Annotated in this window: 85 protein-coding genes, 3 pseudogenes and 1 riboswitch (2 of these 89 cut by a window edge); of the genes and pseudogenes, 43 read left to right on the top strand and 45 right to left on the bottom strand. The window is 73.7% G+C overall.

What is annotated here, in order from left to right:
* The 8 genes from ACVWNX_RS03280 to ACVWNX_RS03245 all read left to right on the top strand — a co-directional run.
* Window positions 1-504, top strand: the 3' portion of a protein-coding gene (locus tag ACVWNX_RS03280) for a siderophore-interacting protein (RefSeq protein ID WP_454412335.1). 336 nt of this gene lie to the left of the window's left edge; only the last 504 of its 840 coding nucleotides appear in the window; the start codon falls outside the window, past its left edge; its stop codon occupies window positions 502-504.
* Window positions 505-714: 210 nt separating this feature from the next.
* Window positions 715-1779, top strand: a complete 1065-nt coding sequence (locus ACVWNX_RS03275) for an ABC transporter substrate-binding protein (protein WP_454412334.1) — start codon at window positions 715-717, stop codon at window positions 1777-1779.
* A 320-nt stretch (window positions 1780-2099) separates the two neighbouring features.
* Window positions 2100-3158 (top strand): FecCD family ABC transporter permease, encoded by a 1059-nt coding sequence (locus ACVWNX_RS03270; RefSeq protein WP_454412333.1) that lies wholly within the window; start codon window positions 2100-2102, stop codon window positions 3156-3158.
* Between the two features lie 11 nt (window positions 3159-3169).
* Window positions 3170-4273: a FecCD family ABC transporter permease gene (locus ACVWNX_RS03265; RefSeq protein WP_454412332.1), complete on the top strand. Its 1104-nt coding sequence runs from the start codon at window positions 3170-3172 to the stop codon at window positions 4271-4273.
* A 164-nt stretch (window positions 4274-4437) separates the two neighbouring features.
* Window positions 4438-5334, top strand: a complete 897-nt coding sequence (locus ACVWNX_RS03260; protein WP_454414613.1) for an ABC transporter ATP-binding protein — start codon at window positions 4438-4440, stop codon at window positions 5332-5334.
* Entirely contained in the window at window positions 5331-7052 is a 1722-nt protein-coding gene (locus ACVWNX_RS03255; RefSeq protein WP_454412331.1) for an ATP-binding cassette domain-containing protein, read from the top strand. The genes ACVWNX_RS03260 and ACVWNX_RS03255 overlap by 4 nt, the downstream gene beginning before the upstream one ends.
* 19 nt (window positions 7053-7071) lie before the next feature.
* The gene (locus ACVWNX_RS03250; protein WP_454412330.1) at window positions 7072-8724 is read left to right on the top strand and encodes an ATP-binding cassette domain-containing protein; all 1653 of its coding nucleotides are present in this window, start codon (window positions 7072-7074) and stop codon (window positions 8722-8724) included.
* Window positions 8725-9125: 401 nt separating this feature from the next.
* On the top strand, window positions 9126-12026 hold the full coding sequence (locus ACVWNX_RS03245; RefSeq protein WP_454412329.1) for an ABC transporter substrate-binding protein: 2901 nt from the start codon (window positions 9126-9128) through the stop codon (window positions 12024-12026).
* A 134-nt stretch (window positions 12027-12160) separates the two neighbouring features.
* Here ACVWNX_RS03245 and ACVWNX_RS03240 read toward each other — a convergent pair whose 3' ends face one another.
* Both ACVWNX_RS03240 and ACVWNX_RS03235 read right to left on the bottom strand, forming a co-directional pair.
* Window positions 12161-12742, bottom strand: a complete 582-nt coding sequence (locus tag ACVWNX_RS03240) for a hypothetical protein (RefSeq protein ID WP_454412328.1) — start codon at window positions 12740-12742, stop codon at window positions 12161-12163.
* A gap of 251 nt (window positions 12743-12993) precedes the next feature.
* Complete coding sequence (locus ACVWNX_RS03235) at window positions 12994-16668, bottom strand: DNRLRE domain-containing protein (protein ID WP_454412327.1); 3675 nt, start codon at window positions 16666-16668, stop codon at window positions 12994-12996.
* Between the two features lie 656 nt (window positions 16669-17324).
* Between ACVWNX_RS03235 and ACVWNX_RS03230 the strand changes: the two genes are divergently transcribed.
* The 3 genes from ACVWNX_RS03230 (at window position 17325) to ACVWNX_RS03220 (ending at window position 28056) form a co-directional block, all read left to right on the top strand.
* Complete coding sequence (locus ACVWNX_RS03230) at window positions 17325-24629, top strand: polymorphic toxin-type HINT domain-containing protein (protein WP_454412326.1); 7305 nt, start codon at window positions 17325-17327, stop codon at window positions 24627-24629.
* Window positions 24630-24657: 28 nt separating this feature from the next.
* Window positions 24658-25122 (top strand): hypothetical protein, encoded by a 465-nt coding sequence (locus tag ACVWNX_RS03225; protein ID WP_454412325.1) that lies wholly within the window; start codon window positions 24658-24660, stop codon window positions 25120-25122.
* A gap of 996 nt (window positions 25123-26118) precedes the next feature.
* Entirely contained in the window at window positions 26119-28056 is a 1938-nt protein-coding gene (locus ACVWNX_RS03220; protein ID WP_454412324.1) for a tol-pal system YbgF family protein, read from the top strand.
* A gap of 148 nt (window positions 28057-28204) precedes the next feature.
* Here ACVWNX_RS03220 and ACVWNX_RS03215 read toward each other — a convergent pair whose 3' ends face one another.
* Both ACVWNX_RS03215 and ACVWNX_RS03210 read right to left on the bottom strand, forming a co-directional pair.
* Window positions 28205-29083, bottom strand: coding sequence for a sigma-70 family RNA polymerase sigma factor (locus ACVWNX_RS03215; protein ID WP_454412323.1), 879 nt, complete (start codon window positions 29081-29083; stop codon window positions 28205-28207).
* Window positions 29080-29478, bottom strand: a complete 399-nt coding sequence (locus tag ACVWNX_RS03210; protein ID WP_454412322.1) for a VOC family protein — start codon at window positions 29476-29478, stop codon at window positions 29080-29082. The genes ACVWNX_RS03215 and ACVWNX_RS03210 overlap by 4 nt, the downstream gene beginning before the upstream one ends.
* A gap of 409 nt (window positions 29479-29887) precedes the next feature.
* Between ACVWNX_RS03210 and ACVWNX_RS03205 the strand changes: the two genes are divergently transcribed.
* The 5 genes from ACVWNX_RS03205 to ACVWNX_RS03185 all read left to right on the top strand — a co-directional run bounded on the left by ACVWNX_RS03205 (window position 29888) and on the right by ACVWNX_RS03185 (window position 35346).
* A complete protein-coding gene (locus ACVWNX_RS03205) occupies window positions 29888-30640 on the top strand; it encodes a (5-formylfuran-3-yl)methyl phosphate synthase (protein ID WP_454414612.1) in 753 nt (250 codons plus the stop codon).
* A gap of 7 nt (window positions 30641-30647) precedes the next feature.
* On the top strand, window positions 30648-32156 hold the full coding sequence (locus tag ACVWNX_RS03200; protein WP_454412321.1) for an aldehyde dehydrogenase family protein: 1509 nt from the start codon (window positions 30648-30650) through the stop codon (window positions 32154-32156).
* 2 nt (window positions 32157-32158) lie between these two features.
* Window positions 32159-33247: an NAD(P)-dependent alcohol dehydrogenase gene (locus ACVWNX_RS03195; RefSeq protein WP_454414611.1), complete on the top strand. Its 1089-nt coding sequence runs from the start codon at window positions 32159-32161 to the stop codon at window positions 33245-33247.
* Between the two features lie 198 nt (window positions 33248-33445).
* A complete protein-coding gene (locus ACVWNX_RS03190) occupies window positions 33446-34294 on the top strand; it encodes a class I SAM-dependent methyltransferase (protein ID WP_454414610.1) in 849 nt (282 codons plus the stop codon).
* A 260-nt stretch (window positions 34295-34554) separates the two neighbouring features.
* On the top strand, window positions 34555-35346 hold the full coding sequence (locus ACVWNX_RS03185; protein WP_454412320.1) for a VOC family protein: 792 nt from the start codon (window positions 34555-34557) through the stop codon (window positions 35344-35346).
* Window positions 35347-35488: 142 nt separating this feature from the next.
* Here ACVWNX_RS03185 and ACVWNX_RS03180 read toward each other — a convergent pair whose 3' ends face one another.
* The 10 genes from ACVWNX_RS03180 to ACVWNX_RS03135 all read right to left on the bottom strand — a co-directional run bounded on the left by ACVWNX_RS03180 (window position 35489) and on the right by ACVWNX_RS03135 (window position 52225).
* Window positions 35489-36142, bottom strand: a complete 654-nt coding sequence (locus ACVWNX_RS03180; protein WP_454412319.1) for a DUF6073 family protein — start codon at window positions 36140-36142, stop codon at window positions 35489-35491.
* Window positions 36143-36187: 45 nt separating this feature from the next.
* A complete protein-coding gene (locus ACVWNX_RS03175; protein ID WP_454412318.1) occupies window positions 36188-37507 on the bottom strand; it encodes a HEAT repeat domain-containing protein in 1320 nt (439 codons plus the stop codon).
* A gap of 191 nt (window positions 37508-37698) precedes the next feature.
* Window positions 37699-38931: a KR domain-containing protein gene (locus tag ACVWNX_RS03170; protein WP_454412317.1), complete on the bottom strand. Its 1233-nt coding sequence runs from the start codon at window positions 38929-38931 to the stop codon at window positions 37699-37701.
* An 11-nt stretch (window positions 38932-38942) separates the two neighbouring features.
* Window positions 38943-40250 (bottom strand): ABC1 kinase family protein, encoded by a 1308-nt coding sequence (locus ACVWNX_RS03165; RefSeq protein ID WP_454412316.1) that lies wholly within the window; start codon window positions 40248-40250, stop codon window positions 38943-38945.
* A 35-nt stretch (window positions 40251-40285) separates the two neighbouring features.
* Window positions 40286-41905 carry an MFS transporter gene (locus tag ACVWNX_RS03160; protein ID WP_454412315.1) on the bottom strand — a complete coding sequence of 540 codons (1620 nt, stop codon included), beginning with the start codon at window positions 41903-41905 and terminating at the stop codon, window positions 40286-40288.
* On the bottom strand, window positions 41902-42336 hold the full coding sequence (locus ACVWNX_RS03155; RefSeq protein ID WP_454412314.1) for an acyl-CoA thioesterase: 435 nt from the start codon (window positions 42334-42336) through the stop codon (window positions 41902-41904). The genes ACVWNX_RS03160 and ACVWNX_RS03155 overlap by 4 nt, the downstream gene beginning before the upstream one ends.
* Complete coding sequence (locus ACVWNX_RS03150) at window positions 42329-48271, bottom strand: type I polyketide synthase (protein ID WP_454412313.1); 5943 nt, start codon at window positions 48269-48271, stop codon at window positions 42329-42331. Before ACVWNX_RS03150 ends, ACVWNX_RS03155 begins: the two co-directional genes overlap by 8 nt.
* Entirely contained in the window at window positions 48268-49260 is a 993-nt protein-coding gene (locus tag ACVWNX_RS03145) for an enediyne biosynthesis protein (RefSeq protein WP_454412312.1), read from the bottom strand. The genes ACVWNX_RS03150 and ACVWNX_RS03145 overlap by 4 nt, the downstream gene beginning before the upstream one ends.
* On the bottom strand, window positions 49257-51224 hold the full coding sequence (locus ACVWNX_RS03140) for a CRTAC1 family protein (protein ID WP_454412311.1): 1968 nt from the start codon (window positions 51222-51224) through the stop codon (window positions 49257-49259). The genes ACVWNX_RS03145 and ACVWNX_RS03140 overlap by 4 nt, the downstream gene beginning before the upstream one ends.
* A 17-nt stretch (window positions 51225-51241) precedes the next feature.
* Complete coding sequence (locus ACVWNX_RS03135) at window positions 51242-52225, bottom strand: DUF1702 family protein (protein WP_454412310.1); 984 nt, start codon at window positions 52223-52225, stop codon at window positions 51242-51244.
* A 495-nt stretch (window positions 52226-52720) separates the two neighbouring features.
* On the opposite strand from ACVWNX_RS03135, the gene ACVWNX_RS03130 reads away from it, so the two are divergent.
* Entirely contained in the window at window positions 52721-53113 is a 393-nt protein-coding gene (locus tag ACVWNX_RS03130; RefSeq protein WP_454412309.1) for a VOC family protein, read from the top strand.
* Window positions 53114-53720: 607 nt separating this feature from the next.
* Entirely contained in the window at window positions 53721-54554 is an 834-nt protein-coding gene (locus tag ACVWNX_RS03125; protein ID WP_454412308.1) for a helix-turn-helix domain-containing protein, read from the top strand.
* Here ACVWNX_RS03125 and ACVWNX_RS03120 read toward each other — a convergent pair.
* Entirely contained in the window at window positions 54544-54969 is a 426-nt protein-coding gene (locus ACVWNX_RS03120) for a hypothetical protein (RefSeq protein ID WP_454412307.1), read from the bottom strand. The genes ACVWNX_RS03125 and ACVWNX_RS03120 overlap by 11 nt on opposite strands.
* A 390-nt stretch (window positions 54970-55359) precedes the next feature.
* Here ACVWNX_RS03120 and ACVWNX_RS03115 point away from each other — a divergent pair, with 390 nt between their 5' ends.
* From ACVWNX_RS03115 to ACVWNX_RS03090, 6 genes are all read left to right on the top strand, one after another.
* Window positions 55360-56343, top strand: a complete 984-nt coding sequence (locus ACVWNX_RS03115; RefSeq protein WP_454411746.1) for an IS481 family transposase — start codon at window positions 55360-55362, stop codon at window positions 56341-56343.
* 198 nt (window positions 56344-56541) lie between these two features.
* Complete coding sequence (locus tag ACVWNX_RS03110; RefSeq protein ID WP_454412306.1) at window positions 56542-57078, top strand: helix-turn-helix domain-containing protein; 537 nt, start codon at window positions 56542-56544, stop codon at window positions 57076-57078.
* Between the two features lie 32 nt (window positions 57079-57110).
* On the top strand, window positions 57111-57518 hold the full coding sequence (locus ACVWNX_RS03105; protein WP_454412305.1) for a VOC family protein: 408 nt from the start codon (window positions 57111-57113) through the stop codon (window positions 57516-57518).
* 27 nt (window positions 57519-57545) lie between these two features.
* The gene (locus tag ACVWNX_RS03100) at window positions 57546-59216 is read left to right on the top strand and encodes an MFS transporter (RefSeq protein ID WP_454412304.1); all 1671 of its coding nucleotides are present in this window, start codon (window positions 57546-57548) and stop codon (window positions 59214-59216) included.
* A 121-nt stretch (window positions 59217-59337) separates the two neighbouring features.
* Window positions 59338-59718 carry a VOC family protein gene (locus tag ACVWNX_RS03095; RefSeq protein WP_454412303.1) on the top strand — a complete coding sequence of 127 codons (381 nt, stop codon included), beginning with the start codon at window positions 59338-59340 and terminating at the stop codon, window positions 59716-59718.
* Between the two features lie 105 nt (window positions 59719-59823).
* Window positions 59824-60393: a DUF5655 domain-containing protein gene (locus ACVWNX_RS03090; RefSeq protein ID WP_454412302.1), complete on the top strand. Its 570-nt coding sequence runs from the start codon at window positions 59824-59826 to the stop codon at window positions 60391-60393.
* A gap of 181 nt (window positions 60394-60574) precedes the next feature.
* On the opposite strand, the gene ACVWNX_RS03085 is transcribed toward ACVWNX_RS03090, so the two are convergent.
* Genes ACVWNX_RS03085 through ACVWNX_RS03070 form a run of 4 tightly spaced genes read right to left on the bottom strand, consistent with a single transcriptional unit; the run spans window position 60575 to window position 64166 of the window.
* Window positions 60575-61930 (bottom strand): ABC1 kinase family protein, encoded by a 1356-nt coding sequence (locus tag ACVWNX_RS03085; RefSeq protein WP_454412301.1) that lies wholly within the window; start codon window positions 61928-61930, stop codon window positions 60575-60577.
* A 59-nt stretch (window positions 61931-61989) separates the two neighbouring features.
* Complete coding sequence (locus ACVWNX_RS03080; protein WP_454412300.1) at window positions 61990-63153, bottom strand: FAD-dependent monooxygenase; 1164 nt, start codon at window positions 63151-63153, stop codon at window positions 61990-61992.
* A complete protein-coding gene (locus ACVWNX_RS03075) occupies window positions 63150-63650 on the bottom strand; it encodes an ester cyclase (RefSeq protein ID WP_454412299.1) in 501 nt (166 codons plus the stop codon). The genes ACVWNX_RS03080 and ACVWNX_RS03075 overlap by 4 nt, the downstream gene beginning before the upstream one ends.
* 54 nt (window positions 63651-63704) lie before the next feature.
* Window positions 63705-64166: an ester cyclase gene (locus ACVWNX_RS03070; protein WP_454412297.1), complete on the bottom strand. Its 462-nt coding sequence runs from the start codon at window positions 64164-64166 to the stop codon at window positions 63705-63707.
* Window positions 64167-64357: 191 nt separating this feature from the next.
* Between ACVWNX_RS03070 and ACVWNX_RS03065 the strand changes: the two are divergent.
* From ACVWNX_RS03065 to ACVWNX_RS03050, 4 genes and pseudogenes are all read left to right on the top strand, one after another.
* Window positions 64358-64705, top strand: a pseudogene (locus tag ACVWNX_RS03065) (Rieske 2Fe-2S domain-containing protein); the annotation flags it as partial.
* Window positions 64706-64753: 48 nt separating this feature from the next.
* A complete protein-coding gene (locus ACVWNX_RS03060; protein WP_454415053.1) occupies window positions 64754-65401 on the top strand; it encodes a hypothetical protein in 648 nt (215 codons plus the stop codon).
* Between the two features lie 25 nt (window positions 65402-65426).
* Window positions 65427-65819 (top strand): annotated as a pseudogene (locus ACVWNX_RS03055) (Rieske 2Fe-2S domain-containing protein); the annotation flags it as partial.
* Between the two features lie 48 nt (window positions 65820-65867).
* The gene (locus ACVWNX_RS03050) at window positions 65868-66509 is read left to right on the top strand and encodes a hypothetical protein (protein WP_454415052.1); all 642 of its coding nucleotides are present in this window, start codon (window positions 65868-65870) and stop codon (window positions 66507-66509) included.
* A 76-nt stretch (window positions 66510-66585) separates the two neighbouring features.
* Here ACVWNX_RS03050 and ACVWNX_RS03045 read toward each other — a convergent pair whose 3' ends face one another.
* From ACVWNX_RS03045 to ACVWNX_RS03030, 4 genes are read right to left on the bottom strand one after another with little or no spacing between them, the layout of a single operon-like run.
* Window positions 66586-67845 (bottom strand): cytochrome P450 family protein, encoded by a 1260-nt coding sequence (locus ACVWNX_RS03045; RefSeq protein ID WP_454412296.1) that lies wholly within the window; start codon window positions 67843-67845, stop codon window positions 66586-66588.
* Between the two features lie 49 nt (window positions 67846-67894).
* Window positions 67895-69373, bottom strand: a complete 1479-nt coding sequence (locus ACVWNX_RS03040) for an alpha/beta fold hydrolase (RefSeq protein ID WP_454412295.1) — start codon at window positions 69371-69373, stop codon at window positions 67895-67897.
* The gene (locus ACVWNX_RS03035; RefSeq protein WP_454412294.1) at window positions 69370-70887 is read right to left on the bottom strand and encodes an alpha/beta fold hydrolase; all 1518 of its coding nucleotides are present in this window, start codon (window positions 70885-70887) and stop codon (window positions 69370-69372) included. The genes ACVWNX_RS03040 and ACVWNX_RS03035 overlap by 4 nt, the downstream gene beginning before the upstream one ends.
* Before the next feature lie 57 nt (window positions 70888-70944).
* Window positions 70945-72015 (bottom strand): class I SAM-dependent methyltransferase, encoded by a 1071-nt coding sequence (locus tag ACVWNX_RS03030; protein WP_454412293.1) that lies wholly within the window; start codon window positions 72013-72015, stop codon window positions 70945-70947.
* Window positions 72016-72278: 263 nt separating this feature from the next.
* Here ACVWNX_RS03030 and ACVWNX_RS03025 point away from each other — a divergent pair, with 263 nt between their 5' ends.
* Together ACVWNX_RS03025 and ACVWNX_RS03020 are read left to right on the top strand one after the other, a co-directional pair.
* Window positions 72279-72995: a winged helix-turn-helix transcriptional regulator gene (locus ACVWNX_RS03025; protein ID WP_454412292.1), complete on the top strand. Its 717-nt coding sequence runs from the start codon at window positions 72279-72281 to the stop codon at window positions 72993-72995.
* A gap of 77 nt (window positions 72996-73072) precedes the next feature.
* Window positions 73073-73894 (top strand): SDR family NAD(P)-dependent oxidoreductase, encoded by an 822-nt coding sequence (locus tag ACVWNX_RS03020; protein ID WP_454412291.1) that lies wholly within the window; start codon window positions 73073-73075, stop codon window positions 73892-73894.
* 173 nt (window positions 73895-74067) lie between these two features.
* Here the strand turns inward: ACVWNX_RS03020 and ACVWNX_RS03015 are convergent, their stop codons facing one another.
* Together ACVWNX_RS03015 and ACVWNX_RS03010 are read right to left on the bottom strand one after the other, a co-directional pair.
* Window positions 74068-75090 (bottom strand): methyltransferase, encoded by a 1023-nt coding sequence (locus tag ACVWNX_RS03015; protein ID WP_454412290.1) that lies wholly within the window; start codon window positions 75088-75090, stop codon window positions 74068-74070.
* A 66-nt stretch (window positions 75091-75156) separates the two neighbouring features.
* The gene (locus ACVWNX_RS03010) at window positions 75157-77418 is read right to left on the bottom strand and encodes a methyltransferase (protein ID WP_454412289.1); all 2262 of its coding nucleotides are present in this window, start codon (window positions 77416-77418) and stop codon (window positions 75157-75159) included.
* Between the two features lie 262 nt (window positions 77419-77680).
* On the opposite strand from ACVWNX_RS03010, the gene ACVWNX_RS03005 reads away from it, so the two are divergent.
* The 3 genes from ACVWNX_RS03005 to ACVWNX_RS02995 all read left to right on the top strand — a co-directional run bounded on the left by ACVWNX_RS03005 (window position 77681) and on the right by ACVWNX_RS02995 (window position 80584).
* Window positions 77681-78580, top strand: coding sequence for an SRPBCC family protein (locus ACVWNX_RS03005; RefSeq protein ID WP_454412288.1), 900 nt, complete (start codon window positions 77681-77683; stop codon window positions 78578-78580).
* A 63-nt stretch (window positions 78581-78643) separates the two neighbouring features.
* The gene (locus ACVWNX_RS03000; protein WP_454412287.1) at window positions 78644-79498 is read left to right on the top strand and encodes a helix-turn-helix transcriptional regulator; all 855 of its coding nucleotides are present in this window, start codon (window positions 78644-78646) and stop codon (window positions 79496-79498) included.
* Between the two features lie 393 nt (window positions 79499-79891).
* A complete protein-coding gene (locus ACVWNX_RS02995) occupies window positions 79892-80584 on the top strand; it encodes an HAD family hydrolase (RefSeq protein ID WP_454412286.1) in 693 nt (230 codons plus the stop codon).
* 169 nt (window positions 80585-80753) lie between these two features.
* Here the strand turns inward: ACVWNX_RS02995 and ACVWNX_RS02990 are convergent, their stop codons facing one another.
* From ACVWNX_RS02990 to ACVWNX_RS02980, 3 genes are all read right to left on the bottom strand, one after another.
* Entirely contained in the window at window positions 80754-81824 is a 1071-nt protein-coding gene (locus tag ACVWNX_RS02990; RefSeq protein ID WP_454412285.1) for a hypothetical protein, read from the bottom strand.
* A 591-nt stretch (window positions 81825-82415) separates the two neighbouring features.
* Window positions 82416-82799, bottom strand: a complete 384-nt coding sequence (locus ACVWNX_RS02985) for a VOC family protein (RefSeq protein ID WP_454412284.1) — start codon at window positions 82797-82799, stop codon at window positions 82416-82418.
* A 54-nt stretch (window positions 82800-82853) separates the two neighbouring features.
* Window positions 82854-84461: an MFS transporter gene (locus tag ACVWNX_RS02980; RefSeq protein WP_454412283.1), complete on the bottom strand. Its 1608-nt coding sequence runs from the start codon at window positions 84459-84461 to the stop codon at window positions 82854-82856.
* A 70-nt stretch (window positions 84462-84531) separates the two neighbouring features.
* Between ACVWNX_RS02980 and ACVWNX_RS02975 the strand changes: the two genes are divergently transcribed.
* From ACVWNX_RS02975 to ACVWNX_RS02960, 4 genes and pseudogenes are all read left to right on the top strand, one after another.
* Window positions 84532-85527 carry a GlxA family transcriptional regulator gene (locus ACVWNX_RS02975; RefSeq protein WP_454412282.1) on the top strand — a complete coding sequence of 332 codons (996 nt, stop codon included), beginning with the start codon at window positions 84532-84534 and terminating at the stop codon, window positions 85525-85527.
* 573 nt (window positions 85528-86100) lie between these two features.
* Entirely contained in the window at window positions 86101-87516 is a 1416-nt protein-coding gene (locus ACVWNX_RS02970) for a family 2B encapsulin nanocompartment shell protein (protein WP_454412281.1), read from the top strand.
* Window positions 87517-88068: 552 nt separating this feature from the next.
* A pseudogene (locus tag ACVWNX_RS02965) lies at window positions 88069-89175 on the top strand (family 2 encapsulin nanocompartment cargo protein terpene cyclase); the annotation flags it as partial.
* Window positions 89176-89191: 16 nt separating this feature from the next.
* Window positions 89192-90070, top strand: coding sequence for a geranyl diphosphate 2-C-methyltransferase (locus ACVWNX_RS02960; protein ID WP_454412280.1), 879 nt, complete (start codon window positions 89192-89194; stop codon window positions 90068-90070).
* A gap of 85 nt (window positions 90071-90155) precedes the next feature.
* On the opposite strand, the gene ACVWNX_RS02955 is transcribed toward ACVWNX_RS02960, so the two are convergent.
* The 7 genes from ACVWNX_RS02955 to ACVWNX_RS02925 all read right to left on the bottom strand — a co-directional run bounded on the left by ACVWNX_RS02955 (window position 90156) and on the right by ACVWNX_RS02925 (window position 95043).
* Entirely contained in the window at window positions 90156-90674 is a 519-nt protein-coding gene (locus tag ACVWNX_RS02955) for a hypothetical protein (RefSeq protein WP_454412279.1), read from the bottom strand.
* Window positions 90671-91609 carry a class I SAM-dependent methyltransferase gene (locus tag ACVWNX_RS02950; protein ID WP_454412278.1) on the bottom strand — a complete coding sequence of 313 codons (939 nt, stop codon included), beginning with the start codon at window positions 91607-91609 and terminating at the stop codon, window positions 90671-90673. Before ACVWNX_RS02950 ends, ACVWNX_RS02955 begins: the two co-directional genes overlap by 4 nt.
* 204 nt (window positions 91610-91813) lie before the next feature.
* Complete coding sequence (locus ACVWNX_RS02945) at window positions 91814-92785, bottom strand: NAD(P)-dependent alcohol dehydrogenase (RefSeq protein WP_454412277.1); 972 nt, start codon at window positions 92783-92785, stop codon at window positions 91814-91816.
* Window positions 92786-92862: 77 nt separating this feature from the next.
* The gene (locus ACVWNX_RS02940; protein WP_454412276.1) at window positions 92863-93081 is read right to left on the bottom strand and encodes a helix-turn-helix transcriptional regulator; all 219 of its coding nucleotides are present in this window, start codon (window positions 93079-93081) and stop codon (window positions 92863-92865) included.
* Window positions 93075-93503 carry a hypothetical protein gene (locus ACVWNX_RS02935; RefSeq protein WP_454412275.1) on the bottom strand — a complete coding sequence of 143 codons (429 nt, stop codon included), beginning with the start codon at window positions 93501-93503 and terminating at the stop codon, window positions 93075-93077. Before ACVWNX_RS02935 ends, ACVWNX_RS02940 begins: the two co-directional genes overlap by 7 nt.
* Window positions 93504-93677: 174 nt before the next feature.
* On the bottom strand, window positions 93678-94508 hold the full coding sequence (locus ACVWNX_RS02930) for a MerR family transcriptional regulator (RefSeq protein ID WP_454412274.1): 831 nt from the start codon (window positions 94506-94508) through the stop codon (window positions 93678-93680).
* On the bottom strand, window positions 94501-95043 hold the full coding sequence (locus ACVWNX_RS02925) for a VOC family protein (RefSeq protein WP_454412273.1): 543 nt from the start codon (window positions 95041-95043) through the stop codon (window positions 94501-94503). Before ACVWNX_RS02925 ends, ACVWNX_RS02930 begins: the two co-directional genes overlap by 8 nt.
* A 109-nt stretch (window positions 95044-95152) precedes the next feature.
* Between ACVWNX_RS02925 and ACVWNX_RS02920 the strand changes: the two genes are divergently transcribed.
* Together ACVWNX_RS02920 and ACVWNX_RS02915 are read left to right on the top strand one after the other, a co-directional pair.
* The gene (locus tag ACVWNX_RS02920) at window positions 95153-95947 is read left to right on the top strand and encodes a phosphotransferase (protein ID WP_454412272.1); all 795 of its coding nucleotides are present in this window, start codon (window positions 95153-95155) and stop codon (window positions 95945-95947) included.
* A gap of 219 nt (window positions 95948-96166) precedes the next feature.
* Window positions 96167-97381: an MFS transporter gene (locus tag ACVWNX_RS02915; protein WP_454412271.1), complete on the top strand. Its 1215-nt coding sequence runs from the start codon at window positions 96167-96169 to the stop codon at window positions 97379-97381.
* A 110-nt stretch (window positions 97382-97491) separates the two neighbouring features.
* On the opposite strand, the gene ACVWNX_RS02910 is transcribed toward ACVWNX_RS02915, so the two are convergent.
* The 8 genes from ACVWNX_RS02910 to ACVWNX_RS02875 all read right to left on the bottom strand — a co-directional run bounded on the left by ACVWNX_RS02910 (window position 97492) and on the right by ACVWNX_RS02875 (window position 106901).
* The gene (locus tag ACVWNX_RS02910; RefSeq protein ID WP_454412270.1) at window positions 97492-98520 is read right to left on the bottom strand and encodes an ABC transporter substrate-binding protein; all 1029 of its coding nucleotides are present in this window, start codon (window positions 98518-98520) and stop codon (window positions 97492-97494) included.
* On the bottom strand, window positions 98517-99266 hold the full coding sequence (locus ACVWNX_RS02905; protein ID WP_454412269.1) for a class I SAM-dependent methyltransferase: 750 nt from the start codon (window positions 99264-99266) through the stop codon (window positions 98517-98519). Before ACVWNX_RS02905 ends, ACVWNX_RS02910 begins: the two co-directional genes overlap by 4 nt.
* The gene (locus tag ACVWNX_RS02900) at window positions 99235-100866 is read right to left on the bottom strand and encodes an MFS transporter (protein WP_454412268.1); all 1632 of its coding nucleotides are present in this window, start codon (window positions 100864-100866) and stop codon (window positions 99235-99237) included. Before ACVWNX_RS02900 ends, ACVWNX_RS02905 begins: the two co-directional genes overlap by 32 nt.
* On the bottom strand, window positions 100859-102112 hold the full coding sequence (locus ACVWNX_RS02895; RefSeq protein ID WP_454412267.1) for an ATP-grasp domain-containing protein: 1254 nt from the start codon (window positions 102110-102112) through the stop codon (window positions 100859-100861). Before ACVWNX_RS02895 ends, ACVWNX_RS02900 begins: the two co-directional genes overlap by 8 nt.
* On the bottom strand, window positions 102109-103131 hold the full coding sequence (locus ACVWNX_RS02890) for a cysteine synthase family protein (protein ID WP_454412266.1): 1023 nt from the start codon (window positions 103129-103131) through the stop codon (window positions 102109-102111). The genes ACVWNX_RS02895 and ACVWNX_RS02890 overlap by 4 nt, the downstream gene beginning before the upstream one ends.
* Window positions 103128-104012 (bottom strand): GHMP family kinase ATP-binding protein, encoded by an 885-nt coding sequence (locus ACVWNX_RS02885; protein ID WP_454412265.1) that lies wholly within the window; start codon window positions 104010-104012, stop codon window positions 103128-103130. Before ACVWNX_RS02885 ends, ACVWNX_RS02890 begins: the two co-directional genes overlap by 4 nt.
* Before the next feature lie 197 nt (window positions 104013-104209).
* Window positions 104210-104428: riboswitch (cobalamin riboswitch) on the bottom strand.
* Window positions 104429-104672: 244 nt separating this feature from the next.
* Window positions 104673-105203, bottom strand: a complete 531-nt coding sequence (locus ACVWNX_RS02880) for a hypothetical protein (protein WP_454412264.1) — start codon at window positions 105201-105203, stop codon at window positions 104673-104675.
* A gap of 171 nt (window positions 105204-105374) precedes the next feature.
* A complete protein-coding gene (locus tag ACVWNX_RS02875; RefSeq protein ID WP_454412263.1) occupies window positions 105375-106901 on the bottom strand; it encodes an immunity 49 family protein in 1527 nt (508 codons plus the stop codon).
* Window positions 106902-107179: 278 nt separating this feature from the next.
* On the opposite strand from ACVWNX_RS02875, the gene ACVWNX_RS02870 reads away from it, so the two are divergent.
* The 4 genes from ACVWNX_RS02870 (at window position 107180) to ACVWNX_RS02855 (ending at window position 110152) form a co-directional block, all read left to right on the top strand.
* Entirely contained in the window at window positions 107180-108139 is a 960-nt protein-coding gene (locus ACVWNX_RS02870) for a hypothetical protein (protein WP_454412262.1), read from the top strand.
* 60 nt (window positions 108140-108199) lie between these two features.
* Window positions 108200-108574: a hypothetical protein gene (locus ACVWNX_RS02865; protein ID WP_454412261.1), complete on the top strand. Its 375-nt coding sequence runs from the start codon at window positions 108200-108202 to the stop codon at window positions 108572-108574.
* 94 nt (window positions 108575-108668) lie between these two features.
* On the top strand, window positions 108669-109688 hold the full coding sequence (locus ACVWNX_RS02860; RefSeq protein WP_454412260.1) for a hypothetical protein: 1020 nt from the start codon (window positions 108669-108671) through the stop codon (window positions 109686-109688).
* Between the two features lie 137 nt (window positions 109689-109825).
* Window positions 109826-110152 carry a hypothetical protein gene (locus tag ACVWNX_RS02855; RefSeq protein ID WP_454412259.1) on the top strand — a complete coding sequence of 109 codons (327 nt, stop codon included), beginning with the start codon at window positions 109826-109828 and terminating at the stop codon, window positions 110150-110152.
* Window positions 110153-110374: 222 nt separating this feature from the next.
* Here the strand turns inward: ACVWNX_RS02855 and ACVWNX_RS02850 are convergent, their stop codons facing one another.
* Together ACVWNX_RS02850 and fxsT are read right to left on the bottom strand one after the other, a co-directional pair.
* Window positions 110375-111469 carry an alpha/beta fold hydrolase gene (locus ACVWNX_RS02850; RefSeq protein WP_454412258.1) on the bottom strand — a complete coding sequence of 365 codons (1095 nt, stop codon included), beginning with the start codon at window positions 111467-111469 and terminating at the stop codon, window positions 110375-110377.
* A 121-nt stretch (window positions 111470-111590) separates the two neighbouring features.
* On the bottom strand, window positions 111591-115343 hold the 3' portion of the coding sequence (fxsT, locus tag ACVWNX_RS02845) for an FxSxx-COOH system tetratricopeptide repeat protein (protein WP_454412257.1). 345 nt of this gene lie beyond the right edge of the window; only the last 3753 of its 4098 coding nucleotides appear in the window; the start codon falls outside the window, past its right edge; it ends in the stop codon at window positions 111591-111593.

The raw sequence follows: 115343 nt of genomic DNA, 5'->3' as shown, positions 1-115343 counted from the left end.
GACGTCGTCCTGCACGGCGACGGGGTCGCGTCGGGCTGGGCCCGTGCGGTGGTGCCGGGAGACCGGACGCACATCGCCGGTCCCGGCCGGACGCGGGGGATCCCGCCGGGCGCCGACCGGCTGCTGATCGTGGGAGACGACACGGCGGTCCCCGCGATCGCGCGCCTCCTGGAGGAACTCCCCGGCCGCGCCCGTGGACGCGTGCTCATCGACGTGGCGCACGAAACGCACGTACAGGAACTGCGCGGCCCCGCAGGGGTCGACGTCACATGGCTCCCACGGGACCCGTCCGCTCCGCACGGTCCCGGTGCGCTGCCGACTGCCGTTCGCGAGACGGCCTGGGCGGACGGGGAGTGGTTCGTCTGGCTGGCCGGTGAGCAGTCGATGGTCCGGGAAATCCGTCGGGACCTCGTCCGCGAGCGCCGGGTGCCCCTGTCCGCGGTCGACTTCACGGGCTACTGGAAACGCGAGGACGTGAAGGGTCCTCGCCTTCAACGGTCCTGACGGTCGTTCGGGGCCGGGGAGCCTTTCCCCGGCCCGTCTCTCCTTCATCCCCGTCCCCCCTCGTCCTCATCGCCAGCGAGGGTCCGTCCCCGAGGCGCGAGCCCGCTCGAAGCCCACGAACACCCCGAAGCGCACATCACCCCGAAGCACGAGCCGAGCTCACCCGAAGCGCGAGCCGAGCCCATCCCGAGACACGCAAGAACGGCACTCATGAACATCACCCGACGCAATGGCGTCACCGGCCTCATCGGCGCGGTGCTGGCCGCCGCCCTCACCCTGACCGGATGCTCGTCCACGTCGTCCCCCCAGAAGACATCGACCGGCGACGGGTCCGGTCGGCTGCCCGCCGCCGAAGGGCGGACCTCCTACCCGCTGACCCTGGAATCGCCCTTCGGCGAGACCGTGTTGAAGAAGCGTCCCGAACGGATCGCGGCGGTCGTCCCGAACGCGATCGACACGGAACTGCTCCTCGCGCTCGGGGTGGAGCCCGTGCTCAGTTCCAGCCTCGTCGACGAGGGCGGATACCTCGACGAGCACGGCGCGGAGGGCCTCACCACCTACGAGTTCGTGATGGGGGAGAAGGTTCCGGTGGAGGCGGTCGCCGCCAGCGACCCGGACCTCATCGTCGCCGTCGGCTGGACGGACGGCCTCGGCGGGGTGAAGCTCGCCGACCACTACGACCGGCTGTTGACCATCGCCCCGGTCGTCACCAGCCCCGACACCGCGTCACAACTGCTCATCCCCTGGCAGGAATCGATCCGGGTGCTCGGCGAGGCGCTCGACCTCGCCGACGCCGCGAAGGGAGTCGTCGACGAGCACGGGAAGCGCTTCGCGAAGATCAGGGACGAACACCCGGAGTTCGACGGGCTCACGGCCACGTGGGCGATCAACTACGGCTCCGCCAACGGTCTCCAGTACCTGTCGACGCCCGGCTCCGCGCCGGAGGCGTTCCTGGGCGAACTCGGCTTCGCCGAGAACCCGAAGGCGCGGGAGTTCGCCCGTGAGGCCACGGTGAGCGGCGAGCTGCTGTCGAAGATCGACGCCGATGTGCTGGTGCTGGGCCAGAGCGAGGCCGCCCGCGACAAGGAGATGCGGGAGCTGACCGGTCGCGATCTGTTCCGGAACCTCGGTGCCGTGTCCTCCGGGAACTTCGTGCAACTCCCGCCGAAGACGAAGGACGGCGGGGACCTGCTGTGGGCGATCAGCAGCGGCGGGCCGATCGGGAACGCGTGGGCGGCCGGACACCTCGTCCCGCAGCTCGCCGACGTCCTCTGACCGACCGACGCCCGGTTCGCGGGCGGGGGCGTGCTCACCAGCTGTCCGCACTTTACGCACCACCTGTCCGGACCCTGCCCGGACCCTGTCCGGACCCCACGCGGACCTCACACGGACCCCGAACTGAGCGTGACCCGAGCCGGGTGACCGCGCCGGACGTCCCCCTGCCGGGCGTCCCCCCGTACCGGATGCCACCCGCCCCGGCCGCCCCCGTCCCGGACGGTCGTCCGCACCGGCCGTCCGCCCGACGCACCCCCCAGCGGGGGCGGGGTGCGGGGGGGCCACCGCGCCTCCGCACCCCGCCCTGACCGAGGAGAACCATGACCACGGACGCGACACGATCCGTCCCGCCGCCCGAGGAGAGACACGCGGAGCGGCTCCCGCCCGCCCGGCGGAAGCTGCTCGGGCTGGTGGCGCTGACGCTCGTCCTCGTCTGCGCGCTGGCGCTGAGCGTGAGCTTCGGGGCCAATCAGCTTCCGCTCCGGGACGTGTGGCGGAACGTGTTCCGTCCCGACGGGTCCGAGGCGGCGTCGATCGTCTGGACGCTCCGGGTGCCCCGCACCGTCCTCGGCGTGGTCTCGGGCGTCGCCTTCGGAGTCGCGGGGGCGCTGATCCAGGCGATCACCCGGAACCCGCTCGCCGACCCGGGCATCCTGGGCGTCAACGCGGGTGCGGGGTTCGCGATCACCGTCGGCGTGGGCCTGTTCGGGGTGTCGGGCGTCACCGGGTACGTGTGGTTCTCCTTCCTCGGCGCGCTCCTCGCGACGGCGGTCGTGTACACGATCGGTTCCTCGGGGCGCGGCTCCGCCTCGCCGGTCACGCTGGTGCTCGCCGGGGTGGCCCTGTCCGCGGTGCTGATCGCGTTCTCGGCGTTCCTCACCCTCATGGACGAGGAGACCTTCCGGGCCTTCAGGAACTGGGGCCTCGGATCGATCGCCCGTGCCTCGATCCCCGACACGCTCTCCGTACTGCCCTTCATCGGCGCCGGGTTGGCGATCGCCTTCTGTCTGGGCGGAGCGCTGAACGCCGTCGCCCTGGGCGACGACCAGGCCGCCTCGCTGGGCGCGAGCGTCACCCGCGTCCGGGTCGCCGGGATCGTCTCCGTCACCCTGCTCGCGGGCGGGGCCACCGCGCTCACCGGGGGCATCGCGTTCATCGGGCTGATGGTGCCGCACGTGGTGCGCTGGTTCACCGGTCCTGACCAGCGGTGGATCATCGCCTACACCGTCCTGGCCTCGCCGGTCCTGGTCCTCACCGCCGATGTGGCCGGACGTCTCGTCGCCCGCCCCGGGGAGATCGAGGCGGGCGTGCTGACCGCCCTGATCGGCGGACCCGTGCTCATCGCGCTGGTCCGCCGCGGGAAGGCGGCCGGACTGTGAACCACCGGACGGTGAACCATCCGAGGCGCGCCCCGAAGCACCACCCCGACTCCCCGCCGGACGCGGTCGACTTCGGCTACCGGCGGTGCCGCCTCCGCGTCGGCGGCCTCGTCGCCGTCCCCTTCGGCCTCCGGGCGCTCGTCGTCCACGCGGTCCTCACCGTGGTCGCCCTCGGCGTCGCGGTGCTCTCCCTGGGCTTCGGCGACTATCCGCTCACCCCCGGCCAGGTCGTACGGGTGCTCGCCGGAGGGGGCGAGGAACTCCACCGGATGATCGTCCTCGAATGGCGGCTGCCGACGGCGATCGGCGCCGTCCTGTTCGGCGCGCTGCTGGGCGTCGGCGGGGCGGTCTTCCAGTCCCTCACCCGCAACCCCCTCGGGTCACCGGACGTGATCGGCTTCGACGCCGGTTCCTACACGGGCGTCGTCGTCACCACCCTGCTCCTCGGGTCCCACGCCTACGGGGCGGTGGCCCCGGCGGCGCTCGTCGGAGGGCTCCTCACCGCCGCCGTGGTCTATCTGCTCGCCCACCGGCGAGGCGTCCGGGGGTTCCGGCTGATCATCGTCGGCATCGCCGTCTCGGCCATGCTCGGATCGGTCAACTCCTACCTCATCACCCGCGCCGACATCAGCGACGCCATGAGCGTCGGCTTCTGGGCGGCGGGTTCGCTGAACCGCGTGGGATGGTCCGCCCTGGTGCCCTCCCTGATCGGCGCGGTCCTCGTCCTCGGCTGCGCCGCCGCCCTCTCCCCGGCGCTGCGCCAACTGGAGCTGGGGGACGACGCCGCCCTCGCCCAGGGGGTCAGCGCCGCCCGCGTCCGCCCCGCGCTGCTGGCCGTGGGGGTCGCCGCCACCGCGCTGGTGACCGCGGCCGCCGGACCGATCGGGTTCGTCGCGCTCGCCGCGCCGCAGCTCGCCCGTCGGCTGACCCGCGCCCCGGGGGTGCCGGTCGCCTCCGCCGCGTTCATGGGCGCCGCCCTCGTCGCCCTCGCCCAAGCGGTGTCGCTGGCGATCGGGCAGGCGTACCGACCCGTCCCCGTCGGCCTGATCACCGTCTGCCTGGGCGGGCTCTATCTGATCTGGCTGCTGATCCGCGAAACGAGACGTCACACATGACCCCTTCCGACTCCGACTCCGGCACCGAGGCCGAGGCCGAGGCGAGCGGTACCGCGTCCGTGCCGCACCCGGGTGGCACCGCGTCGCACCCGGTCGGCCCGACCCCATCGGATCCGGCGGCCGGGACCGCGTCGGACCCGCCGGACGGGGCCGTGCCCCACCCGCTGGACGGGGCCGCGCACCCACCGGACGGGGTCGCGCCGCCCCCGGCGGGCGGAACCGCGTCGGACCCGGCGGCCGGTACCGGGCCGTACCGCTCCCGGCTCCGGGCCGAGGACGTGACGATCGGATACGACCGGCGCCCCGTCAACACCCGGCTCTCGGTGGCGATCCCGGACGGATCGTTCACCGTCGTCGTCGGCCCCAACGCCTGCGGAAAGTCCACCCTGCTGCGCGGACTCTCCAGGCTCCTGCGGCCCACCAGCGGGCGGATCGTCCTCGACGGCCGGGACATCCACGCCCACAAGGCCAAGGACGTCGCACGGCGGCTCGGGCTCCTCCCGCAGTCCTCGCTCGCCCCCGACGGCATCCGCGTCGCCGACCTCGTCGCCCGTGGCCGCTACCCGTACCAGAAGCTCATCCGCCAGTGGACCGAGGAGGACGAACGGACCGTCGCCGAAGCGATGGCCGCGACCGGTGTCGACGACCTGTCCGCCCGGCCGGTCGACGAGCTCTCGGGCGGACAACGCCAGCGCGTCTGGGTGGCGATGGCACTCGCCCAGCGGACGGACATCCTCCTCCTCGACGAGCCCACCACCTTCCTCGACCTCACCCACCAGATCGAACTCCTCGAACTCTTCACCGATCTGCACCTGGCGGGGCGGACCCTCGTCGCGGTGCTCCACGACCTCAACCAGGCGGCGCGGTACGCCACGCACCTGATCGCGATGAAGGACGGCGCCGTCGTCGCGGAGGGCCCGCCGTCCCGCGTCGTCACCGCCGAACTGGTCGAGGACGTCTTCGGACTGCGCTGCCTCGTCGTCGCCGACCCCGTCGCGGGAACCCCCCAGGTCGTTCCGATCGGACGCGACCGCGCACCCCGGACCGGAGGAAGCCGATGACGACCAGCCCCCCGCACCGACCCCGCCCGCGACCCCCGGGGCGTTCACCGCTCGCGCCCGCGCTGCGGCCCAGCCTCCCCGCGCTCGGCCTCGCCTCGCTCGCCGCCGCCCTGTCCGGACTCTGCGGCCTCGGCGCGCTCTGGTCCACGGCACGGCTCCTCACCGACCCGGCGCCCGGACACGCGGTGGGGGCCTGCGCCGCGTGGACCACCGGCGCCCTGCTGGCCGCCTTCTCCTCCTGGACGGCCCACCGGGGCGAGGCGCGCTTCGCGCACCGGCTGCGCCGCCAGGTGGCCGGACACCTGGCCCGGATGCCGATGAGCGCCCTCGCCGGGCGCGGCGGCGACGCGCTGCGCCGCCTGGTCTCCGACGACATCGCGGCGCTGCACCACACCGTCGCCCATCTGCCGGCCGAGATCGCGACGCTCGCGGTCGTCCCGCTGGCCAGCGTGGCCGTCCTCCTCGCCGTCGCGGGACCGGCCGCGCTGCTCGCCCTGCTCCCGGGACTGCTCGCCGCCTGCTACTACCTGCTGGTCGTCCCCCGGACCTCCGCGCGCCACGGGGCCGAGAGCGCCCGGGTGATGGGCGACATCGTCTCCGCCGTCGACGACCACGCGCGCGGCGTCCGGATCTGCCGCGTCTACGGGGCCCAGGGCGGCGCGGCGGCCCGCTACACCGAGGCGACCCACCGCTTCACCACGGGAACGGTCCGCTGGGTGGGGCGGGTCGCGACGCTCGCCGCCGTCGCGGGAGCGCTGCTCCAGGCCGCCGCGACCTATGCCGTCGCCTACGCCGTCGGCCACGGACGGGACACCACGACCCTCGCCGTGCTGCTGCTGTTCGGCCTGGCCACCGTCACCCCGGCGCTGCGCCTCGGCCACGGGCTCGACTACGTCCGCGCGGGCCGCGCCGCGGCGGACCGGGTCGCCGAAGTCCTCCGGGAACCCGTCGTCACCCCCGTGGCGGGGGTGGCCACGGCGGGAACGGCCCTGGTCCGCCTCGGGGTCGGGACCCCGGAACGCGTCCTGCTCCACGAAGTGACGCACACCTTCGCCCCGTCGACGGTCACCGCCGTCACCGGCCCCAGCGGAAGCGGCAAGACGACGCTCCTGCGGGTCATCGCCGGACTCGAACCGGCCACCACGGGGACCGTCGTCCTTCCGGCAACGGCAACGGCAACGGCAACGGCAACGGCAACGGCAACGGCACCGGGTTCGGTACCGGCACCGGGTTCGGTACCGGTGTCGCCCGTCCCCCCGGCGTCGGGGCCGGTGCTCCTCGTTCCGCAGGGCGGCGACGTCCTGCCCGGAACGGTCCGCGACACCCTCCGCCTCACCGCCCCCGACGCGGACGACCGGGACCTCGCCGAGGCGCTCCGGCGGGCGCGGCTCGACCTCCCGCCCGGGACGGCGACCACGGACCTCTCCGGCGGCGAGCGGCAACGCGTCGCACTGGCACGGGCCTTCCTCACCGACGCGCCCGTGATCCTCCTCGACGAGCCCACCAGCGCGCTCGACGAGCGGACGGCGGCCCGGGTGATGACGGAACTGCGCCTCCTCGCCGACGAGGGCAGAACACTGATCGTCGTCACCCATGACCTCCGCCTCGCCGCCACGGCGGACGAACGGCTCACCCTCGCCGGGGGATACCTCACGCCCACCGGGGAAGCCGATGGCCACGAAGGGGGAACCGGTGACCACGACAGGGGAAGCGGATGACCACGACCGGAGGAAGCCGATGACCACCTCCCGGCCCTGGGCGTCCCGGGTGTCCCAAGTGTCGAGTGCGGTAAGGGAGTTGCCCGACGCGGCGAAGCGGCGGCTGATCCGGATCTCCCTCGGCTGGGCGCTCGTCGCCGTCGCGGAAGCCACCGCGTACACGGCGCTCGCCTGGGCCCTGGCGAACGGGCGGCCGCCCGGAGCGGTGCTCGGCGCGGCGGCGGTGGCCGTCGCGATCACCGTGCTGGTCTCCCGGAGCGGTTACCTCACCGGCGCCCGGCTCGCGGGCGACCTCTACGAGGGGCTCGGCGCCGCGTTCGCGCGCGCCCGGCTCTCCTGGTTCACGGAGCCCCACCGGGCGCTGATCGGGACCGTCGCCGGGCGCGCCATCCCGACGCTGATGAGCGTGCCCGCCCACCAGTTGCAGACGTTCGTCCTGTCGCCGCTGGTCCCCGTGCTGCTGCTCATCGGGATCGGGATCGTCGATGGGCCGTCCGCGGCGCTGTTCGTGGGCGTGCTCCTGGCGGTCGCCTTCGTCGCGCAGAGCCTCGCCCAGCGCGCCCTGGCCCGCGCGGACGCCGACCGGGGCGACGCGGGGCAGGCCGCCGCCACGGCGTCGCTGGAGTTCGTCGACCACCTCGAACTGCTGCGGACGGCCGCGGGCCCCGACCGGGCCGTCGCCCGCCTCACGGCCGCCTGGCGGACGGAGGAGGCCGCGCTCGCGCGGACCAACGACGCCTCCGCGCCCGCCGCGCTGGTCTCCGGCCTCGCCGGCGTCCTTCCGCTGGCCGGAGTCGTGACGCTCCTCGCGGTCACGGGCACCGGCGATCCCGCGTCGGCGCTCGCCCTGGTGATCCTCACCGCACGGGCCGCCGCACCGCTGGACGCGCTCGCCCTCGCGGGCCTGACGGTGAACGACCTGCGCACCACCCTCCAGCGGTACCGCGCCGTGGCCACCGCGCCCGCCCTGCCGGAACCCGCGCGGAGCGCCCCGCGCGACGGCCACCGGCTGGAACTCGTGGGCGTCTCGCACCGGCCCGTGCTCCACGGCCTCTCCGTCGTGATCCCCGAGGGGGCGCGGGTGCTCGTCACCGGCCCCACGGGAAGCGGCAAGAGCACCCTGCTCAACCTGCTGATGCGTTTCGACGACCCCGAGGAGGGGCGGGTGACGCTGGGCGGAGCCGACCTCAGGGACGTGCGCGGCGACGACCTCGCCACGCACTTCGCCTACGTTCCCCAGGACCCGGTCGTGTTCGACGGCACCCTCGCCGGGAACATCCGGCTCGGCCGCCCCGGGGCCACCGACGACGAGGTCCTGGCGGCCGCCCGGACGGCGCGGCTGGAGGAGGTCGTCAACCGGTCCCCGCTCGGTGTCGACCAGCCCGTCGGACACCACGGGAGCGCGCTCTCCGGCGGGGAGCGCCAACGGGTCGCCCTCGCGCGCGCGTTGCTGAAGAACGCGCCGGTCCTCGTCCTCGACGAAGCGACGGCGGCGCTCGACGTCACGACGGAGCGGCACGTGGTGGAGGCGCTGCGACGACTGCCCGGGACGGTCATCGCGGTCACCCATCGCGACACCGGCCTCTGGGACGCCACGGACGTCATCGCCCTCCCCGCCCCGAGAGGAGAGGCGACGGGAACCGGCGCCGACGACCGGGAACGGGTCCGGTAGGGGCGTCGACTCCGTGGGCCGGACGGGTGCGGGGCGCGGTACCCGCCGGCTCATGGACGCCCGTCGCCGTCGACCGGCCCCCTCCGCGCGGGGTCCGGGGCGACGGCTGCTCATATGCCATCGTCCGGGTCGGTCGTGATGAGCCGGGGGATCCCGTGATCCGAACGGCGACGTCCTGGCCCGGGGAACGGCCGAACGGCGACGGTCCGACGCGACGGCGGCCCGGCCGACGCGACCCCGCGATGAACCCGGTCGGTGACGAGACGGTGTCCGTCCGATAAACACCCCCGTGGGGGAGACCGCGCCCGCTAGGTTCGTGGTCAGGACTCGTGAACGGGGGTACGGCCGTGTCGAGTGGTGACCGTGAACCGCCGCCGAGGTGCCCGGGCGGACATCCCGGAATGTCGACCGGCGCGGGCGTCGAAGTGCAGAAACGCCTGGAGGTCCTGATCCGGGACTTCCGCACCAGTGATCCGCCCATGCCGGTCGCCGTGCTCCACGCCGAGGACAGCGCCGATGACGACCGGGTCGTCGACTTGGTGGAGGAGCTGCACCGGGGGCAGGACGCGCACGGCACCCGGTGCGCCGTCGCCCCGGCCCAGCAGGAGGGCGTCACCGAGGTGCGACGGGCCGCCGCCCTGGTACGCGATCTCGCCGACCCCAAACGGTGGGACGGACACGGCTCGGTCTACCGGCGCTACGCCTTCCCCCGGCTGCGGCTGGTACGGGCGATCGAGGACGCCGTCGTCGAACTGAACGCCGAATGGCCCCAGCCGACGTCCGCCTCTACGGCCACCCCGGGGACCCTCCCGCCAACGGCCGCTCCGTCGACCGCTGTCCCGCCGACTGCCGTCCCGTCGACGGCCGTCCCGTTGGGCGGACCCGACCCCGCCCAACGGCTGCTGGACCAACTCGCCAAGCAGCGTTGGCGGCCGAAGGGCGGCAGGCGCTGGAACCCGGGTCCCGCCCAGCTCGACATGGCGCACATCCTCCCGGCGAGCCTGGTCGCCGGTCTCGCGGCCCTGCTCGCCAGGAGCCACTGGTCGGTGGCGCTGGCCTCCGGGGTGGGGTTCCTGCTGCTCCTGCTGCTGCTGGACAACGTCCTGCCGGGACGGGCGCCGATCTTCCTCTGGCTGCGCCGCGAGAGCCGGTGGTTCATGACCACGACCTTCCTCAGGGCCGCGTCGCGCGGGCGTTCCACCGACGTCTCGCTCTTCCGCCCGGTCCGCTCCTGGCGGGCCATCGCGGCCCGCGCCCACGACGTCGCCGAGGCGCTCCAGGAAGGGGACGACTTCCAACTCCAGCTCTACGTGCTGGCGTTGTTCGAGGACCTGCGCGACAACCACCGCCGCTGGAGCTGGGACCTCCGGGGCTTCAAACGCCATCGACCGCCCATGCTCTTCCTGCCCCGGGTGGGAGCGGAGAACGGCGGCATCGAACTGATCAAGGCGGTCAGCGACGTACGCAGCCGCCGCAGCGAACTGGACCCGCTGCTGATCGTCGCCGCCGTACCGGGTTCCGAGGTCCACCGGCTCCAGCGCACGGTGGTGCAGGAGCCCGGCGGCACCCTGTGGATCTGGTACCAGGAATGGGCCCGCAACCTCCGGGCCGGACAGTCGCCCAGCCGTGAACTCGCCGAACTGCCGTGGGTGTTGAAGGTTCCCCTGCCCGGCGACCGGCTGGGGCCGCTCGCGGACGGACGGCTGCCCTGCGTACGGGCCAACACCCGGCCCACCACGGCCCGGGTGGTCTGGTCCGTGCACGCCCTGGCCCTGGTGCTGCTGCTGTTCGCCACCGGAGTCTGGACGCGCGCCGACGACCTCCACGACACCTACTGTTCGGCGTCGGTCCTGACCGCCAACCGCGACACCGTGCGCAGGACCGGCCCCGACGGCCGGACCGAGTGCATCGGGGTCGCCACCGACGGGGTCCGCTTCGCCGACTGGCTCCCCGACGGCGGAGAGGCGTCCGGGGAGAACGACACCCCGTGGTCGGTGCCCTGGCTGGAGGACCGCATCGCGAGCCAGAACCGTGACGTCCTCGCCGAACACCGCGACGAGTACGTGACCGTCATCTACGCGGGCCCGCTCAGCCACGATCCCGACAAGGGCACCTCCCCGGTGAAGGGCATCGAGGAACTGGCCGGCGTCCATCTGGCGCAGGCGGTCATCAACGAGACCTACCCCATCAAACTCCGGGTACTGGTCGCCAACGGAGGCGTGGACCTCCACCACCAACTGGACATGGCCGACCGCATCACCGCCTACGCCGCCACCGACCCCACGGTGGTCGGTGTGGTCGGCACCGGCCGTGACCTGAAGTCGAGCGCGAAGACCAACGAGAAGCTGCGTGACGCGGGGCTGCCGGTGGTCTCCGGCACCAACTCGGCGACCTATCTGCCGCGCACGTTCGCCAACTGGTTCAGCCTCGCCGCCCCCGACGAACGACAGGTCAAACAACTCGGCCTGATAGCAGCGCAGTTGCGTGAACCGGGCAAGAAACAGCACGCGCTGGTACTGGCCCGGGACACCGCCGAGTCGGACGACCTCTACACCGACGAGCAGGCCAAGTACGGCCAGCGGATGCTGAGGCGTCAGGGCTTCTCCATGCTGGGGCAACGCCGCTACCTGCTGGTGGGCGGAAAGCCCGAACTGCGGGTGCACACGGAGAAGATCTGCCAGGGTTCCCAGGTGCCGTCGGTGATCTACTTCGCCGGACGGGTGGAGGACATCAGCCCCTTGATGGCCCAGCTCGGCACCGAACCCGGCTGCGCGCGGCGGAACATCTCCATCCTCACCGGCGACGACCTCTCCAAGGCCAAGTTCACCCGGGGCCAGGACGGGGTGGCGCCCAAGGTCACGCTCTACCACGCGGTCCTGGCCGAACTGGAGGAGGCGTCGTCGTCGACCTCCTTCTACAAGGACGCGCACGCACACCTGCTGGGGCGCGAGGAGGAACTGCCCACCCATGAGACCGCGGTCTTCTCCAGCGGCCAGACGGCGTTGAACCACGACGCGACCCGGGCGCTCTACTGGGCGGCGACCCGGGGCAGCGTTCCCCAGAGCCGCGCGGCGACCTGGGTGAACCTCCGTACGGTCAAGCTCAGCGGAATGGCCACCGGCACCATCGACTTCACCAAGGCCCCGCTCTACGGCGACCGCGACGGACACAGCGTGGCGCTCAAACAGGTGCGGAGCGCGCCGGACGGGACTCCACGGACCCGGTTGATCTGCAGCAGGGTCGCGGGCGACGCCGAACCGCTGACCCGACGGGAGTGCGCGATCGACCCTCCGGCGGGCTGAACCTCCGGGGAGGGCCGCCCCTCCCCGGAGCCTCCGACGGGGCCCGGGCCCCGAGTCATGAGCCACGGGTCACGGTGCTCTTGGCGCTACGGCGCTACGGTGTTATGGACCCCAAGGGCTCCAGGCGCGCCGGGTCAGTGACCGCCCCGGGGCCGTTCGCAGCCGCCCTCGTAGTAGACGCCGTGGCCCTCGGCGGTCGGCGGCGGCCCCGGTTCCACCGTCACGCACAACCCGCTGTCGGGAACGGCCAGGGAGAACCACGGCCCGCCCGCCACCACCCGGACCCCGTCCACCGGATATCCGAGCCGCTCCAGCGCGCCGCGCACGGCCCGCTCGTCGAGCGGTTCCGCCAGGGCGCGCAGGGCGCGGAGCACCGCCTTCGCATGGGCGTCGGCACGGCACCGCGCGTCCGGGCCCAGCTCCACCCGCTTCCGGAACGCCTGGTTCTCGACGTACTTGCCCGCCTCCGGGTCCAGCGACGAGGAGCCGGAGGGGGAGGGCGAGCCGGTCGCTTCCGCGCACGCCCCGGCGATCTTCCGGAACCGTCGGTCGTGGTCGGCCAGCGGGTCGGCGGTGGGGGAGGCCGACCCACTGGCCGCCCCCCGGCCCGGTCCGGAACCCCCGCCGTCGGCACGTTCCTCCCCGCACCCGCTCAGGGACGAGCCGAGAAGGACACCCACCGCCGTGACGACCACGGCCCACCCCATGCGCTTCATGCGCACCGACGGTACGCGAGGCGGGAGCGGCCGGGAGCCCGGACCGTCCGACCCGGGGAGCCGTGGCCGGATCTCCACGGCGGGACGGTCCGGGCCGGACTCCCGGCCCGTCACGGATCATCTGGTGCCCGGGAACGCCTCGACCGCCCGGAGGACTCCGGGCGGTCGAGGCGCGTTCGGGGTGACCGCGGAAGTGAAGGCGGCCAAGGAGGGGAGACGCGGGGAACGGTCCGTCCCCGGCCCCGCCCCCGTCAGCCGATCGCTATCCGGTCCCGCCAGTGGTTCGTGGGGCCGCCGATGATCTCGGTGCCGTCCCCGCTCAGCGCCGTCCGCGACCCCGCGTGGAACCGCACCGAACCGTCACCGCGCACCGCCCAGATGTCCGGGACGCCGTCGCTGTTCGCGTCGGGGGTGCCCATGACGAACGGCGTGTTGGCGACCGTCCAGTTGCCCGCCCCGTACGTCGCGTCCGCGCCGCCCAGGGAGTTCGCCGCGCTCGCCAGCGAGGTGAGGTCCGTTCCGCCGCCGGTAGCGGGCTTGCCCTTGCGGAGCATCAGCTTGCCGGAGTCGGACCGGTAGACCAGGTCCGCGACGGAGTCGCCGCTGACGTCGTACGCCGAGACGATGTCCCGGTTCAGCCAGGGGGTGCTGGTGAGCCGGGTCGCCTGCTCCACGGTCGCCCCGTGGTAGCCGGTGAACGCCCACAGGGCGTCCCCGACGGTGGCGAAGAAGTCGACCCGGCCGTCGCCGGTGACGTCCCCCGCCGCCACGATCTGGGTGAGGTCGGCCGGTGCGGGCGCGCCCTCCGGCAGCAGGATCTCCCGCCGCTTGTTGATGTTGACCGCGCCGTATCCGTCGCCCGGATAGACCCACAGCCTGCCGCCGACCCGGGCCACCAGGTCCTGGAGGCCGTCACCGCCGTAGATGTCGCCGTTGTGCGTGATCAGAGCGCCGTTGAAGTGACCCCTCGGCGCCGAGGAGTGCAGGGGCTTGCCGTCACCGCCCTTGGGGTCCCGTTCGGGATTGTCCCGGTAGGCGCCGCGCATCGAGTAGTCGATGTCACCCGTGCCCTGTCCGGTGTCGCTGCTCTTCGCCTGCGAGGGGTAGAGCGCGAGGTCGCCGTCCTTGGTGACCACCAGCATGTCCGGCAGGTCGTCGCCGGTGAAGTCGCCCGGGGAGTCGGTCTGGTCGCGGGGGGTGACGTAGAAGAAGTACTTCGTCGGCTCGGAGACGTTGCCCGCGCCGTCCACCACCCGTACGTGGAGGACGTTCGGTCCGGCGGTCGGCGGTTTGGCGTTGTCGAACACCGCGCTGACCGTCACGGCGGCTCCGGCCGTGCGGTTGATCGAACCGGTGTAGACCGGCGAGTTGAACCCGTACTCGTAGCGCACGACGTCGGTGCTCAGCGCGCGGAACGTGAACGAGCCCGGGGTGCCGAACTTCTTCTTCGACCAGATGGCGTCCTCTCCCTCGCTGCCGAAGCCGTTCTCTTCCTCGTTCCCGTCGGGGAAGTCGGTGGACGTCACCCGGGGCGGCCGGGGCTTGGAGGTGTCGAGGACGAAGCGGCACGGCGTCTTGGCGGGGGCGTACGAGGACTTCCCGACGCGCCCATCGGCCTTGTCCTCCGCCCGCACCCGCCAGGAGTACAGGGTGCCGTTGGTGAGCTTGCTGGTGGGGAACGGGTCGGTGGTCTTACTCGCCGCGTGGATGTCGTTTCCGACGGTCACCTTGCCGGTAGCCCCGAGCAGGTCCCCGGTCTGGTCCCATCGGCCGGTCGGCCAGAGGTCGAAGTTGAGCGCGTGCAGGTTCCCGTCCTTGTCGGTGGAGCGGGCGCTGAACTGCACCGACCCCGAACCCATCCGCACGTAAGGAGCGCTGCTGGTGCACTTGGCGTCCGGGAGGAGGTCGAGCTTGGTGGGCTTGGTGGGCGGACGGTTGTACACCAGGTACAGGGACGGGGGATGGCCGCCGTTGGCGCGGAACTTCTTCCACGCGTACTGGGAGTCCTCGTCACGGGCGCGCAGACCGAAGGTGATCGTGTCGGCGCCCTTGTTCACCTTCTTCTGCACGGCGTTGCGGACGTTGAACTTCACATGGTCGTCCGGGCACTGCGCGGCCTTCCACCCGTGGGCGAAGCTCTTGCCGGTCAGCTTGTTGCCGTTGTGGAGTTTGGGGGCGTTGCGCCAGTTGGTGCGGGCTTTGACCTTCCTGGTGACGTGCACGCTCATCGAGCGCGGGCTGCACGACCAAGAGTACGTCGCCAGCAGTCTGAACTCCGCCTTCACCATCGTGGCGCCCTTGAGGTGGTCACCGAGTTCGAGGTTGAAGAAGGAGCGGGAGGTGCCCCAGGTCTCCGACTCGAAGCCGACCCGGGCGTCGTGCGTGCCGCCCTTGTTGAAGCCCTTGCCGTTGTAGAAGGTCGCGTTCGGGTGCCGGTTGTACGCGGTGGTCCAGCCGTCCATGGGCTTGGTGACGGACGGGTCGACGAAGACCGGGTAGACCGTCGCGGGGTCGGTGAGGAACTCCTGGTCGGGCGTCAGGGTCCAGACGCCGTCGGTCAGGTCCGACTCGATCACCTCGCCCCGGGAGTCGGGCGAGGGGCCGTTCAGGGAGGGCAGGCTCAAGGTGGCGTCGGGCCCGGTCCGGACGGGTTCGGGCGCGGGCTCCGGGGGGACGGTGGCTACCGGGTCCGCTGTGGGCGCGGCCGAGGGATCCTCGGAGACGGTCGGCAGGACCTCGTTCTCCTGGTCCGTCTGCTCGTCGGACTCGCTGTCGGGTTCGGCCGGGGCGGGGCCCTCCTCCTCGGGGGTGGGCACCCCGGTGTCCACCGGGTCCGGGTCCTCCGGCGCGGTCGGCTGGGCGCTGGAGCCCACCGCGCTGTCGGTGACGGCGGGCTGTCCGCTGCTGTCCCACATCAGCGGGGTCGGGGACACGGCGACCTCGTCGCCGTACGGGTCGTCGGCACCGACCATCCCGGAGACCGGGTCGATCCGGAAGCTCAGGGTCGGGGAACTGATCCCGTAGGTGAGCTGCTGGGCGAGCGGATGCGCCGCCGCCTCCCGGTTCTTGATGACGAGGAGCGGGGCGAACCCGGCGTCGTCGGCGGTCAGCACGAGGTCGGCGCCGGGGAAGATCTCCGGGTACAGGGCCCGGTTGGCGTCGATCACCGGTGTCGGGACGGGTCCGGGCCAGGTGAGCTGGATGGTGTGGGTGCCGACGTGGAGGGCGACCAGCGGGGTGCCGGTGGTGCTCGCGGACCCCGCCGGGGCGCCTTGGGGACGCGCGGGGGCGCCGCCCTTGACGAGGGAGACCCTGCGGACGGTCTCCCGGGCGCCCGTCGCCGTCCGTCCGGGCGCGGTGCGCACCGGAGCGGCTCTCCGGGCGCCGGAGCGGGACGCCCGGTCGTCGCCGTCGTCCGTCCGTGGTCCGTCCCCGGACCGCGACCCGGCGGAGAACACGATCCGGGTGTTCGACACGGCGGGTTCCCAGCCGTCCTCGGTGCGTCGCAGCCCCAGGTCGATCGGCCGCCACTCACCGTCCACCTCGGCCCTGACGGGGGAGGGGTGGATCGCCTTCGCCAGCAGTCCGTCGGGCTGGGCCCAGGTGGTGGAGTTCGCCGAGCGCAGCGCGGTGACCTCGACCTTCCGGCCGGTACGGGCGGCTTTCGCGGCCGCGTCGGCGACGCTGACCCGCTGTGCGGTGGCGGGCCGCCGGGGTTGGTCGGGGGAGGCCGCGCGGTCGTCGCCGGGGCCGTCGTCCGTCCCCAGTCCCACGTAGGCGAGGCCCCCGACGGCGAGCGTGAGGGCCAGGGCGGTGGCGATCGCGCGCCGTCCCGGAGTGCGGCGCGGTGGACGGTCGTCCGGTGCGGGGTCCGGTGCCCCGCGCCGTCGGAGCCGGTCGCGGACTGTCCGCGGAGTACGCGTCATCGGGCGTGGTCCCTCCCCCTGGAATCCGGCGCACCGGGCATGGCTCGGCCGGAGCTGCTGCGCTCGTCGTCACGGTGGTGCCCGGACCGTGCTCACGTGTTCCCGGGCCGACCGTGGCGAGGCGAGCTGATGATGGCCCAAGTCGGGGCGCTCGTCACCCGTGTGTTCCGGGGCGTCCATGGCGCGGGGCAACGGGATTCCGGGGGGCCGGGCACCGCGCACGGCCCGGCACGGAGGGCGACGGGGACCGGAAGCAAGGGGTGCCAAACGGGACGAAGCGATCCCAACTGGCTTGCTCGATGGGGGTATTCAGGGTGGTGCGCGTCACATAGCTGATTCATAGGTTATTGACAGGCTAGTCGGGTGAAGATCACTTGTACCCCTACTTACACCTTCCTGTCCGCGTCTATGTGGTTACCCAAAGTGATGATCATCACAGAGTTCCCGGAACTATGGCGCACGGTCACAGGACGCTCACAGAATCTGCGCTACTGATACGCCATCACGCGTGGTCCGCTCTTCGGCCCGCACCGAGTTGGTCCGGGGGGCCCGTCGTGTCCGGTCGTCATTCGTCTTTCCGCCTGCCCGCGTTCCGGCTCCGGTGGGGCGCCCGCCGGGCCCAGGCCCGGGCCGCGCGCCGTCGTACGCGGCTCGTCGTGGTCCCGGTCGTCGGCGCCGCACTGCTCGTCGGGCTGCTGCCCGCGACCGCGCTCGCCATCCCGCCGGTGCCCACCACCGGACAGGTGGGCCGGGAGGACACCCTCGAACTGGAGGAACTGCCCAAGGACGTCCCGGTTCCCGGCGACGAGCAGGACAACAACCTCGAAAGCATGCGGGTCGACATCCCCCGGCCCTTCCTCCAGCCGCCGGTGAACAGCACCACCGCACCGCCCGCGGCCACCGGCACCCTCACCTTCGCCGCCCCGGCGACCCCGGCCGCCCACCGCTCCGGAACGCCGCCGGAATCCGGATCCGGGACGACCGGCGTCCAGCGGGCCGTCCACCGCGCGGCCGGGACACCGCCCACCGAAGACGTGAACACCGCGTCGGTCAGCGCCGATCCACCACCCCCCACACCCGTCCAGAACGTGCCGGTCAGCCTGGGCCGGGCCACCGGCCAGCCCGCGCCCACCGGCACCTGGCAGGTCAGCGTCGCCGACCGGGTCGCGCCGCTCGCCGCGGGCGTCGACGGCGCGGTCATCACCGTTCAGGCCCCGGCCACCGGCTCGGTGCCGCTGTCGGTGCGGCTCGACTACGCCAAGTTCCGGAACCTGCACGGCGCCGACTGGGCGTCCCGACTGCGGTTCGTGCAGTTCCCCGAGTGCTACCTGACCACGCCCGCCGAGGAGGCGTGTCAGGAGTACGAGACCCTGGAGACCGTCAACGACACGGCGGCGAAGGCGATCACCGCGACCGTGGACACCGCCGCCGACGGGACCGGAGCCCCGGTGCTCCCGGCCGCGGCGGGCTCCGGCACCGGTGTGACGACCACCCCGTACCGGACGGTCGCCGCGGCGGCCACCGGGGACAAGACCGTCATCGGGGCCGTGGACTCCGGCGCGGGACCGGGCGGTTCCTTCAAGGCGACACCGCTCCCCTCCGCCGGGAAGTGGGAGGCGGGCGGCGCGTCCGGAGCCTTCACCTGGTCGTACCCGGTCGAGGTTCCGGACCCGCCCGCGGGCCCCACGCCGAACATCGCGCTCGGCTACAACTCCCAGAGCGTGGACGGCCGGACGGCGATCGCCTCCCCCCAGGCATCCTGGGTCGGCGACGGCTGGGACTACGACCCCGGACACATCGAGCGCCGCTACCGCACCTGTGAGGACGACCGCAAACCGCTCCGGCCGGGCACCGCCGACCCGGGCACCCCCAACAACACCGCCAAGAAGGACAAGACCAGCGATCTGTGCTGGGTCTCCCACAACGCGGTGATGTCCCTCGGCGGCAAGACCACCGAACTGGTCCGGGACGACTCCCTGACCAGCAACCCGGAGACCGCCACCGAGGTCTACCGTCCCGCGAGCGACGACGGCACCCGCGTCGAGCGCCGCACCGGCGCCACCAACGGCGACGACAACGGCGAGTACTGGGTCGTCACCACCGCCGACGGCACCGTCCACTACTACGGGCTGCACAACGTCGGCGGCGGTCACGCCGACACCGACTCCGTCTCCACCGTGCCGGTCTTCGGCAACCACCCCGGCGAGCCCTGCCACGCGAGCACCTTCGCCGCGTCCCGCTGCGGCGCGGGCAAGCAGCAGGCGTGGCGCTGGGGCCTGGACAAGGTCGTCGACGTCCACGGCAACGCCATGGTGATCGACTGGCAGCAGGCCACCAACCACTACTCGGTGCGGAAGAAGTTCAAGACGCCCGAGGTGTACGACCGGGCGGCCTACCCGAACCACATCGAGTACGGCATGCGCTCCTCGGACCTCACCAAGCCGTCCGCCAAGGTCGACTTCGTCGTCGCCGAGCGCTGCCTGGCGTCCCCCACCGCCTGCGCCCCCGCCAAGTTCGACCAGACCGGCGACCCCGGCGCCTACCGCCCCTGGTGGGACACCCCCGGCAACCTCAACTGCAAGGCCACCTCGGACCTCTGCCCCGCCTTCCCGTCGTTCTGGAGCCGGATACGGCTCTCGGCGATCACCACCTACGGTCAGCGCCCCGGCGCCACCACCCTCCAGAAGGTGGACACCCACACGCTCCAGCAGTCCTTCCCCCACGGGTGGTACAGCTCCTCCCCGGGACTGTGGCTGGACTCGATCACCCGCAAGGGCTTCGCCCCGGGCGACACCACCGGCACCGACCAGTCCGCCGACGGCGTCAGCTTCTCGCCCTACGTGGTCTCCAGCGACTCCCCGAAGCAGTTGCGCTGGCTCAGGGACCGTCACCTCCCCAACCTGGTCCCGAGGAGCAAGACGGACCAGCGTCCGGAGTTCACCCGTCCGCGCATCGGCGTCGTCGCCACCGACCTGGGCGGTGAGATCTCCGTCGAGTACCGGGGCGGATGCGCCACCGAACCGGCCCAGGACCGGGGACGGGACAACACCGGCTGCTACCCGGTGCGCTGGTCACCGGACGGCGAGGTCGAGAAGCCCGCCAAGGCGTGGTTCAACAAGTACGTCGTCGAATCCGTCACGGAACGCGACAGCGTGACCGCCAAGGGCGGCATCGTCCACCGCCGGTACGAGTACGACGAGCCCGCCTGGGCCCCGTCCGACGATGAGTTCCTGCCCGAGAAGCTCCGCACCCACAGCGCTTGGCGCGGCTACCGCCAGGTCACCGTCTTCAAGGGCGGCAAGCAGTCGTCCACGGCCGTCACCCAGTCCCAGTCCAAGTCCCTCACCCGTTACTTCCTGGGCACCGGCGGCACCCTCAAGGACACCAGCGGCACCCACACCCTGGGCACCGACTCCCATCAGTTCGCCGGGATGACCGCGGAGGCCGTCACCTACCGCTCCGGCACCGGCTCGGTGGTGCGCCGGGTCCTCAGCTTCCCCTGGACGAAGACCACCGCGGAACGGTCCCGCAGGGCCGACGACGGCACCCCGATGTCCGCCCTGCGCGCCCACCGCACCGGCGTCGAACGCACCGAGGCGATCCACACCACCGACAACGGCATCCAGTCCGTCCGCACCCTCACCACCGTCGACGACACCCACGGGCTGCCCGTCGAGGTCGAGACGGCCGTGGTCAAACCGGCCAGCGGCGGCGGGGAGAGCCTGTCGAACCGGACCTGCACCCGGACCTCGTACGTCCACAACACCGCGGAAGGGATCATCGGGCTCCCCAAGGAGACCCGGACCACCGGGACCTCCTGCGCCGGGTTCGCCACCGCCTCACCGGCCACCGAACTGAAGGGCTCGGTCCGCACCTCGTACGACGGCCTCGCCTACGGGGCCACCCCCACGAAGGGCCGGCCCACCACCGTCTCCGAGATCAACGGCGAGGGTACCGACCACTCGGTCACCAGCACCTTCACCTACGACCCGCTCGGCCGCCCCCGCAAGGTGACCAAGCCCCTGCTGGGCACGGTCGAGACCCAGTACACCCCCGGTGACACCGGCGGCCCCGTCACCTCGATCAAGACGGTCAACGCCAAGGGCCACACCTCCACCACCACCTACGACCCGGCCCGCAGTCTCCCGCTGACCACCACCGACGCCAACGGACGGACGACGCGGACCGAGTACGACGCCCTCGGACGCCTCGTCAAGGGCTGGTCCGCCGCCCGGTCCTCCGGCACCCAGAACCCCGACGTCCAGATCTCGTACCACGCCGCCGTCGCCACCAGCGAGAAGAACTCCCCGGCCGCCGTCACCGTCCGCTCCCTCAAGGACGACGGTTCCTACAGCCGTCACATCACCCTGTACGACGGCCTGGCCCGTCCGGTGCAGACCCAGGCCCAGGCACACGGCCCCGGCCGGATCATCACCGACACCAACTACAACGACCACGGTCTGCCCTACGAGCGGACCAGCGGCTACCTCGCCCAGGGCGAACCCGTCACGGACGTCTTCCAGCCCAAGTCCGACACGGTCGTCCCGAGCAAGGTCAAGTTCCGTTACGACGGACTGGAACGCGTCCTGCGGGAATCGGTCTACCACGCGGGTCAGTTCAAGTACGCCACGTACACGTCGTACAGCCTCAACAGCACCATCGTCTACCCGCCCGGTGACTCCACCCCCACCGTCCGGACCACCCGGGACGTCCTCGACCGCGTCACCTCGGTCCGCCACTACACCTCGGCGGACGAGAAGACCGCCCGCACCACCTCCTACACGTACGACGCCCGGGGCAACCGCGACAAGGTCACCGACCCCGACGGCAACGCCTGGACCTTCACCCACGACGCCCGGGGCCGCGTCACGGCGACCTCCGACCCCGACACCGGCGACACGACCACCCAGTACGACGAGGCCGACCGCCCCTCCCTGGTCGTCGACGCCGGACAGCGCAAGACCCACACCGAGTACGACATCCTCGGCCGGGCCGTCAAGATCCGGCACGGGACGCCGACTTCGGACCCCGTCAAGGAGTTCACCTTCGACCCGGCGGGCGCCCTCGGCCACCCCGCCTCCTCCATCCGGCACACCGCCAACGGCGACTACGTCGACCGCGTCACCGGCTACGACGCCGACTACCGGCCCACCGGCCGTGAGACGGTCATCCCCGCCAACCCGATGACCACCGGTCTGTCCGGCACCTACACCTACGGGTACGCCTACACCCCCACCGGCAAGCTCCACTCGGTGACCCTGCCGGGCAAGGGCGGCCTCGCCACCGAGAAGGTCGTCACCCGCTACAACGAGGACGGCCTGCCCGAGACCACCTCCGGCCTCAACTGGTACACCGCGGACACCACCTACTCGCCCTTCGGCGAGGTGCTGCGCACGGTCTCCGGCTCCCAGCCGGACCGCCTGTGGACCACCAACTTCATCGACGAGTACAGCGGACGGCTCCAGCGGACCGTCACCGACCGGGAGACCGCGGGCCCGCACCGCGTCTCGGACGGCTACTACTCCTACGACGTCACCGGGTCGGTCACCTCGCACGCCCGGCAGCTCCGGGACGCGGCGGGCTCCACCTGGGACAACCAGTGCTTCACCCACGACCGGATGCGCCAGGTCGTCCACGCCTGGACCTCGAACCTCGTACCGGACGGCAAGCGCACGGGCTGCCGGGCCGCGAACGGGGCCAACTGGGGCTACGACAGCAAGGGCGCGCCCTCCACCGGTCCGGTCGCCGAAGCGGTCGGCAAGCCCGTCGACAGCACACCGCCGGGCACCACGCTGCCCACCTCCCTGAGCGCGGCGGCACCCGCCGCCGGTACGGTCTCCACCGGAGCCACCGCCTACCGGCAGTCGTTCACCTTCGACCTGCTCGGCAACCGCGCCACGATGACCGAGCACGATCCGGCGAACGCCGCCAACAACGTCACCCAGACCTACCACTACGGCAAGCAGGTGCCCGGCAACGGGACGGCCCCCGCGCAGACGGTCCAGCCGCACACCCTCACCTCGATCTCCCGGTCGAGCGGCGGCGGCAGCACCTACGCGTACGACGTCCACGGCAACACCAGGACGCGCACCCTGCCCGACACCACCCAGCAACTGGACTGGACCCAGGAGAACAAGCTCGACTCCGTCACCGACACGGTGGCCGGGACGACGACCCGCTACGTCTACGACGCCTCGGGCAACCGGCTCCTGGAGAACTCCTCCACCGGCTCCACCCTCTACCTCGGCGAGACCGAACTCACCACCAACGCGACCGGCACCATCACCCGGGCCTCCCGCACCTACGCCCACCCCGGCGCACCCTCGGTCGTCCGCACCACCAACAACGGCTCCACCACGGCGCACATCCGCAGCGCCCTGATCACCGACCACCTCGGCACGGCCAACACCACCGTCGAACTCACCGGCAACCAGCCCGTCACCCGCCGCGCCGCCAAGCCCTACGGCGAGACCCGCGGCCCCCAGCCCACCACCTGGCCCAACAAGCGCGGCTTCCTCGGCGTCGGCATCGACGACAAGACCACCGGCCTCACCCACATCGGCGCCCGCGAATACGACCAGTCCACCGGCCGTTTCATATCCGCCGACCCGATCATCGACTTCGCCGACCCGCTCCAGATGAACGGCTACGCGTACGCCAACAACTCCCCGGTCAGCATGAGTGATCCGACGGGTTTGTACGCTGGACACTGCGTGACCATCCAGTGCATGAACGGCACCGGCGGCCAGCACACCGCCGGGGGAACGGTCACAGAGGGCGGAGGAAGCGGCCACTGCGTGACGACCCAGTGCACCATCCAGACGACCGGGTCGTCCGGCTCCAACGGGGGCGGCGGATCGAGCAGGGGATCATCCGGCAGCGCATCGCAGAGTTCTTCCGGGAGCGGAACTGGCGGGTATCACGGCACTGCCCATTACGGGCAGCACCAAGCTGCCACTGTGGCCAGCGCACCGCCCAAGAAGAAGTCCTTCTTGGACAGGGCCTTGTCGATCGGTGAGGGAGCGGTGAAGTTCACCGTTGAAATGGTCGTTCCCGATGTCGAGACCATAAAGAAATGCCCTACGGATTTCTCGCCGATGAACTGCGTTAAGGCTGTCGTGGAAGTCGCCCCCATCCCTGCGGCCAAGGGCGCCAAGGCTATCGCAAAGCTCTTGAAGGGCGCGAAGGGTTGCAGAAAATGCTTCCTGGCCGGGACCGCAGTCCTTCTGGCTAGCGGCGCGACCGAGGACATCGAGGACATCGAGGTCGGAGACCGGGTCCTGGCCACGGACCCCGAGACCGGGGAGACCGGCCCCAGAAAGGTAACGGCCCTGATCCGGACTCAGGGCGAGAAGTTCCTCAACGAGCTGTCCATAGCCACCGAGGACGGCATCCGGAAACTCACCGCCACGCACGACCACCCGTTCTGGTCGCCCTCCGAGGACGCCTGGCTGGAGGCCCACCAGCTCGAACCCGGCATGACGCTGCGCACAGACGAGGGCGACACGGTCATCGTCACGGGGAACCGGGAGTACACGCGCCATGCCCGCACGTACAACCTGACCGTCGAGGGGCTGCACTCGTACTATGTGCTGGCGGGGTCCACTCCGGTGCTGGTCCACAATTCAAGCCTTTGTGGAACTGCTGCTCTGGAAGGTGGGGACTGGGGGCATATCGTGGATCGCCACAGGCCCGGTGGTGCATTGGTCGACGACGAGGCCGGGATCTTCATAGGAAAGGAAAAGAAGGTTCGCCAGCGGATCATCGATACAATCAACCGCGGCACCCCAAAGGCGAACACGCCGGACCCCGTCACTGGCGCCCCCCGCCCTGGTCAGATTTACGAATGGGACTTTGGCGCCTCTATTGGAAAGGCTGGACCTGAAAATGGCGGCGGAGATCTGACGAGCGTCCGAGTAATCGTGAACGATGGGAAAGTTGTAACGGCCTTCCCGTTCTAGGGCGGTATAGCTCCCGTAAGGAGGAAGCGTGATTCATCTTTCTTTTTCCCCTCCGGGGGCTGACTCGCCATGGCGGAAGACGTGGGAAGCTGCCCGGCAGGTCGGCCCTGCGAATATTGCAGAGATAGACCTTCGCTATAATTATTTCGGCGCCAATGTAGAGATGGTCATTGATGGCGTTGAGGTCATCTCGAAGAGAAGGTTTGTGACGCTCGTCGATCTAGCCTTCTCTCTCTCTCAAGTGGTGAATCGCATCTCTGTGAGAGAAGATGCCGCGTTTGGGTTCACGGAAAGTGAAGAAGTTATCCATCTGCGGTTCGATGGTGATCGTGTTTTCGTAAGTTCATCGAAGCGGGATTGGCGAATCCCTGTTGAGCCCGGGGAGGTTGTAGATGGTTTCGCTGTTTTCCTTCGGGAGGTATATTCATGTCTAACTTCGGAAATTCCCGGCCTGGGTGAAAATCCAGTTATTCGGAAAATCTTGCCGGGGTGAGTCGGGCTTGAAATGAATTCAAGGTGAGATATGGAAGTTTCTGATGGAGTCTCCGGCGTTTTTGGCGGAAATAGTGAAGGCGGCGTCAGTGGGTGGCGACTCCGGTGGGTTAATTCGAGTCATCGATTGCTCCCGGGGTGCTGTCGAGGGTGTTAATCGGAGATCCCCTGACAGTATGGGCGGAGGCAAGGGTAACAGGTTTCGCGACGCAGCCACGAAAAGCAATGGAGCCCAAAGTCGTTGCTGATCTGAGAAAGTGCAGACAGATTATCTTTCTGAGGTTCTCTCAATGGCTAAGAAGGTGTGGTCTCGTCGGGGTTGGTGGAGTGTCGGAAGAGTCAATTTAAGAATTCCGATTGACTGCGTGCCCAGGAATATAGGTGCGACCTCTGCGAATTTCATGCAGGAGGGAACGGTCGACGATGTCGATGGCTTGACGCTTCATAACAATGAGGCCGGCGCTTTGCTCTAGGAGTAGGGTGATGGTCGAGTTCCGGGAATTATGGAGCGGACACGGCGGACGTTGGGCTCGTTTGCCGCGATGGAACCCGTAAACGATCAGTCCCAGCTTGGTCACCGCTTCCCGGATCGGTGGACGCGTGTGCGGGGAACCCTGGAGGGTAGATGCCATGAGGCGCCGGTGGGATGCCACCGCGCATGGACCCACGAGGGGGAACCACGGTGGGGGCAGAGCCGAACGACGCGGTTCCCGAGTCGGCCGACCGGCCGACCGGGGACGGCAGATCAGACGAAGGTCCCGCAGGGCCGACGGAGCAGCGGGCGGCGGTCGGAGCGGAGGGCGAGCCCAACGCCGCGCCCCCGCCCCCGCCTGAGCCTCCGTCCGCGCCGGGCTTCGGGCCACCGGCCCCGCCGCTCGGGGCGCCGTTGCCCTCAGGGTCGCCGCCCGGTGCGCCGTCGGGCGACCAGCAGCCCGGCTCGCCACAGAGTGGCCAACAGCAGCCCGGCTTACCCGTCACCCCGCCGCCCGGTACGCCGTTGCCGGTTCAGCAACCGGGCCCACCGCCCACCGCGTCACCCTCCTCCGGCCCGCCGCCGGGCCAGCCACCCGCTCCGCCCCCCACCACGCCCAGCGGTGCGGGCCCCGAGCCGTGGCCCGCACCGCCGCCGCCCACCGCCCCACCCGCACCCGGCCACGCGGCCGGACCCGGGCACGCGCCCGGGCACACCGCACCCACCGCCCACGACGGGAACCACGGGCACGGTGCTCAGCCGCCCTCGGCGGACGGCCCGCCCCCCGGCTACGGTCCACCACCGGGTACTCCGCCCGGCAGCGAACAGCCCCCCGGCTACGGTCCGCCCCCAGGTATCCCGCCCGGCCACGGGCAGCCCCCAACCTACGGCCCGCCCCCTGGCACCCCGCCCGGCTACGGCTACGGCCCCCCGCCAGGCACCCCACCGGCCACCGCCGCCACACCCACCCCACTCACCGCGCCCAACCCCGCCCAAGCGGTCGCCGTCGGGCTTCTCAACCTGTCCTGTCTGGGGCTCGGTTACGTTCTCCTGCGGCAGTGGATCGGTGTCGCCCTCTGCTGGATCGCCACCGCAGCCCTGCTGGTGGTCGCCCTCCCCGCCGATGTCGACGGCGTCCCCACCGGGCTCCTCGTGGGGTACGGGGTCTTCCTGCTGGCCGCCGCCGCCGACGGCGCCCGGCGCGGGCTGCGCGCGCCGCTCCGGCTCGGCGACACCTTCCGGCGCCTCGCGCTCCCGGTCGCCCTGGTGCTGCTCGCGGTGCCCGTCGGCGGTTCGCTGGCGTACGGGTCCGCCCGTGACGAGGCGCGGGAACAGGCCCTGCTCGAACAGCTCGCCGAAGCCGACGAGTTGGTGAAGTCCGCCGACGGCATCGCCTTCGACAAGGCCGAGCCGATCTACCGGAAAGCCGTCGAGGCGTACCGGGACCTCGGGGTCGGGCACCCGGGCTCACGGGCCGGGAAGCTCGTCCCCGCGCGCCTGGACACCTACTACGAGAAGGTCTCGACGCCGTACGCCAAGGGCGCCTACTGCGAGGCCGTCGCCCCGCTCCGGTTCCTGAGGACGCTGTCCGGCGTCGACGAGGACCTCCTCGGGACCCGGCCCACCAAGGTCGAGGACCCGCTGGCGCACTCCCTCTACGAGTGCGGGATCGCCGCGCTCGGGTCGCCCACCGCCACTCCGGCCGCGAGCGACAGCTTCAACGCGCTGTACGACACCTTCCCTGAGTCCCCGCACGCGGCCAAGGTCGTGCCCGCCCTCCGCGCGGCGGTCAGGACCAGGGCGACCGCCGTCGCCGACGGCGACTCCCCCTGTGACGCCACCGGCGAGCTGCGCGCGCTCCGCACCTCCCTCGGGCTGATGACGGACCCCGCCGTCGGCGCCGTCGAGAAGGACGCCGCGTCCGCGGTCCGCAAGGGCCACTTCGCCTGCGGCACCGACCAGTTCAAGGACAAGGACTTCGCCGACGCCCGGAAGACCATGGCCGACTACGCCAAGGACTACCCGGACAGTTCGCGGGCCGCCCACGCCCGTTCCATCGCCATCGCCGCCGAGGTGGCCGAGGAGGAGCCCAAAGCCGGGAAGAAGCTGCCCCCGGCCAAGGCGCCCGGCGGGTCCCGGATGGTGATGGTCGTCAGCAACGACGGTCCCGGCGCGGTCGAACTGCTCTACACCGGTCCGGTCAGCGGCCGGGTCACCCTCAAGGCGTGCAAGAAGTGCGCCAAGTACCCCAGCGTGGTGGCGCGCGCCGCGAAGTTCAAGGCGTGCTCGGGACCGTCCTCGAAGTATCCGAAGACGACCCTGCTGCTGCCCGCCGGCACCTACCACTTCCTCCAGAAGCGGTCCGGCACGATCACGTCCCTGGGGGACACCCAGACCAGCGGACAGAAGGTCCAACCGGGGTACAGCTACACCAACTGTCTGTACGTGACCTCGTTGTTCTAGCCCGCCCGTCCCGTCTCTCGGCGTGCCCCGTGGTGGGGCCGCCCGCGTACCGTCCGCGGGCGGCCCCACCCCGACCCACCCGGCTCCCCGCATGCCCTCGGTCCCTCGCCCGCCCGGCCCGGCTCACGCGGCCCCGGCCCACAGGGACTCACACCGGACCCGCCCCGGCCGGGGCGGTCAGTCCGACCGAGGCCAGCTTCGCCGGGTCCACGACGATGCGGATGCCGGTGATCCGGCCGTCCGCGACGGTGAAGGCGATGACGGAGAGCGGGGTGCCGTCGGACCGCCAGGACATCTGACCGGGGACCCCGTCGACGAGGACCGGCCGGTGGCGGGCGGCCTCGCCGGAGAACCTCCGGGCCCCGGCGGCGACCCCGGTGGCGCCGAGGGTGACGACCACGCCGTCGGGGGTGTCGACGCTCAGCCGCACATCCGGGTCGAGGACGCGCAGCAGTGCCGCGAAGTCGCCGTCGAGGGCGGCGGCGCGGAACGCCCTTACCGCTTCGCGGTGTTCAGGGCCGGGGCCCACCGCGCGGTCCGGGTCGCGGACCTTGCGGCGGGCACGGCTGGCGAGCGTCTTGGCCGCGTCGGCGGACTTGCCGAGTACCGTGCCGATCTCCCGGAACGGGACCGCGAACACGTCGTGCAGCACGAACGCCAGACGCTCGCCCGGGGTCAGCGAGTCGAGTACGACGAGCAGGGCGAGGCCCACCGAGTCGGCCAGCACCGCCCGTTCGTCCGGCGCGGGCTCGTCGAGGGGCACCACCAGCGGGTCCGGAGAGCAGGTTTCGGGGCGGGCCCGGCGGGCCCGCAGGACGTCCAGGCTGAGGCGGCCGACCACGGTGGTCAGCCAGCCCGCCAGGTTGTCGACGGCCGCCGCGTCCTGGCGGACGAGGCGCGTCCAGGCTTCCTGCACCACGTCCTCGGCGTCGGCGTGCGACCCCAGCACCCGGTACGCGACGGCGCGCAGCCGGTCGCGCTCGGTCTCGAACGCCTCGGCGAGGAGGTCCGGCGGCCGGGCGGTCACCGCTTCTTCCCCCGCTGACGGAGCGAGATCCGGTTGCCGTCCGGGTCCACCGCCTCGGCGAGGACCCCGAACGGGTAGTCCCGGGGCGCGGACTGCTCGAAGACCACACCGCGTCGTCGCATGGCCTCGAAGTCCTCGCGCAGGTCGTCCGATTCCAGGACCACCGGGGCGAGCGGCGCGGGCCGTCCGGTGCCGCCGTCCGGTGGTGCCACGGCCGTCGGGTGCGGCCAGAGGACGATCTCCACCGTGCTGTCGGGGACGCCGACGGTGAGGAAGCGTCCGTCGGGGCCGGGGAAGTCGATCCGTTTCTCCAGACCGAGTCCTCCGGTGTAGAACTCCAGCGCGCGGTCCTGGTCGGTGACGTGGACCGTCACGTACATGAGGTTGTTCAGCATCCGCTCTCCCGGTTCGTTCGTCGGTGTGGCGGCCGTCCGTCGTCCGGCCGTTCACCCCCTTGACGCGTGCGGACGGGAGAAGGTGACAGGGGCGGTGCGGACGGTGGTCCGGGCGTGCCCGGAGCGGGCGGTGGGACGGGGACGGGATCTGCCCGACAGGGACGGCACTTGTCCGACGGGGACGGGACCCGTCCGACGGTCGTGCGCCCCCGCCGCCTGGACGCCCCGCGAAGCGTGATCCGGTGCGTACGGCGCACCCGCCCGCGCGGAGGTGCTCTCCGTCCGGGATCCGTGCGCCCTACCGACGGCCCGGGCGCCGTGGTGATGATGAGCGGACCGCGAGTGATCCGTACGACTTTCGCGCGCCCCGGTCCACGGGCCGGCGGACGCGCGGTGGAAGGGGTCCGTGTTGTTGCTCCTCATCTCTCCCGACGGGGTCGAGGAAGCCCTCGACTGCGCGAAGGCGGCGGCGCACCTCGACATCGTCGACGTCAAGAAGCCCGACGAGGGCTCGCTCGGCGCCAACTTCCCCTGGGTGATCCGGGAGATCCGTGACGTGGTCCCGGCGGACAAGCCGGTCTCCGCCACCGTGGGGGACGTGCCCTACAAGCCCGGCACGGTGGCCCAGGCCGCCCTCGGCGCGGTGGTCTCCGGAGCGACGTACATCAAGGTCGGCCTCTACGGGTGCGCCACCCCCGAACAGGCCGTCGACGTGATGCGCGGGGTCGTCCGGGCGGTCAAGGACCACCGGCCGGACGCGCTGGTCGTCGCCTCCGGCTACGCCGACGCCCATCGGATCGGCTGCGTCAACCCGCTCGCGCTGCCCGACATCGCGCTGCGCTCCGGAGCCGACGCGGCCATGCTCGACACGGCGGTCAAGGACGGCACCCGGCTGTTCGACCACGTGCCGCCGGAGGACTGCGAGGAGTTCGTCCGCCGTGCCCACCGGGCCGGGCTGCTCGCCGCCCTCGCGGGCAGCGTCAAGGCGGAGGACCTCGGAGTGCTCACCCGCATCGGCACCGACATCGTGGGGGTGCGCGGCGCGGTCTGCGAGGGCGGCGACCGCACCACCGGAAGGATCGAACCGCGTCTGGTGGCGGCCTTCCGGGCGGAGATGGACCGGCACGCCCGCGAGCACGCGACCGTCACCGCCACGGACTGAACCACGGATGACGAAACGTCACAGCAGCAGCCACGCGTCCGACGGCGGCCAACCGTCCGGCGCCCGCCGTCCCCCCGGCGCCCCGGAACAGCGTCTCACCGTCGTCGACCCGGCGACGGGGGAGCCCTTCGCGGACGCCCCCGACCAGCGGCCGGACGAGGTGGACGCCCTCGTCGGGCGCTCCCGCGCGGCCTGGCGGGGCTGGCGGGCCGACCCCGCCGCCCGTACCGCCGCCCTGCTCGCGGCGGCCGACGCGGTGGCGGCCGCCGGACCGGAACTGGCCCCCCTGCTCACCCGTGAACAGGGCAAACCGCTGGCCGAGTCCTTCGCGGAAGTCGCCCGCACCGTAGCGCGGATACGTTTCTTCGCGGAGCTGGTCCCCGAACCCGTCCCCCTGACGGACGGCCGCCCGGTGCGCGGCGAGGTCCGCTGGCGGTCACTCGGACCGGTCGCCGCGATCGTCCCGTGGAACTTCCCCCTCCAGCTCGCCGCCGCCAAGTTCGCGCCCGCGCTCGCCGCGGGCAACACGGTGCTGCTCAAACCGTCCCCGTTCACCCCCCTCGCCACCCGGCGGCTGGTCTCCGTCCTCTCCGCCGCCTTCCCCGAGGACGTGCTGACGGTCGTCACCGGACACGAGCCCCTCGGCGCCCGGCTGGCCTCCCACCCGGGCGTCCGCCACGTCACCTTCACCGGGTCGGTGCCCACCGGGCGGGCCGTCGCCGGGGCGGCGGCCGCCACGCTCGCCCGGGTCACCCTCGAACTGGGCGGCAACGACGCCGCCGTCCTGCTGGACGACGTGGACGTGGAACGGATCGCCGACCGGCTGTTCTGGGCGGCGTTCCGCAACTGCGGACAGGTCTGCATGGCGGTCAAACGCGTCTACGTCCCGGCCCGGCTGCACTCCGACGTGGTCGAGGCCCTCGCGCAGCGCGCCAAGGACGTCGTCGTCGGCCCCGGACTCGACCCGGACACCCGGCTGGGCCCCGTCAACAACGCCCCCCAGCTGGCCCGCGTCGAGGACTTCACCGCCCGCGCGCTGGCGGACGGCGCCCGGGCCGCCGCCGGTGGCCACCGGCTGGACCGCCCGGGCTACTTCCACGCCCCGACCGTCCTGGCCGACGTCCCGCCCGACAGCGCGGTGGTGACGGAGGAACAGTTCGGCCCGGTGCTGCCGGTGCTGCCGTACACCGACCTCGACCGGGCCGTGGAGGCCGCCAACGGCACGGGCTTCGGGCTCGGCGGCTCGGTGTGGGGGACCGACCCCGACCGCGCCGCGGCGGTCGCCGACCGGCTGGAGTGCGGAACGGCGTGGATCAACCATCACGCCGAACTCTCCCTGGCCCAGCCGTTCGCGGGCACCAAGGACAGCGGCGTCGGCGTCGCGGGCGGCCCCTGGGGGCTCTACGGGAACCTCCAGCCGTTCGTCGTGCACCGCCCGGAGGAGGACGACCCCGGGCAGGGCTCCGGGCAGCGCTCCGGGCAGGTTCCCGGGCAGGGCCCGGGGGAGGGGACGTGACGATGCGGTTCGGCGCGGCGGTGCTGCGCACCCCGGGCAGCCCCTTCGTCCTGGAGGACGTGCTCCTCACCACGGGACCGGCCGCCGACGAGGTCCTGGTGCGCGTCGAGGGCTGCGGGATGTGCCGGACCGACCTCGCGGTCCGGCGCTCGGCGGGCCGCTCCCCGCTGCCCGCCGTGCTCGGCCACGAGGGCGCCGGGACCGTAGTGGAGACCGGCGGCCCGCACACCGGTCTCGCCGAGGGCGACCGGGTCGTCCTCAGCTTCGACTCCTGCGGCCACTGCCGCAGCTGCCTGGACGCCGCCCCCGCCTACTGCGAGTCGTTCGCCTCGCTCAACCTCTTCGGGGGGCGCGCCGAGCACTCCGCCCGGTTCACCGACGCGGCCGGGGCCGCGCTGGCGCCCCGCTGGTTCGGCCAGTCCTCGTTCGCGGAGTACGCGGTGGTCCCGGCCCGCAACGCCGTCCGGGTCGACCCCGCGCTGCCCGGCGCGCTGCTGGGGCCGCTCGGCTGCGGCTTCCTCACCGGCGCCGGGGCGGTCCTCCACTCCTTCGCGACCGGCCCCGGCGACACCCTGGTGGTGCTGGGCGCGGGCGCGGTGGGCCTGGCGGCGGTGATGGCGGCCACTGCCTCGGGGACGGTGACCGTGGCCGTCGACCGGCACCCGGGACGGCTGGCCCTCGCCGAACGGTTCGGCGCGGTCCCGCTGCCCGCCTCCTCCCCGAACCTGCCCGGCCGGATCCGACGGCTCACCGACGGCGGCGCCCACCACGCCCTCGACACCACGGCCTCCGCCCGGCTGATCAACGACGCCCTCCGGGCCCTGCGCCCCACCGGCCACCTCGGTCTGGTGGCCCGGCTCCACACCGCCCTGCCGCTCGAACCGGGGACCCTGGACCGGGGCCGGAGGATCTCCCACATCTGCGAGGGGGACGCGGTGCCGGGACTGCTGATCCCCCGGCTGATCGGACTGTGGCGGGCCGGACGGTTCCCCTTCGACGAACTGATCCGCACCTACCCGCTCGCCGACATCAACGAGGCCGAACGCGACTGCGAGGCGGGCCGCGTGGTCAAGCCCGTCCTGATCCCTTAGACCGCGTTCCCCGGACCGTTCCCCGGTCGCGACGGCGCCCCGGAGCGGACGGACCATCCGACCCCCTCACCCGTAGGAGGACATGTGCTCGACGCGACGACGCCCGGGAACACCGGAACGGAAACCGCGCAAGCGGGGGGAGCCCCCGGGACCGGGGGAGGGGCGGACGGCACGGAGGGCGTCGACGGGGGCGTCGGGGTGACGGCCCTCCTGGTCGCCGCCGCGCGCGCCATCGAGACCCACCGCCACGACTCCCTGGCCCAGGACGTCTACGCGGAGCACTTCGTGCGCGCCGCCCCCGCGTCGGCCGGGTGGCCGGTCCGTCTCCACCAGGCCCGGGACGGGGACGCCAACCCGCTCTGGGGCCGGTTCGCCCGCTACTTCGGGCTGCGGACGAGGGTCTTCGACGACTTCCTCCTCCGCTCCGCGCACACCGGCGTCCGCCAGGTGGTCCTGCTGGGGGCGGGACTGGACACCCGGGCGTTCCGGCTGGACTGGCCCTCCGGCTGCCGGGTCTTCGAGATGGACCGGGCAGGGGTGCTGGCGTTCAAGCACGGTGTCCTCGACGGGCTCACGGCCGTCCCGAAGGCGGCCCGGACGCCCGTCCCGACCGATCTCGGCGCCGACTGGGTCACGGCCCTCACCGACGCGGGGTTCGACCCGTCCGCGCCCAGCGTCTGGCTCGCCGAGGGGCTGCTGTTCTATCTGCCCGCAGCCGTCGAGACCCGGCTGATCGAGGCGGTGCACCGGCTGAGCGCGCGGGGCAGCGCGCTCGCGTTCGAGGTCAAGCTCGACAAGGACCTGTGGGAGTACCGGAACAGCCCGCTCTACACCGCGACGGCCGAGCAGATCGGCATCGACCTGCTCACCCTGTTCGTCCGGGAGCCGCGCCCCGACTCCGCCGGGGACCTGGCGGCCCGGGGCTGGTCCACCACGGTCCGCACCCCCTTCGACTTCACCCGCCGCCACGGCCGTGGACCGCTGCCCGAGGGGAACGACGCGCTGGCGGGCAACCGGTGGACGTTCGCGGAGAAACCCCGTCCATGACGATCCGGACGGCCCCGCCCCGCCCGTTCCCTCGGCTCCCGTCCGGCGCTCGGCCTCGACACGGTGACGGGGTTTCCACGGGGCACGCGGAGAGGAGAGCCCCTCGCACCGTCCGCCGGGTGCGGGAAACCGGCGGACGGAGCCGAACGGCTGACCCGGACCGTCCGGCGCGCTCCGCCGCGCGCCCCCCGGTGCCACCCTGATGCCGAGCTCCCGGGCCGTTCGGTCCGGGAGCGCACCACCGGCGAAAGGAGCACCCCGTGCTGACCTCCACTCAGGTCCCGGGCGGCCTGAACTGGCTCGATCTGGGAACCCCCGACACCGACGCGGCCACCGCCTTCTACGAGGGGGTGTTCGGCTGGGATTCCGTCTCCGCCGGTCCGGAGGCCGGGGGCTACCGCTTCCTGCGGAAGGACGGGCGGACGGTGGGCGCCGTGGGCCCGCTGACCGAGGAGGGCGCCGGCTCCGCGTGGACGGTGTACTTCCGCACGGTGGACGCCGACGCCACCGCCCGGGCCGTCGAGCGGGCCGGGGGCACCGTCCGCTTCCCCCCGACGGACGTCTTCACGGCCGGACGGATGGCGGGCTTCACCGACCCCACGGGCGCCGAGTTCGCGGTGTGGGAGCCCCGGGACACGGACGGGCTGGACCTGGTCAACGAACCGGGCAGCGTCAGCTGGATCGAGCTCTACACCACCGACAGCCAGACCGCCAAGGACTTCTACGGCGCCGTCCTGTCGTGGGACACCCGGGACGTGCCCATGGGCGACGGGATCGTCTACACCATCGCCGGGCCCGCCGGTGGCGGCGACGGGACCATGCACGGCGGCCTCATGCAGCTGCTCCAGGACAACCTGGACGCCGGATCGACCTCCGAATGGCACCCGTACTTCGAGGTCGAGGACTGCGACGGCACGGTGGCGAGGGCCGCGGAGCGGGGAGCCACCGTCATCATCCCGGCGATGGACGCCGAGGCGGTGGGCCGCTTCGCGATGCTGCTCGACCCGTTCGGAGCGCCGTTCGCGGTCATCACCAGCCCGCCCCCGGCCTGATCCCGGTCCCCCCGCCCCGCCTGCCGCAGCGGCGGTCACGACCGCGCGCTCCCGCCCCGTCCGACCGGGACGGGGGACGGGGCGGGAGCGCGGGACGGAAGCGGAACGGGTCGGTGGCCGGGGCCGTGGGGCGCGGCGGCCGTCAACGGGCGGCCATGGCCTCCACCGTGGTGTACCCGCCCATGGTGAAGCGGAGGCTGGTCACGTAGGCGACCGGGGAGTCGTCCAGCCGCCGGCTGTCGTGCAGGGGCAGCATCCGGTAGATCTGCCCCTTCCCCGGCGAACCCGACGGGGGGATCTGCCGCACGTCGTCGATGGTGAGGATGATGGGCTCCTTGTTCACCAGCTTCAGACCGAGCCTCGGCATGTCGAAGATGGCGCCCACCGCCATCCGGCACGCCTTGGCCGAGGGCCCCTCGCCCGCGTACGGGTCGAAGGGGGTGCGGATCTGGCCCGCCGAGAGGCAGTCCGGGTTGAGGGTGACGGTGATGGGGCCGAGCTCGGGGCACTCGCCGACCATCTTCATCTCGATGAGGTTGGTGTAGACCTCGGCCGTCGACCACTCCTCGGAGGTGGGTTCGGACCGGACGACGCGGACGTAGCCGCTGAAGTCGACGGTGTACTCGCCGACACCGGGAACGGCGAAGGTGTCGACCGAGGTGATGCCGAGGTTGTCGATGCCGGGCACCGGAGGCGTCCACGGAGCCACCGCGGTGCCCTCGTAGAGGTTGGGGACGCCCTCCGTGGTGACCGGACGGCCGTACACGGTGGTGGGCCGGGATGCCGCGTCAGTCATCGCAGTTGCCTTTCTTCGGATGGGAAGGTCACGGCCGTCGGTGGCTCAGGGGAGTTGCCTGCTGGTCCAGTCGCAGCAGGTGAGTCCGGGCTGGTCGGGGACGCCGTCCTGGTCGGTGTCGATGTCGCCGTCGGCGGTCGAGTAGACGTCCCGGGAGTTGAGGTCGATCACCCCGTCGCCGTCCCAGTCGTTGAGCTTGCCCTTGAACGTGCCCAGGATGAAGGCGTTGGTCATCGGGCCGACCTCGGGGTCGTGCAGGGTGGACAGCACGCCGTTCCCCGGGACCAGGACCTCCTCCAGCGGGCGTCCGGCGATCCGGGCGAGGTTGAGGTGCCCCCAGCCCTGGAAGCGCCCGCGCACGTACCGGATGGCGGGTTCGCCGTGGATCTGGAACTTCGGTTCGAGGTGCCAGGTTCCGTACCGGGCGAAGCCGATGTTGGCCTCCCGGACGCCTTCCGAGGGGTCGTCCGCGCGCCCGGACTTGAAGAACGGCCGGGGGACGAGCGACTCGAAGAAGAAGTTGCCGCGGTCGCGCCGGCTGCGCTCGGTGAACCCCCGGAACAGGTAGTTGTCCACGTGCGGGGTGCCGTCGGCGTGCAGTCCCTCGATGGTCTTCGCGATGACCAGTTGCTTCTCGCGGGTGGCGACGTTGGGGCACGCGTGCGCCTGCCCGTAGACGCGGGCGAGCCCCTGGGGGGCGAGGGAGAGCTTGCCCCAGTGCTGGTTGGACGAGTCGAGACGGACGTACAGATCGCAGTGGATCAGCAGGAAGATGGTCTCGTCGAAGGTCCGGCCCGGGGTGTGGCTCCCCTCGCGGTCGTCGAAGGCGGGGTCCCCGGTCTGGAGTTCGCTGATGAACAGCTTCGCCCATTCGGCGATCTCCGGGTCGGGGTCGTCGAGGAACTGCCGCAGCGTCGCTATGGCCTCCGGACCGCCCAGCTTCTCGACCGCCCACAGCGCGTCCCAGCGGACCTGGCGGTCGGTGTCGCGGCGGATGGCCTCGGCCAGCAGTTCGATGGCGTCCGCGTGGTCGCGGTCCGCGTACTCGAAGAGCGCCTGCTCCCGCATCGCCGGGTCGGGGTGGTGCAGGGCGGCCCGGCGCAGCTCCTCGTTGGCGCGGTTGTCCAGCCGGACCGCCACGCGGTCCAGGGCGTAGCCGAAGTCGCTGGCCCAGGCGGCGGGATCACCGGCGACGAACCGGGGGTCCACATTGCTGAGCGTCGTCCGGTAGGCGAAGTTGAGGGCTTCGCGTTGTTCGGTGCCGAGGTCCTCCAGCAGCACCGGGTCCGTCACGCTGTCGGCCCAGCCGCTCGTCCGGCCCTCCGCCAGGTCCGCCGGTGACTTCCGGCGCAGATCGATGGCCATACCAGCCCTTCCTCCCGTGTAGTCGGTCGACTGGTCGTTATCAACAAATTAAGTGAACGGGGTGGGAGAGCGCTTCTCGGAGATTGGCTTTCGGGGATCGGCTCTCCGGGGACCGGGGACCGGGGAGTTGGGGATCGGGGACCGGCGTCCGGGGAACGGGCGCGGCCCGCCCGTCGAAGGGCGTGCGACCGTCAGCCGTCCGCGGCCCGTCCTTCCCGGAGCCCGGCGGGCGCGGCGCCGTAGGCGGCCGGGGTGATCAGCAGGGCGGTGGCGTGTTCCGGTCCCCGGGGCCAGGCCAGCAACCGGGTCACCACGTCCAGACCGGCCCGCAGGGGGATCGGCGGCATCCCCCGGCGGGCCGCTCCGGGAACCACGCCCATCCGGTGGGCCTGCCCCGCACCGCTCCACAGCGACCACTCGGCCACCACCACGGCACAGCCGGGCAGTCCGGGGGCGAGCGCCAGCGCCCGGCGCCGCAGCACCTCGTTGGCGAGGCCGTACGCCCCCATCGACCGGTGGGGGCGGTGGGCGGTGACCGAGCCGAAGCACACCAGGGCCCGCGCGGACCCCGGCGGCAGCGCCGCGAGGACGTTCTCCAGCCCCGCGACCTTCGGTTCCCGCAGGGCCGCGAGGTCCCCCGGCGCACAGCCGCTCACCGGGCCCCCGGCGACCCGGCCCGAGCAGTGCACCACCGTCGCCGGGCGCGTTCCGCCCAACGCCCGGGCCACCGCGCCGCGCCGGGTCACGTCCACGGTGAGCACCCGCAGCCCCGGCACCCGTGCCCGCAGCCGTGCCAGCACGGCGGCGTCCGCGCGGGACAGCCCGGCCGGTGGCAGCACGTCCAGCAGGACCACCTCGGTGGCCCCGCTCGCCGCCAGGACCGCCGCGACCCGCAGCCCGAGCCCCCCGAGTCCGCCCGTGACCAGGACGGGGCCCACCGGGGGCGTCCCCTCCGGCAGCGCGGCCGGCCGCCAGCGGAGCCGGGACACCAGTCCGTCGCCGTCGACGAGCAGGTCCCGGTGGCCGCCCCCGCCGTCGTCGCCGAGCGCCGCCCGCGCGGCCAGGACCGCGCCGTCCTCCGCACCCGGCGCGGTCAGCTCCACCGTGGCCAGCGGAGGTCCGGGCTCCTCCAGGGCGGCCGTCCGCAGCAGACTGCCGCCCCCCGCGCCCCGGTGCAGCAGCGCCAGGGGCCAGCCGCGGGTCCTGCGCAGGGCCAGCCCCCGCAGCAGGGCACGGTCCGCGTCCGGTCCGTAGTGGTCGCCGAGCACCACGGCGACGGCCGGAGCGCCCCGGCGCACCCGGGCCCGGCGCAGCCGCTCCCCGAGCCGGGAGGGTCCCCCGAGCACCACCCAGGAGCGCGGCGGACCGGTCCCCGGGGGGACCGGGGGCCCGGGGACGGTGCGGTGCACGGTGAGCCGGTCCAACGCGCGCTCCTTCAATGACGGTTGAGGGCGACGAGCAGCACCGGGATGGCCTCGCCCTGGAAGTCGACGTCCACGTCGAAGTCGTTGACCATGCCTTCGAGGACCAGCAGCGACAGCAGCGGGAAGACGAACTCGGGCGCCGCCGTCACCCCGTGGCGGCGCTGGACGTCGAACAGCCGGGCGGCGAAGGGCGCCAGCCGGAAGCCGCCCGCCGTGCGTCCGGACCCCTCCGTCACCAGGGCGCCGATCTCGGCCCGGAACGCGTCGAGGTCACAGCCGTCCGGGAGGTGCTCGGCGCTCTCCAGCACCGTGTCGGCCGCCTCCTCCGCCCGCCCGAGCGAGAGGCACATGAAGAAACGGGCGAACAACCGGCGCACCCGGGGCTCCAGGGGGACCACGAACCCGGCGTCGAGGAGCACCACCGCGCCGTCCGGGCCGAGGTACAGGTTCCCCGGGTGCATGTCGCAGTGGACCAGACCGTCGACGAACAGCATCCGGTACGCGCACCGCAGCACGTTCCGCACGATCCTCCGGCGGTCCTCGCGGTCGAAGTCGCCCGGGGCGAAGCGCTCCACGCCCTCGACGTACTCCATGACGAGCGCGCCGGGGCCCGCGCACCCGGGGAACGGCGCGGGGATCCGCAGGAAGGACAGGTCCCCGAGTCCGGCCCGCAGTCTGACCAGGGAGTCCGACTCCTGGACGAGGTCGGCCTGGCGCAGCAGCGCCTCACCGAGCTGCCGCACCGCGCGGCGGGCCGGTACGCCCCGCAGCGGCGGCACCCGCTCCAGCCAGCGCGCGCCGGACTCCAGCAGCGCGAAGTCGGCCTCCATCGCCCGGCGCACCCCCGGTCTGCGCACCTTCACGGCCACGTCCGTGCCGTCCCGCAGGGTCGCCCGGTACACACAGGCGATGCTGCCGCAGGCGACGGCCCTCCGGTCGAAGCTCCGGAACGGCCAGGCCGAGCGGTCCGGGTACGCCTCGGCCAGGGCGCGGTCCAGTTGCGTCCCGGTCATCGGGGGGACCCGGTCGTGCAGCCGTCCCAGGGCGTCGCGGGCCGACGGGGACAGCAGGTCGGCCCGGGTGCTGAGCAGTTGGGCGCCCTTGACGTAGGTGGCGCCGAGATCGCCCAGCAGTCGGCGGAGCCGGTCCGGAGGCCGGTTCCGGCGCCCGCCCAGCCGCTCGGCGGTCCCGGCCACGAGGTGGCGGGCGGTGACCGCCGAGAGGAACAGCAGCCGACGGGACCGGCGGACCCAGCCGACCGGAGGACGAGCCGCCGGAGCCGCTCCTGACGTGGTGCCGGACGGGGTGGGTACGGCCATCGCGTCTCTCCTCGCTGGTCCTGGCGGCGGGGGCGTCACGGCACTTCGGCCGGGCGGGGCCGGGCGTCGAGGGGTTCGTCGATCACGCGGTGCCGGGTCTCGACCCCCGCCACCGCCAGCAGCACCACGGCCACGGCCAGCGGTACCGCGCCCGCCGCCGCCGTGACGCCCAGTTCCGGGGCGGTGATCGAGAGCAGGGTGAGCACCAGCATCGCGACCCCGCCCAGTTTGCTGAGCCCCGCGATCCGCCCGGTCGCGCCGCCGCGCCGGGCGGTGGGGAAGATCTCCGCGCAGTAGGCCACCGTGATCGCGCCCAGGGCGTACACGCTGGCGATGGGCACGGCCAGCAGCGCCATCAGCAGCCCCCGCCGGTCGGCGACGGCGTCGCCGAGCACCGCGAAGCAGACCAGTGGCACCACGGTCAGGGCGCTCAGCGTCACGGTGGTCCACTTCGAACTCCAGAACCCGTAGGCCAGCGCGGCCACCACGTTCAGGGGCAGACCGAACAGGGCCGCGTTGCGCAGGATGCGGTCGGCGTCCATGCCGGTGACGCCCAGCCGCTGGAGGTCGGTGGGCACCCACAGCTGGAAGCCGTACGTCACGATGCCCACGCTGAGCGCCAGTGCCAGCAGCCCGGCCAGCAGCAGGGGGCCTCCCCGGTGACGGTGCGCCGCGTCGGCCGGGGCGGGCGGGCCCCCGTCGTGCCCGGCGGGCTCCGCCTCGGTGACGGCCGCCGATCCGTACCGTTCCATCACCGCGCGCGCCTCGTCGGGGCGGCCGGCCAGCAGCAGGAAGCGGGGGGACTCCGGTATCCAGCGGTTCAGCAGCAGCAGGAGCACCCCGGTGGGCATCCCCACCAGCCACAGGACGCGCCATCCGTACTGCGGCATCAGGCTCTCGGCGAGCTGACTGGTGATCGCGTAGGCGAGCGCGGCGTTCCCGCCGATGAGGACCAGCAGCCAGCCCCGGTGCCGGGTGGGCACCGTCTCGGCGAGGAGGGTGAACGTCACCGGGAGCATGCCGCCCGCGCTGACGCCCATGAAGAAGCACATCACCAGGTTGCCGGTGAACGAGGGCATGGCTCCGCAGACCGACGTGGTGATGAACAGCACCCCGGCGAACAGGATCGCGGGCCGCCGCCCCACCCGGTCCGCCAGCAGCCCCCACAGCAGCGAGCCCACCACCGTGCCGGACAGCCCGGAGAACGGCAGCAGGGTCACAGGGAGGCCGCCGTCGGGGTGCAGCGGTGAGGTCAGGTGGTACTCGGCCGCCATCCCCGGCGCGACGAAGGACAGGGTGGTCGGCTTCATCACGTCGATGGTGACGGCGAGCGTCAGCACGACGATCAGCCCCAGGTGCGCGGGGCGCAGCCGGGAGTCGTCCAGCGGGCGGATCCGCAGCGCGCCGGGCCGCCGCACCTCCCCCCGGGCGGGCGTCAGCCCCCACAGGACCAGCCCCACTCCGACGACGATCACCGCCATGCCGAGGTGCATCGTGGCGTCGGGGCGCATCCCCGCCATGTGGTAGCCCATGGACCGGGACTCGGCGTACATGGGCAGGTGGAGCGCCGCGCCGACGGTGCTGAGGGCCGTACCGGTCCAGAAGGCCACCGGCCTGCGGAAGGTGATGCCGCCCGTCCTGCCGGGGGCTTTCACGCCGCCACCCGCTGGAACGGCTCCAGGGCTTCGCGCAGCGCGGTCGGCACCGGTACCGGTGCCGTCTCCCGGCCGTCGTGGCGCAGACAGGCGACCCGCTGGGTGCCGCGCGCGGCCAGGTGCTCGCGGTCCCCGTCGAGGAGGACGTAGTCGAAGGCGAACTCGACCTGGGTGCTGAGCGTGGCGTCCAGCCGCATGCGGACGGCGACGGTGTCGAACGCGGTCAGCTCGCGGAAGTAGTCGCAGCGGCAGCTCACCGTGAACAGCCGCAGTCCCGCGCGGATCTCGTCGAGCACCGAGGGCGCGTGCGCGTGCAGGAACATCTCCCGGCACCGCCCCTGCCAGTTGAGGTAGGTGGCGAAGTAGACGTTGCCGACGAGGTTGGTGTCCTCGAACCCGACGACGTGCCGGTACTCGAAGAAATCAGGCATGACTCCCCTTCTCCTGGTGGGCGACGGCGACCACGCAGGGCACCGTCGCGTCCTGTCCGGCCCCGGCGGCGGCCCGGTAGGCCAGCACCGTCGTGCGGCCCGCGGCGAACTCGGCTCCGCCGTCCTCGCGCAGCCGCCGCAGATGGGCCCGGTCGCCGCGTCCGGCACCGGTCTTCTGGACGGCCTCGGCCACCGTCCACACCGCCGTCCGCGCCTGGTCGCCGGACCAGCCGGCCGGGTCGGCCGCCGCCAGGGCGGCGGCGAGGGCGGCGCCCTCCTTCCCGATCAGTCCCAGCCAGTCGTCCTCCGCGCGGGGCGTCACCTCTTCGACGTCGCAGCCGACCGGACGGTCCGCCGCTGCGGCCAGGACGAGACCGGCGCCGTGGGACGCGCTCAGCCACGGCCGGTCGCCGTCCGTTCCCGGTCTGCCGTCCGGACGACGGGTGACCGCGCGGCCCTCCGTCAGCCGGGCGAGGACCTCGCGCGACCCGCCCCGGCCCGAAGCGCCCGATGCCGTCTCCACCCGGAACCGGGGGCCGTCCGGGCCCAACGCCCTGGTCAGCAGCGGAGGCAGCAGCGCGACGGGCCAGGGGCGCGCCGAGTCCGCCCGGCGCGGCGCGCGGACGGCGCGCAGCACCAGGTCCTCCCAGCACTCGACGACCCGGCCCGAACCGTCGGCCACGGTCAGCCGGTAGACGAAGTCGTCGCCCTCCCGGGCCGTCTCCCGGGCCGTCAGCAGCAGCTCCCCCACGGCCCGCGGACCGGGGCGGAAGGTGATCCGCCGGACCGCCACGGGCAGCAGGGTGCGGTGCGGGACGCAGACCTGGACGGCGTGCAGGAAGGCGTCCCGGGCCCCCGGGTCGCCGAGGACCAGGGAACGGGGATGGACCATCCCGAACCAGTCGTCGTCCCCCGGCGGGGCGATCACGGCGACGCAGTGCCGGGCCTCGATCTCCCGGTAGCGCAGCACCCGTCGGAAGCGACCGCGCTGGAAGAGCCGGTCACCGTACAGGTCCCGGCCGGGGTCCAACGGCGGCGCGGCACCGGCGGCGGGCCCGGTGTCCGGCGCGGGGTCCGCTGACGCCGGTTCCGTCTCCGCCGTCTCCGCCGTGTCCGCCGCCTCCGCCGGTTCCGTCGGCGCGGGGCCCACCGGTGCCGGGTCCGGCCCGGGGCCGCTCGTCGTGGGGGCCTCCGGGGCGCCGGGCGGGCCGTCGGGCGGGCCGAGCAGGACCGTGCCGCTGACGTGGTCGGCCGCGAAGCCCGTCCCGTCGGTGCGGAGCACCACGTCGACGGCGCCGTCGTGGCGGGCGAGCGCGGCGGTCCGCAGCACGGTGGTGCCGTGCTCGGCGACCGTGACCGCCCGGTGGAACACCACGTCGGTCAGCGCCGTGACCCGGGAGCGGCCGACGACGGCCGTGGCGGCCTGTGCCATCGCCTCCAGGGCCATCACCCCGGGCAGCAGGGGCTCCCCGTCCAGGACGTGGTCCTGGAGGTACGGGTCGTTGCCCAGGGACAGTTCGGCCTCGGTGATCAGCTCGGTGCGGGGGGAGTCGACCAGGACCCGTTCCGCGAACCGTCCGCCGGGCCCGGTCCGGTGCCGGTGGCCCAGGGTCGGCAGCGAGCCGGTCCGGGAGGCGAGGACCACCGGTCCGGCCAGCGCGGGGTCGGCCAGCACCCGGCCCAGGACGTCCAGTCCGTCGTCCACGGTGAGGGGGCCGACGCCCTGGCGGGCGAGCGATTCCAGCACCCCCAGCCGGTCCCCCATGCCGGTGCCCGACCACACCGACCACTCCAGGGTCAGGCCCCGGCAGCCGGGCCGGTCGCGCCGGTAGTCGTCCACGAGGGCCCGCAGCCACTCGTTCGCGGCGGCGTAGTGGGCCTCGCCGCGCAGTCCGGAGCGGCCGATCACACTGCCGAAGGCCAGCAGCAGCCGGGGGTGTTCCGGGCCGAGGGCGTCGAGCACCCGGCGCAGCCCGTCCACCTTCGGCCCGACCGTGGCGGCGAACTCCTCCTCGTCCAGCCGTTCCAGCGCCGTCGGCACATTGCGTCCCGCGCCGTGCACCACCACCGTGACCGGCCCCAGGGCGTCCCGGACCCCGCGCACGGCTTCCCGGACGGCGTCACCGTCGCCGAGGTCCACGCGGGCGTACCGCGCGCGGGGGCCGAGCCGGGCGAGGTTCTCCCGCAGCACGGGGTCGTCCTCGGGCCGGGCGCGTCCCAGGACCGCGACCCGGGCTCCGCTCGCCCCGGTCAGCGCCCGGGCGCATTCGGCGGTGATGCCCCGGCCGCCTCCCGTGACCAGGACGACGTCGTCGGAGGTCAGCGCCGGTCCCGGAGCGGAGGGGGGAAGGGCGAGCGGGGCCAGCGCGGGGGTCAGCCGGGTGCCGTCGGCGCGGTAGCGGGCCTCGGCGAAGCCCCGGGCGGCGGCCGACTCGGCCGCGATCCGCGCCGTCCACGGGGGCCCGCTCAGCACCTGGTCGGGCAGGTCGGGGAGGGTGACCAGGCACACCGTGCCGTCCCGCCGCTCCAGATGCAGCGACTTGACGAAACCGCCGCCCACCGGGCCCCGCTGGACGACGACCAGACGGCCGTCCGCCTTGACCGCCGCCGCCGCGGTGAGCAGCAGACCGGCCGTTCCGTCCGTCGCCCGGGCGGGCAGACAGAGCAGGACGCCGGGGGAGGCGGACGTCCCCGCCAGGACGGTCGGCAGCACGGCGGCCAGCCCGTCCCCGGGGTCCGCGACCACCTGCCAGCCCCCGGCGGCTCCGGGCGCCGGGCCGGGGCGGGGGCCGGGGAGGGCGGCCGGGGCCCAGTCCACCCGGTAGCCGCGCACCCAGGAGCCGACCCCGGGGACCAGCGCCGGGGGCCCGCCGTCGGTCCGCTCCGGCCCGGCGGCCAGCAGCGCGGCGATCTCGGCGACGGTGGCCGTGGCCACCGAGGTGATCTCCACGGGCGGTTCCACCCCGAGGTCGGCCGCCGTCCGCGCCACGATCTGACCGACCGTGATGGAGCTGAGGTGGAGGTCGTCCAGGAGTCCCAGCTCCGGTCCGATCGCGGTGCGCGGCAGTTCCACCCGCTCCGCGATCCGGGCCCGCAGGGCGCCCAGCGCGTCCACCGGGGCCGGTGACACGGTGTCCCCGTCCGTCGCCCTTCCGGCCGGGACGGGGTCCGGTGCCGTCCGTCCCACGGGTCCGTCGGGGTCCGGTGCCGTCCGTCCGGTGGGCGGGGCCGGGGCCCGTTCACAGGGGTTGGTCAGGAACCGGAAGGTCCCGTCCAGGGGGAACGGACGGGTCAGCCGGTCCTCGAACAACGCCTCCGGCCGCACCGGGACGCCCAGCGCGTGGGCCGCCGCCACCACCTCCAGCGTGCCGCGCACCGAGGCGCCGTCGGTGGCGACGCTCACCGCCGGGACCCCCGGCGCGCCCGCGGTCGCGAACCCTGCCAGGGCCCGCCCGGGGCCCGCCTCGACGAACAGGTCGGTGCGGTCCGCGACCGCCGCGACCGCCTCGGCGAACCGCACCGGCGAGACCAACTGCCGTGCCAGCAGACCGGGGAGGCCGTCCCCGGGACCCACCGGACGGCCCGTCACGGTGGAGACGACGGCCCGCCGGGGGGCGACGACCGGCTCACCGGCCAGCACGGCCGGCAGGTCCCGCGCGGCCCGCGCCATCAGGGGCGAGTGGAAGGCGTGCGACACCGCCAGCCGGGTGGCGCCCGCCCCGTCCCGGCGGGCCGCCTCCATGACGGCCGCCACCTCCGGCGCGGGCCCGGCCACGACGGTGTGCTCCGGCGCGTTCACCGCCGCCACCACCACGGTGGTGCCCGCCGTCCAGCGCGCGACCCGGTCGGCCCCCGCGTCCAGCGCCGCCATGGCTCCCTCGCCGCCCGGCTCCCGCGCCATGAGCGCGGCGCGCCGCCCCACCACCCGCAGCAGCGTCCCGGCGTCCAGGCCGCCCGCCCAGTGCAGCGCGGTCAGCTCTCCCAGGCTGTGGCCGATCGCGGTGTCCGCCGTCACCCCGGCGTCGGCCAGCACCCGCAGGGCGGCCAGGGACGCCGACACCACGCGCGGCTGGGCCAGCCGGGTGTCGTCGCCGTCCCGCGTGTGGGCCCCGTCGAGGGCGCTCACCCCGGCCCACGCCCGGTCGAAGCGCTCCCGGAACGCCCGCCCCGCCCCCCGGGAGCCCTGTCCGGGCAGCAGCAGGGTGAGTCGGGGGCGGCCCGGTCCCCGACCGAGGAACACCCCGCCCCCGGGGTCGACGACGTCCCGTCCGCGACCGGTGAGGTCCGCGAGCCGGGTCAGCCGGGCGCCCGCCTCCCGGGGGGTGGCGGCGACGACGGCGCCGCGCGCACCGGCCGGGTCCCGCTCCCGCCCGGCGGCGAGGGCGGCGGCGAGGTCGGTGAGTTCGGCGTACGAGATCCGCGCGGTCAGCGCGGCGAGCCGCAGGCACCGTTCCCGCAGCGCGGGGCCGTCCGGAGCCGTGAGGACCAGCAGTTCGCAGGACTGCGGGGTGCGCGCCGCTCGGGGCACGGCCGAGGAGCGCGCCGGTCGTTCCCCGGCCGCCTCCACGGTCACATGGGTGTTGACGCCCCCGAAGCCCATGGCGGAGACGCCCGCCCGGACCGGACCGGAGGGGAACTCCTCCGGACGTTCCGCGAGCCGCAGCGCCCGGTGCGTCCCGGTCAGCGCGGGATGCGGTCGGCGCACCCCGGTGGCGGGCGGCAGGATCCGGTGCCGCACCGCCTGGACGGCCTTGATGAGTCCCGCGACCCCGGCGGCGGCCTTGGTGTGGCCGATGTTGGCCTTGACCGAACCGATGACCGCGGGGGGTCCGACGGTGCCGTGCGCGGCGGCCAGGGCGCCGAGTTCCGTGGTGTCCCCGACCCGGGTGCCGGTGCCGTGCCCCTCGAAGTACCCGACGGTCCCGGGCCCGTACCCGGCCAGCGCGTGGGCCCGGCGGACGGCCAGCAGATGGCCCCGGACCGTGGGCCGGGTGATGCTGCCGGTGCCGTCGCTGGAGACCCCCCACCCGGTCAGCACGGCGCGCGGCTCCAGCCCGGCGGCCTCGGCGTCGCCCTCCCGCATCAGCACCAGGACTCCGCAGCCCTCGCCCGGCAGGAAGCCCCGGGACTCCTGGTCGTACACCGGCATCTCGTCGACGGCGAGTGCCCCGGTCCGGGCGAACCCGATCAGCTCGAACGGGTCGATGCTGAGGTCGACGCCTCCGACGATCGCCGCGTCGGCCTCACCGGTGACCAGCGTCCGGCAGCCGTCGGCGACCGCCAGCAGCGAGGACGCGCACGCCCCGTCCACGGTGTACCCGCCGCCCCGCAGGTCGAAGTGGTGGCAGATCCGCCCGGCGAGGGTGTTGGCCAGACCGCCCGCGAGGGTGTCCTCGTCGGGCTCCGGGAACGGTGCCTTGAACCGTCGTTCCAACTCGTCCAGGAGCGCGGCCGACTCCCGGCGGCCGGTGCCCCGCTCGTCCAGCAGACCCGCGAGGACCCGCCGGACGTAGGGGTAGCGCAGCCGCAGGGCACCGGCCCGGCTGGCGTCCCCGGTCAGGGAGTTGCCGATCACCACCGTCGTCGTCTCCCGGGGCAGGCCCCGGCCCCGGGGCAGCCCGGCGTCCAGCAGCGCCCGGTGCGCCGTCTCCAGCGCGAGCCAGTGGACGGTGTCGGTGGTGCGGAAGGTGGTGCCCGCCACCCCGAAGTCCGCCCGGTCGAAGACGAACCCCTCCAGGAGCGCGGCGTGGGTCAGGGCGAACGAGTCCGCCCCGGCCGTCGCCGGAAGGTAGTCGGCGGTGTCGAGCCGCTCCGGGGGGACGGGCCGGAAGGCCCGGCGGCCCGCGAGGACGTTCTCCCAGAGCCGGTCCGGATCGTCGGCGTCCGGATAGCGGCAGGCCATCCCGACCACGGCGATCCGGGGCGCGGCGCTCACGCGGTCGTCCCGGCGGGACGACCCGGGGCGGCGGGGCCCCGGCGGAGCGCCGCGAGCGCGTGCGCGGCCCACCAGCCCGCCCCGCGCCCCAGACATACCAGGGTGACGGCGAAGAACAGCGTGTACGGCACGTGCGCCACGATCAGCAGGCCGTACACGACGCCCACGCAGGCGCCGAAGACCACTTGGTCCCGTGGCCGGGTCGGGGTGGTTCCCGGGTCGGTGATCATGTAGTTGGTGAAGAGGACGAACGCCACTCCGGTCATCACCGCGAGCGCCGACACCAGACCGCTGTCCAGGAAGTACCAACGGGCCACGGCCTGGAGCGCGAAGGCACCCACCCAGCCCGCGATCAGCGGCAGCTTCCGGGTCAGCTTGGCGTTGAGCAGCGTTCCGGCGGCCAGGATCACCGCGGGCAGGCCCCAGCTCCCGTACGCGTCGAGGTGCTCGGTGAAGTGGTAGGGCGGGGCGATCGCGATCCAGCCGTAGGCGAGCAGGACCACGGTGATCCCGAAGTTCGACGGGTTCATGAAGTGCCGCATCCGCCCCTTCACGGGCGCGCGCAGCACCGTCTTCTGCGCGACCCCGATCACCACGGCGCACAGCACCGGCAGGAGGTGGTCGTTGGCGTAGAGCAGCATGTTGCAGGCGAGCGCGGTGATGTGGGCGGGCAGCAGGAACTCGTAGAGGGGACGGAGCCCCCCGGAGTACCGCGCGGGCCGTCGTTCGCTCCAGGCGGAGAGCCGCTCCAGGAGCAGCTCCGTCGCGTATCCGGTGAGCACCGCGGCCAGCGGCCACAGCCACGGCTGCTCGAAACCGAGGACGGTGTAGCCGAGGACGTTGAGCACCGAGATCGACAGGGCGAAGTTGCGCAGGGCCAGATAGCGGGGGTCGGGCGCGGGCCGTTCCCGGTCCCGCCGCGGCGCCCGGTCCCGCTCTCCGTCCGTCCGGTCGGGCGCGTCCCGCCGGGTGCTGACGAGATCGGTCATCGTGCGGTCACCTCCGTGGCGCGGTCGTCGAGGACGAGGGCGTGCCGTCCCGGTCGCAGGGTGAGCGTGGTGTGCCGTGGTTCGCCCCGTCCGTCCAGCCAGCGCAGTTCCACCCGGGCGGAGGAGGCGTCACCGAGTCCGGCGGACACCAGGAAGTCGCGTTTGCCGGAGTGCCCGCCGCCGCCGTCGACCTGGTGCAGGGTGGTCCGCCCGTCGGCGGTGACGCGGGCCTGCGCGCCGACGGCCGGGGTGGTGCTTCCGGGTGCCGCGTCGGCGCCCCGGGCGGGTTTCCGCAGGTCGAGGGTGATCCGGCGGTCGCCCTGGGGAGCGTCGTTGCGGTAGTAGTCCGGTTCCCCCCACTGCCGGGCGACGGCCAGCCCGGGTGCCGCTCCGGGCCGGGAGTGGCCGATGGCGACCCCTCGGCTCGGGACGGTCCCGTCGAGGCCCAGGCGTCCGGCGAGGTCGATGTACCGCCCCTGTCCGTCGGGTGCCCAGAAGGACAGCGGCTGATGGCCCGACAGATCGTCGCCGGGCTCGAAGTCCGGCCACACCTCCGGGTGCCTGAGCAACTCGTCGTTGGCCATGGCGAGTTCCTGGAGTTCCGGCCAGCGGTTGGTGGAGCCCCGCACGAAGCCGTTGGTCTGCACGATGGCGGGCAGACCGGAACCGGCGAAGTCGGCGGCCTTCGCGTCCCAGCTCCAGCCGCTCCAGGCCAGCCCGAGGTCCGCGCTGCGGTCGGTGAACGGGGCGGTGCCGTCCTCCAGGGCACGCCGGGCCGACCGGGGGGTGGCGGCGTCGTTGAGGAACGCGAAGTTGCTCTCCTGGAGGCCGAAGGAGGTCGTGATGTTCGAGACGAAGATGTCGAAGCGGCCCGTGCCGCGCAGATCGGCGAAGTCGACCCCCATCCCCTTGAACGAGTCGTTGCCGAGGGCCTTCGACTTCGGGGTGGTGGGACCCCGCCGGCCGTGCACCGGGGTGAAGGCGATCCGCCCCGGGGCGGAGTCGTTGCGGAGCAGGTGGTCCGGGCCGAAGTCATTGGCGAGGTACAGTTCGGGCCGCAGGTCGCCGTCGAGGTCGGCGGCCGCCGCGGCGAGCGTCCAACCGCTCGACCGCCCCGCGGGCAGCGCCGTCGGAACCTCCTCGTACCCGGTGCCGTCCGCGCCCGGACCGTCCGTGGTCCGGCGGAACACGTGCCCGCCCCCGGCGTTGCGGGCGTGTGACATCGAGTGCTGCATCACGACCTCGTCGGTCCCCCCGGGGTCGAGCACCCGGGAGTCGGGGAAGTAGTTGCCGACGAACAGGTCCGTGTGACCGTCCCCGTCGAAGTCCGCCACCGCCACCGCGTTCGAGTTCCACCTCGGGCCCCGGTACCGTCCGTCGTCGGGGCCCTTCGCCGCGACCAGTTCGCGCGGGGTGTACGACGCGTCGGACAACCGGGCCCGGGAGCCGTTCCGCAGGAACAGGACCGGGGTGCGTCCCCAGTAGTAGACCAGCAGGTCCGTCCGGCCGTCCTCGTCGTAGTCGCCGGGGACGCAGCCCATGGGAGCCATCAGGGAGTCGGTCGGCAGCGGGGCCGCGTCCAGGGTGAACGGGGTGTAGCGCGTGCCGGTCCCCGGGACCGGGGTGATCACCACCTCGTCCGTACGGGAGTCCACGAAGCACAGGTCCGCCGAGGAACCGGTGCCGTCCAGGTCGTTCATGGCGATCCCGGCGCCCACCGACGAGATCCACGACTGGATCCTCCGGTAGTCGGGGTGCACCGGCCGTACGGTCCGCTCACCCGCCTCGTACCCCGGGGGGAAGGCGATCGGCAGCCGGGTGAAGGCGTAGTCGGCGGCGGTCCGGGCCACCGCCCCCGGCGAGGGTCCGGGTTTGCGGGCGGCGACCATCGTGGTGACCACCAGGGCCAGGGCGACCAGGACGGGGATGCTTCTGCGCAGACGGGAGGAACGCTCTCCGGGCATTTTGGGTGTCCACTCCATCAGTCGGTGAAGTGCTGCTGGATCCTGCGACGCCATTCCTGGAAGGCGGGCACCTCCTCCCCGTCCGGGGGCAGGTCCCGCCGGGTCTCCCGGGTGACCTCGGCCGCCGTGCGCGCGTCGACGCCGCACAGCGTCCGTACGGCGCGCTCCGTGTGCTCCGTCGTCAGTCCCGCGTGCTCCCGGGCCTCGGCGGCGAACGCCGCGCCCTGCCGCAGCGCCGGGAGGTGCGCGCCCGCCCGCTCGACGAGCGGGCGCAGCGACGCGGAGGTGCCCGCCCCCGCGTAGACCGCCGCCAGCCCCACCCCGGCCCACAGGTCGCCGTGGCGGTCGGGGGCGAACGCGCCCAGCCGCGCCGCGACGCGTCCGGGATCCGCGCACTCCACGAACCACAGGGCGCGGCCGATGCCCTGGTCCACGACGCGGGCGACGGCGCGTCGGGGGCCGGGCCAGCCGGGCGGTCCGCCCGACCACCGTCCGCCGGCGCGTTCCCCGGTGCGGAAGTACGCCTCGTGGAACCCGTATCCGTCCAGGGCCAGCCAGCGCAGCAGCGGGTCGGAGGGGACGGCTCGCCGCCGCAGCGGACCGGGCAGCCGGGCCAGCGCCCAACCGGCGCCGACGTGCACCATGTAGACGTGGGGGGCGCCGCTGGACCCGAGCAGCTGTGCCACCCGGTCCCGGCGCCGGGGGCCGAGCCCGTCGAGCAGGGCGAGTCCCATCGCGGCGCCCTCGAAGGCGAACCCCTGGCGCTCCCGGGGCACGGAACCGGCCAGCGCGTCACCGAGCCGGTCGACCTCCGTTCCGGAGGTGGCGGCTCGCAGTCCGGCCAGGAACGCCGTTCCGGCCGCCTCCAGGGCCCGCCGGTCCGGCTCGTTCCCCGGGTGGAATCCCCGGCGGCCGAAGCCGACCGCCGATGCGGGCGGGGTCAGGAGACCGCCCCGCAGACGGCGCAGGGGCGAGGTGATGAAGCGTGGGGCTACGGACACGTACACTCCAGTCGGCTGAGGTCTGGGTGTTCCATGGAACCGAGGCCGTACGGGTCTGACCGGCACACGACGTAGACGCCGTGTCATATTCTGGTGAGATCGCTCCTCTATATGAAGGGAGAGTGATGCACCAGTGGATTTTGGCTCGAACCCATTGGTGCCTTTCTGTGAAACGTAGCGTTCCGGATACGGGCGGCCGTCGATCGTGTTCCAGAAACGGGTACTTGACCAGTGGTGATGCCTTTCCCGCTGGACCCCGCCCGGTGAAGTGGTGATCCGCTCCCGGGAAAGTCGCTTCTTAGAGAGATAGCGTTGACGAACGCCTCCTGGCTGGTTCGACGGGGGCGCGCTGGTCGCCGCGGCGCGAGCGGGAGACGGGGAACGGCTCCGGGGGCGCCGGAGGCCCGCGCGGGCACTGGGCCGTCCGGGGGAAGCGGGGCGGCGCGGAAGGCGCGCGGGACCGTTCCGCGGCGTGATCCTCCTACCATCCGTGCGATGGGAATCACGCATGTGCAGCTCTTCTCGGTGCCCGTCTCGGACCAGGACCGGGCCAGGGACTTCTACGTCGACACGGTCGGTCTCGCCCTCCTCAGGGACCAGCCCGGGGCGCACGGACGATGGCTTCAGGTCGGACCGGAGGGAGCGGCCACCAGCCTGGTCCTCGTGGACTGGTTCCCGACCATGGAACCGGGCGGTGTCCGGGGGCTGTTGCTGCACACCACGGACGTGGCCGCCGACTGCGCGCGACTGCGGGAGCGCGGGGTGCCCGTCGACGGGCCGAAGGCCACCCCGTGGGGGCGGCAGGCCACCTTCACCGACCCGGACGGGAACGTCATCGGGTTGAACCAGCTCCCCGCCGTCCCGGCGGACGGGACGGCGGCCGGGTAACCGACCGCACGGTTCCGGCGGTCCGCCCGATCCGGCCCGTCCCCGCTCCCCTCTCACTCACCGAACGAGGAGCGATGTTCCGCCCGGGTCCCGCCGACGCCGGGTCAGGGGCGAGGTGCGGCACCGGTGGGGCGCTGGCCGGCTCATCGACCTGCTGAAGCGCGTGGCGCATGCCGCTTCGCCGTCCGCGGCACGGAGTCGGGGGCGGGGCTCGACCCTGGCCGCTCCCGAATCCACCCGGATGCGCCTGCGACCAGAACCGGTCGGGTGGATGGAGCCGCCCGGCTTCCCCGCCGCCACCATCGATGTTCCGGCGCTGCCGCGAGTGCCGGCCGAACCGGCGGCGCGGGGCGGACGGGACGGACGCCGACACCGTCAACCGGGAACTGTCCGTCGCGCGCGGGACCGCAGTCGGCCGGAAGGCCGCAGGCCGGGAGACCGGCACCAGCGGCCCGGACGGGCTCCGCCGGGGGGCGGGCCGTCCGGAACGGTCGCTTCCGTCGCTGGTCCGCGGACGGACACCCGGGGAGGCACCCGGCCCGTCCCCCGCTCGGCCCGGGGGAACGCACCGGTGGAGCGGGCCGTCGGCCGTACTACGGTCGGGGGCATGACTACTGTCACGTCCGACACCGGTGTGGGTCCCCTGCTGAGGGGCTGGCGGGAGCGGCGTCGGGTCAGCCAGCTCGAACTGGCCCTGCGCGCCGACTCCTCGACCCGGCACATCAGCTTCGTCGAGAACGGGCGTTCCCGCCCCAGCGAGGAGATGATCCTGCGGCTCGCGGAGCACCTGGACGTCCCCGTACGGGAACGCAACGCGCTCCTGCTCGCGGGTGGTTACGCCCCCCGGTACACCGAGACGTCGTACGACGACCCCTCCATGGGCGCCCTGCGCGAAGGACTCCAGCGGCTGCTCCACGGCTACGAGCCGTACCCCGCGATCGCGCTGAACGGGGTCTACGACGTGGTCGCGGCCAACCTGGGGATGACCAGGCTGCTGGAGGGGGTCGCCGATCACCTGCTCACGCCACCGCTCAACGGGATCCGCATCGTGCTGCATCCGGAAGGCATGGCCCCGCGGATTCTGAATCTCCGCCAATGGCGTTCCCATCTGCTGCGCCAGTTGGAGGGCCAGATGTCCCTGGTGCGTTCGGACCCGCTGCGCGAGCTGTACGACGAGGTGGCCTCGTACCCCTTCCCCGACGGCCATCCGGACCACGGTCCGGGAGGGGCCGACGCGTCGGGCGACCCGTGCCCCGGACCGGTGATGCCGTGCTTCGCGCTGCCGCTGCGGATCGCGCACCGGGGGCGGGAGCTGTCCTTCGTGTCGTCGATCTCCACGTTCAACACCCCGATGGACGTGACGGTCGCCGAGCTGGCCATCGAGACCTTCCTCCCGGCGGACGCGGCGACCGTCGACCACCTGCGTTCCCTCAGCGTCTGATTCCGGACCCGGCCCCCAGCACACCCCAGTAGAGACCGGCGAGTCCGGCGGGCACGAGGGCCTGGAGGACGAGCCAGACGGTGCCGACGGCGCTCGGGTCCAGCCAGAGGAAGGGAGCGGCGAGACTGACGGCGGTCCATGCGAGATTGACTCCGATCACCACCTTGACCGCACCGGCGGGCGGCTCCCTGCGGGCCAGGATCAGGACGACACCGATGGTGAAGAGGACGAGGAAGGCCCCGCTGCCGAGGAGGACGTCCGGGTCCACCCCGAGCAGTCTGCCCACCGGGTCGGGGGCGACGAGGTAGACCGCCGCGGTGGGGGCGGTGACCACGGCGTCGACGGTGAGGAAACGGCGCAGCATCGTCAGGGGCTCGGTGGTGCGGGCGATGCCGGTCAGGAACGTTGCGGACATGGTGTTCGGCCTCCTGCGGAGTCGTGACATGGGTGCGGGTCCCGGAGCTCAGGACCCCGAGGGGGCCGGCCCCGGACGGAGCGCGCCGCCCGGGTTCCGGGGGGACAAGGCTGCGTCCAGGGGCGGGGCCTAGTCCATTACCCGGGAGGTCATGGGGGCGCGGGCCCGGTGCCCCGGGCGGGGCCGTCGGCCGTTGTCGGCAACACCGTGCGAGGTGCCTGGGGGCCATGGCCGTTCGCGCCGGGAATCCGCGCGGGGCGGGGCGGTCTGGTCCGTAAGAGACGGCCTAGTTGTATTGATCACGAGCGTTGTTAACGCTGGTTGGTCTTGATCATGGCGAAGACCTCCGGTGTGGTGGAGGTGTCTAGGCTTCACCACACGGAGGTCTTCGTGTCCCACCGTAATGCCCGGCTGACCGTTCACGGCAGACGGATCCTGGTCGAACGTGTCCTCGCCGGCCGCCCTGTCGCGCATGTGGCCGCGGAGATGGGCATATCGCGTCCCACCGCCCACAAATGGCTCCGCCGCTGGCGGTTCGAAGGAGAGGCGGGCCTGCACGACCGTTCCAGCCGACCCCGCACCACCCCGCACCGCACGTCCGCCACGGTCGAGGCACGTGTCTGCCAGTTGCGGACCAGCCGCAAACTCGGCCCGGCCCGGATCGGCCCGATCCTGGGCCTGCCCGCCTCCACGATCCACCGGATCCTGGCCCGCCACGGCCTGAACCGGCTGGCCTGGCTCGACCGGCCCACCGGCGAACCGATCCGCCGCTACGAACGCGACCGGCCCGGCGAACTGGTCCACGTCGACATCAAAAAACTCGGCAACATTCCCGACGGCGGCGGCTGGCGCATCGTGGGCCGCACGGCCGGAGACCGCAACCGCCAGGCCACCACCGGCCAGCGCAGAAGCAGCACGCCAGTGATCGGCTACAGCTACATCCACTCCGCCGTCGACGACCACTCCCGCCTGGCCTACAGCGAAGTCCTCACCGACGAACGCAGGCACACCGCGATCGGCTTCTGGCAGCGGGCGAACGCGTTCTTCGCCGCCCACGGCATCACCGTCGAACGCGTCCTGACCGACAACGGCTCCTGCTACAAAGCCAAGCTGTTCACCCAGACCCTCACCGCGGCCGGTATCGCCCACAAGAAGATCCGGCCCTACCGGCCGCAGACCAACGGCAAGGTCGAACGCTTCAACCGCACCCTCCTCGAGGAGTGGGCCTACCAGCGGCCCTACACCTCGAACACCGAGCGGACAGCAGCCCTGGCAGACTTCCTCCACACCTACAACCACCACCGCTGCCACACCGCACTCGACGGACACCCGCCCATCAGCCGCGTCAACAACACTCCGGGTCAATACACCTAGTGGTCACACGGCCGCATGCCCTCACCAGCCGAATCCCGCACACCCCGTCCGTCGCTCGTGACAGCCAGCCTGCCAGGCGGTCTCCCGCCTGGCACCACCCCACCACCTTGACCAAACCCATAGGGGCACCCCCCGAGGAATCGGCCGGGGATGGCCGAACCGGGCGCACCGTGCCGGAGCGGCCCCCATGATGGAGGCATGTCGGGCCAGGAACCCCCCTCTTCCGGACTGTTGCCGTTTCTCCGCCGGGCCAGGGACCTCATAGACCGTGCCTACGCCGAACCGCTCGACCTGGCCACGCTCGCGGCCGAGGCCGGATGTTCGCGTTTCCACTTCCTCCGCTCCTTCCAGGCGGCGTACGGCGAGACGCCGGGACGCTATCTGACGCAGCGTCGGATCGAGCGGGCCCGGGACCTGCTGCGCGCCACCAACCTCACCGTGGCGGAGATCTGTCACCTCGTCGGCTACTCCAGCGTCGGCTCGTTCAGCTCCCGCTTCTCCGACGTGGTGGGCGTCTCGCCGACCGCCTACCGGGACGAGATCGCCCAGAGCGGCGGTCCCCCGCCCATCCCCGGGTGCTACCTGTTCATGTGCGCCCGCCGGGGCGCCCCCCAGGCCGCCCCGGACGCGCCGCGCCGGGACGAGGGCGCTCCGGACGCGTCGCGCAACCCCCCGGAGGAAAGCGGAATCCAGGTCAGCAATCCAGGAGATGTCACCGACCGGGCGCCTCGATAGCGTCGGATCACTGCTCAAGCGGAAGGAAGTACATGAGCACGCGTCTTTCCCATGTCACCATCCCCGTGCTGGACCAGGAATCCGCCAAGACCTTCTACACGGAGAAGCTCGGATTCGAGGTGCGCAGTGACATGACCCTCGGCAATCTGCGCTGGCTCACCGTCGGCCCCAAGGACGACCCCGACGTGGAGATGGTCCTGCGCAAGGTGGGCCCTCCCGAGTACGACGAGGAGACGGCCGAACGGTTCCGCGACCTCATCGCCAAGGGCGTGATCGGTGTGGGCGTCCTCCGGGTGGAGAACACCCGGGCCACCTACGAACGCCTCAAGAAGGCGGGCGTCACGTTCGTGCAGGAGCCCGTCAAACGCCCCTACGGCACGGAGGCGGTCTTCCGCGACGATTCCGGCAACTGGTTCAGCCTCACCGATCACCAGGGCTGAGCCCGCTGAGAAGGGAATGGTCCCACCGTGGTCCATGAACCGAAACAGACGGGACGGGACACGGGACCGGCCGGGTCCGCCGTGGCGGCCGGTCCGGCGGCCCCCCGGACGGACGGTGTCCGCAACCCGTGGATCGTCCTGGTGGCCGTCGCCCTGGGCACGATGATGGAAGCCCTCGACGGCACGGTCGTCGCGGTGGCCAACCCGGTCATCGCCGTCGACCTGGACACCGATCTGTCCACCCTCCAGTGGGTGACCAACGGCTACATGCTCGCGGTCGCCTGCGCCCTCATCACCGCCGGGAAGCTCGGCGACCGCTACGGCCACAAGAAGTTCTTCCTCGTCGGGATGGCGGCCTTCTCCGCCACCTCCGTGCTGGCGGGTCTCGCCGACAGCATCGGCGCGCTGATCTTCTGGCGCGTCCTCCAGGGCATCAGCGGCGCGGTGCTCGCCCCCAGCGGACTGGCCGTCCTCAAGGCCACCTTCCCCAAGGAGCGGCTGAAGGTCGCCATCGGGGTCTGGAGCGCCGTCGGCGCCCTGGCCATGGCGGCCGGCCCCTTCATCGGCGGTCTCACCGTGGACCTGCTGGGCTGGCGCTGGGTCTTCTTCGTCAACCTGCTGGTGGGCGCGGTGGCCTTCGGCCTCGGGGCCTGGGCCATCCGGGGAGTCCGTCCCCAGGCCGTCGCCCGGTCCTTCGACCTGCCCGGCGTCGTCCTGCTCACCGCCGCGCTGTTCGCGCTGGTCTGGGGCATCATCCAGGTGCCGGAACACGGCTGGACCCAGTTCGGCACGCTCGGTTCGTTCGCCGTGGCGCTCGCCCTCGGCGCGCTGTTCGTGCTGCGTGAACGGGGGACGTCCGACGCGCTGCTCCCGCTCGCGCTGTTCCGTTCCCGGGCCGTGTCGGTCGGGACGGCGGTCCTGCTCATCGGCGGGTTCGCCACCTTCGGGGCCTCGTTCTACCTGGCTCTGTACCTGCAACAGGTCCACGGCCTGGAGCCCATGCGGGCCGGTCTCGGACTGCTGCCGTTCACCGTGCTCTTCGGCGTCGGCGCGCCGGTGGGAGCCCTGCTCAACCAGCGGTTCGGCCCCAGGGTGCCGCTCTCGGTGGGGCTGGTCCTGATCGCGGTGGCCCTCCTGGGCCTGTCCTGGATGACGGAGGACTCGTCGTACCACGCGATGTGGCCCTTCCTGGCGCCGCTCGGGACGGGCATGGGCATGGTGGCCCCCACGGCCATCGAGATGATCGTGGGCAGCGCGCCGAGCCATCTCACGGGTGTCGCGTCCGGGCTCCAGCAGACCGCGCTGATGCTCGGCGGCGTCCTCGGCACGGCCGCGCTCGGATCGATGATCTCGGCGCGGGTCAGCGCGGACCTGTCCCGGCACCTGGCGGACGCCGAGGTACCGGGTCCGCTCGCCGGGGTGTTGCGCGAGATGCCCAAGACCATCGCCCAAGGTGTCGTCCCCGTTCCGGAGGGCACCCCCCGTTCGGCCGCCCGGGCCGCCGTCGAGGCCGGTCACACGGCCTTCATGGACGGCTTCCACCTGGCCATGCTGGGCGGCGTCGCGGTCGTCCTCGCGGGCGCGCTGGTCGCCCTGCTCGCCCCGGGTGCCGGAGCGGCGCCGGGGGAGGAGTCCCCGGAACCGTCCGACGGCGATCGGCGCGACGGCGTCGCCGGGGTGGAGACCGCCTCCTCCTGAGCGGAGCCGCTCCGCCTCCGGCCCCCGTCCCGGCACCCGCCCCTCCCGTCCCGGCACCACACCTCCACGGTGGCTCCGGCCCCCTCATGACCCCAGTCAGCCCGATATATCAGGAGAAGAAGTGATCTCTCACATCGGTACGGTCGACGTCTTCGTCCACGACCAGGACAAGGCGATCGACTTCTACGTGAACGTCCTCGGCTTCGAGCTGCGGGAGGACCGCAGCTTCGGCCCCATGCGCTGGGTCGAGGTCGCGCCCGTCGGCTCCCAGACCCGGATCGTGCTCTGCACCAAGGACTTCCCCGTCTACGAGGAGGGAAAGATCGGGAGGTTCACGGACATCCAGCTCGTCACCGAGGACATCACGGCGACCCACGGGGAACTGGTGCGGCGCGGTGTCGAATTCACCCGCGCTCCGGAACGGATGCCGTTCGGCGGCGCGAACGGCGCCTTCCGCGACCCGGACGGGAACGAGTTCTTCCTGCTCGAACCCGCGGGCTGACCCCGACGCGCCGGTCGCCCCGGGCGGCCGGCGCGCACCCGCGACCACGGACCAGAACAGACCCCGTCCGGAACGACGGACGGCCGGGAGGAGCAGGAGAGCGCCATGGTGAAGCCCGACGAGATGATGGAGAAGGTGACCGGTACGCTGCGCGAGCGGACGGGCCGGGACGCGGACGAATGGATCGGCCTGGTGACCGCTTCCGGCACCGACCCGTTGGACCAGAACGCCGTACGGAACTGGCTGCGGACCGAGCACGGTCTGACCAAGCCCGTCCAGTGGGCCATCGGCCTGGAGGCGGCTCGCCGCGCCGGATGGGTGGAGCCCACCGAGGAGGAACTGGTCGACGCGCAGTACGGCGGACGGAAGGCCGGACTGCGCCCCATCCACGACCGGGTGGCGGAACTGGCGAACGGACTCGACACCGGGGTCACCCGGGAGGTCCGGGCCACGTACGTCGCCTTCGCGCGCGCCCGGCAGTTCGCGGCCGTGCAGCCCACCACCGGTACCCGGGTGGACCTCGGTCTGCGGTTCACCGACGCGCCCGCCAGCGCCCGGCTGCTCCCCGCGAAGGCCCCCGGCCAGGCCACCCACAAGGTCGCGCTCACCTCGCCGGGGGAGGTGGACGCGGAGGTCGAGGCGCTGTTGAGGGCCGCCTACGAACAGAACGGCTGACCACCCCCGCCCGCTCCGGCGAAGACCACCGGCCGTCCCGCTCCGCTCCCCGGCGGGGCGGCCGGTCCGGCCCGCCGTCACGGCCACTCCGCTCCCCCTCGCCCGGCCGCACGCGGTCCCGGCACGGTCCGGAAGAGGGCCAGAGGGGTGCCGCTTCGGACACCCCTCTGGCGCGCACGTTTCAGACGCGCCCCTGGCCGGGAGCCGTCGTGCCCACCCGCTGGAAGTCGGCCTCCGGCCACAGACCCCGGACGGTGCTCTCCAGGATCATCAGGGACATGATCGGGAAGGCGAAGTCGGAGGCGGCGTAGAGGCGGTGCGCGGTCTGCACCTCGAAGACCCCGTTGCCGAAGGACGCCATGTCGAACGTCCGGCCCGGCCCGGTCGACCGCCCGACCAGCGCGGCGACGTCCGAGACGAAGCCCTCCGGGTCGTGGTCCGGCCCCGGGGCGACCGTGCTCGCCAGCATGATCTCCCCGCAGCGGCGACCGTCACCGGAGGCCAGGGCGGCGAAGAAACCGCCGATCAGTTCCCTCACCCGGTCCGGCAACTGGACGCTGTAACCGGCGTCGAGGATCACGGCGCCGCCCCGGGGCACGAGGTAGACGTTGCCCGGGTGGGGATCGCAGTGCACGAACCCGTCCACGAACACCATCTTGTGCGCCGCCGACAGCACCGCGGAGGCGAGCCGGGCCCGTAGCGCGGGCGGCAGGGTGGCGGGGGTGCCGGGGTCCAGCCCCTCCACGAAGTCGAAGACCAGGCAGGTCGGCACCGACAGCTCCGGGTGGAGCGCGGGGACCTCCACGTCAGGCACGTCCGCCAGGTTCTCGCGGAGCCGGACGACGTTCACCGCCTCGCGGCCGAGGTCGAGCTGTCCCAGGACCGCCTCGCTGACGTACCCGACGAGATCCGCCATCGGCATCCCCCGCAGCCGGGGGAGCCGCTCGCACCGGCGCACCAACCAGCGGATCAGCGTCAGATCCGCGCGCATCACCCCGTCGATCCCGGGGCGTTTGAGCTTCAGCGCGACGACCCGGCCGTCGCGCAGCACCCCCCGGTAGACACAGGCGATGCTGCCCCCGGCCACCGGCACCGGCCCGGGCCCGGACAGGAACGGCGGCACCGGCCGTCCGTACGCCTCCCGCCACGCCCGCCGCGCCCGCCGGGCGCCGAGGGGCCGGACCGAGTCGTGCAACGTGGACAACTCATCGCACAGCGCTCCGGGAAGCACGTCCCGGCGCGCGCCCGCGATCTGGGCGAACTTCACGAACGTCGGTCCGAGCGCCTGGACGCGCCGGGTCAGCCGGCGGTACAGGAACCGGCGGGCGGCCTCCCGGCCCCGGGCGACCCGGACGGCGGCCAGGGCCGGAAGGGTCACCCCCGTCTCGATCAGCACGGCCAGCGAGAGCGCGCCCAGCCGGGCGAGGAGCCGGTACCGGGGCACTCCCCGGCGTGGTGGTGGACCTCCCGGGGCCGGGGGGCCGCCGGTGGCCCCGGGGACGTTCCGCGCCCGGTCCGCGTGGCCCGAGTCGTCCATTGCTCCTCCTGGTGGCTGGTGTGCGGTCCGGTCGGCCGGACCGCTCGTCGTCCGGGCGGTCAGCGGGGGTCGAAGGTGAACACGGCGCGCAGTGAACGTTCCTGAGCCGACGACGGCACCGCCCGGATCAGCCCGTCGCGCACCGCGCGGGCCAGGGGGGAGCGCCACTGACCCGCGCGGCCCATCCGGCGGGACCGCCGGGCGACGAGGTGGGCCCGCCGCCGACGGCGTGCGGCGTAACCGCGCAGGGCCTCCGGAACGGCTGTGGCGCCGGTGACGCCGACGAGGTGGCGGGCGAGGACCACCGCGTCCTCGAACGCCTGGCAGGTGCCCTGCCCCAGTGCCGGGGCGCTCGGGTGCGCGGCGTCCCCGACCAGGGTCACCGCCCCCGTCCCCCAGCGGCGCAGCGGACGCCGGTCGTGGACGTCCGTCACGATGACGTCCGCCGGGTCGGTGGCCCCCAGGACGCGCGGCACGGGGTCGTGCCAGTCGCCGAACCGTTCGGCCAGGAAGGGGAGCCGTCCGAGGGCGTCCGCGCGGACCGCGCGGTTCCGCTCCGGCGCGGCGAAGGCCGCGAACCAGTACATCAGCTCGCCGGGCAGCGGGAAGAGGCCGAACTGCCCTCCCGCGCCCAGGGAGAGCAGGGCCGGATGGTCCCGGTGGGCGATCCTGGCCAGACCCCGGGTCACCGCGTAGCCGTGGTGGCGCAGGTCGTCCCCGCCGAAGAGCGCCGCGCGCACCCGTGACCGGATGCCGTCCGCGCCGATCAGGAGATCGCCCTCCGCCTCCCGGCCGTCCGCGAACCGGGCCACGACGGTCCCGCGCTCCTGGCGGACGCCCACGCAGCGGTCCCCGAACCGGACGTTCCCCTCCCCGTAGGCGTCGTACAGCACGTCGAGCAGGTCCGCCCGCAGCAGCGCCCGTCCGGTGCCCCCGCACCGGGCCTCCAGGGCCCGCCGGGAGGTGTACCCCAGGGTGCTCCCGTGGGCCGTGCGCATCGCGAGCCCGGCGGCGGGCTCGCCACGGGAGCGCACGGCGTCGGCGACGCCGACCGCCTCCAGCGCGGTGAACGCGTTCGGCCACAGGGTCAGCGCCCCGCCACCGGTTCCGGGTCCCTCCGCGCCCTCGTGGACCCGGGTCTCCACACCGGCGCGGCGCAGCAGGACGGCGGTCGCCAGTCCGGCGGGTCCCGCCCCGACGACCAGTGCGCGCAGGGGCCTCACCCCGGCCCCGGACCGGTGTGGCTCCCGGGCTCCCACATGGAGCTCCAGCCCCCTTCCGGGCCGGGCGCGGGGGAGAGCAGGTCCGGGATCTTGGCGACGTCGAACACCCCCCAGTGCTCCGCGATCCGGCCGTCCCGGAACCGGAAGGTGTTGGAGCCGCCTATCGCGAAGGAGCGGCCCGTGGGCGGCAGGCCCATGAACTCCCCGGTGTGCTCGAAGTGGAGTCTGATCGCCTGGGCCAGGACGTCCCCCTCGCAGACCGAGACCACGACCTCCACCCGACGGGTGGTCAGCGCGTCGGCGGCCTGGCCGAACCGGTGCGTCACGCCCTCCCGGCCCGGTGGGTCCCAGGGTGGGGCGAAATGGTCGACGAATTCCGGTGCGAGAACGTCTTCGATCACCGAGTAGTCATGTGTGAAGAGAACGGCGCGACGGAATCTGCGCACGGTTTCCTCGTACGCGGATTTCCGTTCTCCCGTGATTTCTTCCTCCGTCATGGTGTCGACTCCCAGAAGTGATTTCGGCAACGACGGGACGACAGGCGGCGGGTTCTAGGCGGTGGCCCGGAGGAGGTCGCCGGGCAGCAGCCCGAGTTGCTCCAGCAGATGCAGCCCGTCGGCCACGCCCCAGTGCTCGACCACCGCGCCCGACACGATCCGCAACTGGCCGAGCAGCGCGCAGCGCACGGTCCGTCCGGTGGGCGGCAGCCCCAGGTACTCGCCCAGGTGGGTGCCCTCCACGGTGATCCGGCTGGACACCAGGTCGCCCTCCGCGACCAGGCTGTGCACCGTCAGGCGCAGGTCGGGGAAGGCGCGGGTCAGCCTGGTCATCTCCGCGAGCACCTCATCGGCGGGCATCGGACGGCCGTCCCGGCCGTGGTGGACCATCTCCGGTGACCAGTACCGCGCCATCGCCGCGGGGTCCCCGCTGTTCCACGCGTCGATCAACCCCCGCACCACGGCCTTGTTGGCGGCCGTCGGCGCGTCGGAGGGGGCGTTCCCGTGGTCGGGCATGCCGGTTCCTTCCGCGAGTCGTGGTTCGTGGTGGGGCGCGAGCCGTTTCGACGAGGGTATCCGGGAGCCCTTTCCCCGACTTCTCGCAGATTGCTGTGCGATACGGGCCCGGGAAAAGGGTTGACGCTCCGGGGAATTCGGGCGAACAATTTCGCGGGGAACAGGGAAGTTCATGACCATGGTCCGCCCCCATGGGCGGGAGGGGAGCGAAGATGACAGGGCTCCACCGTTCCGGAATCCCGTCCCCCGGCGGGCCGCCCCGCAGGGAGACCGTTCCTCCCGTGCCGGGTGAGGGTGAGGGTGGGGTGTACAGCCAGAGTTGGTTTCCGTTGTGTTTGTCGGGTGAGTTGGTGGGGGGTTCGTTGGTGGGGGTGGAGTTTCTGGGGGGTCGGGTGGTGGTGTTCCGTGGTGTGGGGGGTGGGGTGGCTCGGGTGGTGAGTGCGTATTGCGTGCATGTGGGGGCGGATCTGTCGGTGGGTGAGGTGGTGGGGGAGCGGTTGAGGTGTCGGTTTCATGGGTGGGAGTACGACGGTGGTGGGGTGTGTGTGGGGACGGGGATCGGTGATCCGGTGCCGTCGGGTGCGCGGTTGTTCCGGTTTCCGGTGGTGGAGCGGTTCGGGGTGGTGTGGGCGTTCAACGGGGAGCGCCCGCTCTTCGACCTCCCCGAACTCCCCTATCCCGAGGACGAGCTGGTGGTCCGGCGGTCGGTCCTGGACGAGATGCCCGTCGAGCCGTGGCTGGTCCAGGCCCACACCATGGACCTCCAGCACCTCTCCCTTCCGCACGACTTCACCCTGGAGGAGGACCCCGACGCCTCGGTGCGCGTCCACCCCTACTCCATCGGGTTCGACCTGCGGGCCCGGCTGCGGGACGGTTCGCGGTTCCACGTCGACGTGGACATCCACGGCACCAACGTCTTCTGGCAGACCGGCACCCTCGACGGCCGCTGGTTCTTCTGGATCGCCCCGCTGAACGTCCCGGGTCCCGGCCGTTCCCGGGCCACCTTCGTGTTCGGGGCGCGCCGTGCGGAGGGCGGGGACCCGGAGGGGACCGAGGCGTTTCTCGACCGCGCCGCCGCGGTGATGATGGGCCTCTTCGACGACGACAAGCCGGTCCTGGGCACCATCCGGTTCCGCCCCGGGCTGCTCACCGCCAGTGACCGCGCCCTGGGCCGGTACCTGGACTACGTCAGACGCTATCCGCGCGCCAACCCCGCGCGCGAGTTCCTCACCTGAGACCCGTCCCCTCCAGGGAGTCGAGATGACCGCGTCCGGCAGTTCCGCCACCCCGTCCGGCCCCTCCGCCTCCGCCGTCCCGCCGCCCGCCGCTCCGGTGCCGGACGGTGGTGCCGCCCGTCCGGCCGGGGACGTGGTCCGCCGTCCGCTCGGACGTCCCGTGCCGGGTGAGGGTGAGGGCGGGGTGTACAGCCAGAGTTGGTTTCCGTTGTGTTTGTCGGGTGAGTTGGTGGGGGGTTCGTTGGTGGGGGTGGAGTTTCTGGGGGGTCGGGTGGTGGTGTTCCGTGGTGTGGGGGGTGGGGTGGCTCGGGTGGTGAGTGCGTATTGCGTGCATGTGGGGGCGGATCTGTCGGTGGGTGAGGTGGTGGGGGAGCGGTTGAGGTGTCGGTTTCATGGGTGGGAGTACGACGGTGGTGGGGTGTGTGTGGGGACGGGGATCGGTGATCCGGTGCCGTCGGGTGCGCGGTTGTTCCGGTTTCCGGTGGTGGAGCGGTTCGGGGTGGTGTGGGCGTTCAACGGGGAACGCCCGCTCTTCGACCTCCCCGGACTGCCTCACCCGGAAAGCGAACTGACGATCCGTCATATGGTGCTGGACGAAGCTCCGGTCGACCCCTGGCTGGTGGCGGCCCAGACCATGGACCTCCAGCACTTCCTCCTCCAGCACGAGTTCACCCTGGAGGAGGACCCGACCGGCGCGGTGACCGCCACCGCGCACTCGATGGGGTACCCCCTGCGCCTCGGACTGCCCGACGGACGACGGCTCGACCTCAGGGTCGACATCCACGGCACCAACGTCTTCTGGCAGACCGGCACCCTCGACGGCCGCTGGTTCTTCTGGATCACCGCGCTGCGTCCGGTGCGGCCCGGGGTGTCCCGGCCCGTCTTCGTCCTCGGCGCGCGCGGGGACGACGGGCAGGAGGAGGCCGGGGCGTTCCTCGACCGGGCCACGGAACTGATGATGGGCATGCTCGCCGACGACGCCCCCGTCCTGCTGACCATGCGGTTCCGCCCCGGGCTGCTGACCGTCAGTGACCGCGCCCTGGGCCGTTACCTGGAGTACGTCAGGCGGTATCCGCGCGCCAACCCCGCCCGGGACTTCCTGCGGTGAACGGACGTCCGACGGCGGCGCGGCCCGGTCACCGGGCCGCGCCGCCGCACACCGCTCAAGGGCCGCCGCGCACCGCTCAGGGGGTGGGCGTGAAGCGCACCGGCAGGGCCTCCAGCCCCCGCAGCACCCCCGTGGGGCGCCAGCGCAGTTCCTCCACGGGGCAGTCCAGCGCGAGGTCGGGAAACCGTCGCAGCAGGGTGCCGATCGCGATCTGCCCCTCCATGCGGGAGACCGGGGCGCCGGTGCAGAAGTGGATTCCGTGCCCGAACCCCAGATGGGAGCGGTCGCCCCGGGTGATGTCCAGCCGGTCCGGGTCCGGGTAGCGCTCCGGGTCGCGGTGGGCGGACGCCACGCCCACGGTCACGATGGCGCCCTTGGGCACCGGCGTCCCGCCGATCTCCAGGTCCTCGGTGGCGACCCGGAGCATCGCCCGCTCCACCGGCCCGTCGTAGCGCAGGAACTCCTCGACCGCCCCAGGAAGCAGTTCCGGACGGGACCGGAGCAGCCGCGACTGCTCCGGATGGCGCAGCAGGGCCAGCACCCCGTTGCCGATGAGGTTCACGGTGGTCTCGTGCCCGGCGACCAGCAGCAGCCCCGCGGTGGAGACGAGTTCCCGCTCGGTCAGCCGTCCGCCGTCCGCCGAGGCCACGATCAGGGCGCTCAGCAGATCCGGCTGCGCGTCCTCGTCGCCCCCGGCCGCGCCGGTGAGCGCCGCGCGGCGCTTGTCGGCCACCAGGTCGGTGAAGTACGCGCGCAGCAGCCGGTTCGCCTCGTGCGGAGCCATCGCCGCGCCCTCCTCGTAGGTGGGCGTCAGCGCGGCGGTGCTCCAGACCCGGAACCGGTCCCGGTCCCCGGTCGGCACCCCCAGCAGCTCGCAGATGACGGTGATCGGCAGCGGGAACGCCAGCGCCGTGATCAGGTCGGCGGTGCCCAGCGGGGCGACGGCGTCGAGGAGGTCGTCGGTGATCCGCTGGACCCGGGGCCGCATGGCCTCCACCCGGCGCGGGGTGAACGCCTTGCTGACCAGCCTGCGCAGCCGGGTGTGGTCGGGCGGGTCGCTGTTGAGCATGTGCGGCTCCGACCCCTCGTCCCCCTCCTGGTACAGCCCGGACCGCCGCAGCGCCTCCCAGGCGTGCTTCGGATCACGGGACAGCCGGCCGTCGGCGAGTGCCGCCCGGGCGTCCTCGTAGCGGGTGACCAGCCAGTGCTCGATGCCGTTGGGATCGTGTATCCGATGGACCGGCGCCCGCTCGCGCAGTCGCCGGTAGACGGGGTACGGATCGGTCCGCGCCGCGTCGCCGTACACCTCGTGGGCCGTGGGCCGTGGATCGGACATGTCGTGGTCCCCCTCGGTCGTGGACGGTCGGTGGGCCGGGCGGTGCGTCTCACGGACGGCTCGCGCGCGCCCCGTCCCGCCCGGCCCCGGGACCGGCGGCCCCGGACGGGCTCAGGACGAGGTCGGACGGGGGCAGCGTCCCGTCCACGAGGTACGCGGTCACGAGCCGGTCGATGCCCGGGTCCTCGTAGAACGGGAAGACCCGGTGGTGCGCGGTGGCGTCCAGGGTGACCAGCCGGGAGCGGGGGCCCAGGGTCTCCCGCATCCGCAGCGCGGCGGCGAGCGGCGTCGACATGTCCTCCGCGGCCTGCACCAGCAGGACGCTCCGCGCCGGGTTGTCCGCTCCGAGCCGGGTCACCGGTTCGGCGGGCGGCACCGGCCAGAAGGAGGTCGCCTTGACGCCCGCCAGGGCCGCCCCGGTGAACGGGTGTGCGCGCGCGGCCCGTTCCATGTCCCGCTGGTAGCCGTCCAGGTTCCGGGGCCACGCCCAGTCGCCCGCGAGGACGGCCATCTGGGCGACGGTGCCGCTCTCCTCCTTCGGCTCGCCGAACATGGCGGCGAGGAAGGCCGCGGTGTCCGGTTCCAGGGGACCGCCGTGCACGGCGGCACGGACCACGTCGCCGAGGAAGCCGTAGTTGCGGTCGCTGTTGAGCATCCCCACCACCAGCAGCCGGACCAGGGTGCGGTCCAGCGGGAACCCCGCCACCGCCACCTGCCCGCCGCCGTCCGCCCGGGCCAGCAGCCGGTCGTACGCGGCCCGCACCCGGTCGGCGGTGTCGCCCAGGTGGAGCGTGTCGTGGTGGGCACCGGCCCAGCGGGCCCAGCGGTTCAGGGCCCGCTCGCCGTTGGGCGGGAAGTCGGTGAACAGCCCGCGCCACACCCAGTCGGGGCTGCAGAGACTGTCGAGGACGACCCGGTCGGCGTGTTCGCCGAACATCTGGGTCCACACGGCTCCCAGGTAGGTGCCGTAGGAGTAGCCGAGGTAGGAGATCCGTTCCTCGCCGAGCGCGCCGCGGATCACCTCCATGTCCCGGGCGATGTTCCGGGAGCTGGCGTACGGAAGGACGTCCAGGGCGTGCTCGGCCGCCTTCGCCGCCACATTGGCCTGGAACCGCACCTCGTGGTCGAAGTCCCGGGGGTGGTGGAAGACCCAGAACCGCTCCTCGGGCTCCAGCCCGCACACCACCGGGCTGCTGCGTCCCATGAACCGGTGGTCGAAGGCGACCAGGTCGTACCGGTCGAGCACCTCCCGGGGCAGCGCCCGGGCCAGTTGCGCCCCCAGCAGGGTCCCCCGGTTGCCCAGGTCGTCCCCCGGCCCGACCAACAGCACTCCGCGCCGTCGCTCCGGCACGCCCGCCCGGCGCCGGACCAGACCGAGCGTCAGGGTCCGCCCGTCCGGCCGTGCGTAGTCCAGCGGCACGCTCAGCCGGGCGCACTCCAGCCCGGCGAGCGCCTCCTCGTCGGGCTCCGTCCAGGTCAGCGACTGCGACCGGAAGCCGCTCAGGGCGTTCGCCCGTACCCCGCTCACCACGCCCTCCCCTCCCGCGCCGGGCCCCCGGACCCCGGATCCGGCGGGGGCGGCGCGTCCGCGTCCCCGGGGGACCGCGCCCCGGCCAGCACCAGATCGGTCTCCGGGAGCTTCCCGGTGAGCAGGTACGCGGTGGCCGCCCCGTCGACCCCGGGGTCGCCCCGGAAGGGGAAGACCCGGTGGTGCGGCCCGGGGTCGTCCAGGGTGACCAGCCGGGTGTTGTGCGGGAGCAGCTCCCGCAGCCGCGCGGCGCCCCGGGCCGGGGTGAACATGTCCCGTGCCGAACGCACCAGCAGGACGCTCTCCGCGCGGTTGCCGGCGCCGAAGGCGGTGACGGGCTCCCGGGGCGGCAGCGGCCAGAAGGCCCCCGCCTTGGGACCGGCCATCGCGGGACCGATGAACGGATGCCGTCCCCCGTGCTCCACCAGGTCCCGCCGGTAGCGTCCGAGCCCCCGGGGCCAGGCGGCGTCGGCGCACAGGACCGCCAGTTGCGCCACCGCGCCGCTCTCCTCCTTGCCCCGCCCGAACAGGGCCCCGAGCGCGCCCACCGCCGACGGGGCCGCCTCGTCGCCGTGCACGGCGGCCCGCAGGATCTCGGCGAGGACGTCCCAGGCACGGTCGTCGCTGAGCAGCACCATGGTGAACAGCCGCAGCAGGGTGCCGTCCACGGGCAGCCCGGCGACCGGCACCGGCGCCCGGTCCGCCGACGCCACCAGCCGGTCGAGCGCGGCGCGCACCAGCGGGCCGGTGGCCCCCAGGCCGAGCGCGCCGTGGCGCCGGGCGGCCCACCCCGTCCACCGCCCCAGGACGCGCTCGCAGCTCACCGCGTAGTCGAGGAACATCGGCCGCCACACGGCCCGGGGGTCGATGACGCTGTCGAGGACGACCCGGTCGGCGTGTTCGCCGAACATCTGGGTCCACACGGCTCCCAGGTAGGTGCCGTAGGAGTAGCCGAGGTAGGAGACGCGTTCCTCGCCGAGCGCGCCGCGGATCACCTCCATGTCCCGGGCGATGTTCCGGGACGTCACATGCGGCAGGACGTCCCCCGCCTCCCGGAAGCAGCGCTCCACCACCTCGCGCTGGAAACGCGCCTCGGTGTCGGCGTCCTCGGGACGGTGGAAGATCCACAGCCACTGCTCGGGGGTGAGCCCGCAGCTCAGGGGCGCGCTGCGACCGCTGAACCGGTGGTCGAACCCCACCAGGTCGTAGGCGTCGAGGACGTCGGCGGGCAGCGTCCGGGCCAACCGGGGCACCAGCAGCGTGCCCCGGTTGCCGGGGTCGTCGGGGCCGATCAGCAGGACCCCCCGCCGACCCGCCGGGGACCCGGCCGGACGCCGGGCCAGCGCGAGGCCGAGGGTGGGGCCCGACGGCCGGGCGTGGTCCACGGGCACCGTCACGGAGGCCGTCTCGAACCCGGCCAGCTCCTCCTCGTCGGCGGCCCGCCACACCACGCGTTGCGCGGCGAACTCCCCGGCTCCCGGCCCCGGGCGGCCTCCTGCCGTGTGCTCTGTCACCGGGTCTCCCCTCTCACGGGCCCACGGCCGGTGGGTACCGGACCGTGGCGCCGGACGTCAGCGGCGGATCTCGTACAGCGCGTTGAAGGGCGTGGGGCTGGGCAGGGACCGCACCGAGCGCAGACCGGCCTCCTCGCACAGCGCGCGCAGCGCCGTGGAGGTCAGCCCCATCATGCCGAGGACGGCGCCCCGGGCGGCCCGCTCGACCGGCACGCTGTACAGCACGCTCGCCCCGTACAACAGGGCCGCGCCGGGGCCGGCGTTGTCGGCGGGACGGTCCACGCCGTTGCTCTCCAGCAGCAGGAACACCCCGTCGGGGGAGAGCGCCTCCCGCACCGCCCGCAGGACCGCGCCGGGGTCGGGGGCGTCGTGCAGCACGTCGAAGGCCATGATCAGCCCGTGTTCCCCGGAGAGCGCGTCCCGGACGTCGGCCTCGACGAAGTCCACCCGGTCCGCCACCCCGGCCCGCTCCGCGTCCCGACGGGCCCGGTCCACGTTCAGCCGCAGCCGGTCGTAGCCGGTGAACCGGGAGCGGGGGAACGCCTCCGCGAGCAGGACGAGCGCCCGGCCGCAGCCGCTGCCGACGTGGGCGACGCGGGTCCCGGCCGTCAGGGCCCCGGCCAGGCCGTCCACGGCCGGGACCCAGTGCGGCAGCAGCAGGGTGTCCAGCCAGCTGGAACTCATCCGCCACATCGTCCGGTACAGCGCGTCCGGATAGCGCTCGGGCTCCAGACCGGCGCCCGAGCGGAACGCCCCGGCCACCGCGTCGAACACCGCCGCCAGGGCCGGGACCAGCCGGGCCGCGCCCCCGAGGAAGAACGGCGACCTCTCGTCCGCCAGCACCGCGGCGTGCGCGGCGGGGAGCGCGAACGACTCCCGGCCCTCCGCCGCCGTCCCGTCGACCGTCAGATAGCCGGCGCTGGACAGACAGAGCAGCCATTCGCGGACGTACCGTTCGTCCAGTCCGGTGCGGGCGGCCAGCCCCGCGCCGTCGGTCGGGCCGTGGACGGCCAGCTCCCGGAAGAGCCCCAGCTCGTCCCCCAGCGCGCACACCACGCTGACCAGGCCCCCGCTCATGTCGCCCAGGAAACGGGCCGCGAACGCCTCCGTGTCCGTCACCTCGCTCACACGCGCCTCCCCGAGGGAATCGTGACCGGGCCGCGCGCCGTGGGCCGCGCGGCGGGTGGCTGCTCGACTCTAGGGCGCCGCGCGGACACCGGCCTTCTCTCAGGTTGCTCACGAGGGGGCACGAGCGCGCCGGAACGACGGGGGCGCCCGGACGGCCGGAAAGCGGCGCCCGGCCCGTCCGCCGACCCCTTCGACCTGGAGCGGGATGACCGATATTGCTACTATGAATGGTAGTGACTCCGCGTGGATACTGAGGACGTGTCATGACAGGTAAGCGGAACTACGCCCAGTTCTGCGGACTCGCTGCCGGGTTGAACGTCATCGGGGAACGCTGGGCCCTCCTGATCGTGCGCGAACTGCTCATCGGCCCGGCCCGGTTCAACGAGATCCTGGCCAACCTGCCCGGTCTCGGCCCCAATCTGCTCTCGGACCGGCTGCGTGCCCTCACCGAGCACGGGGTCATCGAGGCGTCCGGGGTGCGCGGCGACGGCCGGGGCAAGCGGTACCGGCTCACCCCGCGCGGCGAGGAACTGCGGGAACCGGTACTGGCGCTCGCCCGCTGGGGCATGCCCTTCCTGACCGAGGAGGACGCGGTCGGCGGGGCCACCCGGGCCTCCTGGGGCTTCCTCGCCGTCCAATCGATGATCAACGGCCGACGGGTGCCCGCCGTGGCCGAGAGCTACGAGTTCCGCGTGGCCGAGGAGGTCTTCCACATCGAGGTGCGTGACGGCGCCGCCGTCACCCGCCGGGGGGCCGCCACCGGACCCGCGCTGGTGGTGACCACCGACGCGGAGACCTTCGTCCGGATCGGCGCCGAGATGCGCACCCCGTTCGAGGCGCTGCTCTCGGGACGGCTGCGCATCGACGGCGAACCGGACGCCGTCCAGCGGTGCGTGGAGTTCCTCGGCCTGGTCGACGCGCCGCGCCGCCCCGCCACGTCCTCCACGCCCTCCGTGCCCACCGGAGCGGTCTCCGACTGACCCCGCCGCCCGGGCGCGGGGGAGACGGGCCGCGTCCGCGGGCCCCACCAGCCGCAGCCAGGAGAAGGGACGTCCCCATGACCTCCGGAACACCGGCCCCGCGCCCCGCCCCGCAACCCGTCGCCGCGAACCCCCCGACCACGGAACTCGCCGGGACGGCGGCCCTGGTGACCGGCGCCTCCAGCGGCATCGGAGCGGCCGTCGCCCGGGCCCTGGCCGCCCGGGGAGCGGTGGTGACGCTGGCGGCCCGCCGCCGGGACCGCCTCGAAGCGGTGGCTCGGGACATCACGGCCCGGGGCGGTACCGCCCTGGTGGTGGAGGCGGACGTCAGCGGCGAACCGGGCGCGACGGCCGCCGTGGAGAGCGCGGTCGCCCGGGCCGGACGGCTCGACATCGTGGTGAACAACGCGGGCGTCCTGCTGCTCGGCCCCGTCGAGGACGCGCCCACCGAGGAGTGGGAGCGCATGGTGCGCCTCAACCTGCTGGGCGTCGCGCTCGTCACCCGCGCCGCCCTGCCCCATCTGCTGCGCGCCGCCGCGAGCGCGCCCCGCGAGGTCGCGGACCTCGTCAACGTCAGCTCGGTCGGGGGCCGGATCGCGACGCCCAACACCGCCGTCTACAACGCCGCCAAGTCGGGGGTCAACGCGTTCAGCGAGTCCCTGCGCCAGGAGGTCGCCCGCCGACACGTGCGGGTCGCGGTGATCGAGCCCGGCTTCGTCGCCACCGAACTGCCCTTCCACTCCCGCCCCGACGTCCTCGCCCGGCTCGCCGGGGACTTCGACCCCGGCACCCCGCTGGACCCGGCGGACGTGGCCGAGACGATCTGCCACGTGGTCACCCGCCCCCGGCACATGGCCGTCAACGAGGTGCTGCTGCGCCCGGCGGAGCAACTCGCCTGACCGCTTGCCCGCCCGCCCGCCGGTCCGGTCCGTGCCGTCCGCCCGAGGCCCGTTCCCCGCCACGCCGTCCCGGCGGGCAACGGGCTCCGGAACCGTTGGTTCCTCCCGGATCACTTAGCGGTCCGCGCGCTCACCGGGGCCGACGCGCGCGAGGGCGGTGCTGGACCCACGGGTCAGGAGCAGACCATGAGGGCCAGCCCCCGCGCGGTCCTGGACACCGGACCGAGGACCAGCCCGGCCCGTCCGGCGAGCGCGCGGAACTGTTCCGTCCCACGCTCCCGGCCGCCGTACACCAGCATCATGACCAGGTCGAGTTCGGCCGGTCCCGCCGAGCCCGCCGTGTCGTCGAGGAGGCTCTCCACGATCAGCACCCGCCCTCCCGGACCGACCGCCTCCGCGCACCGGCGGAGGATGGCCGCCGCGTGCTCGTCGGGCCAGTCGTGCACCACGTTCACCAGCAGGCACACGTCCGCGCCCGGCAGCGGGTCGAAGAAGCTGCCGCCGGTGAAGGCGCACCGCCGTCCGGGCTCCGTGTCCCCCCAGGCCCGCCGTCCCGCCGCCACGGTCGGCTCGCGGTCCAGCAGCGTCCCCGTCAGCGACGGGTGGGCGCGCAGCACCTCGGCGAGGACGGTCCCGGTCCCCCCGCCGACGTCCACCACGTGGCGGACGGCCGACCAGTCGAACCCGGTGGCGACGTCCGCGGCGATCCAGGAGGAACGCTGGGCCATCGCCGCGTCGAACGCCGCCGCGCGCTCCGGGTGGGCGGCGAGGTCCTCCCAGACGGGTCGGCCGTGGGCGAGCGCGTGCACCGGGCCCCCGGTGCGCAGGGCGTCCAGCAGATGGACGCAGGCCCGGTCGCCGTGGGCCACCCCGCCGTCCAGATCGAGCCAGGGGCGCATGCTCATCGGATGGCCGGACTGGAGCAGCCGGGAGAGTCCGGTGGGCCCGAACGCGCCGGGCGCCGGTTCCGTGAGGACGCCCCGGCGCGCCAGCAGGCGCAGCACCCGGTGGAGCGCGTCCGGCACGGTGCCCGTCCGGTCGGCGAGGACGTCGACCCCGACCGCCCCGTCCGCGAGCAGGTCGGGAACGCCGAGGGTCACCACGGCGCGCAGCGCCCAGGGGGTCATGGTGTCCTTGAGCGCGAGCAGCCGGGCGAAGGGGTCGCCCTCCGGCCGGACTCCGTCGTCTTCGGTCATGGCGGTTCGGTCCTCCCGGATCGGTCGTGCCGGGCCTGTCGTCACACCGGTGTGCCGTGGCCCGGGTCAGGGACGCAGCGCGAACAGGGTGGTGAACGGGTGCGCCGTCGGCACCGGTTCCACCCGGCCGAACCCCGCGGCCGTGGCCAGCCGGAGGATCTCGGCGGGGGGCAGTCCGAGCGTGCCGAGCCCCGGCGCGCCGTCGGCGAGGGCGGTCGGCAGGCAGTACAGGGTGCTGGTGGCGTACAGGGTGGTGGAGCGCGGGCCGGTGTTGTCGGCGGGATCGTCCGCCGACCGGGATTCGAGGACCAGCAGCACCCCGTCCGGCGCCAGCGCCCCGCGCGCCGCGCGGAGCAACTCCTCCGGGGCGGCGGCGTCGTGCAGCACGTCGAACATCGTCACCAGCCGCAGGGGTGCTCCGGCGGTGCCGTCCCGGGAGGTCAGCGCGGTGAGCGCGTCGGACTCCTCGACGGACACCCGGTCGTCCAGCCGCGCGGCGCCGACCGCCGCCCGGGCGCGGCGCGCGTTCGGCGGATGCGGGTCGTAGCCGAGGAAGCGGCAGTTCGGGTGGGCCCGGGCCATCGCCACCAGCGCGCGACCGCCGCCGCAGCCGACGTCGACCACCGGACCGCCCTCCTCCAGCGCGGCCGTCAGTCCCTCGACGGCCGGTATCCACTCGGTGGTCAGCCGGGTGTCCAGCCAGGTCGCGCTCATCCGTTCCATCGCGGTGAACAACCGCTCCGGGTAGGCGGCGCGGGGGACGCCCCGGCCGGTGCGGAAGCTCGCGGCGACCTCCTCGACGACGGACGCCAGCGGGGGGAGCAGCCCGTACCCGGGGCCCAGGTGGAAGGGGGAGTCCTCGAAGGCCAGGACCGCCGCGTGGGCCGGGGGCAGGGCGAACCGGTCCGTGGCGCGGTCGTGGGTGAGGTACCCGGCGCTGGTCAGCCCCCGCAGCCATTCCAGCAGGGGGCGTTCCGCCAGGGACGTCCGCTCCGCGAGCTCGGCGGCGCCGGCCGGACCGCCCCGGCCCAGCGCGGCGAACAGCCCGAGCTCCACCCCCAGGGAACAGAGCACCCCGGTCATGGCGGCGCCCAGGTCGGTGACCGCCCGGTCGAGGAACTCCCCGACGGCCGCGGGGTCGGGGTCCGGCGCCGCCCCGGGGGCGGCCTCCCCTCCCCGCCCGGGCCCCGTCCCGGTGACCGGCTCCGGACCGGTCCCGGTGACCGTGCCCGTGCCCGTGCCCGAGTACGGGTCCGGAACCGTGGCGCCCGTGACCGACCAGCCGTGCGGGCCGGTCACGGGCGGGCCCTGCGGGAGGAGAAGGGCCTGGGCGCGGCCCGCCGCCGCCGTCCAGAAGCCGGTGAGCAGGACGCGCTCGGAGACCGGGTCGGGGACGTCCAGGTTCTCCCAGCCGAAGTGGCAGACCTGGAGCAGGGAGGAGTCCAGTGCGGCGGGTTCGATCCACAGCCGTCCCCCGAGCGCCGCCGGCCACGCGGGGCGGCTCAGCTCGAACTCCAGGTACGGCAGGTAGGAGGGGAACTCCTGGGCGGCGTCCACCATCCGGGTGACCCGCATCCGCACGGTCCCGCTGGCGTCCCCCATCACCAGGGTGAGCTCCTCGCCCGCCGCCAGGGAGCCGGTGGACCGCTGCAACCAGTGCTGCACCCCGGCCGGGCCGGTGAGTTCCCCCCAGGCCCGGAACGCCGGGACGGGCAGGGGGATCTGGAGGTACGGGCCGACCCGCCGCCAGGGCCACCGCCAGGTGGTGCCGGTCCGCAGATGGGCCGCGAGCTGGTCGAGGATGCCGGGCCAGCCCATCCCGTTCCACGAGCGCCAGTCCGACGGGGGGTTCCCGGCCTCCTCGACGACCGTGACGGTGGTGCCGCCGCCGTCCCCCGGGGTGAGCGTCCAGGTGACCGAGGTGGCGGGGCCCACCCCCACCCAGCGCCACAACAGCCTCAGCACCCCGGGACGGCCGGCCTCCGGCGCGGTGGCGTCGAGGGTGCGGCACCAGAAGAACTCGCCGTCCTCGAAGTCCAGCATCGACTCCTGTCCGGCGGTGGCCCAGGGGCCCCGGCACACCGCCAGCCAGCGGGCCACCCGCTCCGGGTCGGTCAGGGCGGTCCAGACCTCGTCCGGGGCCTCGGGCACGGTCACGGCGCTGACCAGCCGCTCCCACCGCTCCTGGGCGACCGGTACCGCGCCGCCCCGCAGCGGCGGGAACGCCGCCGACTCCCGGGCCAGCGCTCCGGCGGCTTCTGACGGGCCGGGGGAGCCGGAACGGGAACGGGGCCGGGGGACTCGGGGGGCCGGGTCTTCGAACGTCATGGTCACCTTCTTCTCGCCGGGGACGGAGGAACCGGGAAGAGCGAGCCGTGGCGTACGGGGTGCGCACGTTCCTTTCAGGTGATCACTCATGTAAGAGTTACTGAAATGGATCTGATGGGCAGACAGATGGCGCGGACAGAGCATGTAGATCGAGGGATGGGTGTCGTTGACACCGCCCAACGACTACATAATATGAAAGTGATGTGATGGGCGATAGCCCATGGACGCGCGTCACCCGGCCCCGTCGAGCATCGGAGGAACGATGTCGGACAGCCTTGGCCGTCACTCCCGGGCGGTGCCCGTCGGGGAGGTGCGGGAGGACCGGGTCCGGGTCACCCTGGACTTGACGCACCCCCCGGACCGGGTGTGGTCGATGCTCACCGAACCGCCGCTCGTGGCAAGCTGGTTCGGCGATCTGGCCGCGCCCCCTCGGCTCGGTGCGGAGAACCGGCTGGACTTCGGCGACGGCGACTTCTTCACCCTCCGCCCCACCGCGATCGTCCCCGGACGGACCCTCGTGTTCGACTGGAGCTTCCTCGGCGTCGGAAGGCGGCAGTCCGTCCACTGGACGCTCCGGCCCGCGCGGGACGGCCGGGACGGCCGGAGCGGCGGATGCGTCCTGACCGTCGAGGACCACGACGACACCCGGGCCCCGGCCGAGGCGGCCCGACTCCTCGACGGATGGACCGACTTCCTCTCCCGCCTCGCCGACTGCCTCGACTCCGGGCGCGACACCCGTTACCAGTGGCGCGACGACATCGACGGCGCGGTCGATCTGCCCGGCGGCCCGTACCGACCCCTGCGGAGCCCCGCCGTCTTCGACTGGCTGCCCGTCGCCGTCGACGGGTTCCGGCCCGCGTGGTTCTTCGTCGTCGACGACGAGGGGCCACGGCGGTTCGCGCTCCACGACTGGCGGTTGCGGCCCGACGAGCGACTCGTCTTCACGGTCGAGGTGCCCGGTGCGGAGCGCGGGTCGGCCTGCCGTGTCGATCTCGCCCCCGTGGGGACGGACGCCGTGCGGCTCTCCTTCGTCCACCACGGCTGGACCCGGCTCGGGCTGCCGCCGGAGCGTGCGCGGGAGTTGCGCGGCCGCTTCGCCGCCGCCTGGGTGGCCTCACTGGAGACGGCCGCGGCCCGCGCCGGTTCCGGCGGCCCGGGGTGAACCGCCCGTGACGGCGGACCCGGCGCCCAGTCGGGCCCGCGCGGGAGGGGGACGGGAGCGGGGATGACGGTCCACGACGACACCCCGACGGGTCTCCCGACCCGTCCGGCGACCGCCGCGCCGTCCTCCCCGGCGGACCACCGCACCGCCTCCGTCGAACGGGCCGTCCGCCGGATGAGCGCCCGCCTCGGTGAGGTCCAGTGCCTCTCCGACCACGCCGAGGCCGGGCTGTTCAGCCCCTTCCACTTCCACCGGGTCTTCCGCAGCGTCACCGCCGTGACGCCCGCGCGCTTCCTGGCGGCCCTCCGGATGGCCGAGGCGCAGCGGATGATGATCCGTGGCGCTCCACGGGTCACCGATGTGTGCACGGCCGTGGGCTACTCCAGTCTGGGCACCTTCACCACCCAGTTCACCCGTCTGGTGGGGATGCCTCCGAGCCGCTTCAAGCTACTGGTCGACGCGTACGGCGACCGGCCGATCGGCGAGGTCGCCGACGCCTGTGCCCGGGTCGCGCCGGAGTCCGGTGCCGACCGGGGGGCGGGGCGGCCCGGGGTGATCACCGGTGAGGTGGTCGGTCGGCCCGCCGGCGAAGGGGTGCTGTTCACCGGCCTCTTCCCGCACGGAGTGCCCCAGGACGGTCCGCTCGGCTGCGCCGTGTCCACCACCCCCGGTCCCCTCCGGCTGAGACCGCCCGACGACGGCGGCTACCAGGTCCTCGCGGTCTGGTTCGACCGGGACACCCGGGTCGCCGACGCCCTGGACGACCCCACGGGCGAGCGACGGCTCGTCGGCGCGGTCCGGGCTCCCCGGCGGGGCTCCCCGACCCGGTTCCGGGTCCGGCTGCGGGTTCCCGCGCTCAGTGATCCACCGGTCGTCGTCGCCCTGCCGCTGCTCCCCTTCCTGGCCGCCACGGCGTAGCCGACGACCCCGGCGACACGCCCACTTCGGAGTGAATCACGGGATCGGGTCGGGCCTCCGGGCCGCCTACCTCCGCCGCACCCCCCACTCTCGTCACTTGTTTCACAACCGCCTTGACTTGAAGAGTCCCTGACATTTCGTCATGCCGACGGGCTTCGTCCGCGGTCGATCAAGAGGAACGTTTCTCCTTGGTCCTCCCGGAACGCTTCCGTCTTCCCCCTTCCGCTTTTGTCCACGTACGGTCAAGCGGAATCCGCGGGAGGGAGAACCTGCGGTCTCGTGGAGGCGCGCCTCCCCCGCCCCTTTCGCGTCACCCCCGAACAGGCCGAACGGCACCTCATGCCTGCCCGGGCCCCTCCCGTGGACACCGCTCTCCTCACGAAAGGGAATCGCATGACCGCTCTCCACCTCCTCCCCCCGGTACCCGCCGCCGTGGTGTTCGACTGCGACGGAACCCTGGTGGACACCGAGTCCCACTGGCAGTCCGCGCGGCTGCGCGCCTTCTCGGACTTCGGGCTCAAGGCTCCCCCCGACTTCGCGGACCGCGCCGCCGGGGTCCACTACACCGAGTGCGGGGCCCTGATGGCCGAGGAGACCGGGAAGCCGGACCTCGCCGACGCGTTGACGCGGGCGCTCCTCGGCCACTTCACGGACCTGGCCGAAGCGGAACCGGTCACCCTGCCCGGCGCGGCGGAACTGGTCCGACTGCTCTCGGGGCGGCTTCCGCTGGCCGTCGCGAGCAACTGCCCGGCCGCCGTCGTGGAGACGAGCCTCGGCCGCAGCGGTCTGCTGGAACACTTCGACCACCTGGTCGTCCCGGACGAGGAACTCCGGCCCAAGCCCGAACCCGACCTCTACGCCCGGGCCGCCGACCTGTGCGGCGCGGACCGTCCGGAGACCCTCGCCGTGGAGGACTCCCTCACCGGCATCGAGGCCGCCCACCGGGCCGGGCTGAGGGTCGTGGGCGTCGGCGGGCCCCCGGCGGGGCCCGGGCGGGAGGAGACGGCGGACTGGTGGGTGGACGCCCTCGACGACCCCGGCCTCGTCACCTGGCTGCGGTCCTGCCTGGCCGACGCGCCGGGATAGCCGGACCGGAGTCGTGACGGGGGCCGGAACGGAGCGCCGCCGGTCACGGGGAAACGCGCCCGGCGCGCCCACGGGCTCGGGGCGCCGTCCAGCCGGAGCGCGGGCGTCCGTCCGGGGCGCGGGCGTCCGTCCGGCGCGGGGTGCCGGACGGACGCTGCTCCACCGGCTCCTACGGAGGGCCCGGCCCGTTCAGCCAGAACGCCCCGTAGACGGCGGACACCAGACAGGTCGCGGCGAGCACCCAGCCGCGCACCGCCCGGCTCCGGTCCCGCAGCAGCACGGCGGCCGGGAGCAGCAGGGTGAAGGCCGGGAGCAGCAGCCGGGGCTTGGAGCCGAAGTACCCCGAGGAACCCAGGGCGAGCAGGACGACGACACCGGAGTACACCTGGACGGGCAGGGGGTACCGCTGGACGAACCCCAGCGCGCAGGCCCAGAGCACGACCCCGACCCCCGCGAGGAGCGCGAGTCCGCCGACGTACGGAGGGGCCAGGGCGAGCGAGCCCGCGAACCGTCCGAACGCCGCGCCGGCGTCGAAGCCGTTGCCCCACTCCGACTGGACGTCCAGGTACCCGAACGGCGACCCCCGCCGCAGGCCGACCCACAGGACGTAACCGGCTTGCCCGGCGGGTGAGATCACCAGGGCCGCGGCCTTCGCCCGGCTCCATCCCCGTCGACGGACGGCCAGGGCCACCGCGCACCACACGCCGAGCGTGACGGCGACGCCCACGGGACGGGTCAGCCCGGCCGCGCAGGCGAGCAGGGCCGCCGCCAGCCAGCGCTCCCGCAGGGCGAACCACAGGGACCAGACGGCGACGGCCGTGAACAGCGACTCGCTGTAGGCCATGCTCTGCACGACGCTCACCGGTGCCGTCGCCCAGAGGCCCACCGTCAGCAGGGCCGTCCGGTGGTCGGTGAACATCCCGACGAGCGCGTACACCCCCGCCGCCGCGACCAGCGACGACACCGCGCTGATCAGCAGTCCCGCGTGCGCCGGGGAGAGGGGGAGGACCTGGGACAGGGCCTTCTCCAGGGCGGGGAACAGCGGGAAGAACGCCAGGTCCGACAGAACGCGTCCGTCACCGGGGGCGACCGTGGAGCCGTACCCCCGGTCGGCCACCCCGGCGTACCAGAGCGAGTCCCACCGGGCGGACAACAGGGTGAGCGCGCTCTTGCCGTTCCACGAGGACCAGCACACCAGCACCAGCAGTCCGGACAGCTTCGCCACGGCCAGCACCGCCATCGCCCGCGCGTAGCCCCGGAGCCCGTGCGGAGCGGAGGGACTCCGCGGTGGGGCGGACCGTTCCAGCAGCGACATCTGAGCCAAACTCTCGCGGCGACGCGACACGTCGCCGGGGTGTGCGGGGTGCGGGGGACCGGGGCGGGCCCGGCAGAACGGTTCGTTGTACACGGGCCGCTTCCGCCCGGCACTTTATCCCAGGGGTCGGCGGACCGGAGCGCCGAGCGCGCGCCCCCGCCGCGGGCGTCGGGCCTCGTGGTCGCCGCACGGCCGCGCTGCCCGGTCGGCCTCACCGCCCCGGGCGGAGGGGACCGGCCGCTGGTCACCGCTCCCGGGGGCGCCGGGAAGCCCACCCGGTTCGCGATCCTGGCCGGTGCGCCGCGCCCCACCGGGGAGTCCGTGGGGACGGCCGACGGGGCGCGGGTCCGGGCGGCTGGGGAGGAGAGGACGGCCCTGTCGGGACGGATCCCCGTCCGAACGGTTTCCCGGTCCCGGTGGCGCTCCCGTCCCGAGGTGCCCCGTCCCGCCATGACGCGGTCCGGTCCGGTCGGTCCGGATCGGACCGGGGGCACCGCACCGCCGCCGTGTCCCCGGTCAGTGCCGGACGAGGCAGAACGGGTGCCCCGCCGGGTCCGCGAAGACCTGCCACCCCCGCTCGCCGTCGCCGTCGCCGTCGTCCAGCGGTACGGCACCCGCGGCCAGGGCCTCCTCCCGGGCCCGGTCCAGGTCCTCGACCTCCAGGTCGAGGTGGAACTGCTGGGGCCGGGCGGGATCCCCCCACCGAGGGGGCCGGTGGTCCGCCACCCGCTGGAAGGCCAGCACCGGCCCGCCCTCGGTGTGGAGGGTCGCCCAGTCCCGGTCCAGTGACCACCGGGGGTCCGGCCGGTTCACCTCGCCGCCGAGGAGCGACCGGTAGAACCGGGCCAGTCCGACGACGTCCGCGCAGTCCAGCACCACGCACTGCAGTTTGGCGATCATGCGGGGCAGCGTACGACGGCGCTTGCCCAGCGGGCGCGGACCGCCCGGTCCCGATCAGCCGCCGGGGCGCCCGGCCGGGCGGTGCCGGTCCGGTACCTCCCCGGGCCCGCCGCCGTGACGCTCCCCGTCCGCGTTCCCGTCCCCATGCGCGTCCCCGTCCGCGCCGTCGTCACCGCTGCCTTCGCCATGGACGGCGTCACCGTCCCGGTCCTGGCCACCGTCCCGGGCGCGACCGCCCCCACCGGCATGGGTGCCGGTGGCCGTGGCGCGGCGCAGCGTACGGACCGCCGGGGTCGCGAACAGCGCGGCGCAGCCCACCAGACAGGCGCCCGCCGAGATCAGCAGCAGCCGGTCCGGGGAGGCCAGCGCGGTGGCCGGTCCCGCCAGTATCTGACCGAGCGCGATGCCGGACACCGATCCGGCCAGCTCGTACGCGCTCACCCGGTTGAGCACCGCGGGCGGGGTGTGGGTCTGCACGCTGGTCGCCCACATCACCGACCAGAACGCCAGGGCGCCACCGCCGAGGACGTGCCCGGCCAGCAGCGCGGGCAGCCCCGCGTCTAGTGCCACGCAGAGCGGCAGCACGGTGTACAGCGCCATCGCCGCCGTCCCCGCGGCCAGCGGCCGGTCGGGACGCAGCCGCAGTGCCAGCAGTCCGCCCAGCACCGTACCGGCGCCGAGGAAGGAGACCGCGAGACCGTAGGCGTTCGCGCCGAGCCGGTCACCGATCAGCGCCGCGCCGAGCGGCACCAGCGGGCCGAAGAGCAGCACGCCGAAGCCCATCCAGATCAGGATGACCGCCCACATCCAGGTACGGGCGCGGAACTCCCGCCAGCCCTGTCGCAGATCGCGGCGGAGCGCGCCGCCGGTCCGGGCGGCGGGGCCGGTGCGGTCCGGAGCGCCGTCGGGCCCACCGGCCGGGGTGCCGCCGGACCCGCCGACCGGGGTGCCGACCGGGGCGAGCCGGATCAGCGCCAGGCACAGGGCGCTGATCAGGAAGGTGCCCGCGTCGATCGTGTACACGGTCCCCGCGTTGGTCAGCGCGATCAGCAGACCCGCCACGGCCGGGCCGAGCAGATGGGCGAGCGCGTCGGCCACCTTGAGCGTGGCGTTGGCCCGCTGCGGCTCGCGGGCGACCAGCGGCACCATCCCGTTCACTCCCGGCAGGAACATCGCGACGGCCGCTCCGGCCACCGCCGCCATGCTCACCAGCAGCCAGAACGGCGGCTCACCGACGAAGAACGCGACGGCCAGCACCCCTTGGGTGAGGACCCGGACGACATCCGCGCCGATCATCATCCGACGGGCGCCGAACCGGTCGGAGAACACCCCGCCGAACAGGACGAGCAGGACGAAGGTCCCGGTCCAGACGCCCAGGACGAGACCGACGCCGGAGACCCCGTACAGCGCGCCGACGGCGAGCGCGGTGGCCACCGGCATCATGGCGTCGCCGAAGAGCGAGACCGCCCGGGCGATGAAGTAGAGCGTGAACCGCCGGTCCCACAAGGGGGGCCGGGCGGGCGTCCGGACCGGCGGCGGGCCGTCCGGACCGGCCGGGTCTGCCGCTCCGGCACGATGGGCTTGGGCTTGGGCTTGGGCTTGGGACTGGGACTGGGACTGGGACTGTGGCTGGTTCTGGGCCTGGGGCTGTGCTGTGGTCACAGACCGATGCTCGGCCGGACCGGACGGCCGGACCAGTGTCATGAACGACGCGATGGAGTACTTTCGGGCCATGACGCTTGGTTCGTTGCCGGAACCCCCGGCGCTCGCGCCGCACCGGGTGGTGGCCCTGCTCCAGCCCCCGCAGTCGACCTTCCCGCTGGCCTGCGCCGCCGAGGTGTTCGCCGACCACGGCCCGGCGATCCCCGTCCGCTACTCCTTCGGCCTCTGCACCGAGCACCCCGGTCCGGTACGCACCCAGACGGGTTACGACATGCTGGTCACCGAGGGACTGGAAGCGCTGGAGCGCGCGGACACCGTTCTGGTGCCCGGCTGGCAGCAGCCGGACGGCACCGAGGTGTCGTCGGCGGTGGTGGCGGCGGTGCGCCGGGCGCACACGCGGGGCGCGCGGGTCGTCGGCGTCTGCTCGGGCGCCTTCGTGCTCGCCGCCGCCGGGCTGCTGGACGGACGACGGGCCGCCACCCACTGGGCCCAGGCCGCCGGGCTGGCAGCCCGGTTCCCCCGGGTCGAGGTCGACTCCGCGGTGCTCTACGTGGACCACGGCGACGTCGCCACCAGCGCCGGTTCGGCGGCGGGCGTGGACCTCTGTCTGCACCTGGTGAGCGCCGACCAGGGCGCCGCGTACGCGATGCGGGTCGCCCGCCGGATGGTGATGCCGCCGCACCGCGAGGGCTGCCAGCTGCAGTACGCCGAACCGCTCGCCTCCCCACCGGTCACCGACTCGCTGGCCCCGCTGCTGGAGTGGCTCTCCGAACGGCTGGACCAGCCGGTGAGCGTCGCCGACATGGCGCTCCGCTCACGGGTCTCGTCCCGCACGCTGACCCGTCGCTTCACCGAACAACTGGGCATCAGCCCGGGCCGCTGGCTGCTGGACCGGCGGATCGCCGCCACCCGCGCGCTGCTGGAGGAGACGGACCTGCCGGTGGAGACCATCGCGCGCCGGGTCGGCCTCTCCTCGGCCGTCAATCTGCGCCGCCGCTTCCACGAGGCCCTGCGCACCACCCCCGCCGCCTACCGGCGCGCCTTCCGCGCGGACAAGGCCGGTTGATCCCCTTCCCGAACGCGCCGGGCTTGCGCCGCACCCCGAACGCGCCGGGCTTCCGCCGCACCCCGACCGCGACAACCGCCGAAGCGGGAACGGGACGGGACCGCCGCCCGGAGCCCGGGACCGCCCCGGCGGAAGGGAACCGGCCGCGGCGACGCGCGGCCGAGGGCAGGGCCGCCGGTGACGGGTGGGTACGACGGCCGCCGCGCGATGAACCGGCGCGCGACCGGAACTCCCCGAACGCGCGGGGAGGCGACACCGGCCGGGAGATCACTCCCACGGGATGACGTCAACGGGTGTGACCAAAGGGGGCTTTGGGGCAGGACAGATCGCCAGATGCGGTGATCAGTTCGAATCTTCACAGGAACCGCATGATCCAGAAGCAAACGGCGATCAGGGTCAAGTTCACCGGATCGAGGGACGCACCCTTAGTGCGAGTGGCTGAACCGACGTGGCGGCCATACGGTTCTCAACGGATCCGGACGGCCGTTCCGGAAGTCGTCTCCTTTCCCCTTCCGTTACCCCTGTGACGTGCGCGAACGTCGCTCGCCGCCCTCCGAAGGAGAGCCCAGCACCATGACCGTGGACACCAGCACCCAGCAGCCCCAGGAACAGCGCCCGCAGTCAAGCCTCAGCACGGCGGCGGCCCGCAACCTCGCCACCACAACCAAGTCCGCCCCGCAGATGCAGGAGATCACCTCCCGCTGGCTGCTCCGGTCGCTCCCCTGGGTGGAGGTCTCCGGCGGTGCCTACCGGGTCAACCGGCGGCTCAGCTTCGCCGTGGGCGACGGGCGCATCGACTTCGTCCAGGAAGGCGCCGAGGTCCGGGTGATCCCGCACGAGCTGGGCGAACTCTCCCTGCTGCGGGGCTTCGACGACGACGAGGTGCTGACCGCCCTCGCCGCCCGCTGCGTCCAGCGGGACTTCCGCGCCGGTGAGGTGCTGGTCGAGCGCGGCACCGCCGCCGAGCAGATCCATCTGATCGCCCACGGCCGGATCAACCAGACCTCCACCGGCCAGTACGGCGGGGAGACCGCGGTGGCGGTCCTGGCCGACGGCGACCGCTTCGGCCAGCACGCCCTGCTGGACGAGGACGCCACCTGGCAGTACACCGCCGTCGCCGAGACCGCCGGTACGCTCCTCACCCTCTCCCGCGCCGACTTCGAGGCCGTGCTGGCCGGGGCCCCCGCCCTCCAGGCGCACATCCGGGAGTACCGGGCGCTGCCCAGCCAGCGGCAGAACCGGCTCGGCGAGGCCGAGATCGCCATGTCGGCCGGTCACACCGGCGAGGCCGAACTGCCCGGCGCCTTCGTGGACTACGAGCTGAAGCCCCGCGAGTACGAACTCTCGCTCGCGCAGACCGTGCTGCGGGTCCACACCCGGGTCGCCGACCTCTACAACAAGCCGATGAACCAGACGGAGGAACAGCTCCGGCTCACCGTCGAGGCGCTCCGGGAGCGCCAGGAGCACGAGCTGGTCAACAACCGCGAGTTCGGCCTGCTGCACAACGCCGCCTTCCACCACCGGATCCAGCCCCACTCCGGCGGCGCGCCCACCCCCGACGACCTCGACGAGCTGCTCAGCCGCCGTCGCGGCTCCAAGTACTTCTTCGCCCACCCCCGGGCGATCGCCGCGATCGGCCGGGAGTTCAACGCCCGCGGTCTCTACCCGGACCACGTCGACCTCGGCGGCCAGCTGGTCCCCGCCTGGCGCGGGGTGCCGATCCTGCCCTGCAACAAGATCCCGATCAGCGAGGACAACACCACCTCGATCCTGGTGATGCGCACCGGCGAGGACAACCAGGGCGTCATCGGCCTCCAGCAGACCGGGCTGCCCGACGAGTACGAGCCGGGCGTCTCGGTGCGGTTCATGGGCATCGACGACAAGGCGATCATCTCCTACCTGGTCACCACCTACTTCTCGGCCGCCGTCCTGGTCCCCGACGCGCTCGGCGTCCTGGAGAACGTGCAGATCGCGCGCAGCCCCCGCTGATCCGGTCCGTCCGGCGGGCCCGGCCCCGGAGCGCGGCTCCCCGCCCCCCGGCGGCCCGCCTCCGCCCGGGCCCGGCCGCCCCGTCGGCTCGACCGTCGCGTCGGGCTGCCGCCCCCCGTCCGGCCGGTCCGGTCGCAGCCCCCGAGCGCGACGCCGCCGGACCCGCCACCCCGAGGTGTCGCGCGGTACGGGGAAGGCCCGCTCGAACGCCGGGACCCCGGACAGGCCGACCGTGCCCCGTGTCCCGTTCCGTCCCACCGCACCACCCGGACGCGGCCACCGCTCCCGTCCCCGCCGCGTCCCCCGACCCACCCGCCCCACGCCTCCGCCCGGCCCCCGCGCACCGGGTCCCGCGCCCCACGGGACCCTCCGGGGCCACCCGGCGGGGGGCCCGCCCGCGCCCGGTCCCCCGGGCCCACCGGGCACGCCTTCCACCCGACCCACCTCACCCAAGGAGTGATGGATGCCGCGTCCTGAGCAATCCCCCGCGCGGCCGGGACCGCCCCGGCGGGGCCCCGCGCCGAACGCGGTGGTGCGGCCGTGACCCCCGAAGCGCTGGAGCGGCTGCTGCGCGGCCCCAGCGGGCTGGGCACGACGGCGCTGTACCCGGCCCCGCGCGTCGCGCCCGCGCCGTCGGCACCGGCGGAGACGGCCGGGCCGCCGGAGGGACGGCCCGAGCCCGGCAGTCCGATCCCGGGGCTGTACCACCACCCGGTGGCCGAGCCCGATCCGGTACGGGTCGCCGAGGTCGGCCGCCGGATCAAGGAGTGGGCGCTGGAGGAGGTCGAGCTGTACCCGCCCGAGTGGGAGGACCAGTTCGACGGCTTCCGCGTGGGGCGCTACATGGTGGTGTGCCACCCCGACGCGCCCACCACCGACCATCTGATGGCCGCCGCCCGGCTGATGGTCGCCGAGAACGCGGTGGACGACTGCTACTGCGAGGACCACGGCGGCTCGCCCGACGGACTGGGCGCCCGGCTCCTCCTCGCGCACACCGCCCTCGACCCCGTGCACACCACCAGGGAGTACCAGCCGGGCTGGGCCGGGTCGCTCCACGCGGACGCCCCGCGCAGGGCCTACCGCTCCGCGATGGACCACTTCCTGGAACTGGCCACGCCCTCCCAGGCGGACCGTTTCCGCCATGACATGGCCCGGCTGCACCTGGGGTACCTCGCGGAGGCGGCCTGGGACCAGAGCGGCCACACCCCCGAGGTGTGGGAGTACCTGGCCATGCGGCAGTTCAACAACTTCCGCCCCTGTCCCACCATCACCGACGCCGTCGGCGGCTACGAGCTGCCCATGGACCTGCACGCCCAGCCCGCCTTCCAGCGGGTCATCGCACTCGCCTCCAACGCCACCACCATCGTCAACGACCTGTACTCGTACACCAAGGAACTGGCCGGTCCCGACCGGCACCTGAACCTGCCGGTGGTGATCGCCGAGCGGGAGGGGACCTCCGACCGCGAGGCGTACCTGAAGGCGGTCGAGGTCCACAACGAGCTGATGCGTGACTTCGAGGCCGAACTCGCCGCCCTGACCGTCGCCTGTCCCGTCCCGACCGCGACGCGCTTCCTGCGCGGCGTGGCCACCTGGGTCGACGGCAACCACCACTGGCACCAGACCAACACCTTCCGTTACAGCCTGCCCGACTTCTGGTGAGGAGAGGAACCCACCCGTGACTGCCGAAGTCCTGCCCGTCCCCAACACCGCCACCGTCCCCGCTCCGACGACGCCCTACCAGGGCGACATCGCGCGCTACTGGGACCAGGAGGCCCGGCCCGTCAATCTGCGCCTCGGCGACGTCGACGGCCTCTACCACCACCACTACGGAATCGGTGACGTCGACCACGCGGCCCTGGGCGAACCCGGCGCCCCCGACCGGGACCAACGGCTCGTCGCCGAGCTGCACCGGCTGGAGTCCGCCCAGACCGACGTCCTCCTGGACCACCTCGGGGACGTCGGGCCCGGTGACACCCTGGTGGACGCGGGCTGCGGCCGGGGCGGTTCGATGGTGATGGCCCACCAGCGCTTCGGCTGCTCGGTGGAGGGGGTCACCCTGTCGGCGAAGCAGGCCGCGTTCGCCAACCGCCGGGCCGGTGAACTGGGCATCGACAAGTCCGTGCGGGCCCAGGTCTGCAACATGCTCGACACCCCCTTCACGACCGGCCTCGCCAGGGCCTCGTGGAACAACGAGTCGAGCATGTACGTGGACCTCCACGACCTGTTCGCGGAGCACGCCCGCCTCCTCGCCCGGGGCGGCCGGTACGTCACCATCACCGGATGCTGGAACCCGGTCTACGGCCAGCCCTCCAAGTGGGTGTCGCAGATCAACGCGCACTTCGAGTGCAACATCCACTCCCGTCGCGAGTACATGAAGGCCCTGGCCGACAACCGCCTCGTCCCCCAGGCGGTCGTCGACCTGACCGCCGCCACCCTGCCCTACTGGGAGCTGCGCGCCACCTCGTCCCTGACCACCGGCATCGAGGACGCGTTCATCAACTCCTACCGGGACGGTTCCTTCCAGTACCTCCTGATCGCGGCCGACCGCGTCTGACGACCGACGACCACGGCCGCCCCGCTCCGCAACCCGGAGCGGGGCGGCCGTGGTCCGTGGTCCGTGATCCAGAGGTATCCGGCGGCTATCGCACCCGCCGGTACCAGCGCCGGTGCGTCAAGGGCTCGACGCACAGCACGGCGGCACCCGCCACCGCGCAGACCAGCAGGGCGGAGCCCCCGCCGAAGAGGGCCGCGCCCGCGCAGGCGACGGCGACGACCAGGGGGCGCGCCAGGGTCAGCGGGCCGAGACCGACGACCACCGCGAGGGTCCCGGCCCGGAACGGCAGGGCGAAGTAGGCGGCGAGGGAGAGCAGCACCACGGCGGCGTAGCCGGTGAGCGGCAGCAGGGAGCCGATCCCCCCGGCGGTCAGCGCGTCGTAGGCCCGCTCCCGGTCGTCCGAGGTCAGCAGGACCAGGGCGGCGGTCACCGTCGGGGCGAGCAGCAGGACCGTTCCCACGGTCAGCCCGCGCAGCGCCGCCCGGAGGGTGGCCCGCCGTTTGCGGATGCGGGCGTCGGTGCCCGCGTAGGCGCGGAAGCCGCTGAACGCCGCGTCGGCCAGGGCGAGCAGTACGAGCGGCACCAGCGGAACGGCGGACGTCATCGGACGGCCCCGGTGAGGTGCTCCGGTCCCACCAGACGGCGCGCGTCCCGCCCCAGGGCGCGGCGGAGCGCTTCCTCCAGCGGCGGACGCACCCCGATGACCGGGCGCAGCGTGGTGCAGAAGGGGTTCGCGGTGCCGCGCGGCTCGTACACCAGCGGGCGGACACCGGGTACCGAGGCGGCCCGCAGCAGGGTCCCGTCGTCGTGCGCGCGCAGCGCGGAGACCACGCCGTCGTGACGGCCGAGCGGATCGCGCATCCGGGCCCGGTGGAAGATCCGGGCGCCGAGGGGCGCCAGCCGGGTCGCGGCGATGTCGTAGTGGCAGAAGGCCAGTGCCGGTGACGCGGCCTGGGCCCGGAAGAACTCGGTCAGGGCGGGGCCTCGGAAGTGGTGCAGCAGCCCGGTGGAGACGTAGACGGTCGCGGCCTCCGGCAGGTCGAAGGCGTTCCCGTGGACGAACCGGCAGTCCAGCCCTTCCGCACGGGCGAGCCGGTCCGCCTCGCCGACCAGCGCGGCGTCGAGGTCGACCCCGACCAGTTCGACGTCCGGGCCCAGCGCGCCGGTGACCGCCAGCCACCGGACCAGATAGCCCAGCCCGCAGCCGACGTCCACCAGACGGTACGGTCCGGGCCGCCCGGCGGCCGTCCGGACCGCGGTGAGGAGCGGCCTCAGCAGATGCGTCAGCCGGTCGCCGATCCGCAGCTCCTCGCTCAGCCGCTGGAGCTCGGTGTGGACGCCGATGAGCAGCCGGTCCACGGCGTCGGGGTCGAGCACGCCCGCCCGGTCCACGGGCAGCCCGGCGACGATCCGGACCGCGCGCTCGTCCCCGATCCCGCTCAGCCGCCGGATCACCTCGGCGCGCCGCACGGGCAGCCGACGGCCGTCCCGGGGGTCCACGGCCGTGATCAGATCGGAGATTTCGACGAGCTGGCGCACGAGGCAGAACCCTACGGCCCCGCCGCCGCCCGGCCCGGCCCGGGCCCGCTCCGGCCGGGGCGGGCGGTGGCCGGGTCCGGCTCTTGACGGGCCCGGTGCGGATCGGGGGCCTGGGGCGTCCGGGGTTCCGGTGATGCCCGAGGCGTCCGAGGCATCCGAAGTGTCCAGGACGTTCGGTCGGCGGGTGCCGGGGGCGGGCTCAAGTCAGGGGGCGATGACCGCCTTCCCGTCCACGCCTCCCGCCCGGAGCCGGTCGATCAGCGTGGGAACCTCCGCCAGGGCGTGGACGCCGCCGACCACCGGGGTGACCGTCCCGCGCTCCACCAGCCCGGCGACGTGTTCCAGGTCCGCGGTCCGTTCGGCGGACACCAGGCCCAGCAGCCGCTGCCGGGTGACGGTGGACAGCAGCGAGGCCCTCGCCAACCGGTCGGTGCCGCCGAGCCAGCGACCGCCGGTCTCCGAACCGACGATGACCAGGGTGCCGCGCGGGGTGAGCACCCGGCGCAGCGCCCGGAGCGGACGGCCGCCCGCTGCGTCCACGACCAGGTCGTACCGTTCGGGGCGGCGGGTCACGTCCTCGACGGTGTAGTCGACGACGGCCTCCGCACCCAGCGAGCGCACCAGCGCGGTCTTGCCGGTGCCGCACACCCCGGTGACCACGGCGCCCGCCGCCCGGGCCAGCTGGACGGCGTACGTCCCCACTCCGCCGCCCGCGCCGATCACCAGCACCCGCTGCCCCTCGCGGACCCGGCCCCGGTCGCGCACCGCCTGGAGCGCGGTGACGGAGGAGATCGGCAGGGCCGCCGCCTGGTGCGCGGTGATCGCGGCGGGCCGGGTCAGCAACTGGTCCTCGCGGGCCACCGCGTACTCGGCGAAGGCCCCCTCGCAGTAGCCGAACACCTCGTCGCCGGGCCGGAACCGGGTGACCCCGGGGCCGACCGCCGTCACCCGCCCCGCCGCCTCGCGGCCCCGGACCGCTGTCCGGGGAGCCCGCAGCCCGTACCCCATGACCCGTACCAGCAGGGGCAGTCCGGTCATCAGGTGCCAGACGCCCGCGTCGAGTCCGGCGGCCGTGACCCGGAAGAGCACCTCGCGCTCACCGGGCACCGGTTCCGGTACCTCCCGCAGCCGCAGCACACCGGTGTCTCCGTACCGGTCCTGGACGATGGCCTTCACGTTTCCTCCCGGAGGGTGCTGATGGTGGTCGGGGCCGCCGGTCGGCGCGCCGACGGCTGGACGGGCGTACGGGCGGGTCAGGACTCGGGGTACTGGAAGACCTCGTCCAGCGGGACGCCGAAGACCCGGGCGATTTGGAACGCCATCTCCAGCGAGGGCGAGTAGCGGCCCTTCTCGATGGCGATCACCGTCTGCCGGGTGACGCCCAGCCGGTCCGCCAGTTCCGCCTGGGTCATCTCGGCGTGCGCGGTCCGCAGCGCGCGGATCGTGTTGGTGACCCGGGTCGGCTTCACCACGACTGGAACCCCACCCGGTAGCAGGCGATCCGGGTGGCCGAGCCGAGCAGCGCGGAGAGCACGAACGCCAGCTGGACGGTCTGGGCGATCCAGAAGTGGTCGGCCTCGACGACGGCCAGCGCGAGCACCCCGAGGCCGCCGATGGCGAGGAAGGACTGCCCGACGTGCTCGCCCAGCCGGCCGATCTCGCGGTCGCGGACGTCCGTCGCGGTGCCGTCGGCGCGGAAGACCGCCGCCGCGACGGCCTCCAGGACCACGGTCGCGACGACGGCCCCGCCGACGCTCCACAGCAGCGCCGCCGTGTAGGGCACCTCGGCGAGGGGCCGTCCGTCCGCCCGGCCGAGCACCGCCACCAGATAGCCCGCGTACGCCACGACCGCCACCAGCGCGGTGATCCACGCGCGCCGCTCTCCCGTCGCCATGACCCCTCCCCGTCCACCGCGTCCCGTCTCCCGGGTCGGTGATGTCAAAGAAACCTGACATGGCGAAGGTAGGGCTTTCCTGGGCGGCAGGTCAAGAATTCTTTACATCGAGGGAGGGGAAGGGAGGGGAAGGGGGAGGCGGAGGCAGGGGCGGGAGCGCGGGGGAGGAGGGCGTCACTCCCAGGTCGCGGTGTCGGGGTCGATGCCGTGCGCGCGGGCGCTGGCGTCCACCGCGCGGCGGAACCAGGCGGCGAGCCCGGGGCGGACGCCGTCGTAGTGGGCGGCGAACGCCGGATCGGACTCGTATCCACGGGCGAGGCAGACCTGCATCCGTCTGCTGAGGGGGAAGTACGCGCCGAAGACCTCCCGGTGCCGCTCCACCAGCCGGTTCGCCTCCGCGCCGCCCGGCGCGACCCCGGCGTCCATCGCGTCCCCGAGCTCCCGGTCGAGCGCCGTGACGGCGTCGGCGACCGCCCGCCACTCCCGTGGACCACGGGTGGCCGCCCGCTCGGCGTACTGCCGCCACTGTTCGGTGTCCCCGTAGCGCCGGCGCGCCTGGACGGTCCACTCCGGGTTCCAGCCGGGGCCGAAGACCGCGGTCTGCTGCTCGGCGGTGAGCAGCGGGCCGCGTTCATGGGCGTCGATCATCCGGTCCAGCCCGGCGCCGAGCCGCTGGAGTCGCTCGATCCGCTCGGTGATCCGGGCGCGCTCGGCGCGCAGCGCGCCGGGCACGTCCGCCGTCGGGTCGTCCAGCACGGCCCGGATGCCGTCCAGGCCGAGCCCGGTCTCCCGGTAGACGACGACGCGGTGCAGCCGGTCCAGATCGGCGGCGGTGTACAGCCGGTACCCGGCGGCCGTGCGCAGTGACGGCCGCGCGAGACCGATGCCGTCCCAGTGGTGCAGCGCGCGGACCGTCACCCCCAGCCGCGCCGAGACCTGACCGACGGTCAGCCCCTCCGCCCGGGTGTCGTCGGCTTCGTCGTCGGCTGCGGGGGCGTCAGGCATGCGGTCCATTGTCGCCGGGCCCGCCCGGCGGGGTGATGCCCATGGCCTCCAGGTTCCGGGCCTCCGCGCTGCCCGGGACGAAGGGCTTCGCCGCGGTGAGGACGATCCGCGCGTTCTCCGGGGTGATCACCGTCATGTCGCGGGTGTTCCAGGGGGTGTCCCGGGGGCCCTCCACCGAGCCGGGGCGCAGCGCCTGGCACCGCTCCACTAGGGAGTCGATCTGGCCGAGCACGCAGGCGAAGCTCAGCCCCATCGCCGGGGGCCGCTCCGGAACCTCCTCCGCCGCGACGAGCAGCACGTCCTGGAACGCCCAACGGCGGAGGTGAACCAACTGGCCGGGGGCGCCGAAGAGTTCGAAGAACCCGAGGCCATGGACCCAGAAGTCCACCGACGCCGCGAGATCACGGGTGGGGACCGTCGCGAACGCGGGCATCCCGTAGATCCCGTGGAACGGTTCCGGCGCGACCGCGTCCGGGCCGGGGGTGGGTACGGGGCTGATGTCGAACGCGTCGTAATAGGTGGTGTCGTCGCTCATGCCCCTCACCCTTCAGCCTCACGCAGCGTCAGGGTCAAGCCGGTTCCGGGGGTTCCGTGCCCGCCGGGCGCCGCCGCCGCTGCCCCGCCCGCCCGGTTAGCCTGGCCCGATGGAGGATCGAGAGGTGCTGCTGGGCGGAGTCAACCGGGTCGTCCGCGAGGGCGGGCTCGTCCGCCGTCCCGCCGGTCCGTGGAGCGCCACCGTCCAGCGTCTGCTCGCCCATCTGCGCGCGACGGGATGCACCGCCGCTCCGCGCCCGTACGGGTTCGGTGAGGACGGCACCGAGGAGATCGTCGAGTTCCTGCCCGGCGAGGTGGGCCATGACTTCGCCGATCCCCAGGTGCGGAGCGACGCGTCGCTCGTCGCCGCCGCCCGGCTGCTCCGGGAACTCCACGACGCCTCCGCCGGTTTCGTACGGGAGCCCGGCGACGTCTGGCAGTTCCCGACGCGCGAGCCGGCCGAGGTCATCTGCCACGGGGACGCGGCCACCTACAACACGGTCTTCCGCGACCGGCTCCCCGTCGCCTTCATCGACTTCGACACCGCCCACCCCGGCCCCCGGCTGTGGGACGCCGCCTACACCGCCTACCGTTTCGTCCCCCTGTACGCCCCGGACGAGGTGGAGCACACGCTGCCGCTGCCGGAGGCACGGCGTCGGCTGGCGCTGTTCGCCGACTCCTACGGCCTGTCCCGAGAGGAGCGGACGGAGCTGCCCGCCACGGCGGCGGAGCGGCTGAGGTCCCTGGTCGCGTGGATGCGCCAGCAGGCCGGTGCCGGGCACCCGGCGTTCGCCCGGCACCTCGCGGAGGGACACGACCGCCGCTATCTGACGGACGCCCGCTGGATCGAGGAGAGCTTCACCGACGACGTCCGTGACGTTTCCCCGGATGTCTCCGCCCGGTGAGCCACGGGGCCGCGGCACCACCGGGCCGGCTCCTCGCCGTCCAGGCAGCCGGACGCCCCCAGCCCCGCGACGGCCACCACTTCGGGCCGTTCCCTCCGGTCGGTCGAAGCGTCCGGGCGGGGGATCGGACCAGGTCATCGACCCTCCGCTAGGGGTTCGGTGCCCGCTGCTAGCCTGCCGTTCATGACCCGGAGCGGCTTGGCCGACCGAATAGGCCGCGTGGCGGGGGACAGCGGGCCGGAACGCGTGCTGATCGCCGCCAGCTTCGTCAACCGTGTCGGCAACGGCCTGTTCAACGCGGCGTCGGCGCTGTACTTCACCCTGGTCGTGGGCCTGCCCGCGGCGCAGGTCGGCGTCGCGCTCACCGTCGCCGGAGTGATCGGTCTGTGCGCGGGGATACCCGGAGGCCATCTCGCCGACCGCCGCGGGGCGCGCGCGATCATGATGCTGGCCCTCGCGGTCCAGGCCGTGTCGATGGCGTCCCTCGTCCTCGTCGAGAGCTGGGCCGCGCTCATGGTCGTCGCGACGGTCGACCAGATCGCCGCCGCGGTCGGCGGGGCGGCCTGGGGCGCTCTGGTGGCCAGGGTCGGAGGCCCCCGCCCGGCGCTGTTCCGGGCGAGGCTGCGGACCTTCGTCAATCTGGGCGTCATCTTCGGGACGGCGGGGGCCGGGCTGGCACTCGCCGTGGACACCCGTGGCGCCTACGTCGCGCTGATCCTCGGCAACGCGGCGAGCTTCGCCCTGTGCGCGCTGCTCCTGCTCCTGCTGCCCCGTTACCCGGTGCTGGCGGCGCCACCGCGACAGCGCCGCTGGCTCGCCGTCACGGACCGCCCGTTCCTGACGTTCACCGCCCTCTACGGGGCCATGGGGCTGCAGTACCCGGTGGTCTCCCTGCTCCTGCCGATCTGGATCGCCGAACACACCGAAGCGCCGCGCTGGACGGTGGCCGCGCTGTTCGCCGTCAACGCCGCCTTCTGCGTACTGACGCAGACCAGGATCGGTTCCCGCATCGAGACCCCGCAGGACGGCGGCAGGGCGTTCCGCACCGCCGGGCTGCTCTTCCTCGTCAGCTGCCCGATGATGGCGCTGGCCGCGTACACCCCGCTCTGGGCGGCGGTGGCGCTGGTTCTGGTGGCGGTCTTCGTCCATAGCCTGGCCGAGGTGTGGGAGTCCTCGGCGGGCTTCGCGCTGGGCTTCGGTCTCGCCCCCGACCACGCCCAGGGCCAGTACCAAGGTCTCCTCGGCCTCGGCTTCAGCGCGGGCCAGGCCCTCGCCCCCGTGGTCCTCACCACGCTGGTCCTCGGTCTCGGCACGGCGGGCTGGCTGCTGCTGGCGTTGTTCTTCGCGGCGCTGGGCGCGGGCGGTCCGCGTCTCGCCCGGTGGGGCGTGCGGACCCGGCCGGGGCCGTCCGCGCCGGAGCCGACGTCCGGATGAGGAACGGTTCCGGCCCGGCCTCCGCGCGGGGCGTACGGGCGGACGACCCCGGCCCACCGCGACCACGGCCGTTCCCGGCCGTGTCCCCCCTCCCCGCCGGACCGGACCGGTCAGTCGAAGCGTCCGGGGTGCAGACTCCGGGCCAGGGTCTCGACCGTCCGTGGGGGACGCGCTCCGATCAGGGTCGCGGTCAACGGGACCACCACGAAGCGTTCGTTCCGGATCGCGGGCACCTCCTTGAGGAGCGGATGGGAGAGCAGGAAGTCCCGCTTCCGCTCCGCGCCGCCCGCGCCGGTGTAGTCGTGGATCACGATCACCTCGGGCCGGCGCACCGCGACCTGTTCCCAGGACACGTCCGCGAAGACCCCGTCCACGTCGGCGAACACGTTGCGTCCCCCGGCCAGCCGGACGATCTCGGTGCCGAGGCCCCGGGAGCCCGCCGTGTACGCCGTCCCGTCGCCGCTGTCGTAGACGAACACCGGGACCGCGCGGGCGTCGCGCACCGCCCGGTGCGCGCCGTCGACCCGCCGCCGCATCCCGGCCACCAGCCGGTCGGCCCGCTCCCGCACTCCGAAGACGTCACCGACGGCGCGGAACTCCGCGTAGACGTCCGCCATGGACACCCGCTTCCGCCCGCAGTACTCCCTGTTCTGGTACGTGGCCACGCCCGCCCGGGTGAACGCCGCGCGCGAACGGCCCTCCTCCTTGGCGAACGCGCTGCCGTAGCCCCCGTACACGAAGTCCGGTTCCGCGTTCAGCACCGTCTCGAACGACGGCTCCTTCTCGGCGAGCCGGGGGATGCTCCGGTACTCCTCCGCGTAGGGGGCCGGAACGTCCGACTCGGGGAAGGCCGTGCCGACCAGCCGGTCCCGCAGCCCGAGCGCCAGCATCACCTCGGTGGGGTGCTGATGGAGGGTCACGGCCCGGGCGGGCGGCCGCTCGTAGACGGTGCGCACCCCGCAGTTGTCGACGGTCAGGGGGAACCCGGCGGGGGCGGCCCCGGAGCCGTGACCGCCGGTCTCCCCGGGATCGCCGCAGGCCCCGGCCAAGGCGGAGACCAGTGCGACCGCGAGTGCCGCTCGCGACGCCCGGCGCGGTCGGGAGCCGGGGCCGGTGCGCCGGTGGAGGACGGTCGTCATGCGGGGCGGACCGCCCGGAGGATCAGCCGTTCGGCGTGCTCGTCGTAGGGCCGTCCGTCGAACCCGCCGAACACCTCGATCCCCTCGAACCCGGCCTCCCGCGCCATCGCGCGCAGCTCCACCGCGCTGTAGACGAACCACACCAGGCTGGCCCGGGTCACCCGCTCGCCCCGCACCAGCACCCAGTCGCTGCGCAGCCGGGCCCAGTCGTCCAGCACCGAGTCGGTCTGCACGAGCAGGTCCTCGCCCCGGGTGACGACCTTGGGCGGGGTGACCTTGCGCGCCAGCAACTCCTTCCCGGCCAGGTCCAGGACGAGGGTGCCGCCCGGCACCAGGGCGTCGTGGACCGTGCGCAGCACCCCCGCGTTGTCCTCGGGGTCCTCGAAGTACCCGAAGGACGTGAACATGTTGAGGACCACGTCGAAGGACCCGGGCGCCGCGTACTCCCGTACGTCGGCCTCCACGTACCGGGGGCTCACCCCCGCCTCCGCCGACAGCTTCCTCGCCCGCTCCAGCAGGACGGGGCTGCGGTCGACGCCGGTCACCTCGTGGCCCCGGCGGGCGAGCGGCACCGTGAACACCCCCGGCCCGCAGCACAGGTCGAGGACGCGCGTCCCTTCGGGGAAGGTCAGCAGCGGGGAGGTGTCCAGCAGCTCCTCGGCCTGGGAGAAGCGCTGTTCGGAGAAGAGGAAGTCGGTGAACTCGCTCCAGAAGTCATCGTCCTGGAATCCGCCGGTGTGCGCCATGGTGGGTACTCGTCCCTTCGGGGTCGGGGTCGGGGTCGGGGTCACGGTTGGGGCCGTCTGAGTCGCCGGGGGCGTGGGAATGGGGGGAGCCTTGAGTGCTGGTGCTGGTGCTGGTGCTGGTGCTGGTGTGGGTGCTGGTGTGGGTGCTGGTGCCAGTTAGGCCGGTGCCGGCGTGGGTGCGGGTGTGGGTGGTGCCGGTGGTGTCCGGTGGGCCGGCGGTCCGGTCGGGCCCGGTGCTCCCGGGGCTCTCACCGGTCGCGGCCCCCGCCCCGGGGGCCCCGGTGGCGGCCGGGTCCGGGACGGCGACGGTCCGCCTCCTCGCCAGGAGCAGCAACAGGGGCGGCAGCAGCAGACACTGCGCGGCGGCCACCAGCCAGAACGTGCCGGTGCCGCCCGCCCGGTCGGTCAGCCCGTAGAGCAGTCCGCCGAGCGCCCCGCTGGCCCCGGCGCCGAGCCCCGCCGCGAGCCGCTGCTGACCGAAGACCACCGCGTCGGAGCGGGTGCCGCGACGCAGCGCCTCCAGGTCGTTCTTGAGGAACAGCACGATGTCGGCGAGGGTGATGAGCACTCCGCCCGCCAGCAGCGCGGGCCGGGTGCCGACCGCGAGCACCGCGAGTCCCGCCGCCAGCCCCGCGAAGCCCCCCGCCAGGGCGAGGCCGTAGGGCATCCGTCCGATCGCCGACGAGGCCAGCGGCTGGACGACGATCACCAGGACGAAGCAGAGCAGCAGCACCAGGCTGTAGAACGTGGCCGACGCCCGCTCCACCGCGTACACCGCCAGATAGTGCTGGAAGTGGAAGTACAGGTAGAACGCCAGGGCGTTGGCGGCGAACGGCAGCACCGCCACCCCCGCCAGCAGCCCGCGCGCCGACAGCCCGGAGCCCGGCGATCCGTGCCCCGGGGTTCCGCGTTCCGACGCCCCGGGCCCCGACGCCCCGGACGCGTCGGGGACGGGGACCGGGGCAGGGCCGGGGGAGGGGACGGGGCCGGGGACGCTGCCCTCGTCCACCGGGGGCAGCCGGGCGTGCCCCACCGTGACCACCACGAACAGGGCGGCCGAGGCGAGGAACACCGGCCCCGGCGACTCCAGGACGAAGGGGCCCGCGACCAGCGGCCCCACCGCCATCCCCGCGTTCAGCGCCGCGTTGCCGAGGGACAGGAACGCCGGGCGGCGCTCCTCGTCCACCCCGTGCACCAGGTACGCCTTGTTCGCCGGGAGGTACAGGGCCGCCCCGCCGCAGGTGAGGACGAGCGCGGCGACGGCCAGCGGCGGCCAGCGCAGCGCGAGGAGCAGCCCCGCGAACCCCGCCGTGCGGATCACCAGCGCCCACAGCATGGTCCGCCGCAGCCCGATCCGGTCGGCCAGCGCGCCGCCGAGGATCCCGCCGGAGAACTGCACCAGGGAGGCGACGGCGAGGACCGCGCCCACCGCGCCCAGCCCCATGCCGAGCCGTTCGTGCAGGAACACCGACATGAACGGCAGCACCATGAAGCTGCCGAGCGGGATCAGGAACGAGCTGAGCAGCAGGAAGCGCGCCCCGCCGCCCAGCGTCGCCAGGACGGCGCGCGGCGAGGGCCCGCCGGTGGCCGGGTCAGCCACCGCCGCCGCGCTCCGCGTCGGTGAGCGGCCGGGTCAGCACCCGTACCGCGTTCGCCGCCGCCACCGCGTGGTGGGTGGCGAGTTCGGCGGTCTCGGCCTCCGCGTAGACGATGCCCGCGTAGCCCCGGCTGTCGTCCAGGTGCTCGATCCGGTCGCCGGTCCGCTTGACCGGGTACCAGACGGGCGCGCCGGGCATCTCCGTCAGCCGTTCCAGCCCCTCGACGCCGGTGAACACCCCGGCCCGGTCGGGGTAGCCGAGGACGAAGGCGACGGCCGGGCCGCCGGGCGGGTCCAGGTCCATCAGCGCGGGCCGCACCCCCAGCGCGGTCTGCACCATCGCCTCGTAGACGTTGACCCCGAGGGACCGGCACAGGCCCTCGCCGACCAGGGCGCCCCCGATCCGCGGGTTGATCTCCACCACCTCGGGTCCGGTGGCGGTCAGGGCGAACTCGACGTGCGCGAACCGGTCGGTGTACCCGACGGCGGCGAGCACCCGGTCCAGCCAGCGCGCGAGGGCCGCCCGCCGCTCCTCGGGGAACGCCACCGGGAAGGCGGTGATCTCCTCCCGGAAGCGGGGCTCCCTCGACATCAGCCTGCTGGACACCCCGAGCAGCCGGGTGCGGCCCTCCCAGGTGAGGGTCTCGGCACTGTAGACCGGCCCGGCGAAGAAGGGCTCCGCGAACAGCCGTCCGGTGAGCCGCCGGTCGGCGGCTTCCGCCAGCGCCGCGTCCAGCGCGGCCTCGTCGCGCACCAGCCACACGTTCTGACTGCCGGTGCCCGCCGTGTCCTTGAGGACGGCGGGCAGTCCGGTCCGCTTGAGGACCGCGTCCCGCAGCTCGCTCCCGACCCCCGTCCCCGTCGCCTCGGTGGCGGGGGCCCGGGTCAGTCCGGCCTCGTACAGCGCCGTGCGGACCCGGGCCTTGTCGCGGGTCAGCCGCAGGACGTCCGGGGCGAGCCCGGGCAGCCCGAAGGCGGCGGTGAGTTCCGCGCCGACCAGGGTCCAGGTGTCGGTGGAGCCGATCAGCCCGCGCAGCTCCGGCAGCCGCTCCAGCGCGGCGGTGACGGCGGCGGTGTCGAAGGTGTCGACCTCCACCACGTCCAGCGCGCCCGGCTCCAGCCGTTCCAGTTCGTAGGCGTAGTACCCCGGGTCGCGGGTGAGCAGCACCAGGCGCTCCCCGAGCCGTCCGGCGGCGCGCGCCAGGTGCCCGAGGCCGAAGGTGAGCGATTCCAGGCAGGCCACGGTCACGCGGCGTGCTCCTTCCGGTCGGCCGGGCCCGGCGCGCGGTTCCACGCCATCGTGGACCACGGCATGGTCATCTGCTGGGGGGAGCCCACCTCGACCGGTTTCAGCCCGGCCGGGTCCAGGGCCTCGGCGTGCCGGGCGTACACCCGGGAGACGTAGCGGTGCCCGGTGTCCGCGCCGATCACCAGGTGGACGCGGTCGGGGTCCCGGCGCGCCTCGTGGAGGGCGGTGAGGTAGGCGGCGCCGGTGGACAGCCCGGCGAAGACCGCGTGGTCGCGCAGCAGGGCGACCGTCCCGGCCATGGCGTGGGTGAAGTCCATCCAGTGCACCGCGTCGTAGAGGTGGTGGCGGACGTTGTCGAAGACGATGGAGGAGCCGATCCCGGCGATGATGGCCTCCGGGTCGTGGTGGTCCTCGCTGCCGAAGGTGACGCTGCCGAAGGGCTGGACGCCGACCAGCCGGACGGACGGGTCGGTCAGCCGCAGCCGCTCCACCAGTCCGCCGGTCGAGGCGCCGGAACCGACCCCGCCGACGAGGGTCAGCTCCCGCCCCGGCAGCTCACGGGTCACCAGGTCGGCGACCTCCTGGTAGCCGAGGTAGTGGACGTCGTCGTGGTACTGGCGCATCCAGTGGACGTCCGGCCGGTCGGCGAGGATCTCCCGGACCCGTCGCACCCGCAGCTCCTGGTCCAGTTTGAGGTTCTCCGAGGGTCTGACGCGTTCCACGGTCGCCCCGAGGACCTCCAGCTGGGCGTGGGTGGTCTCGTCCACGGTGGTGGAGGCGACGATGTGGCAGCGCATGCCGTACCGGTGGCAGGCGAGCGCCAGGGCGTAGGCGTAGATGCCGCTGGAACTGTCGACGAGGGTCTGTCCCGGGCGGACCGTGCCCCGGTCGAGCAACCGGCGGACGGCGGCCAGAGCCGAGTAGACCTTCATCGACTCGAAGCGGAGCAGGACCGTGCCGGGGGCCAGCCGGACCAGGTCGGGGGTCTTGAGGGCGTCGGCGATGTGGGGGTGGATCACCCGTATCCTCCTTGGGCGAAGGCGCACTGGTGGCCGAGCGAGTGGAAGAACGCGGACAGCTCGTCCCTGGTCGAGAACCCGATCCGGTGGGAGAACAGGTATCCGACCAGCGAGCCGGTGTGGGCGACGAAGACGCCGTCGGCCCCGAACTCCTCGCGGTGGGCGAGGACGGTGTCGAAGGTCCGTTTCGGCAGGACCTCCTGGGCGAGCGCGGCACTGGTGGTCGACGCCCGGGCCACCGCGGCCGGGTCGCCGACGGCGAAGCCCTTGAGCAGGTCGCTCAGGCACCGCTCGTACTCCTGTCCGCGTCGCCGGTACTGCCGCAGCAGCAGGGGAGTGACGGCGGACGTGTCCACACCGCCCTGCTCGACGACGTAGGCGGTATGGAACCCGAGGGAGGTGCCGAGTCGACGCACCACCCGATGACGGGCACTGAGGTACAGCGCGAACTCGTCCAGGAACACGCTGTCGGCCCGCTCTATCCGGGCCAGCAGACCGGTGACGAGCCGGGGTTGCCAGGGCAGCGCGAAGATCCGGAACAGACAGCGCAGCGTGGCCACCACATCGGCGGTGGAACTGGCCATCCCCACCCCGACCGGCAGTTCCGAGTGGGTGCTCCAGCGGCCCGGCGGCAGGGCCACCCCGAAGTGCTCGGTGAACAGCCGCACCGCCGCCCGGGACTTGGGCCCGAGGGGCGAGGGGCCCGTCTCCCGCGCGCCGGGGGTGAAGTAGACCCAGGAGTGCCGGTCCACGGGGAACGACACCAGGGCGATGTCCGGCTCCGGCGAGGGGGCCAGGGGACCCTGGTACAGCTCGCCGAGCGTCCCGTGACAGACCCCGGCGAAGGTCCGGGGGGTCCGCCCGCCGCCCGGGGCGGTCACCCGCGCGGTCCGCGCGGCGGGGCCACCGCGGACGGCCGTACGGACGGACTGCTGTCGCCACCGGTCACGAACGCGTTCCTCCTCGTCGCCCGGGCCCGGACGACGGGGACAGGGGGAGCGGACCCGCCGCGCGCACATGACGGCCCGCCCGCACCGCTGACCCAGCCCTCGGGGCCGCCGTGGACAGCGCGTGCCGTCGGGGCACGCGCGCAGTGGCAGGTCTTCGGACTCGTGGGCACGTGCCCCGCGGGGGCGCCTTCCTACCGGCCGTCGCTTCCCGGCCCCGGAAGGAGCCAGTGCCGTGACGGCTTTCGTTCCCACTCACCGCTGCGGGACAGTCCCGGATTCGCACCGGGTTCCCTCTTGCGACGCGTCCCCGCGAACGGTGACGCGAACCGACTGCGCTTTCCAGCGTAGGGCGTCTACTCCCGGCCGCGACAGGGTGCCTCCGACGGCCATGGCCTGTTGTGATCCGTTCCGCCCAGGGGCTCGGAAGCGCCCGGAACGCCCGCCGGGGCGCCCCGGCACGGGACCGCGCCCCGGCCGGACTCCGCGCTCCGGAGGCGAAGTTGTCGCGAAACGCCCCCACGGACCGGCCCGGACACCCGCGCCCCACGGACGACCGGCCCGGGCCCCCGCCTCCCGGGCCGGTCGGGACGGTCACGCTCCCCGCGTCCGTCCCGGGGCCCCGCGCCGGTGGTACGCGAGCGCCACCACGGCCAGCAGCGGCCCCCAGGCCAGCAGCGGCAGATAGCAGAGGGAGAGCAGCGCCTGCTCGACCGCGCTGTGCCCGGGAGGGAAGTCGCTCACGGCGAGCGAGACCGCGAAGCCCACGGTGAGGACGGTCAGGGCCAGGGCACCGGTCAGGGCCGTGGCGGTCACCGCCCGTCGACGGGGCCGCCACCCCCCGATCACCGGGACCCAGCCCGGCACCACCTCGCCCCAGGGCCTCACCAGCCCCAGGGTCAGCAGCGCGAGCCCCTCGGACAACACGGCCAGGACGACCATGTAGAGGTCGGTGTGCCAGTGCTGCGCCCGGGCCTCGGCGGTGCCGAAGCCGGGCAGGGCGAGCAGCACCCCGACGCGCCACAGCCCGGAGGGCAGCACGACCAGGGGGACGGCGTGGGCGGCGAGGACGACGCGGCGGGGGACGGCGGCCGGCATCGGGCCGGCGGTGTCGTGTGTGTTCACCCCGCCAGGCTCGCCCGTACGCCACCCCGGCCGCGTCCCCCCGGAGTCGGCACCGGACCGCCGGGAGGCGGAGGGCCCCTCAGCCCCGGGAAGGACCCGGACCGGGCGGCTCCCCGGGGGACGCCGCCCGGAGGGGACGGCGCACCGAGGGGGACGCGTCCCCGGACACCGTCAGCCGGACGACAGCGGTGCCCTCGCGGCCGGCCGCGCGGAGGGCAGGTACGGGGAGTCCACCCGTATCGCCCAGCCCCGGTGCCGTCGGGCGTGGCAGGCCAGGGCCAGCACATCGAGGTCGAGGGCGGCGTCGGGGTCCCGCGGCCGGTCCGCCACCCGGTAGTGGTCGCGGTGCCGTTCCAGGGCGTCGGCCAGGGCGAGGTTGAAGCTCTCCTCGTCCCCCTCCGCCAACTGTGACAGCAGCACGATCGGAGGCATCGCGAACCCCCAGTCCCGGGACCGCTCCTGGACGGCCAGCGCCTCGTCCACGGCGGGGACGGGGTCGTCCGCGCGCAGATAGGCGAGCAGGGCCCGGCGGTAGGCCGCGAACGCCGACGGATCGCCCTCCAGGGCGCGTTCGCCGTCGACGACCAGCGGGGCCAGCTCCTCGCGGTTCCCGTCGATCAGCGCGTGCGCCATCGCGCGCTGCCAGGCACCGGCGTCCAGCGGGCGGCCGTCGGCCCTCCACCGGCTGTGCCGCGGCAGACGCTCCCCGTCCGTCCCCGGGCCCGTCCCGTCGCCGGGCCGGTCCACCACCAGGTGCCGGACGGCGAGTTCCGCGACCGCGTCGGGACGCCGGTCCCGTCCGTAGGCCCCGACCCGGGGCCCCGCTCCCTCGAAACCGGTGACCAGGGCGCGGGGCAGGTAGTCGGTCTCCAGCGGCGGCCACCAGCCCTCGTTCCGGTAGCCGAGCGCGGCGAGCGCCAACGGCAGCAGCGGCAGCAGGCTCGCGGGCCCGCCGCCCGGGCCGGGCCGGACCCCGGGCGCCGTCAGCAGCCGTGTCAGACACTCCCCGAAGCCCGCCCGGTCCCCGGCCGCCAGGGCCCGCAGCGCGGCGAGCGCGATGGTGTGCGGATGTTCCCCTGCCGGGGAGGACCCGGCCTCCTCCCGGGCGCGGACCCGGGCGAGCGCCTCGTCCAGCGCGGCCCGCTTGTGGTCCGCCGACGGCGGGTAAGGGGCGTCCTCGTCGTCCAGATCGTCCAGTACGTACACCATCAGACCGTGGATCAGCTCCGCCAACGGCTCGCCCCGCCGTGCGCGCCGGTCGTCCTCGCGCGCGAAGTGGAACGCCTCGCCGTGGCGCCGGGTCCGGTCGGTGAGGACCGCCAGGCAGAAGGCGTCCAGCCACCCTCCCGCCGTCACCCCCTCCGGCCCGTCCTCATCCGGTTCGCCCTCGCCCGGCTCGTACCCCATCCCGAAGTTGACGTAGTCGAGGAAGACGCTGAAGGAGACGTGCGGCCAGTACGCGGCGAACTGCACGGCGCCCGCGGCGGATTCGGCGGCGGCCTCCAGCACGGCGCGCGCCTCGGGGGAGTCGAGCGACGGGTCCGCGACGGACAGGGCGCCGAGGTAGTCGAGGAACTCGTCGGAGATCGACGACCACACCGAGGCGGTCATCCGCCCCGCCTTCGAACTGGAGATCACCAGACGGACGATGCGGTTGGTGGCGTCGTCCAGGACGGCCGGGACCTGGGCCTGCCCCACCGCGTGTCGTTCTCTCCGCACTGTTCTGTACTCCCGTTCGAGCCGTTGCGTAGGAGATCACCCTAGGTTCCGCCACTGACAACGCCCTTGGACCCGGGGGACGGTGACCGTTCCCCGCCCCCACCGGGACCGGGACGGCCGGGCGCCCCGGGAGCCGACGGCTGTACGGCCTCCGTCCCGGTCCCGGGGGGGCTCGGGATGAAGGCGGTACCGCCGATCGGCGCAAGGGCCGGTGGGCCGGGACGGGCGGGCCGGGGCGCCGCCCTAGGGTGCGCCGGGTGAATGGACGACGTGTCACCCGAACCCTCGCCGCCGCCCTGCTCGGCGGACTCGCCCTCGTCACCCCCGCCACGGCGGCGCCCACCGCCCCCGGCCAGGACGGCTGGTCACCGACCGGGGAGGGCATCACCGCGGGGATCAGCGGCGCCGCCCCCACCGGGGAGGGCACCCCCGCCGGAACGGACGTGCTGGTGGTCCACGACAACAAGCACCCGGCGGAACCCAAGGTCTCCCTGGTCCGGTTCACCACCGGCCTCGCCCCCTCCGCGAGCGTCCTGCGCTGGGAGGGCGACCGGGACCCCGTGGACCTGGAGGCGCTCACCGCCGTGCCCGGCGTCCGGGGGGAGTTCGTCGCGCTGGAGAGTTCGGGCCGTGGCTACCACCTGCGGCTGGCGGGCGACTCGGTCTGGGCGCTGCGGCAGTTCACGCTGCCCGGTTCCCCGGCCGCGACCGGGGACGGCAGCTGGTCGCCCACCGGTGACAACTACGAGGCGTTCGCCCTCACGGGGACCCCGTTCGGCGGGCTGACGGCGGTCTGGGCCCACCGGGGCCAGGACGAGGACCCGGCCGTGCTGAACGCCGCCGCCCTCGACTGGGGGAGCCTGTCCTTCGGACCCCGGAGCTCCGCGCCGGTACGGGTCTCCTACCCGGCGGCGGACGTCCGGCACATCAGCGACCTGGCGGTCTCCCCGGCCGGGCGGCTGACGGTGACCTCCGCCTCCGACCCCGGCAACGACGGTCCCTTCGACTCGGCGGTGTACGACGCCGGACGCCTGGTCACGGGCGGCCCGGACGGTCCGAGTCCGGCGCCCGCCGCCCGTCCCCGGCGGCTCGCGGTGTTCCCGGGCCACAAGATCGAGGCACTGGGCTGCGGCACCGCCACCGGGGCCGTCCTCGGCACCGACGACGAGAACGCCGGGGGCTCCGTGAGGCTCGCCGCGCTCTGCCCGACGGCCTGAGGGAGGACGGGAGGACGGACACCGGCGGGCGATGTCAGAGGGGCTGGTTAAGCTCCGCGCATGTCGTTCTGGATGCGCCTGGCCAAAGTCAGCCCCGTTCTCCTGCCGGACCTGCGCGAGCGGCCCGACGCCCTCCTCGACCTGTTCTCCGACGAGGAGGGCGCCGCGCCGCCCGCCGGGTTCGACCGGGACGAGGACTCCCTTGAGTACCAGTTCTTCCCCGGGGAGGAGACCGTCGACCACGACCACTGGCTGACCACCGCCCACCGGATCGGCGAGGAAATCGGCCACGACTCCGACGGCGGAGGGTTCTTCGCGGTCGGCCCGGACGGGGTCCGGGCCGTCGCCCGGGCGGCCGGCGGCGACGAGCTGGTGCGGACGTTCCTCGCCTCCGCCGCCGCCGAGGGGAAGGCGGTCGTGGGCGCGCTGCTCTGAGCGCCGCCGGGGCGCGGCCGGCCGGCCGGTCAGCCGGGGCCGGCGAAGGCCGCCGGGGACGGGGGAACGCAGGGCGACGATGACGGGGGCGGGGATGGGGACGACGGGTGTGCGGGGCGTCAAGGACATCAGGGCGATCACCCTGGACGAGGCGGACGAATGGTACGGGCTGCGCTCCCGCTTCGCGCTGGACCACGCGTCCGGCGACGACGAGGTGGTCCTGGTGGAGGGGGCGGCCCGGGTGACGGACCTGCCGCTCGACTTCCGGGCCCTCGACTCCTGGACGGGCCTGCCGAAGCGGAGCCCGGACGCCTTCCTGGGCGTCGTGGTGGACGGTGACCTGACCGTCGTCGGCCACGTGGCCAACCGGGAAGGGGACTTCGGCCCGTTCCTCTGGGTCCGGGGCGGGCTACGGGCCGGGAACCTCGCCACCGCCGGGAGCCACGTCCTGATCGAGGGCGGACTGACGGTGGAACGGACCGTCGTGGGCACGCACCCCCACGGCCGTACGGTCGTCCGGGGCCCGGCCCGCGCGGAAGTCGTCTTCTCCGAATGGCATCTGACCGAGTTCCACGGCGCCCTGACGGCCGAACTGGTCGTCTCGCGCCGGGTGCGGGTCGCGGACCCCGGGCGGGTCCGGGTGAACGGCTGGGTGGGGGAGGCCCACGACCTCGACGGGGAGCCCGTTCCCGGGCTCGGCACGGTGTCGACGAGGGCGTTCCGGGCCCTCGACCCGGCCCTCTGGCCGGAGCCCGGCGCCCGGGAGGTCCTGACGGCCGTCGAGACGGGCCGCTCCCTGCTGCGCCCGCCCGGGCCCCGGCGGGCGGGGCCACCGGACAGCGGCGCCGAAAGGGCCCGGGAGGTCCTCCGGCGGGCCGGATGCCGCGAGGCGGACCCCTGGGACGACGGCTTCCGGGTCCGTGACGACGGTGACGCGGACGCGGGGCGTCTCGAAGTCTCCTTCGCGATGGCGGACCGCCCGGACCCCTCACCCGGCGTCGAGCCCCTGGACGAGTCCGTGGAGTCGCGCCGGTACGCGGCGGCCCTGACCGCCGCCGGGGCCCGGGTGGCCGTCGACCCCGAGGACGAGGACGTCCTGCACGTCTGGCTCTGACCCGGGGCGGTCCACCACCTGCGGGCCCGTCGTTCCGGACGTTTCCCAGCAGCCCCTTCAGGTGGTCATACAGTGCTATGGGCACAAGGGGACCGGGGTGAGTCATGAGAGCGATAGACGATGACGAGGCAGCAAGATTGCTGACCTATCTGGCTGTGATCCAGATTCGCGCCATGGCCCGGCGCCGGGAGCCCTTCTACGAGTGGATGGGCGACGACTACGTCGCCTGCATCGCTTGGCTTGCCGATCTCGTGCACAACCTGGCGGGATCTCGTGCGCGAACGAAGCGATGGCACCTGCGCCGGAAGCGCCTCCGGTCCATGGAATACACCTGGGCGGTCGCGGGACGGACCGGCCAGAAGTGGATTCTCGACAGCCTGGAGAAGGAAGGACTCACGTGGGACCCGCCAGCCGAAGCCGCAGGCGGGCCAAGGCCCAGTGGCACCAGTCGCCCGTGTTCGTGACTCGCAAGTGCCGTCATTTCTGATCGACAACCGCGGACCCGGTTGATCACCAAACACCTTCGGAAGCCGTCGGCGAACGCAGTCCTCAGAGATCGACGAAGCCGGGGCCGGTCGTGACGGGCCGGCCGGGAGCGGCGGTCACGCCCCGTTCCCTCCGGCCCGCCCGCCCGACGACCGTCACCCGGACGGTCCGCCCGCCCGGCCGTCCGTGTGACGGTCCGCTCAGGACCCGGTGGCGAGGAAGGACAGCACTTCGCGCTCGAAGCGCCGCTTGGCCTCCAGTTGGGGGAGGTGGCCCACGCCGGGCAGTTCCAGCAGCCGGGAGCCCGGGATCGCCGCCGCCGCGCGTCTGCCCAGCACCGGGAAGTTCCCCAGCCTGGCGCGGTCCTCCGGGGCCGCGTACGACTTGCCGACCGCCGCCCGGTCCTCCTGGCCGATGACCAGCAGCACCGGCGTCCGCAGCGACGGCAGGTCGTGCACCACCGGCTGGTGGTAGGCCATCTGGTAGGTCAGCGCCGAGGCCATCGCCCAGCGCGGGTACTCGCCGCTCAGCGTGACCCGGTAGCGCAGTTCCACGTTCCGCTCGTAGGCCCGGCGCCAGGTCACCACGTACGACCGGTAGAACGCGCGGATGGCCGTCAGATCGGTGTTGCGCAGTTCGTCGGCGAACAGCCGCTCGGTGGTGTGCGCGGGGACCAGCTCCCGGTAGTCCTCCAGGCCCACCGGGTTCGCCAGCACCAGCCGTCGGGTGCGGGCCGGGTGCGTCAGCGCGAAGCGCACTCCGAGCATGCCGCCCATCGAGTGTCCGACGACGTCCGCCTCCGCCACGCCGAGGTGGTCGAGGAGCGCCGCCGTGTGGTCGGCCAGTCCTTCGAAGGAGTAGTCCAGGGCGGGTTTCGAGGACCGGCCGAAACCGATCTGGTCCGGCACCACGACCCGGTGGCCCGCCCGGGCGAACGCCCGCGCGGTGGGCGCCCAGGCGCCCCCGTCGAAGTTCTTCCCGTGCAGCAGCAGCACCGTGCGGCCGGACGGGGTGCCTCCGGAGGGCGGCACGTCCAGGTAGGCCATGTTCACGGTCTCGCCCCGGTCGACCCGCCGCAGGAAGCGCACCGGGAAGGCGCTCGGGTAGCCCTCCATGGCGATGCCCAGCGGCACCTCGTACCCGGGCCCGGCCGCCGTACCGCCCGCCGTCCCCGCCGTACCGGCGGCCGTGTCCGCCGGACCGCCGCCCGCCGCGTGCGCCGCGCCCGCCGTTCCCGTCCCCACGGCGGCCACGGCCCCCGCGCCCGCCGAGAGGAACACCCTGCGTGTCGTCATCCGTTCCCAGCCCCGCCTGTCGTACGTCCGTTCGTCGTCCGCACATGGTGCACCAACCGCCGTCCGGATCAAAGGAGTCGGGGAACCGGCGGTTCCCCGGGCGGCGGATCCGGCAGAAGGTTCAGGTGGGCAGCTGCGGTTCCAGGTCCCGGTCGATGCGCAGCCACCCGGCGGCCGCCCGGGACCAGGGGTGTCCGGCGCCCCACCGCCGGGTGGACTCGGCCAGCGCGCGGTCCCGCAGCCGTTCCGCCTCCGCCGTCGGCCCGCCGTCCAGGTCCCGCAGGGTGACCGCGAGGTTGACCGTCCCGGCCACGGTGTCCGGATGGGACGGCCCCGCCGTCTGGCTCAACTCCTCGACCAGTTCCCGACCCAGTTCCCTGGCCTGTCCCAGCTTTCCGAGATCGGCACGGGTGTTGGCGTGCGTGACCCGGGCGCACAGGGACAGCGGGTGGCCGGGGCCGACGGCGGACGCCAGTTCGCGCACGGTCGTCGCGGCCAGCCCGGCGGCCTCCTTGAAATCCTCGGTCGCGCGCAGCCGTACCACCAGGTTGTGGGCACAGCCCAGGGTCTCCGGGTGACGGTCCCCGCGCGAGCGGGCGAAGCGCTCCAGCAGCTCGCGGGTGCGGTCCCGGGTCTCCCGGGGGTTGCCGTCCGCCCCGGCGAGGAGCGCCGTCAGGGCCAGATCACAGGCGAGGGCGGCGGGGTCGGCGTCCGGTGGGCACGGGGCGTACCGTCCGCGCGCCGCCTTCGCCAGCTCCGCTGCCGTCCGGAACTCCCCTGTGTGCCACAGCGACATCGCCAGCCCCATCATCATCCGGGGAACGTCCGGTGAGGTTCCGTCACCGGAGGCGTCCAGCGCGGCCCTCAAGGTCTGGGCCGACCCCCGGAAGTCCCCGGCGTCCCGCAGGTCCCGGCCCAGGGCCAGGGCCGCCCGCAAGGTGGCCGGATGGGCCGGGCCCAGCAGCGCCGTGCGATGGGTGAGCGCGGCCCGGTTCCGCCGGGCGGCGGCGGCGCCGTCCCCGGTCAGCCGTAGCGAAAGGGCCAGCGCGTCGGCCGCCGCCAGCGACCGGGGGTGCTCCTCACCGAGTGACTCGGCGAACCCGGCGGAGGCCTCCTCGTCGGCCCTGAGCGCGGCCGGGAAGCCGCCCAGCGCCCGCAGGTCCTCCGCGAGTCCGCACAGGGTCGCCAGCAGATGCGGATGCCCGGCGGGCAGCAGCAGCCGCTGCCGCTCCAGGGTCGCCGCGTCGAGGCTGTGGGCGTCCCGGGGGCGGCCCAGCGTCCGCAGCACCGCGGCCAGCCGGGCGCGCAGCAGCAGGATCCGTCGCTCCACGACCGCCGCTTCGGTGTCCTCTGGGTTCCCGGGAGTCCCGGGGTCTTCAGGGCTCCGGGCGTCCCCGGCGACCGTGCCGGTCCCGGTACGGGCGGTCGTGGCGGGGCGGCTGCCCCGGGCGGGCGTCCGCGCCAGGTGCTCGGACCAGTGGACGTCGAAGGCACGGCCCAGCTCCAGCGCCCGTCCCGGCGCCCCTTGGCGTGCGATCCGCCGGACGCCCTCGACCAGGGCGGCCCGCACCTCGTCGTCGGTGTCGGCCGCTCCGGTGGACGGGGCGGTGGCCGCCCCGGTCGCCAGCAGATGCGTCCACAGGTCCTCGAACCCGCACCACTCGTCGGACGGCAGTCGACCCCCGGGCCCCGCGTCCGCGTCGTCGTCGGGACGGGGTGCCGCCGCGATCAGAGCCCGGCGCGCCTCCCGCCGGGCGGTCGCGAGAACCTCGTCCGGGTGGAGGTCCACGAGGGTGCTCCGCACCGCGGGCGGGATCCGCAGGCTCCGGGCCGTCCGGTCCACCTCGGCGAGCCCCAGTCGGCTCAGCTCCCGCACCACCCGCCCCAGCAGCAACGGCTCGCGCAGGGTCGGGTCGTACGCCCGGAGGACCTCCAGCACGCCGTCGCCGTACACGACCCGGTGGGGCACCGGGCGGCGGGCCATCACCGCGCACACCAGCAGCAGCCGCAGTGCCGCCGGGGAGTGCCGGGCCAGGTGCTCCACCGCGAACGCGGTGATCCGGTCCGGACGTTCCGGCAGCCCCCGGACGTAGGCCTCGCCCAGGGGACCGTCCCGCGCGCCCTCCGTCCGGGACAGCCAGGCCGCCGCCTGCGTCACCTCCAAGGGGCGGTCCCCGGCCAGCTCCGCGATCCGGTCGGCGTCCTCGAACCACAGCCCGGGTGCGCTCCGGCGCAGCAGTTCGACGGACTCGTCCCGTCCGAACGCGCCCACCACCAGCCGCTCATGGTGCCCGGACCACGGCTCCGGCTGCTCCCCGGAGGCCGGACGGGGGCGGACGAGGAGGTGCCCGGGGCCCGGCGCGGAACCGTCCGGCAGCAGGTCCGCCAGCCCGTCCGGCTCGTGGGCGTCGTCAAGGACCAGCAGCCAGCGGCCGATCGCCGGGTCGCCGTCCAACGCCTCCCGGGCCCGTGCGGCGGCGGCCTCCGGACCGTCCCCGCACGGCAGCCCCAGCCGCTCGGCGAGCAGGGCGAGCGCGGCGGCGGCCAGTTCACGGCTCGCGGCGGGCACCCACCACACCAGGTCGTAGTCCGCGCGGAACCGGTGACAGTACTCGACGGCCAGCTGGGTGCGCCCGGCGCCCGGACGGTCCGTGCCGGGCAGCAGCACCACCGTTCCGCTGACCCTCAGCGCGTCGTGCAGGGCGTCCAGCACGCGGTCGCGGCCGACGAACAGGGCGTGGCGGGGCGGTACGTGCCAGACCGCGGGCTCATGGCGGGGGAAACGGGGTGGCGGGGCCTCCCGTTCCTCCCGGCCTTCCCGGTCGGGGGCCGGGGGTTCCTCGGAGCCGAGGGCGCGCAGCAGTGCCTCCCGGGCCGCGTCCTCGTCGAGGACGGTCAGGTCGACGGATTCGTGGTGGCTGAACGGAGGTGACGGCGGCACCTGTTCGATCCGCAGCGGGATCAGCGCGGACGCCGGACCGGGGCCGTCCGGCCGGGGCGCGCCGACCGCCTCGTGAAGGGTCCGCGACTGGGGTGCCCGCAGGAACGAGGTGGACAGCAGGGCCAGCGTCCTGGGAGTGACGCCCGGTGCCGCCGTCGCCGGGTCGGCGGCGGCGTCGGCGAGGGACAGGACCCGGAAGCCCGCCCGGCGCAGCACCCAGCCGACCCAGTCCGCCCACATCCGGTCCTGCGGCACATGGGCGAGGACGACCGGCGCGGGCGCGGGGGGCCGTCGGCGGACGAACGCCTCCAGGGTCCGGCGGCGCACCTGCTCGTCGAGCGGCGGCAGCCGCCGCACCCGCCCCTCGGTGATCACGGAGGTGAGGCGTTCGAAGGAGGCGAGCAGACCCTGCGGCTGACCGGTCGGGTCCCGGAACACGGCGAGCGTCTCCTCGTAGGCGTACGCCGGGCGGTAGGGGATCTCGACGGCGGCCCAGTACGCGTCCGCCCCGGCCGGGGTGAGCCCCCGGGGGAAGCCCTCGAACGACGACCGGGTCAGGGCGCGGGCGGCCTCCAGCCGGTCGGCCCACCCGTGCTCCACCTCCACCCGGGTGGGAACCGGCAGGATCCGGAGGTCGCGGACCGAGTGACGGTCGATGTAACGGGTCATCTGGACGGCCCCGGCCAGGCTCTGGTCGGCCGGGGTGAAACAGTTGACCAGGACGTCCGGCAGTTCCATCGTGCACAGGGCGACCACATGGCCGATGCCCGACCGGCTGTCGATCAGGGCGTAGTCGTAGTGGCGGGCCATGTCCGCGCGCAGCGCCTCGACGAACGCCAGCCCGTCGAACCGGTGGGTGAACTCGGGCCAGTCGAACGACAGCAGATCGGTGACGTAGTCCTGGTCCTGGAGGCCCGCCGACACGAAGTCCAG

The sequence above is a fragment of the Streptomyces sp. JNUCC 64 genome, from assembly GCF_054484115.1.
The sequence above is the reverse complement of the archived record's forward strand: the minus strand, read 5'-3'. Positions and strand labels throughout refer to the sequence as shown.

What these genes read in the sequence shown, in the direction of transcription:
- ACVWNX_RS03275 (WP_454412334.1), top strand. Translation starts at nt 715, where the DNA reads ATGAACATCACCCGACGCAATGGCGTCACCGGCCTCATCGGCGCGGTG.
- ACVWNX_RS03270 (WP_454412333.1), top strand. Translation starts at nt 2,100, where the DNA reads ATGACCACGGACGCGACACGATCCGTCCCGCCGCCCGAGGAGAGACAC.
- ACVWNX_RS03255 (WP_454412331.1), top strand. Translation starts at nt 5,331, where the DNA reads ATGACGACCAGCCCCCCGCACCGACCCCGCCCGCGACCCCCGGGGCGT.
- ACVWNX_RS03250 (WP_454412330.1), top strand. Translation starts at nt 7,072, where the DNA reads ATGACCACCTCCCGGCCCTGGGCGTCCCGGGTGTCCCAAGTGTCGAGT.
- ACVWNX_RS03245 (WP_454412329.1), top strand. Translation starts at nt 9,126, where the DNA reads ATGTCGACCGGCGCGGGCGTCGAAGTGCAGAAACGCCTGGAGGTCCTG.
- ACVWNX_RS03240 (WP_454412328.1), bottom strand. Translation starts at nt 12,742, where the DNA reads ATGAAGCGCATGGGGTGGGCCGTGGTCGTCACGGCGGTGGGTGTCCTT.
- ACVWNX_RS03235 (WP_454412327.1), bottom strand. Translation starts at nt 16,668, where the DNA reads ATGACGCGTACTCCGCGGACAGTCCGCGACCGGCTCCGACGGCGCGGG.
- ACVWNX_RS03210 (WP_454412322.1), bottom strand. Translation starts at nt 29,478, where the DNA reads ATGCTGAACAACCTCATGTACGTGACGGTCCACGTCACCGACCAGGAC.
- ACVWNX_RS03200 (WP_454412321.1), top strand. Translation starts at nt 30,648, where the DNA reads ATGACGAAACGTCACAGCAGCAGCCACGCGTCCGACGGCGGCCAACCG.
- ACVWNX_RS03195 (WP_454414611.1), top strand. Translation starts at nt 32,159, where the DNA reads ATGCGGTTCGGCGCGGCGGTGCTGCGCACCCCGGGCAGCCCCTTCGTC.
- ACVWNX_RS03180 (WP_454412319.1), bottom strand. Translation starts at nt 36,142, where the DNA reads ATGACTGACGCGGCATCCCGGCCCACCACCGTGTACGGCCGTCCGGTC.
- ACVWNX_RS03175 (WP_454412318.1), bottom strand. Translation starts at nt 37,507, where the DNA reads ATGGCCATCGATCTGCGCCGGAAGTCACCGGCGGACCTGGCGGAGGGC.
- ACVWNX_RS03165 (WP_454412316.1), bottom strand. Translation starts at nt 40,250, where the DNA reads ATGGCCGTACCCACCCCGTCCGGCACCACGTCAGGAGCGGCTCCGGCG.
- ACVWNX_RS03155 (WP_454412314.1), bottom strand. Translation starts at nt 42,336, where the DNA reads ATGCCTGATTTCTTCGAGTACCGGCACGTCGTCGGGTTCGAGGACACC.
- ACVWNX_RS03145 (WP_454412312.1), bottom strand. Translation starts at nt 49,260, where the DNA reads ATGACCGATCTCGTCAGCACCCGGCGGGACGCGCCCGACCGGACGGAC.
- ACVWNX_RS03140 (WP_454412311.1), bottom strand. Translation starts at nt 51,224, where the DNA reads ATGCCCGGAGAGCGTTCCTCCCGTCTGCGCAGAAGCATCCCCGTCCTG.
- ACVWNX_RS03130 (WP_454412309.1), top strand. Translation starts at nt 52,721, where the DNA reads ATGGGAATCACGCATGTGCAGCTCTTCTCGGTGCCCGTCTCGGACCAG.
- ACVWNX_RS03125 (WP_454412308.1), top strand. Translation starts at nt 53,721, where the DNA reads ATGACTACTGTCACGTCCGACACCGGTGTGGGTCCCCTGCTGAGGGGC.
- ACVWNX_RS03120 (WP_454412307.1), bottom strand. Translation starts at nt 54,969, where the DNA reads ATGTCCGCAACGTTCCTGACCGGCATCGCCCGCACCACCGAGCCCCTG.
- ACVWNX_RS03110 (WP_454412306.1), top strand. Translation starts at nt 56,542, where the DNA reads ATGTCGGGCCAGGAACCCCCCTCTTCCGGACTGTTGCCGTTTCTCCGC.
- ACVWNX_RS03105 (WP_454412305.1), top strand. Translation starts at nt 57,111, where the DNA reads ATGAGCACGCGTCTTTCCCATGTCACCATCCCCGTGCTGGACCAGGAA.
- ACVWNX_RS03090 (WP_454412302.1), top strand. Translation starts at nt 59,824, where the DNA reads ATGGTGAAGCCCGACGAGATGATGGAGAAGGTGACCGGTACGCTGCGC.
- ACVWNX_RS03085 (WP_454412301.1), bottom strand. Translation starts at nt 61,930, where the DNA reads ATGGACGACTCGGGCCACGCGGACCGGGCGCGGAACGTCCCCGGGGCC.
- ACVWNX_RS03075 (WP_454412299.1), bottom strand. Translation starts at nt 63,650, where the DNA reads ATGACGGAGGAAGAAATCACGGGAGAACGGAAATCCGCGTACGAGGAA.
- ACVWNX_RS03070 (WP_454412297.1), bottom strand. Translation starts at nt 64,166, where the DNA reads ATGCCCGACCACGGGAACGCCCCCTCCGACGCGCCGACGGCCGCCAAC.
- ACVWNX_RS03045 (WP_454412296.1), bottom strand. Translation starts at nt 67,845, where the DNA reads ATGTCCGATCCACGGCCCACGGCCCACGAGGTGTACGGCGACGCGGCG.
- ACVWNX_RS03025 (WP_454412292.1), top strand. Translation starts at nt 72,279, where the DNA reads ATGACAGGTAAGCGGAACTACGCCCAGTTCTGCGGACTCGCTGCCGGG.
- ACVWNX_RS03020 (WP_454412291.1), top strand. Translation starts at nt 73,073, where the DNA reads ATGACCTCCGGAACACCGGCCCCGCGCCCCGCCCCGCAACCCGTCGCC.
- ACVWNX_RS03015 (WP_454412290.1), bottom strand. Translation starts at nt 75,090, where the DNA reads ATGACCGAAGACGACGGAGTCCGGCCGGAGGGCGACCCCTTCGCCCGG.
- ACVWNX_RS03010 (WP_454412289.1), bottom strand. Translation starts at nt 77,418, where the DNA reads ATGACGTTCGAAGACCCGGCCCCCCGAGTCCCCCGGCCCCGTTCCCGT.
- ACVWNX_RS03005 (WP_454412288.1), top strand. Translation starts at nt 77,681, where the DNA reads ATGTCGGACAGCCTTGGCCGTCACTCCCGGGCGGTGCCCGTCGGGGAG.
- ACVWNX_RS03000 (WP_454412287.1), top strand. Translation starts at nt 78,644, where the DNA reads ATGACGGTCCACGACGACACCCCGACGGGTCTCCCGACCCGTCCGGCG.
- ACVWNX_RS02995 (WP_454412286.1), top strand. Translation starts at nt 79,892, where the DNA reads ATGACCGCTCTCCACCTCCTCCCCCCGGTACCCGCCGCCGTGGTGTTC.
- ACVWNX_RS02990 (WP_454412285.1), bottom strand. Translation starts at nt 81,824, where the DNA reads ATGGCGGTGCTGGCCGTGGCGAAGCTGTCCGGACTGCTGGTGCTGGTG.
- ACVWNX_RS02985 (WP_454412284.1), bottom strand. Translation starts at nt 82,799, where the DNA reads ATGATCGCCAAACTGCAGTGCGTGGTGCTGGACTGCGCGGACGTCGTC.
- ACVWNX_RS02975 (WP_454412282.1), top strand. Translation starts at nt 84,532, where the DNA reads ATGACGCTTGGTTCGTTGCCGGAACCCCCGGCGCTCGCGCCGCACCGG.
- ACVWNX_RS02970 (WP_454412281.1), top strand. Translation starts at nt 86,101, where the DNA reads ATGACCGTGGACACCAGCACCCAGCAGCCCCAGGAACAGCGCCCGCAG.
- ACVWNX_RS02955 (WP_454412279.1), bottom strand. Translation starts at nt 90,674, where the DNA reads ATGACGTCCGCCGTTCCGCTGGTGCCGCTCGTACTGCTCGCCCTGGCC.
- ACVWNX_RS02935 (WP_454412275.1), bottom strand. Translation starts at nt 93,503, where the DNA reads ATGGCGACGGGAGAGCGGCGCGCGTGGATCACCGCGCTGGTGGCGGTC.
- ACVWNX_RS02930 (WP_454412274.1), bottom strand. Translation starts at nt 94,508, where the DNA reads ATGCCTGACGCCCCCGCAGCCGACGACGAAGCCGACGACACCCGGGCG.
- ACVWNX_RS02925 (WP_454412273.1), bottom strand. Translation starts at nt 95,043, where the DNA reads ATGAGCGACGACACCACCTATTACGACGCGTTCGACATCAGCCCCGTA.
- ACVWNX_RS02920 (WP_454412272.1), top strand. Translation starts at nt 95,153, where the DNA reads ATGGAGGATCGAGAGGTGCTGCTGGGCGGAGTCAACCGGGTCGTCCGC.
- ACVWNX_RS02910 (WP_454412270.1), bottom strand. Translation starts at nt 98,520, where the DNA reads ATGACGACCGTCCTCCACCGGCGCACCGGCCCCGGCTCCCGACCGCGC.
- ACVWNX_RS02905 (WP_454412269.1), bottom strand. Translation starts at nt 99,266, where the DNA reads ATGGCGCACACCGGCGGATTCCAGGACGATGACTTCTGGAGCGAGTTC.
- ACVWNX_RS02865 (WP_454412261.1), top strand. Translation starts at nt 108,200, where the DNA reads ATGTCGTTCTGGATGCGCCTGGCCAAAGTCAGCCCCGTTCTCCTGCCG.
- ACVWNX_RS02860 (WP_454412260.1), top strand. Translation starts at nt 108,669, where the DNA reads ATGGGGACGACGGGTGTGCGGGGCGTCAAGGACATCAGGGCGATCACC.
- ACVWNX_RS02850 (WP_454412258.1), bottom strand. Translation starts at nt 111,469, where the DNA reads ATGACGACACGCAGGGTGTTCCTCTCGGCGGGCGCGGGGGCCGTGGCC.